The organism is Rathayibacter sp. CAU 1779 (genome assembly GCF_054551755.1).
Genome location: NZ_JBTOLK010000002.1, coordinates 1 through 115,343, shown reverse-complemented (window position 1 = coordinate 115,343; position 115,343 = coordinate 1). Strand labels below are relative to the sequence as shown.

Below are 115,343 nucleotides of genomic sequence, written 5' to 3'. Positions count from 1 at the left end.
AGCACCGGCTTCAGATCCGGATGCGCGTACGTCACCGTCTCCTTCTCCGCGCGTCTGCGGATGTACGGATGCACCGCCCCGCCCTGGATCGGCCCCGGCCGGATCAGCGCCACCTCGATCACGAGGTCGTAGAACTCGCGGGGGAGCAGCCGGGGGAGCGTGCCGAGCTGGGCGCGGCTCTCCACCTGGAACACGCCGATGGCATCCGCCCTGCACAGCATGTCGTAGACCGCCGGCTCTTCCTTGGGGATCGTGGCGAGCGTCCACTTCTCGCCGAGGTGCTGCTCGACCATGTCGAACATGTACTGCACGGCGGCGAGCATGCCGAGACCGAGCAGGTCGAACTTGACCAGGCCCATCCATTCGCAGTCGTTCTTGTCCCACTGCAGCACGGTGCGGTTCTCCATACGGGCGCGCTCGATCGGCACCACTTCGCCGACCGGACGATCCGTGAGCACCATGCCGCCGGAGTGGATGCCCAGGTGCCGCGGCGCGGTCAGCAGCTGCGTGGAGAGCGCGACGACGGCATCCGGGATGTCGTGGTCACCGGTGAACACGTCGGGGCCGTAGCGCTCCACCTGCTTGGACCAGGCATCCTGCTGTCCCGTTGAGTGGCCGAGCGCCTTCGCCATGTCGCGCACCGCGTTCTTCGGCCGGTAGCTGACCACGTTGGCCACTTGGGCTGCATTGCGGCGCCCGTACTTGCGGAACACGTGCTGGATGACCTCCTCGCGCCGCCTGGCATCGAAATCCACGTCGATGTCTGGCTCCTCCGGCCGCAGGCTGGAGAGGAAGCGCTCGAACGGCAGGTTGTACCGGATGGAGTCGACCGACGTGATCTTCAGCGCGTAGCAGACGGCCGAGTTCGCGGCCGACCCACGTCCCTGGCAGAGGATGCCGTGCTCGCGCGCGAACCGCACGATGTCGTACACGATGAGGAAGTAGCCCGGGAAGTCCTTCTCCTCGATGACGCGCAGCTCCTTCTCCATGCGCACACGCACATCCTCGGCGCTCGCGTGCTCGTAGCCGGCCGGGTACCGCTCGGCGATGCCCTCCTCGACGAGCTGGCGCAGGTAGCTCATCGGCGTGTGGCCGGCCGGCACGTCCTGTCTCGGCAGCTTGGGCTTGGCCGAGCTCAGGGAGAAGGCGTGGCTGTCGGCGATCTCGACGCTGCGCTCGATCGCGCCGGGATAGCGAGCGAACCGCTTCGCCATCTCCGCACCCGTGCGAAGTCGCGTGGTCGCCGCTGCCGGGAGCCAGCCGTCGATCTCGTCCAGGCTGCGTCTGGCGCGCACGGCCGCCATCGCCGTGGCGAGCGGACGCTCCGCCTTCGACGCGTAGTGCACGAGACCTGTCGCGACGGATGCCAGCCCCTTGCGCTCGGCGAGCCCGTAGAGCACGTCGTTGTGCACGGTGTCCAACGGGGATCCGGTGTCGAACAGCTCGACCACCACGTGCTCGGCGCCGAACAGCTCGATCAGCTCGTCGAGGGCGAGGGATGCCGCCCCCACGTCGGTCCCGGATGTCGCGTCGAAGCCCTGCAGCACGGCATCCGTCGGCCCTTCGCCCAAGGCCGTACCTGTTCCGGACACCGTGCTCAGGTCGAGTTCCTGGCGCACGGAATCCGCCCGAGAACCGGCGACAGCTCCGGCACCTGAACCAGCGCCACCTCCACCGCCGGCGAGCGCCTGACGCACGGCGCCTTTGCGGCATCCGGTGAGCACGGTCCAGTGCCCGCCCGCCTGCTCGGCGAGACGATGGATGTCGTACACCGGCCGCCCCTTGACGGCATCAGGATGCAGCTGGGCGTCGGTGATCGCACCGGCCAACCGGTGATACCCCTCCTCACCACGCGCGAGCACCAGCAGGTGTGTGCCTTCCGGGTCGGCCTCGCCGTTCTGCGGCCCCGTCAGCCCGAGCGAGAGCTCGGCACCGAACACGGTCTTCACCGCGGTGTGGATCTCCGCCGCCTCCGCGAGCCGCACCACCCCGTACATGCCGTCGTGGTCGGTGAGCGCGATGGCGTTCAGCCGCAACCGGGCGGCCTCCTCGATGAGCCGCTCCGGCGCACTGGCACCGTCGAGGAAGCTGTAGTGCGAGTGCGCGTGCAGCTCCGCGTACGGCACGTACGGACCGTCGATCGGGGTCACCGGCTCGCCGCGGTATGTGCGCCGTTTCACGCTGCGGGCAGGGGAGTCCAGCGCAGCGAGGTCGCCCTCTGCCGGGCGGCGTCCCGACAGCGTGCGCTCCAGTTCCGACCACGGGATCGGCGGGTTCTTGAAGCCCATGTCAGGTCACCTCCGCATCACTACTGCCGCTGCCGCTGGTGCTGGTGCTGGTGCTGGTTGAGCTTGTCGAAACCAGCCCACGGAAACCCCGACCGCTGGTTGAGCCCGTCGAAACCAGCCCACGGAAACCCCCACCGCTGGTTGAGCCCGTCGAAACCAGCCCACCAAGACTCCCGAACGGGTTTCGACAAGCTCAACCAGCGGTCGGGGCTCAACCCGCGATCGGGGCTCAACCCCAACGTTCAAAGCACCCTCAGTCATACCGGGCCTCCAGCATCCATTCGCCGTCCTCGAGCAGCACGAGCCAGGCGCCACCGGCGGAGTCGACGAGCTGCAGGCGGTGCACGCTGCGGGCGGCATCCGCATCCCACCAGCGCTCTTCGACGGGCCACGGGCCTGCCCATCCGGTCACGCCGAGCGGCCGTTTGCCCGGCACGGGGGAGAAGCCGACGGGATCCGCGGTGAGCTCGCCGGCGTCATCCACGTCGACAGGGACACCGGATGCCGACACCACCGCACACCGCACCGGCGGCGAATACACCGTGGCCGGCAGCGGCGGCGGGAGGGATCCCGGCCACGGCTTCGCGCGGTCGCGAGCGACGGCATCCGGTGCACGATCACCCCACGGCACGAGCACCGTGCGATCGGCGAGCATGCGGCCGCCTGTCACGGCAGCGGTGCCGACCGCGTCGTGTCCGAGCATGCTCTGCACGCGGGAGAGCGCATGGTGCACCCGCTCGTCGGGGCCGCCGCCGAACAGGCCGTCCTCGTGGTGGCCGGCGGCATCCACCGCCTCCGGTTTCACCGTCACCTCGACGACGGCGGAGTCCAGTCCGGCCTCGACGCCCGCGCCCTGCAGTTGCCACCGCACGCGATCCACGACATCGGGCGCCGTGAACCACCTCGGATGCAGCCACGTGCGCTCGCTCTCCGCCCCCGACTCCGAGCGCACCAGAATCGTGACGGCCGTGGCCACGAGTTTCTCCGCGGCGAGGGATGCCACGAAGTCGTCGGCCGTCTGCCGGAACGCGAACGTCACTTCGTCGGCCCGCTCCAGTCCGGGTTCGAACGGGATCGACCGCTCCAGCACGGCCTGCGGATCCCGCGGCACGACGACCGCGCGCTCCGCACCCGTCGCAAGGGAGTGGGCGCGCACGCCGTCGTGCCCGAACCGGTCTTCCAGCTCGAGCGGATCCAGCGCGGCGACAGCCCCGATCGTGTCAAGGCCGAGCCGGTGGAACAACGTCGTGAGCTGCGCGTCGAATCCGAACGCGTCGACGGGCAGCGGGGCGAGGAACTCCGCCGACCGACCAGGCTCCACGATCAGCACCCGACTCGTGGGACTCACCGCCACCGCGGGTCGCGCCCCTATCGCCGGCTGAGCCCCCACCGCTGGTTGAGCCTGTCGAAGCCCGTCACCCCGAACACTGGTTTCGACAAGCTCAACCAGCGGCTCCCGTCCCGCCCTCGCAGGCGCCGACGCGGCTCTGGCCGCCTGCTCGGCAGCGAACGGTCCGTCGGCGATGCCGACGCAGGCGTCGGGGGAGCCGTGCCGGGCCGCGACGCTGAGCAGTTCGGATGCCGCGGCATCCTCCCCGCCGTAGAACCGTGCTGGACCACGCGCCCGCAGCGCGCACAGCCCCGGCCTCACAGGCTGCACGCCAGGGATCGCCTGTTCGATGGCGACCAGCAGCGGCTCGAACTCCCGCTGGTCGAGTGCGGCGTCGTAGGGCAGCACGGTGAGCGCCGAGCACCGCGACTGCGCCTCCCGCACCCGCAGCCCGCGCCGCACCCCCTCGCGTCTGGCCTCGACGGAGGAGGCGAACACCATCCCCTTGTCGATGAGCGCGATCGGATGCCCGTCCTCCGCCAACCCGGCAGCTACCGCAGCGCGCACCGGCCAGTCCGGGCACCAGAGGAGCAGTGTGCGCGAATCCACTAGACCGCGACCTTGGTTCTCGGCACCGCCGCGACGAGCCTCCGCGGAACGGCGGGCACTGCTGCGGGATGGTTGCCATGCGACTGGCCGGCACGCACGCTGTGCAGCGAAGCCGGATGTTGTGCTTTCGTCGCAGGCGCAGCATCCTGCAGGCGTCCGTCCGGCGTCAGCAGCAGCGTTGCCCGACGCTCCCGCCCCCACGACCGGCTCTCCGCCGTCACCGTGAGCTCGCGCGCCGCCAGGTAACCGTGTCCTTCGCCCACCCCTGACCACGCACTGGATGCCACGCCCACCGTGGCATCCACACGGGGCCACGGTCCGCAGACGAGCAGCACCGCACCGCGTTGCCGCAGCCGGGCGGCGAGCCTGGCCGCCTCCGCATCGCCGACCCGGCTCCGGGGAGAGGTGACCACAACGCTCACCGCATCCGCCAGCGCTGCCGTCACACTGAACCACCTGTCGCCGGGATGCGGCACCAGCACCAGCCGCTCGAGGTCGACACCCGAGCGGGCTGCGGCCTCTGCACTGAAGCCCGGCATCCCGACCACTGCGCACCAGGCGCCGTCGGCGCTGGGTCCGGCGAGCAGCGCCATGAGGAGGGAGGTGGACCCGCTTGTCAGGGCTGCACCCGCGGGTCCGAGCCCACCGAGTGAATAGACTCCGCCCGGCTGCAGCCCGCCGCCCGGCAGCAATGCACCGAGCGCCGGATGCGTGGGCAACGCATCGTCGTCCACCCTGGTGCGCTCCAGCTCGCCCATCTTCGAGCGCAGCGCCAGCAGTCGCTCCAGGTCCGCTTTCGCGTGTTCGATGGCTGCGCTGTCGTCGAGCGCGCGCATGACGGGCTCCGCGTCGGCACGCTCCCACGGCTCCGCCTGCGAGGCGGGGGAGTAGTGCCCGGCGAGAAGTGTCACCACTCCAGTTTCGAACGTGTATTCGAGAGTGTCAAACCTATCGGCGTGTTGATTCCGGTTGCTTGTTCGAGGGTGCGCTATGGCAATCGCCATGCCACCGTGCTACCGCCGATGAGCTCATCGCGCTTCTGTGCGAGCTCGCTGACGATGGCGTCGCCGTGCTCGTCGCATCCCACGACGAGCACCTCATCGCCGCAGCGCACGGGAGCACGCGACTGGATTAGGCGCGCGGCACCCCGCGGTCACGAGGTGCCACATCGTCGCGACTCCCTTATTTGCTGTGAACGCAAGCAGATCGACGTGAAGGTCGACTCGTCGCTAGCGTTGCGGAATGGACGCCAACCGCGTGAGGGAGTACTACGCATCGTTCGATGAGAACGAGTGGGACCGACTCGACACCGCTGAGGGCAGAGTCGAATTCTTCGTCACCTCACACGTGCTCGACGAGGTGATACCGCCCGGCAGCCGAATTCTGGATCTTGGTGGTGGCCCTGGCCGCTATGCCCAGTTCCTGGCGGACGAAGGACATAAAGTCACCCTTGCTGATCTGTCCCCGAACATGATCGAGATCGCACGGCGACGACTGGGCGACGCGACATTGGAGTCTGCCGTAGTGGCGGATGCCCGCGACCTTTCTCGGTGGGCAGATGCCGCCTTCGACGCCGTCGTCGCGCTCGGGCCGTTCTACCACTTGCCGGACCCGGATGATCGGAACAAGGCGGCAGCGGAGATCCTGAGGGTGACGCGGCCGGGAGGCACGCTCGTTGTTGCATACATGACTAGAGCATCGTTACTGCGTCGCACACTCGCGATTCCGGACGAGCGCGGCCGGTTCATGGAACCGGACTTCATCCAACAGCTCACCTCGGCAGGACGTTTCACCGCCCTCTACCAGGGCCGCTTCGATGGCGCATACGGCGCCACGGTTGAAGAGATCGTTCCGTTCTGGTCCGCGCTCGGTGTGAGCGGCGGCAAGGTCGTCTCCACCAAGGGGATCGCACTTGACCTTGAAGAGTCGTTTGCGGAACTCGAGGCAACAGACGCAGCCGCGGCCACTCGAGTCCGTGAAGCAATCCTTGTCTCGATTTCCGAGCCGTCGCTGCTCGGATACGGTCCGCATGTGCTCTTCACTGGTCATCGGTAGGGAGCGCGATGCGGCCGCTACCGCCGCCCGAACCCCTCACGCACCGGACTCCGCGCGAACGCGACGCTGAACACGACGTACACCACGGCAAGCAATGCCAGGGCGCCGCGGTTTCCGATCCACTGGCCGGCGATTCCGCCGAGGAGGGCCCCAAGGGGGATCGTTGCCGCGTTGAGCGCCTGAGAGACGGCACCGACACGGCCTTGCAACGGCTGTGGCGTGTGTTGCAGGCGGAGCGTCATCAGGGCGACGCTCGCGAGGGAGATGCCGAAGCTGATCGCGCAGACGCCGACGGCGAAGAGAACGACCGTGGGGCCGTGTTGCGCGGCGGGAAGCAGTAGTGCAGCAGGTGCTGTGACGAGGAAAGCCGTGGTGGCGACGCGGCCGAGACCGAATCGGTCGTTGAGTCGTCGGCTGAGGAGCGCCCCGGCGAAGCCTCCGATGCCCCCGATCGTCAAGACCACACCGGTCAGGCTGGACGAGATGGTGAGCGTGCGAACGAGGAAGACGATTTCGAGTGCACCGATCGCCGTGATGAGGAGGTTGGCGGTTGCCGCGCCTGCCGTGACGGCCGCCAGCAGTCGACTCTTTCGGATAATTTGCAGACCCTCGGCGATCTCGGTCCGGATCGGTCTGCGTGCTACTGCAGCGGGCGCCCGGAACGGCGCGGTGATGGTCGCCAGCGCAGCACAGCACACGACGTAGCTGAGGGCGTCGACGGTCAGTGTCGTCGACGCCCCGATGACCGCGACCAGTGCCCCACCCAGGGACGGACCGGCGATCCTTGCCGCTGAGCGCCCGGACTGGAGAGCGGCGTTGCCTGCACTGAATCGGTCGGGCGATACCAATTGCCTCAGGTAAGGGGAGTAGGCGGCTTGGAACACGGCGGTGAAGAAGCCGGTGAGGGTCGCGGCGAGCAGCAGTACAGGAAGCGATAGGGCTCCGAGCGTCGCAGCGAGAGGGATGACACCCAGCGTGCACGCCCGACCGAGGTCGGCGCCCATCATCAGGGCTTTGCACCGGCTCTGGTTTCGATCGACGAGCGCACCGAAGACGAGTCCGAACACCATCGAGGGCAGCCACTGCACCGCTTCGAGCACGCCGACCGTCAGGGTGCTGGCGTGCAATTGCGTGACGGCCACCAGTGGTAGCGCGATCGTCGTCACCATGGTTCCGGCGGCGCTGACGGTCTCGGCGGCGAGGAACGCCGCAAACGGTCTGCCGAGCTTGGACTGCCGGACGATCATCCGGCGCGACTCTCGCGGACGTCACCGGCGGCGGCTTCTGCCTCGGCCGGGCCGCCGCTCGCCGCCAGGCGTGCATGCCAGACACGCAGGGCTTCGTCGACGACTTCCGCCGACGGGGGAGTGGCGCCGCCGACAAGCGGGCCCGTCCGCTGGCCGAGCCGTTGACGGACCACCGTTTCAGGGACGCCGCCGGCCAGCAGCTCCTGGGCGTGCAGCCGACGCAGGTCGGCAAGATGGACGCTCACGCCGGCGGCGGCGCAATAACGAGCCCACCGCGCCTGCACCGACTGGTATCGGAGCGGCGTATCGCGACCCGTCGCGGTGAAAAGGGCGCCCTCTCGTGAGCCCCTCGCGCGTATGGAGTTGCGCAGTCGCAAGAGAACCGGCCGATCATCGACGAGCACACGCCGACGCACTCCGCCCCAGCCCGGCACGTTCAGGCATCCGGCGGTTTCATCGAAGTCCTCGATCCGCAACGCCAACGCCTCGCCCGGCCGCAGCCCGAGACGTGCCACGAGTCCGAAGAGAAGCTGATCACGATCCGCGTGTCGTGGGATCTCCGCGAGCACTTTCTCGACGTCGGCCCGGTCTGGCGTGTGCTCGCCTTCGCTACGCGAGCGGATGTCGGGTGTCACCGTCGGCGCATCCTTCAGCGCCTCATCGATCAGGTCGAGCCGTTCGCACCAGCGCAGGAGCCCGCGAAGTGCGGAGAGTCGTCGCGCCTGAGTTGCGGCGGCCGCACCGCTCGACCGTGCGAGATATGCGGCGACCGCATCCGCGTCAAGTGCCCCGCTGCCGCCCGAAGCGCATTCGATCAGGCTCGCGAGATCCGTCCGATAGCCGCGCACGGTGTGTTCCCTGCGGCCCAGCCGACGCAATTCGGCGAGGTAGGAGTCCACCGTACGGAGTGCGTCCATGCCTGTGACAATACACATTGACACAGGCGCTCACCAGCACGACTCCATCGCCTCTGTCACCGCCCCCGCGTACCCTGAACCACATGTGCGGACGCTTCGCGATGGACGACGACGTCAACGACCTGATCACGGAGTTCGTTGCGGCGGGCGGCGACCTGAACGATTGGCGTCCCACGTATTCGCTCGCCCCGACGGACACGGTTCCCATCGTGCGGGAGCGAGTGGACAAGGGGACGGGGGAGGTGCGTCGCACCGTCGACGGCGCGGTGTGGGATTTCCGTCCGGCGTTCATGCGCGAGTCGAAGCGTCCCAACTTCAATGCGCGCATCGAGACGGTGACGAGCAACGGGCTCTGGAAGGGCGCGTTCGCCTCCTCGCGTGCCATCGTGCCGATGCGCGGCTACTACGAGTGGACGGGCGAGGCCGGTCATAAGCGGGCTCACTTCCTGCACTCGCCGGATGGCGGGCTGCTCGCCGCAGCCGGCATCTACACCGTGCGCAAGGTGGATGATGCGTGGCAGGTCTCCACCGCGATCATCACGCGGCCGGCGCGGGATGCCTCCGGCGAGATCCACGACCGCATGCCGGTCTTCCTCGAGAAGGATGTCTGGGACGAGTTCCTCACGCCGGACAAGCTCGACGAGGCAGGCAAAGAGAACATGGTGCACCTCATGACCGCCGAATCGGAGAAGGTGGCCGGCACGATCACGGGGTATGAGGTCGATCCCAGGGTGAACAACTCCCGCACGGTCGATCCGGCCGATCCGTCGCTCATCGAGCCGCTCGCATCCTGACGAGCGTGGCGCTCACCGCCGCGGGACCGACGCGTCGACACCCCGTGGCGGCACGGCCGCCGGCGCGCTCACAACACGGCAGGGGGAGTGAGCGGCGGGTCGATCTTCTGCGACGTGACCACGGCATCCCGGTCCGCAATCGCCGCATGCACCGCGGAGACCACGTCGGAGCGCGACGTGCCTCGGTGAGTCGGCGGATGCCTGTACCGCACGGACAGCGTCGCCCTCGTCGGCTCGATGGTCACGAACAACACCTCGGCGTGTTTTCCGTCGACGATGGACGTCACGCCTGCGCAGGCGGTGCGGATGCTCTGCACCACGGCTTCCAGATCCTCTCGGTCCGTGTAGCGCACACGCACCTCCACCTCGGACCGCAGCGCAGTGCGCTCCGACTCGTTGAGGAACGGATTCGAGATGACCGTCGCGTTCGGAATGTGGGCGATGGCCCCGTCGAACTGCCGAAGTGTCACGGATCGCCCGTTGATCTCGGTGACGACGCCCTCGTAGTCACCGATCTGCACCACGTCACCGCGGACGAATGGACGCCTCGTCTGAATCACGAGGCCGGCGGCATAGTTCTCGGAGACTCCTCGCAACGCCAGCACCGCGATCACACCGAGCACGATCGCGAGCGCGATCACCGGCTGGATCGGTGCGCCGAGGAAGCTGAGCGCGATGCCGACGCCGAGCACGATGAGCGTGGTGCGCACGATCGACGCAACGCGCTTCGCCACGGCCGGAGGGATGTTCGGGATCCGTGCCAAGACCGCTAGTGTGCCGCGCCTGGCCAGCACCCCGAGCACGATCCCGAGGATGACGCTGAGCAGCGCGAACGCGACGTCCCACGGGTCGAGCCCGGCGAGGAAGCCCGCGGCGTCGCTGGCGTTGGGCGCAGCCATCCTCACGGGAACCTCCGATCGGTCGTTCACGATCGAGCGTGGCACGTCGACGACGACGCACAGCGTTGCCACGCGGCGGCGGAGGGCGACGGTGGTGGAAACTCCTGCCGGACGCCGGCGGTCACCGGTGGCATACTGCCGCGATGGCCGATATCGAGCTCTCCCGTATCGCTGGCGGATCCGTGACCCTTCACGATGCCCGTCGGTCGTTGAAGCGCACCGTCGAGTTGGAACCGTTCGAGATCGGCGTCTACCCGGTCACGCAGGCGCAGCTCGCCGAGCTCATCGGGGAGACGGCGTCGCATCCGCGCAGGCCGGCCGTCGACGTCAGCTGGCTGCGGGCTATCCGGGTGTGCAATGCGGCATCCGAATGGGAGGGCCTGGATGTCGCGTACACGTTCGACGGCGAAGACGTCACCTGGCACGTCGACTCCGACGGGTACCGGCTTCCCACCGAGGCGGAGTGGGAGTTCGCGTGCCGTGCCGGCTCGACGGGGCCGCACTACGGACCGCTTGCAGACGTGGCCTGGACCAGCGTGGACGGCGTGGGATCACCGCAGAACGTGGGGGCGAAGCATCCGAATCTGAACGGCCTCTTCGACACGCTCGGCAACGTGTGGGAGTGGTGCTGGGATCTGCTCGATTCCGCCAGATACGGGTCGTACCGCGTGTTCCGTGGCGGCGGATTCGCGGATGACGCATGGAGCGTCCGCGCATCCACTCGCCGCGGCGGCGACCCGCGCACGCATCAGGACGACGTGGGGTTCCGCCTGGCCCGCGGCGGCTTCGACGCCGAGGACGAGGCACAGGGATGGTCTGCTGCCGTCGACCGCGAACGTGCGCTGACGAGCGGCCCGCTGCCGCCGGGGTGGACGCCGCTGCGCTGAGCTCCGGCACCCGGCACGTCGGTCCGTTCCGTACGCATCTCCGTACGCATCCGTTCCGGATGCCCGCAGTGCTCATCCGGGAGGACTTGCGCTACCCCTGGCGCCTTCGACAGCGCCCCGGTCACCTTCTCGCCTCCGGCAGTGCGGGCCCGAGCCGTGGCTTGCGATTGCGCGTGTCCTCGGCACCCACACGGTTGCTGCGCTCGGTGAGGGCCACGAGCGCAAGATGACGGTCGGCGGTCCAGCAGATCAGCCGTCCGCGCTGATCCTTCGTACGCCCGAGAATGCCCGCCTCCGCCAGTTCCGTCAGAGCCCGGTGCGCGGCCTGCGGCGAGACGGCCAGCCGTGCGCTGACCGACTCCGCCGTGAGCACCGGATCGGACGCAAGCGTGCCGAGAATACGCAGCACGACGGCGTCCCGGCGGGGCACAGCGGGATTCGCTCCGCGGTCGCGCCTGACCGCGACCAGCCGATCGAGGACGTCGCGGTCGAGCGCTGCGATGTCCTCGGCGAGCTTCACCGCGTTGCCTGCGGCGCTCTCGGCCGCCTGCGCGAATCCGATGACCCAGTCATCGATGGCGGGCGGGTCTGCCCGGTACCCGGTGAGGCCGGCGAGGTAGGCATCCGTGTCGCCCACGAAGACCGTGCTGATCGGGATGAGCGTGTTCCGCAGCGCGTCCGCCCGCCGCAGGACGGTATGGATGAGCGCCCGCCCGGTGCGGCCGTTGCCGTCGATGAACGGGTGGATCGTCTCGAACTGGGCGTGGGCGATCGCCGAACGCACCACCGGATTGCCGCTCGTATCGGTGACGAAACGTGCCAGATCCGCCACCAGTCGCGGCACCTCGCTCTCGGGTGGTGGCACGAATGCCGCCCGCAGCGGCGACCAGCCCGGCCCGCCCACCCAGTTCTGCTCCCGCCGCAGACCCGGCGTCAGGCGCGGCTCGATGACGTGCTGGAGGTCGACGATGTCGTCGATCGTGATCGGTCGGGCGCGGTCGGCAAGGTCGTCGATCGCCGCCTCCGTGGCTCGCACGTTCGCCACGACGTCGAGCGCCTGACGAGGACCCTGGTGCAGCAGCTCGGCGATCGCCAGCCTTTTCGGCGTGACGCGATTGCCCTCGATCCAGGAGGACGAAATGGACTCGGACCTGATGAGCAGATGATTCAGGAACCGGCCGCGCGCACCGATCCGTTCGTCGGCACGGGCGAGTACGGCGAGCGCGTCCTCCGCAGCCGTCTGGGCATCCGTACCGAGGGCGGGCAGATGCTCGCCCAGCTCATCCGGCACGTATGCGGCGTAGCGTCCCGGCGTGCGATCCCTGCGACTCAGGCCGCCTTCATCCTCTGGATGCCAGAGTCGCTCGACATACCCGCCCATCGACATCCTCCCGCCCATGTCACTATTTCCACTTTAGATGCTCTAACCGAGAAATAGGATGCCGTTGGTCACTGTTAGTCCCATCACGCCGAACTGTTGTCCCGAATGGTCGCTTCGAGGTGTCGGTGACGACGATTCGGGACAGCAGTTTCGAGACGGAGGGGCGGCACCGGGCACGGGACCCATGGCCGATGACCGAAAGGGTGGGCAGGACGCAGATGACACGCCCGACACCATCCACTCTTTCTGGCCGATAAGCCGATAAGCCAGCCCCGCGACCCGACGCGCACAAACGAAAGAAGGCCGGTCATTGACCGGCCTTCTTTTCATGCGTGCGCGAGGGGGGACTTGAACCCCCACGCCCGATAAAGGGCACTAGCACCTCAAGCTAGCGCGTCTGCCTATTCCGCCACCCGCGCGCAGTTCGGAAGTTGATGTTTCAACCGCCGACGTACGAGGTTAGCACGGTTTCGGAAGGCCTCCGTGCACGCTCGGGCATCGCGAATCGGGGGTCGCCGGACGGTATCCGATTGGTCGCGGCGAGCACCCGGCCGGTAGCGTTGCAGCATGACCACCCCGAACGACGCTGACCAGAACACCGTCGACCGGGACGCCGAGAACGCACTCGACGAGACGGCGCGAATCGCCAGGGACCTCATCCGAATCGACACCACGAACTGGGGTGAAGGCCGGGCGAAGGGCGAGACGGATGCCGCCGCCTACGTGAGCGACCATCTCGCGTCCCTGGAGCTCCAGCCCCGCACCTACGAGTCCCGTCCGAATCGGACGACGGTCATCGCCCGGGTCGAGGGACGCAACAAGGACAAGCCGGCCCTCGTCGTGCACGGGCACCTGGATGTCGTCCCCGCAGATCCCGCCGACTGGACCTTCGACCCCTTCGCCGGTGAGATCCACGACGGGCTGCTCTGGGGCCGCGGCGCCGTTGACATGAAGAACATGGACGCGATGATCCTCACCGCGCTCGGCGACATCATCCGGGCGGGCGAGGCGCCCGAACGCGACCTGGTCATCGCTTTCTTCGCCGACGAGGAAGACGGCGGACTCTTCGGCTCCCACTTCATGGTGGACGAGCATCCCGACGTGTTCGAGGGCGCGACCGAGGCCATCAGCGAGGTCGGCGGATACTCGGTCCACGTCGGAGGTAAGCGCGCCTACCTGCTGCAGACGGGGGAGAAGTCCCTGGTCTGGATCCGGCTGGTCGCCCGCGGCCGCGCCGCGCACGGATCCCGCATGGTCGCCGACAACGCGGTCACGAAGCTCGCCGAGGCCGTGGTCGCCATCGGACGCCACGAGTGGCCGATGCGGCTGACGGACACGACCACGCAGCTGGTCGGCGAGCTGGCACGCCTGCTCGGGGTCGACCCGGTAGCTCTCGGGCCCGACGAGGTGGTGCTGCGCAGCGGGACGGCATCCGGATTCATCCGTGCGACGTTGCACACCACGAGCAACCCCACGCTGCTGAAGGCCGGATACAAGCACAACGTGGTTCCCGAGCGCGCAGAGGCGCTCGTGGACATCCGCACGCTCGCAGGCGAAGAGGACGACGTTCTCCTGAAGGTGCGCGAGCTGGTCGACGACGATGTGGACATCGAGATCGTGCACCGCGACATCGGGCTCGAGGCCCCGTTCGCCGGCCCTCTGGTCGAGGCGATGACCGATGCGCTCCTGCGTCACGACCAGGATGCCGTCGTGCTGCCGTACCTCCTCTCCGGCGGAACGGACAACAAGGCGCTCAGCCGCCTCGGCATCACCGGATACGGATTCGCCCCGCTCCAGCTGCCGGCCGACATCGACTTCCCCGCCATGTTCCACGGCGTCGACGAGCGCGTTCCGCTCGACTCGCTCGTGTTCGGACGCACCGTCCTGCGCCACCTTCTGGCCACCTACTGACCGAAAGGGAGCGATGGACTTCGTCAACGCGCTGATCCTCGGCCTCGTGCAGGGACTCACCGAGTTCCTGCCCGTCTCCTCGAGCGCGCACGTGCGCATCGTGGGCGAGCTCCTCGGCACGGGAGCCGATCCGGGGGCGGCGTTCACCGCCATCATTCAGCTCGGCACGGAGCTGGCGGTGCTCGTGTACTTCTGGCGCGATGTGACGCACATCATCAAGCAGTGGTTCCTGGCGCTGTTCGGGCGGATCCCGCGCAACGATCCGACCGCGCGGCTGGGCTGGATGATCATCGTGGGCAGCATCCCGATCATCGTGCTCGGTCTGTTGTTCCAGAACGCCATCGAGACGACGTTCCGCTCGCTGTGGATCGTGGCGATCATGCTCATCGTGTTCGCCGTCGTGCTCTGGCTCGCCGATCACTTCGGCGCGAAGACGCGCCGCGTTTCGGAGCTCACCTGGGGTCATGCCGCCGTCTACGGTCTTGCGCAGTCCCTCGCGCTGATTCCCGGCGTCTCACGATCGGGCGGCACCATCTCGGCCGGTCTGTTCATGGGCTATCAGCGCAGTGCCGCCGCACGGTACTCGTTCCTGCTGGCCATGCCTGCCGTGTTCGGCAGCGGGCTGTACGAGTTGTACAAGTCGGTGAAACATCCGTGCGTCGAGGGCTCGGCGCACGCCGTGGCCGGCACCTGCACGCCCGAGGTGTTCAACGCGTTCGACACGTTCGGAGCCACCGTCGTCGCGTTCGCGGTCGGCCTGCTCGTGATCGCATTCTTCATGCGCTACATCTCGCGCCGCAGCTTCCTGCCGTTCGTCGTGTACCGCATCGTCATCGGCGTGCTGCTGATGATCCTCCTGGCGACGGGAGTACTGAGTGCCTGAGGCGTGGCCGAGGCCGTCCGTTCCCCGGCTGCCAGGAACCGGCACTGCACCGCAGCTGTTCGACAGCGCGACGAGCGGATACCTGTGCTCGGCTCCCGACGACGTGATCGCCCGGCTCTACGTGTGCGGCATCACCCCGTACGACGCCACGCACATCGGGCATGCGAACACCTATCTCGCGTTCGACACGCTGCAGAGGGTCTGGCTGGATGCCGGTCTCGAGGTGCATTACGCGCAGAACATCACGGATGTCGACGACCCGCTCCTGGAACGCGCGACAGCCACCGGCGTCGACTGGCGCGACCTCGCCGCAGGGCAGATCGAGCTGTTCCGGGGTGACATGGCCGCGCTGCGCATCCTTCCCCCGCAGGACTACGTCGCTGTCACCGAGGTGATCGACGAGATCGCGGATGCCGTCGCGCTTCTCCTCGAGCGCGGAACCGCCTATCGAGTGCCCACCCCAGACACGGGAGAGGGCACCGACACCGGCATCGGGTCGGACACCGACGACGTGTACTTCGACGTCGCGGCGGCAGGGGAGACGAGCCCCTGGCGTCTCGGTGACGAGAGCAATCTCGACCGAGCGACGATGCTCGCCCTGTCCGCCGAACGCGGCGGCGACCCGGATCGACCAGGCAAGCGCGACCCGCTCGATCCGCTCGTGTGGCGGGCCGCTCGCGACGACGAGCCCTCATGGGAATCCGTCGTGGGGCGCGGACGTCCCGGATGGCACATCGAGTGCTCGGTCATCGCGCTGAAGCATCTCGGACACGACTTCACCGTTCAGGGCGGCGGAGCAGACCTGCTGTTCCCGCACCACGAGCTCTCCGCTGGTCACGCAGCGGCGCTGAGCGGACATCCGCTCGCCAGGGTGTACAGCCACGCCGGCCTGATCGCCTACCAGGGCGAGAAGATGAGCAAGTCGCTCGGCAACCTCGTGCTCGTCTCACGACTGGTGGAGCAGGGAGTCGATCCCGCAGCGATCCGGCTCGCACTGCTCGCCCACCATTACCGGGCGGAGTGGGAGTGGACTGGGGAGGGACTGAGCGAGGCGGAGGCGCGGCTGGCGGCCTGGCGCGGCATCCGGGCGGATCCCGCCGGAGCGAAAGCAGACCACGTGCTCGCCGAAGTGCGGGGCCGCCTGGCCGACGACCTCGACACGCCCGGTGTGCTGGCCGCTGTCGACGCGGCCGTCACGACGGGAGTCGACGACCCCGAGCTCGTTCGCGCGCTCGTGGACGCGCTGCTCGGCGTCGCGCTCTGACGGCTCCGGTTCGCTGTTTCTACTCGCGGCGCCAAGGTTCGTCCGGGCCTCGCCCGTCGCCCTTGTCACCACGCCCGTCGCCGCGACGGCGCAGGTAGCGCTCGAACTCCTGCGCGATAGCCTCGCCGCTCGCCTCGGGGGAGTCGACGGTGTCGCGCGCCTGCTCCAGCTGCTCGATGTAAGCGGCCATGTCCTCGTCGTCCGCTGCGAGGGCGTCGATGCCGCTCTCCCATGCCGCGGAGTCGGCGACGAGGTCGCCGCGCGGAACCGTCACGTCGATGATCTGCTCGAGCTTCTCGATGAGCGCCAGCATCGCCTTCGGGCTGGGGGAGTTGTGCACGTAGTGCGGAACGGATGCCCACAGCGACAACGTGGGAATGCCCACCGATTCCGCCGCATCGCCCACGACACTGAGAATGCCGACAGGCCCTTCGTACGTCGGCCGCTCCACCCCGAGCTCGGCGCGCACCTGCGGATTGTCGCTCGAGGCGTGCACCGAGATCGGACGCGTGTGCGGCACGTCGGCGAGCATGGATCCGAGCAGCACGACCGCGTCGATCCCTGCGGCGAGCGCTGCGTCGATCAGCTCGGCGGTGAATGCCTTCCAGCTGCGGGACGGCTCGGTTCCCAGCAGGAGGAAGAGGTTGCCGACTCCCGTGCCGCTCGCGTGGTATTCGGCGACCTCTTCGAGCGGATCGATCCGGATGCCGGGCGACACCGGCGCATACACGACGGCTCCCGGCCACTCCAGCCGGCGCCTGCCTTCGTCGTCTGCTGCGAGGGTCGGGCGGTTGAACTGGAAGTCGTAGTAGAGCTCGGGGTCGATGGTTGCCACCGGCACCACGTCCAGCGCGTCCTTGAGGGTGCGGACGGCCCCGCTGGCCGCCTCTCCCGCGTCGTTCCACCCCTCGAAGGCGACGACGAGGATGCGTCCGTCGAAGATCCGGCTGTCGTTGCTCACGCTTGGATTCCGCTCCCGCTCCGTGCCCGGTCGGACACGCCTACCCAGGATAGGCTGGATGCCCGTGACCGCATTCCCCTCCGCCGTCCTGTTCGACATGGACGGCACCCTCGTCGACACCGAGCCGTACTGGATGCAGGCGGAGACGGAGCTGGTGCACGAGCACGGCGGATCCTGGACCCACGATGACGCACTCATCCTCGTCGGGTCCGGCCTGTGGGAGTCGGCGAAGGTCTTCCAGCAGCACGGCGTGGACCTCGACGCCGACACGATCGTGGCGACGCTCACGCGTCGCGTGCAGGAGCAGCTGGACGAGTACGGGGTGCCGTGGCGCCCTGGTGCGAAGGAGCTTCTGCTCGACATCCGTCAGCACGGCGTCAAGACCGCGCTGGTGACCATGTCGATCCGCGACATGGCGGAGCAGATCGTGCGGCTCATCCCGTTCGAGGGTTTCGACGTGCTCGTCACGGGCGATGAGGTGGAGCGGCCGAAGCCGTTCGCCGACCCCTATCTGCATGCGGCACGCCTGCTCGGCGTCCGCGCTCGAGACTGCGTCGCCATCGAAGACTCGATGAACGGGCTGGCCTCCGCCGTCGCGGCGGGAACCGTCGCGATCGGCGTTCCGAACATCATCCCGTTGCCCGAGAGCGAGGAGCACACGCTGTGGCCGACGCTCGACGGCCGCACTCTCGCCGATCTGTCGGCACTGTTCGAGGAGCGTGCTGCGTGAGCGAGTACGAGCTTCCTGCCGCATCCGGTCCGTTCCGTGCCGGCGACCGCGTGCAGCTGACGGGTCCGCGTGGGCACCTGCACACCATCACCCTCGAGCCGGGCAAGGTGTTCCATACCCACCGGGGACCGCTGCCGCACGACGCCATCATCGGTCAGCCAGACGGATCCGTCGTCGCCAACGAGGCCGGCATCGAGCACCTGGCGCTGCGCCCGCTGCTCACCGACTTCGTGATGTCCATGCCGCGCGGTGCCGCGATCGTGTATCCGAAGGACGCCGCGCAGATCCTCGCGCAGGCCGACATCTTTCCCGGCGCAACGGTCGTGGAGGCCGGCGTGGGGTCCGGCGCGCTGTCGCTCTGGCTGCTGCGCGCGATCGGACCAGAGGGGCGCCTGGCGTCCTTCGAGCGCCGTGACGAGTTCGCGGATGTCGCGCGCGGCAACGTCGAGACCTTCTTCGGCCGTCTGCCCGACACGTGGTCCCTCACTGTCGGCGACCTGCAGGAAGAGCTGCCGAACGCGCTTCCCGACGGCAGTGTCGACCGGATCGTGCTCGACATGCTCGCACCCTGGGAGTGCGTCGATGCCTGCGCAACGGCCCTGAAGCCCGGCGGCGTACTCCTCTGTTACGTCGCGACCGTCACCCAGCTGTCCCGCGTGGCGGAAGCCGTCCGTGCGAGCGGATCCTTCACCCATCCCATCTCCAGCGAGACGATGGTGCGCGGATGGCACGTCGAGGGTCTCGCCGTGCGACCGGATCATCGCATGATCGCGCACACCGGATTCCTCATCACCGCGCGTCGCCTCGCTCCCGGCGCCGTTCTGCCCGAACTCAAGCGGAGGGCGTCCAAGAGCGAGTACAGCGACGAAGACGTCGAGGCGTGGACGCCCGGCGCGCTGGGGGAGCGGGTGGTGAGCCCGAAGAGCCTGCGCAAGCGGGTGCGCGAGGCATCCGAATCGGCCAGACTCGCTCGCGAACGCGACGAGAGCGCCGGGGAGACCTTCCCGACAGAGGCCGATAAGACCGTCGACTAGCATGGGGTGCCGGAGCGCCGCCCGCTCCCATCCCGTCGTCTTTCATCGAAAGAGGAATCGTGCGCACACTCCTGCCACGCACAGCCATGAACCGCACCGCCTCGGACCGCCCGGCCTCCGACCGCTCAGGCGCCGGACGCAGCGTTCCGGCTCGTCGGATCGGAGTCGCCCTGTCCGCCACGGCGCTTGTCGCCCTGGCGCTCACCGGATGCTCGGCCTCCTCGAGCAGCTCGTGCGTCCAGCCGGGGGATGCCTCGGCCCTGGTGCGGTCGTCGGCGACACCGACGGCATCCACCGGTTCGTTCCCGAAGCCGCTGCACGCCGATTCGCTGCAGAAGAGCACCATCAAGGCCGGCTCCGGCGACCAGATCACCGATGGTCAGCCCGTCGTGATCACGTTGGGAATCTTCAACGGCGCCGACGGCAAGGCGCTGTCCACGCCGGAGAGCGGACTCATCTCAGCTTCGGCATCGGGAGGCACCATCCCGGGCGTGCAGAAGGCGCTGCTGTGCAGCCAGGCCGGCTCTCGCATCGTCGTGACCGGCACCGTCGGGCAGATCCTGGGCAGCCAGCAGCAGTCCGGCCTGCCGTCCTCGACCACCGTGGTCGCCGTCACCAACGTGACCAAGGCGTTCCTCGCCCGCGCGAACGGCGCACCGCGTCCCGCGCAGCCGGGAATGCCCACCGTCGTGCTCGCCCCCAACGGCCAGCCGGGCATCAAGATCCCCTCGCACGACGCGCCGACCACGCTCAAGACGGCCGTGCTCAAGCAGGGATCCGGCGCCGAACTCAAGAAGAACGAGTCGGCCGTCGTCAACTACACGGCCGTAACCTGGAGCGCCCCCGACACGGTGGCGTCCTCATCGTGGACCGACGGTTCAGCAACCGTCTGGCCGGCGAGCGACGGCTCGGTGCCCACGAAGGTGACGGATCAGCTCGCTGGACAGCGGGTGGGCAGCCAGCTCATCATCGTGACCCCGGGCAGCAATGCCACGGCTTACGTCGTCGACATCCTGGGCGTGGCCAAGTAGCGACAGCTCCACCCGCCTCGGGCGGGTGAAGGCAGCATGCGACACCCGGCGCTGCCTCGCACGTGCCCGCGCCGCACCTTAGGATGGCCTGCGTGTCCCCACAGAAGGTTCCGGTCGAGGAGCGCCTTTTCTCTCTCGTGCTCACACTCGTGGCCACGGAATCGGGACTGACGAAGAACGAGATCCTCTCCAGCGTCCAGGGATACAGCTCGCGCTTCCGCGACGGCGGAGACAACAGTGCGCTCGAGCGCCAGTTCGAACGTGACAAGGACGACATCCGCGAGCTCGGCATCCCGCTGGAGACGGTCGAGGATCCCGGCGATCCCGGCAACAACCAGGCCATGCGGTACCGCATCCCCAAAGCGGTGTACGACCTGCCGGCCGACATCACCTTCACGCCCCGCGAGATGGCGTTGCTCCGCCTCGCCGCGACGGTCTGGCGCGAGGGATCCCTGTCCTCCGACTCCCGCCGCGCGATCATGAAGCTGCGCACCCTCGGCGTCGAGGCCGACGACCCTGTTGTGGGGTTCGCGCCCCGCGTGCGCACACGTGAGGCCGCCTTCGAGCCGTTCGAGGTCGCGTTGGAGCGCAACGCCGTCGTGAACTTCGAGTACCTCAAGCCCGGCGAGACCCAGCCGACCAAGCGCGTCGTCGAGCCACTGGCACTCGTGCAGTTCCACGGCCGCTGGCTGCTGCACGCGCACGACAGGGGAGCGGATGCTCCGCGCACCTTCCTCCTGTCCCGCGTGATCGGCAAGCCCCGCGTCACCCAGCTCACGTTCGCCCGCCGCGGCACGGATTACGCCTCCCGCGCGATCGACGAGCTGCAGGCCATCTGGGAGCGCAATGCCGCCGAGCTCGACGTGCAGCCTGGAACGGATGCCTGGGTGCGGTTGAGCAAACGCGAGGACACTCGCGTCAACGAGGACGGCAATCTCCTCGTGCACTACTCCGACACGGCGCTCCTGGCCGACGAGCTCGCCGGATACGGACCGGAGGTGCGCGTCATCTGGCCATCCCGACTCGTGGAGGCCGTCCGTGACCGGCTGCGGATCGCCCTCGAGTCGCACCTGGCACCTGTGTCCACCGGAGAGGTGGATGCCCGTGGCTGACTCCGCTTCCCCCCGAGACGCCCGCGACAAGCTCGCCCTGCTGCTGTCCCTCATCCCGTATCTGATGGACAACGAGAGCGTCCCCGTCGCGGATGCCGCCGCCGCCTTCGACGTGTCGCCGAAGCAGATCCGCGATGCGGTGCACCTCATCGCGGTGTCCGGCCTGCCGGGCGAATCGCACGCCTATCTTCCCGGCGATCTCTTCGACATCGACTGGGACGAGCTGGAGCAGCACGATCGCATCGCGCTCACCCACACCGTCGCGATCGACGACACACCGAGGCTGTCCGCTCGCGAGGCCGCGGCCCTGATCGCCGGGCTCCAGTACCTCAGCTCGCTGCCCGAGCACGCGGATCGCGACGCCATGGCATCCCTGATGGCGAAGCTGGAACGCGGAACGGCGACCGGCGCCGCACAGGTGGCGGTCGCCCCCGCAGCGCTGCGCGACACCGTCGCGACCGTGCGCGAGGCCATCGAGCGCCGCACTCAACTCGACTTCGACTACGTCAGCGCGCGCGGCGATTCAGAGCGCCGCACGGTGGACCCGTTGCGGATCGAATCCGTCAACGACGACTGGTACCTGCGCGGCTGGTGTCACCTCCGCAAGGCGGTGCGCACGTTCCGCATCGATCGGATCGACCACCTCGCCTCCACGGGAAAGCCGATCAGCGAACATGCGGCCGGCGTCGTGCTCCCCGAGCGGATGTTCCAGGGCTCAGCAGAGGATCTCACCGTCTCCGTGGACGTCGCAGCGCCGGCACTTCCGCTCATCGCCGACTACATCCCGGAAGACGCGAAACGGGTCCACGACGGCGACATCGTGCACACGAAGGTGCGAGTCGCGCACTACCACGGGCTCAAGCGCCTCGTGGCACGTTTCGCGGGGCAGGTCGTCGTGACCGCGCCGGACGATGCCCGGGCCGCCGTCGCCGAGTGGGTCCGAGCGGGCGCTGAACGCTACGTCGAGACCGGCTCGGCATCCGCCGCCGGATCCGCCGGCCAGGGGCCCGACGCGTAGGCTGAACGACATGCCGTGGTGGTCGTGGGTCGTGATCTGGGTGGTGCTCGTGCTCGCCCTGCTCGGCATGGTCGCCTACCTCGGTTACCGGCTCTTCGTGAAGGCGATGACGACCCTGCGGGCACTGGGTGAACTGACCGAGAAGTCAGACCTGCTGTCCGCCCGTTTCGACGAGGCTGCGGAGCCGACGTTCCATCCGGCCGTACTGGGGCCCGTCCGTGAATACGCTGGGCTCTGGGAAGACCGGCGTGCACGCATTGCAACGATCAGGCATACTCGGCGGGAAGCCCGGATCCGACGCGGTAAACTCCTCGTGAGTGCCGACCCCAGTCGGTACTCCCACTTACTCCGAAAGCGAAACTGACATGCTTGGCGATCTCTTCAGCGGATGGCACATCTGGATCATCCTGCTCATCATCGTGCTCCTGTTCGGCGCGACCCGCCTCCCCGCACTGGCGCGGAGCATCGGCCAGTCCACGCGCATCTTCAAGAAGGAGATCCGCGAAGGACAAGATGAAGACGAGGCTGCCGAGGCGGCCAAGGGTTCTAAGGCTGAGACCAAGGCTGAGCCGGCCGCGGCTGAAAAGCCCGCCGACAAGATCTAGCCGTGAGCACCGCCGCTCGAACCAAGCGCGGCAGCAACCCCGAAGGCCGGATGTCCCTGGGGGCACACCTTCGGGAACTGAAGAACCGCTTCTTCTGGATCGCTGGTGGAATCCTGGTCGGCGCCATCGCCGGCTGGTTCCTCGAACCGTTCGTGTGGAGCGCGATCAGCCTGCCGGTGCACGAGATTGCAAAGTCGCAACACGCGAGCATCAACTGGCCCAACGTCACCGCGGCATTCGACCTCAAGCTGCAGCTGAGCGTCTACATCGGCATCATCATCACCTCGCCGCTGTGGCTGTACCAGATCTTCGCGTTCCTGACTCCGGGGCTCAACCGCAAAGAGAAGGGCTACACCTTCGGGTTCTTTTTCACCGCTGTGCCGCTTTTCCTCGCAGGATGCGCGGCCGGCTGGTGGGTCGTTCCACACATCGTGAACGTGTTGACGAGTTTCGTGCCGTCCGGGGAGACGACCCTTCTCGTGGCGTCGGACTACTTCAACTTCGTCCTCAAGCTGATCATCGTGATCGGCATCGCCTTCGTGCTGCCGGTATTCATCGTGCTGCTCAACTTCATGCGGGTCATCAGCGCGAAAGCGATCATCAAGGCGTGGCGTTGGGCCATCCTGACCATCATGGTCTTCACCGCGATCGCGACCCCGTCCGCGGACGTCATCTCGATGTTCTTGCTCGCGTTGCCGCTGGTAGTGCTCTACCTGCTGGCGTGGGCTGTCTCGTGGATGCACGATCGTCGTATCGCCAAGCAGGCGCTGGACATCGAAGCCGAGCTCGCCTCCTAGCAGAAGTCACGAACTGGATCGGGGTGGCCGCGTCGCCTTCTGACGGGTCCACCCCGATGTCTCTTGTCGATCCGTTGCGTCGCCACGAGCGCAGCCATCGGTTCGCGCGCACACCCTAGGCTGGCCTGATGACCGACCAGCTCTCGCCGGCCGAACGGTACGCGGTCTCGCGTGGCCGTGGCGGGCATCCTCGGCTCGAGGAGTTCCGGCAGCGGCAGCGTTTCGATCTCGATCCATTCCAGCGTGAGGCGTGCGCGAGCCTGGAAGACGGTCGCAGCGTGCTCGTCGCGGCGCCCACCGGCGCAGGCAAGACGATCGTCGCTGCGTTCGCCGTGGCCCTCGCCATGCGCGAGAAGCGCGCCAAGGTCTTCTACACGACGCCCATGAAGGCGCTGTCGAACCAGAAATACCAGGAGTTCGTCGACGAGTACGGCCCGGATGACGTCGGCCTCCTCACCGGCGACACCAACGTCAACGCGGGCGCCCGCGTGGTGGTGATGACCACCGAGGTGCTGCGCAACATGCTCTACGCCGAATCGGATCTGCTCGCCGACCTCGCCTATGTCGTGATGGACGAGGTGCATTACCTCGCGGACCGCTTCCGCGGTGCCGTGTGGGAAGAGGTCATCATCCACCTCCCACGAGAGGTGCGACTGGTGTCGTTGTCCGCCACAGTGTCCAACGCGGAGGAGTTCGGCGACTGGCTGCAGGCCGTCCGCGGGGACACCGACGTGATCGTGTCCGAGAACCGTCCCGTGCCGCTCGAACAGCACGTCCTCGTCCGACAGCGTCTCGTGGACCTCTTCGAGTCGGCCACCAGGGGCGCGGCCAACCGCGTCAATCCCGAACTCGTGCAGATGGCGCGAGTCGGTGGACGCCCCTCCGGGTCACGTCAGTTCAGCGACCGCGGGCGACGGCATTCCCGAGGCGGACGCCCTGACACCGGACGCCTCGACCGTCCGGAGGTCGTGCGCCTGCTGGACGATCACAACCTGCTGCCCGCCATCATCTTCGTGTTCAGCCGCGCGGGCTGCGACCAGGGAGTCGCGCAGGTGCTGCGGTCGGGCATCCGTCTCACCGAAGCACACGAACGCGACGAGATCCGCCGGGTGGCGGAGGAGCGCTGTCGCACGATCGCCGACGAGGACCTCGCCGTCCTCGGCTACTGGGAATGGCTCGAGGGGCTGCAGCGCGGCGTCGCCGCGCATCACGCGGGTCTCCTGCCCGCGTTCAAGGAAGTCGTGGAGGAACTTTTCCAGCGCAAGCTCGTGAAGGTGGTGTTCGCCACGGAGACACTGGCGCTCGGCATCAACATGCCGGCGCGCACGGTCGTCCTGGAGCGGCTCGAGAAGTTCAACGGCGAGGCCAGAGTTCCGATCACCCCGGGGGAGTACACGCAGCTGACCGGCCGCGCCGGACGCCGCGGGATCGACGTCGAGGGGCACTGCGTCATCCAGTGGCGCGACGGACTGGACCCGCAGGCCGTGGCTGCGCTGGCATCCCGGCGCAGCTATCCGCTCAATTCGAGCTTCAGGCCCACCTACAACATGGCCGTCAACCTCGTCGCCCAGTTCGGCCGTGACCGCACCCGCGAGATCCTCGAGTCGTCGTTCGCGCAGTTCCAGGCCGATCGCGCTGTGGTCGACCTGGCACGCACGGTGCGCAAGCAGGAGGAGTCCCTCGCGGGCTACGAGCGCGCCATGCAGTGCCACCTCGGCGACTTCGCCGAGTACGCCGCCCTCCGCCGTCAACTGAGCGATCTCGAGCGCGCGAGCGCCAAGTCCGGCTCACAGAGCAACGCCGCCCGAGAACATCGCAGCCGCGAGCTGGCGGATCTGCGCCGCCGCATGAAGCAGCATCCCTGTCACGGCTGCGCCGAACGCGAGCAGCACGCCAGGTGGGCGGAGCGCTGGTGGCGCCTGAAGAGGGAGACGGATGCGCTCACCCGCCAGATTCGCACCCGCACCGGCGCCGTCGCGACGGTCTTCGACCGGGTGGCAGACGTGCTCATCGAGCTCGGGTACCTCACGGATCGCGACGGCACGCTGGCGCCGACACAGCACGGACGAGTCCTCGCCCGGATCTACGGCGAACGCGACCTGCTGGTGGCCGAGTGCCTCCGCCGCAACGTCTGGACCCAGCTCGACGCGCCCGGCCTCGCCGCGATGGCCTGCGCCCTGGTGTTCGAGCCGCGGCGCGACGAGCAGAATCCGGCGGAGCGCTTCCTCCCGCGCGGTCCTTTCCGTGAGGCGCTGCAGAAGACCGAATTGCTCTGGGCGCGGCTGGATGAGCTGGAGCGCGAAAACCGGCTCCCGGGAAGCGATCCGCTCGCCACGGCGCTGTGCGTTGCCATGCATCAATGGGCATCCGGACGGTCACTGGCGGCCGTGCTGACCGAGGCTGACCTGCCGGCCGGCGACTTCGTGCGCTGGGCGAAGCAGGTGATCGACCTGCTCGATCAGCTCGCGGGAGTGGCGCCGGGTGGGCTGTCATCCGTCGCGCGGGACGCGCTGGTCGCCGTGCGACGGGGGATCGTCGCATACTCGGGCGTCGGATAGGCCCCGCGCGGCCTGCTCCGAGCCCACATGCGGTTCACGCCCTGCACCGTCCCCTATGCTCGATCATCGTGAATCCGCCGCGCCGCCCGCTTCTGCCGCTGTGGGCCGCGGTCATCGTCGGGATCGGCGGGGGAGTGGTCTACGACGGCGCGTTCCCCGCGATCGACGTGTGGCCTCTCGCCTTCGTGGGCTTGGCGCTCATGCTGGTGGTGCTCATCGGCCGATCGGTCGGCGGAGCGATCCTCGTCGGATTCCTGTCCGGACTGGCGTTCTATCTGACGCAGGTGTCGTGGACGGCCTTGTACCTCGGACCCGTGCCGTGGATCGCGCTCTCGGTCTTCGAGTCGCTGCTGTTCGCCCTGGGAGCCGTCGCGATCGCCCTCGCGTACCGCTGGATCCCACGAGCATTCCCGGGCTCCCTCGGACGCCTGGGGCTGCTTCCCGTGGCCGTCGCAGGGCTCTGGACCGGCAGGGAGTGGCTGTCCGGCAACTGGCCGTACGGCGGCTTCGCGTGGGGGAGAGCAGCGCTGTCCCAGTCGCACGGACCGTTCGCCCACCTTGTCGCCTGGTTCGGTATCGCCGGTGTCTCGTTCATCATGGTCTGGCTCGTCGCGCTGGCGATCGAGTGTGCACGGTACCGACGGCGTCCGTTCGCGCCGGCCTTCCAGCCCGGCCTCGGACGAGCGGATGCCACGGCACGGCGCCCCTGGATCCGCACGGCCGTCGCACTGGCCGCGATCGCCCTGGTGCTCGCCGTCCCGCTCTGGCCGGCCACCACATCCGGCACGACGCGGATCGGCGCGGTGCAGGGCAATGGCCCGGCCGGATACTTCGACGGCGCGCAGCCCGGCGATGTGATGAACGCGCAGATCGCGGCCACCATCCCGCTGATCGGCACGCACCCCGACATGGTGGTGTGGCCGGAGGGCAGCGCCGACATCGATCCGACGCGGGATTGGTCTTCAGCCGACGTGCTCGACAATCTCAGCGCACGTCTCGGCGCTCCCATGATCGTCGGAACGATCACCCACAGGCAGGGCAAGTACTTCAACACGTCATTGCTCTGGAAGTCGGGCAAGGGCGCCGTCGACTACTACGACAAGAAGCATCCGGTGCCGTTCGGCGAATATGTTCCGGATCGTTCGTTCTGGATGCCGTTCGCGCCGAGCTTGCTCGGTCTCATCCAGCGCCAGTACACGCCCGGCACCCGTGACAACGTCTTCGACGTGAACGGTGTTCGTGCCGGCATCTCCATCTGCTTCGACATCGTGGACGATCAGCTCACCACCGACATGATGAACGGCGGAGCCCAGGTCATTCTGGCGCAGACGAACAACGCCGATTTCGGGCGAACCAAGGAGAACATGCAGCAGCTGGCGATCGCCCGGCTCCGGGCCATCGAGACCGGCCGCAGCCTCGTCAACATCTCCACGGTCGGCACCAGTCAGATCATCGATCCGGATGGCCGCACGATCGCCCAGATCGCCGCCTACAAGCCGGGAGCGATGATCGAGGATGTGCCGCTCGGCACCACCACGACACCCGCGACCCTGCTCAGCCGCGCATTCGAAGTCCTGGTGAGCGGGCTGGGGCTGGGAGCCATCCTCGTCGCGGCACTCACCGCTCCGCGCACCCGTCGAGCCGGTAAAGCGGCCCGACGCCGCTGACTGACCGCCGCCCTGTGCGCAGTGAGCCCGCCGGATCTCCGCCGGCGCGCTGCAAGGCGCGCACACGAAAACGCAGCCTGCCTGAGCAGGCTGCGTCACGAATGTCAGGCCGCCGCCGACGAGCGATCAAGCGCCGATCTTGTGCTCTCCACGGCGAGCCCGCAGGTAGGCGAGACGCTCCTCGAGGAGCTCCTCCAGCTCGGCGCGAGTACGGCGCTCGAGCAGCATGTCCCAGTGGCTGCGGGGAGCCTTCACATCGGAACGGTCCACCTCGACGGGTGCGTCGTTGACGAGCAGCGTCGCCTCGTGCCCGCAGTACTTGCACTCCCACGTCTCGGGCGCTTCAGCGTCGGCCGCGAACACGACCGGCGTTTCCCGGTCGCACGTCGAGCACTTGTAGTTGTACGTCGTGCGGGCAGAGAATGTGACGCCTTCTTCGCTCTGTAGGCTCTGTGCGCCCAGTCTCATGCCGCGCAAGCTGCGATCTGCCATTGTGTGGTCTCCTTCTCAGCGGTGCATCCACACTTATAAACCGTCAAGCTGGGCATTCTCTGCCCGACCCGCGCCGGGATTCAGCCTCCTTTCAGGAGATTTTCCTCGTTGGACCGCTTTCGTCCACGCTCCGGATCACCCCGACGAGGACGTCGCAGCGGTCTGAGATGATGCCGTCGACACCCATCTCGAGCAGTTCGCGCATCTCCTGCGGGTCGTTCACGGTCCAGACGTGCACTTCGCGTCCGGCGTTCTGCACCGCCCGCACGAACGCGGGGGAGACCACCCGCAGCGCACCACGGCGATGGGGGACCTGCACGGCGTCGACGTCGCGCAACGCCAACCGCACCAACGCGCCGAACCGGAGCCAGACACCGACCAGGGCGAGCACGACACCGGGCGTGGATGCCGACGTGGCAGCTCCTGGCAGCCGCCGAACGGCCCGCCGGCGACGACGTTGTGCAAAGGAGGTGATGAGCACACGGGATGCGGCGCCCGCTGCGTCGATGGCGCGGAGTGCTGGCTCGAGGGCGGCATCCGTCTTGATGTCGATGTTGAAGCGCCCGGACGGGAACTGCGCGAGTGCTTCCTCCAATGTCGCAAGGCGCCCGCCGCCGGCGAGCTCGAGCGCACGCAGAGCCTCGATCGGCAGAGCCTCGACCGGTCCGGCGACTCCGGCGACGCGGGCGAGGTCGTCGTCGTGGAAGATCACGCAGACGCCGTCCGCGCTGGCGTGAACGTCGGTCTCCAGGATGTCCGCACCGGCGTCCAATGCCGCCGCGAATGCGGGCAGGGTGTTCTCCGGGCACGCAAGGGCGAGCCCCCGGTGCGCGATCGCACGCGGGGGCTTCCCGTCGAAATACCGGACGGGATCAGCCATCCGAGCGGTGCGCCGGACCATCGGCGTCCCGATCGTCCGGGTTCGAACCATCCGTTGTTCCGTCACTCGAGTCCGAGGCATCTCCGGTCGGTGTCGCCGCCTGGTCGGCTGCGGGCGATGCCGGGGTGACGTCCGCCGACGATCCTTCATCGGCGGGAACAGGCGGAACCGTGTGCGCATTCGCCAGACCGGGCACCGGCCGTTCCTCCGCCTTGGCCGCTTCGGCTTCCGCTTCGGCAACCGCGGCGTCTGCAGAGTCGTCCGACAGGTCGCCGTAGTCGATCCTCGACGCTGTTGCAGCGGGCGCGGTGGCATCCGGAGTCTCAGCAGCTGCGCTCGCACCCGACGGGGTGAAGCCGGCGAACGGGCCGGCCTTTCCACGAGTTGCGAAGCCTTCACCGATTCCGCGCAAGGCTTCGGTGAACTCGCTCGGGATGAACCACATCTTGTTCGACGGATTCTCCGCGATCTTCGGCAGCGTCTGCAGGTACTGGTACGCCAGCAGCAGATTGTCCGGTTGGCCCTCGTGGATCGCCGTGAACACCGTCTGGATGGCCTTCGACTGTCCCTCGGCTTCCAGCACGGCCGCCCGCGCGGATCCCTCGGCGTTCAGAATCGCGGCCTGTTTGGTGCCTTCGGCCGTGAGGATCGCCGACTGCTTGGTGCCTTCCGCGGTGAGGATGAGTGCGCGGCGATCCCGTTCCGCACGCATCTGCTTCTCCATGGAATCGATGATCGACGCGGGCGGATCGATCGCCTTCAGCTCCACCCGGCTGACGCGGATGCCCCATTTTCCGGTGGCCTCGTCCAGCACGGTTCGCAACTGCCCGTTGATGTTGTCGCGGCTCGTCAGCGCCTCTTCGAGGTTGAGGCCGCCGACCACGTTGCGGAGGGTGGTCGTGGTCAGCTGCTCGACAGCACTCAGATAGTTGGCGATCTCGTAGGTCGCTGCACGGGCATCCGTCACCTGGAAGTACACGACGGTGTCGATCGAGACCACGAGGTTGTCCTCGGTGATCACGGGCTGCGGCGGGAAACTCACGACCTGCTCGCGCATGTCGAGGAGGGGTCGCAGCCGGTCGATGAACGGCACCAGCAGATTCAGACCGGGAGTGAGTGTCTTGTGGTAGCGCCCGAGGCGCTCCACGACTCCCGCCCTGGCCTGCGGCACGATGCGGATCGCACGGAACAGGGTGACCAGGACGAAGATGAGAACGATCGCGACGATGATCGCCACGATGACTTGGATCACGAGTACCTCCACGTCGGTCATGTGGTCGAACCCCCTACGGGTACGACGACCGCGGTCGCACCCTCGATGGCTTTCACGTGCACCAGAGCGCCGGGCTCGAGGCGCGCGAGCTGGACTGCCGCATCCGTGGCCAGACGAGACGTCCAGACCTCACCGTTGGCCAGCCGAACCAGACCCTTGCCGTCGCCGCCGAACGTCTGGACGACCCTGCCCTCCTGCCCGAGAAGCAGGTCGACATTGCTCTTCGTCGGATCCCCACCACGTCGAAGGGCTCTCAGCAAAGGCGGTCGCAAGAGGAAGAGCAGCAGGATGGACAGGATCGCTGCCACGACGAGTTGAGCCCACCAGGGCAGACCGAAGAGACCGCTGATCAGACCGCCGAGGGACCCGATCGCGAGCATGAGGAACACGAAGTCGAGCGAGAGCATCTCGATCGTGATGAACACGAGGATCAGCACGAGCCAGCCGATCCATGCATACGACGAAACGACGTCCATGTCGCTGCTCCCTCCGCGCTCCGTCAGACGCTACCAGCATGCGACCGCGGCACCACAAGGGATCCGGCGCGATTCCGTGAGTTCGATGCCCGTTCCCGCATGTCGGCCGGCCGCGACGGACTCCAGCGACGATTCGGGGGGCGTCCGGCGCCTGAGATACTGTCATGGTGCCTTCAGGGCCGCCCGTTCGCGCCGCATCGTGCAAGGAGATCCACCAGTGACCAACCCTCTCGCCCCGTCGTCCCTGAGCGGCAAGCGCGCCCTCGTCACGGGATCCTCGCGCGGTATCGGCGCCGACACGGTCTCGTACTTCGCCGAGGCGGGCGCGAGCGTCGTGATCAACTACCGCAACAAGGAGGCTCGAGCGCGCAAGCTCGCCGACTCGATCGAGGCATCCGGGGGCACTGCCGTCGTGGTGGGCGCCGACCTGACGGACCCCGAATCCGTCGCCGCCATGTTCGCCGCCGCTGAGGAGAAGCTCGGCGGGCTGGACATCCTGGTGCTGAATGCCTCTGGCGGCATGGAATCGGGCATGGAGCCCGACTACGCCATGAAGCTCAACCGCGATGCGCAGGTGAACGTCTTGACGGCCGCGCTTCCGCTTCTCGGCGAAGGGTCCCGCGTCGTGTTCGTGACCAGCCACCAGGCGCACTTCATCCGCACGACGCCGACCATGCCGGAGTACGAGCAGGTCGCGCTGAGCAAGCGCGCGGGGGAGGACGCACTACGTGAGCTGATCCCCGTGCTGGATGCGCGCGGCATCGGCTTCGTCGTGGTCTCAGGCGACATGATCGAGGGCACCATCACCGCCACCCTGCTGGAGCGCGCCAACCCCGGTGCGATCCAGGCGCGCAAGGATGCCGCCGGTCGCCTCTACAACGTGAGCGAGTTCGCCGCCGAGGTGGCGAGGGCCGCCGTCGAGCCCGTGCCCGCCGACCACACGCGACTCATCGGCGAGGTCGACGACTTCGGAGCCGACGCCTGATGGTCTGACATCCGTCGCCGGCAGACAGCAGAAGGTCCCCGGAGTCCGAGTGGCTCCGGGGACCTTCTGCATGGCGGATCAGGCGTCGGCGCCCTTCCAGGTGAAGGCTCGGATGACCTGGATGATGCCGAGGACGACCAGCGAGATGCCCAGCAGCCACCAGAGCACCGCTGCACCCCACAGCGGGGAGAACAGCAGGATGATGCCGGCGATGATGCTGAGGATCGCGAAGAAGACCGTCCAGCCCTTCGATCGCGCGTCCCCAAGTGCGGTCAGCGCGACGACACCCTCGACGATCCACATGATGCCGACCAGAATGCCCAGGAACACGGCGAGCCACGCAGTGGTCTGACCGAGCTCGATGAACGCGATGACGCCGGCGATGATGAAGAGGATCCCGAGGATGATGTGGCCGACTCGCGCCCATCCGCCCATCGACCTCGCGAAGATGCCGAGGCCTGCATAGACGAGGCCGCCCACGATCGCGTAGATGGCGATGATGGCCGTCACCACCATGGCGGTCCTCGCCGGCCACACCAGGATGAGGATTCCGACGACGAGTGCGACGACACCGCCAACGCCGAGCGCGGTACGAATGCCATTCACCGCTGACTTCGCGGCAGGACTTTCAGCGGACATGGGGCCACCTTCCTGAGAGCATGCTGTGAGCTTTGTCGGCAGCCTAAGGGCGAGTGGCCGTCGATCCCGGCTCATTCGAACGGATTCACCCGATTCGTGTCACACCCGTGACGTCTCGGAAGGGGAGCAGCAGTAACCCTTCGACGACACGGACGGGGATGCAGCGGGCGATCCGAAGCGCCCTGCATTTGCGCTGCGCTGCCCAGGATGGCGCTGCAGTTGCACGACAAGCGAAGTAGACAAACTTGTACACAGTCATGGTCGGCATGGAAGGTTCATGCACCGATTGAAGGTTTCGGACAGCGTCTCAGGCGACGAGTCCAGGTCGCTCCACGATCGGAGCGGACGACGGAACCCGCTGATCGGAAGCGAGAACCGTCGTCACGCAGACGACGAACTGATAGCCGCACGGGTCTGCTGCCGGCCAGTTCGTTGAATGTCCGATAATGCACATTATGTCAGGTCAAAGACGGCTTGTTCCCGTTGGCTGCGAGTAGAACGCCTGCCGCGACTCCCCTAACCTGGTCCGGACGCGTGACCCCATGCTCGCCCTTTTCCGCGTGAGCTCACGTTGTTGCCGGCCAGGAGCCTGTTGACGCGCGCACTCGAAGCGCTGAGCGCGGGACTACCGGAGTATGCGGTCGACGAATTCGTCAATGGCGGCGTCGAGAGATAGTCCGGTGTCGAGTGGCGCGGTGAGATGGTCGAGCATCAGACCGTCGATGGCGTAGTGAAACAGGGCGATCTCGGTTCGTCCCCCTGGCAGGCCAGAAGCTTTGTTGAAGGCGACATCCTCCTGGAAGGCTCGCTGTCGCCACGCTCCGAGCGTTGCGGCCATCGCGGGGCGTCGAGCAGCCTCTAATCGCAGCTCGAAGAGGGCAAGCGACACATGCGGGTCAACACTGAGCCGTCGCACGACGTCTCGCAGGTAGTCGGCAAAGAGGGCCCGATCGGGAAACCGGGCGCCACGCGAAGGAACGATCTCGGGATCGGGTGTGAGTCGCTCTCCAATGCGGTCAACGAGCGCGGAGATGAGATCCTCGCGGCTCGGGAAGTAATTCGAAGCTGTGCCGCGTGGCGTGCCGGCCTCGGCGTCGACCGCTCGGTGGGTGAGACCACGGGCTCCTTCCCGAGCAAGCACGCGGATCCCAGCGTCGGCGAGCGCGGAGCGTCGTTCGTCGTTGCGGGCCATATCGTCCATGCTAGCCAAACCACGACTGCTGTTGTAGTTTATCTACGACACATGTCGTGATTGGAGAAATAGTGCGAGAACTCATCTACTACGTCGCGGTCAGTATCGACGGGTATATCGCCGACCCGGCAGGCGGGTTCGATGCATTCCTCGTCGAAGGCGATCATGCGGCTGTCGTGTTCGGCGAGTACGCAGATGCGTTACCCGCTCACGCACATGCTGCGCTGGGCATCCATCCGCCGAAAACGCGATTCGACACCGTGATCATGGGGTGGAACACGCTCACCCCCGCCCTCGATCTCGGCATCACCAGTCCCTACCCTCACCTGCGTCAGGTCGTCGCCAGTCGCCACCCGCGCGAAGTCGACCCGGCGATCATCCTCACTGACGACCCGCTTGCCATGATCCGCGGCCTGAAGCGAGAAGACGGTCTGGACATCTGGCTCTGCGGTGGCGGCGAGCTCGCGGGCACGCTTGCCTCGGAGATCGATCGCCTCGTCCTGAAACGCAACCCCGTTGTCTTCGGCTCCGGCATCTCCCTGTTTGGCAATGCCCAGTACGAGCCGCGTGCGTTCACCCTGACCAGAACCAGCACATTCGAGTCGGGTGTCGTCATCGAGGAGTACCTCGCGAGTGGAAGAGCGTGAGTTCTTCTGTCATCGCGCACGCTCCTCGAGCGAAGGCAACCGCACGGGAACACTCGGATGACGCTTGAGGGTCGCCGTCGACTGATCGAGCGGCGTCGCATTGTACGTTTCAACGCAATGGCGCATATGGACAGGAGGACCTCGTCATCGGATGCACAGCAATGGGCCTCCCCCGGCATCACGCCAAGAGAAGAGTCCATCGCCGTGCATCCGAATTGTTCCCCCGGACGTCAGGCCCCTGGACCGTTCTTGGCCGTGACGTCCGTGACTGCACGACCGCCATTGGCGCTCACCGCGATCTGCACTCCGGATCCGATGCCGCCGAGAACCCCGCTCGCGTCGACCCCGATCTCGGCCGTGGCGGAACCGCCTGGCGGGATGCTGGCGGCGATCGGGACCGGGAACTTGTTCGGATCCCGTCCTGTCACCGGCGGGAGACCGCGCACCTGCACCCTGCCATCCGCTCGCCACTGCACCGAGTCGAATCGCACGTCATTCGCCGCAGCAGTGCCTCTGTTGTGAATCGTCACCTTCCAGGTGCCCTTGCTGTTGCCGCCCTTCTCCACAAGCTCGGCTGTTGCCGCAAGTACCGCCTTCCCGTCGGATCCGCCTTCGTCGACTTCGAGCAGGATGGTGTCCCATCCCAAGCCGTTGCCCGCTGCGGTGCCGCTCCCCCGCGTGAAGGTGATCGTGTTGCTGCCGACGACCAGGGCGCTCGCGGGGAAGGTCAGGACGGCGGTGCGCGGATATCCGCTCCGGTCCGCCTGCCGTGCGATCGTCGAGTCGTTGTTGTTCGGCAGGGATCCGGTGATCACCGACGTGTCGCCGTTCACGGCGACCGTGGGACGGGCTCCCTGCTGCATGGGCGTCGCAACGGTCAGGTAGGCGGTACCGGACGGCACCCGGTCGAGGCTGAACGACACGGTCCACGCCCCGCCCTGTGTCTGGGCGTAGTACCAGTCGGTGGGTTCCCAGCTCTCCCCCACGGCAAAAGCGAGCGTACCCGGCACCTCCCCCGGCTTCTCATACGCGCGCGGCTCAGAGTGCACGGGAGACTTCGTCGCCAACGCGAATTCCTGCGTGCTGCGGTCGGATCGGCCGATCTGCCACAAGAACGTCGACCTGTTGGTCGGAGCCCACGTGATCGTGCCGAGATCCGTCCTCTTTCCCGACACCGAGACGCCCGTCTGCTGGTACTGCTCGACGACGGACCCCTTGGAAGCGAAGGCATACAGCGTGTAGCTGGCGGGCGTGGTGGTTCCGGGCGCCCAGGCCGGCGGGATGCCGGGCAGCGAGAACGAGCCGTCCGCATCCGTCTTCACCCAGTACGTCGGCTCATGGATCGTGTACACGTCCGTGGCCGTCTGCGTGGACAGCAGCACGTAGAAGCCGTCGGCGGGTCGCCCATCCGCGAGCCGGAGCCTCCCGGTGACCGTCGACCGTGCACCCGGATCCGGGTACAGACCGTCGATGATCCAGGATGCGCCGGCTCGGTTCTCGGCGATCTCGGTCCGGGCCGCGGCCGTCGCGTTGGCGATGACCTCGTCATCCGTCTCCCCCGTCGACAGATGCGTGTACCACGGCCCGTACAGTCGCCGATAACCCTGCTGGAGGGCGTAGCTCGGCAACCCGTAGTGGTTCGCACCGAAGTAGTTCAGGATCAGGGCGTCTTGGTGGATCGCCAGATCCTGGTGATCGGGTCCTACACCGTAGAAGGCGCACAGCGTGTCCTCCGTGACGCCGCCCAACGGCGTCAGCCAGGCGCCGAAGCCGTGCCCGTAGTGCCCGAACATCGGGTTCTCGTGGTGGTAGAGGCTCCAGTTGTACTTCGTGTACACGTAGCCGGCCGGCAGGTTGCCGGAGTTGTCATCGGGCGATGGCAGGTTCGGGTTGTTCACGCCGTCGACCCGCCAGGTCTCGTCCTGCACCTGCTCCTGTGTCGCGAGGTACGCATAGGTGGGCTGCTTGCCGCCGCCGCGCTCCCAGTTGTAGGCGTTGTCCAGGATGGACCTGTCCCAGCGGGCGTTCATACGCACCTCGTTGATCGACGTGGCCGCCGACGCCGTGAGGATGTCGTAGCCGTACAGTCCGCGCTTGCCCCGGCGCATGATCAGGTGGTGCTCATGCTGGAGAGGCGTGCTGGTCGTGTCGAGGAAGGCGACCTCGACGAGGTCCCGCGACACGCGGAGTACACGCACCTGCGTGCAGACAAGCCTCGTCTTGCCACCGCCCGCATCGATGTAGAAGGAGTGCTGGCGGTCGGGATCCCGTGGATCGACGCCGTTGAGATTGTGCGCCAGCTCGGTCCCGTCCACCACGACCGAGGTCGCCGTGATGGAGGTGTCCGTCCAGCCCGTGACCACTCCGCCTTCTGCGTCGTCGCGGCCGAACGTGAAGGTCACGAGGCCGTTGTCGAGCACGAGAGACGGCACCTGGTCGGGGAACACGTAGTCCCCCACCATCGCCGGCCGGCCGGCGATGGTGACGGTGACGTCTCCGTGTCCGGGGCGCGGATCCCCCGCCGCGTGTGCGGCGGATACCGCAGCCGTGTTGGCTGCGATGGCACCGGCCGTCGCGGCGCCGAACAATCCCAACGCGGAACGTCGAGACAACCCTTGCTTCCCCAACTCCATGAACTGCTCCCTTGCGTTTCATCGTGGTGAATGAATCGTTTCATCCGCAGATGGGAGCCTACTCTCGCGCATCACGCGGAGGGCCCATCACTCCTATTCGAGATTCGAATCCTGTCGTCTGCGAACCCATCCGCCAGGGCCCGGCATCACCCGGCCGCCCGGCACCGGCTACTCGCTGCCTCTCACTCGCGCGGCATCCGCCCGTTCGCCGGAGAAGCCGCTCGGCCACGCGGCGCCCTCGCAGTCACATGACGCCCTCGCGATCGCCCATCGCGACCACGGCTGCCTGCTCTTCCACGCGGCCTCCGTCAGGGAAGCGGCGTGATGCCCTCGAACCTCGGATGCCAGCTCGGCCCGAATCCCGGGGTGTCGGGTGAGCCGTCGAAGCCAGCCGCCATGAGACCGGTGGCGAGAAGCATTCCCCCGTTGCCCGGCAGATAGATGGGCAGGGAGGCGTCCTGCCGGTTGTGCCCGTTCACCAGGTACGTGTTCTTGGGTGCGTCGAGCATCAGGCAGTCCAGGGCGAGGTCCGGCTCGCCCAGTCGAGTCGCGGTCATCGCCATCATCGGATAGTCCCAACCCCACGTGCTCGGCCAGTCCCAGTCGGTGAGAACGTCACGCAGTGTCCGCCGCATCGTCTCGCGGTCGACGATGGCTGTCTCCGGGACGACGCCGAGTGCCGCGAGCATGCTCGGATGGTCGTGACGGTTCAGCCGAGGCGGATCGCCGAGTGCTGCGTAGGTTCCGCCAGGGAGCACTGGAAGCGGAGACATCCCGTGTGCCACCTCCCGCCACCGCCGAGGTGCAGGATGCCCCAGCCTCTCCATCCAGACGGCTGCCGTCTCGAGCGCCCACGCCCAGTACGCGAGCTCGAACGTCGGATTCTTGCTGGTCGCGCGCTGCTCGTCGTACGACTCCTGCGCCGGGATGATCGGAGGCCCGAGCTCGAAATGCGTGGCACCCTCGCCCATCCGCCCGGAAGGCGACCGGGCGATGGAGAGCGTCGCGTAACCGGCCATGAGCTCCGCCGTCTCGGCGACGAGGTCGGACCATCGCTCGAGCACGTCTCGTGACGGTTTCGCGCGATACAGCAGCTCAGCGAGGTGGATGGGATGCGGCTGCTGCCACACCAGGAACGGGCCGATCGGGCTCGGCGCTTCGATGCCGTCCGGTCCGACCTGTTTCTGCCAACGTGCGCCAGGGAGACGCTGCCCCCGAGCCGTCTCCCTGGCCATCGGCAACGCCGTGAGGTACCAGCCGAGCGATCGCTCTAGCAGTTCCGGACGGCCCCACTGCGGCAGCCATGCGTGATGCCACCAATGCATCTCGAGGTGGAATTTGCCGCGCCAGGAGTTGAGCATGAGGCCGGTCTCAGCCGGCGGGCACGATCCGGCCGAGAGCGCCGAAAGGTACTGCGAGAGCACCACCCGACGCTCGAGTTCGAGGGCACGCGGATCATCGGAGTCGACCAGCTCGAGCGCGCCGCCGGTGTGCCAGAACCGCCTCCAGTGATCCGCGGCGGCGCGGAAGACCGCGTCAGCGTCGATCGACGACTGATGTGCGACCGCGTCGGCCGCGGCGAACTCGATGACCGCCCACCACGACGGTCCATCCGCGTGCAGGATGAATTCGTGCGCGCCGACCCGTTTCAGTGACGTACCCGGCGCGGTGACCGACACCGTGTACGACGACTCGTACAGGTGACGATGGATGCGCCATCCGTCGCCCGTACGCTCGAGATCGCTCCGATGCGTATCAGGTCTCGACCAGTCTGCCGCGTTGCCCCATGCCTCCGAGCCGGCGGGGAACGAGAGCCTGAGGCCCGACTCCCCCACTCCTTCCAGCGCGAATGCCACGGCATCCCGCTCGGGGTGCACAGCGGTGCGAGCCGAGAAACCGCGTTCACCGAGACGGAAGGAGCTCGCGATCGTGCCCGTGACGAGGTCGAGCTTCTGGCTGACGTCGTGCAGTTCGCGTGGTGAGGGGGCGGCATCACCCGTCCACAGTCCGATGCGCCCGAGATCGAGGCGATGCGGGTTGTTCCTCAACCACTCCTCGTCGGCCGACTGGCCGGAAGCGGCATCGGCCGACAGGGGGCCTCCGAGATCCGCGTAGAGGGCAGGTCCGTGCGGCGTCTCATACTCGTGAAGGTGATCGGCGAGCTCCACCCTGCCTGGAAACGAGTCCCAGCCCCAGTGGCTCATCGTGCCGAGAAGGGTGCCTGGCGCATCTCCATACCGTGGCTCGACCGGGTAGGCATCGGGGAAGGTCTGCAATCCGGTGGGATCGACGGAAAAGCAGAACTCCCCGTTGCCGACGGTGAGAGGGGCGTCCGAATGCAACCGGTGGAGCGACACGGAATGCCGCTCCACCAGTTTGATGCGATCGATCGAGGCGTTCAACGTCTGCGCATCATTGCGCCGATGCCAGAGCCTGCGTCATCTGGCTGACGAAGGAGCTCGCCGCGTCTTTCGAGTCCTGCTTGTTGAAGAGGACATCCGACTCCAGCCGCTGCGAGATGCTCGTCGCGTTCTCCGCGCCCGCCGGCTGGATCGGAGCGATGATGCCGGTCTTCAGCACATCCTGGATGTACGTGGCGCCGGTGGCGTTGGCGGGATCGAGCAGCGGCTCGACGACCTTCAGCACGTCGGCGTTGAACGGCAGGCCGCGGTCGGCGAGGATCAGCTTGCCGCCCTGCTCGTCATTCAGCATGTAGTTGACGAACAACGCCGACTGCGCGGGGTTCTTGGTCGTGCCGCTGATCGCCCAGAACTGCGAGGGAAGCACCGAGACTCCGGAATTCTTGGTGTTCGTCGGCGGCGAGACCAATTCGACCTTGGCTCCGTTCAGTGCGCCGGTGTATGTGCCGACCTGGTTCGAGTAGGCGAACGTGATGGCCGCCTTGCCCGTGCCGAACAGGCTCCGGTCGGGGGTGACGTTCTGGTTCTGCACGATGACGGAGGGATCAGGCAACCCGCCGCCCTTCACGGTGGCTGACTCCCAGTCGTACCACTTCTGAATAGTCGCGGCCTTGACCGACAGTCCACCGTTCTTGCCGTAGAGGCCGACACCGTTCTCCTGCGCGGCGTACGTGCCGAGGATGTCCTGGATGCGCAGGTCCAGTCCGACGATGCCCTTGCTCTTCTCGGCGGCCGAGATCTTGTTGGAGATCTTGGTGAGGTCCGACCAGGTGATGGTCCCGGTCGGCACCGTCACACCGGCATCCTTGAAGATGTCCTCGTTGATCAGCATGCCGATCGCGTTGCCGCCGGTCGGCAGCGCATACTGCTTGCCGCCCACCGTTCCGCTGGCGAGCGAGAACTTGGGGAATTCGGTCTCGGGCAGGTACTTGCTCACCGTCGAAAGATCGAGCAGCGCACCGGCCTTTCCGTAGTCCTGCGGCTTGGAACCGCCGAGCGCGAACACGTCAGGCGCCGTCCCGGCAGCGAAGTCGGTGGCGAGCCGGTTGAACTCGTCGTCGGGAGCTCCGACCGGCTGGCCCGTGACGGTGATGTTCGGATACTTCTTCTCGAAGCCCGCGATCACCTTGTCCATGATCGCGGTTCGGGTGTCGGCACCCCACCAGGTCACGGTGAGGTTGACTTTGGCGTTCTTGTCGTAACTCACACCGGACGACGCGGCAGCGGTGCCCGTCGAACTGGACGATGAGTTTCCGTTGGAACATCCGGACAAGGCGAGAGCTGCCGCGACCACGATCACGGCTGAGGCACTGGCGACAGTGCGGGAAATACGCGTCATTGAGTCTCCTTGGGGGCACGGCAAGAAACCGCTTTCACGGAAAGTAGCAGCGGCCATTGAATCGTGTCAACCGGCCGTTATCAGGTCGTGACGTGCCCCGTCGATGCACGTTCCTCGACGCGTGGCCGGAACATCAGGTTGTACTCGTGCCCGCCCTCTTCGATCAGATCGAGCACACGCAACCACGCTTCAGCGCCGAGGTCCTCGTGCTTCACCGACGCCGTGGTCAGCGCTGGCGTGCAGAACTTGGCGAAAGGGATGTCGTCGAATCCCGTGACCGAAATGTCGTCCGGGACTCTCAGGCCGAGACTGGTGAGCCCATTGATCAGCCCGACCGCGACGAGATCGTTGAACGCGAGCGCGGCGGTGGCTCCGCTGTCGCGCGCAGCCTCGGCCGCAGCGAATCCGTCCTCCATCGTCGCTCCCGCGCTCACTCGGTCGATGGTCACCTCCTGAAACGTGCGCTGGAACTCCTCGAGCCCTCGGAGGCGTGAAAAATTCGAAGCACTCTCCTCCGGTCCGCTGACGTACACGAGGTGTCGGTGGCCAAGGTCATGGAGATGGTGAGCGAGGCCCTGGATGCCGGACTGGTAGTCGATGGAGAGCGTCGGCACCTGGAGGCGGGGGGAGGTGCGATTGATGAGCACCAGCGGATGCAACGACGCCGCGATCCGCAGAAGCTCGCTTTCCGGCATCCGGGGGGCGCACAACACGATGGCATCGCAGCGGTTGCGGAGCTCGCTCGCGAGCAGCGCCTCGTCTTCGGGATGTTCGGCCGAGTCGGCGATGAGCGCACGGTATCCATCGTGCGCCGCCGCCTTGCTGAAGCCCGAGAGGATCTCCTGAAACACGGGATTCGCGAGGTCGGGCACCAAGAATGCGGCGGCCTTCGTCCTGCCGAGCGCGAGGGCACGCGCGAGATGGCTCGGCGAGTACGAGAGCGCGGCCACTGAGGAACGCACACGCTCGGCAATCGCGGGCTCACCCGCGAAATTCCCGTTCATCACGCGCGAGACGGTGGCCGGCGAGACTCCAGCGTGCTTGGCGACTTCGGCGATCGTGGCCGGACCGGATCGGGACTTCATCGTTTGACATTCGCATGAGTGGCCTCCACAATTCAATCTCGCGTGTGAAAGGGCTTTCTCGACAGCCCCTGCAGCAGCCACGCGTCCGCCTACGGGACATGGAGGTCACCGGTGAGCAGCCTCGGCGAACTGCGAAAACTCGCGATCAACGCCCGTGCGAGCGGCGTCAAGGTGAAGACCCGCTACACCGACAACAAGGCGGGATACGGCTTCCTGGCGCCGTGGCTGCTCGGAATCTCGGTGTTCACGCTCGGTCCGATGCTCTACTCGCTGTACCTGGCGTTCACGAACTACAACCTGCTTCAGCCGCCGCAGTGGGCGGGCTTCGCGAACTTCGTGGCGATGTTCCAGGACGAGCGTCTGTGGAACTCGCTGCGAGTCACAACGGAGTACGTCTTCATCGGCGTCCCGCTGCAGCTCGCCTTGGCCCTCGCGCTTGCCGTGCTCCTCGACAAGGGCATGAAGTTCCTGGGCTTCTACCGCTCCGTGTTCTACCTGCCGAGCCTCCTCGGCGGATCCGTGGCAGTCGCGATCCTGTGGACCCAGGTGTTCGGCAAAGACGGAATCGTCAACGCAGGGCTGGCACTCCTGGGCATCCACGATGCTCCTGGCTGGGTCACCGACCCGAACTATGCGCTCGGCACGCTGATCATCCTGCACATCTGGACCTTCGGCTCGCCGATGGTGATCTTCCTCGCCGGCCTCCGTCAGATCCCGGAGATGTACTACGAAGCCGCCGCCGTCGACGGGGCGGGCCCCGGCCGCCGGTTCTGGTCAATCACGTTCCCCCTGCTGACCCCGATCATCTTCTTCAACCTGATCCTGCAGGTGATCTTCGCCTTCCAGTCCTTCACGCAGGCGTACATCGTCTCGGGCGGCACGGGAGGCCCGAGCGACTCGACCATGTTCTTCACGCTCTACCTGTACCAACAGGCGTTCACGCAACTGCACATGGGCTACGCCTCTGCGATGGCCTGGATGCTGCTGATCATCATCGCCGCCTTCACCGCGATCAACTTCTGGCTTTCCAAGTATTGGGTTCACTATGACGACTGAACGCCTCGCACTCGCCCCCAACGTCGGCACCGACTCCTGGCGTCGGGCGCACCGGCGCCGTCGGATGACGTCCTCGATCTTCAAACACGTCGGCCTCATCGCGCTGTCGATCGTGATGGTCTATCCGTTGATCTGGCTCGTGGTCTCGTCCTTCAAGCCGAACGACCAGATCTTCACGAACCTCAGCATCTTCACCGACAACCACACGCTGCAGAACTACGTCCACGGCTGGACGTCTCAGGGGCTGCCGTTCCAGGTGTTCCTGTTGAATTCCTCGATCCTCGTGGTCGGAGCGATCATCGGGAACATCGTGTCCTGCGCCATGGCGGCGTACTCGTTCGCGCGGCTCAAGTTCCGACTGCGGAACCTGTTCTTCGCACTGATGCTCGGCACACTCATGCTGCCCATCCACGTCGTCCTCGTGCCGCAGTTCATCATCTTCAAAGACCTGGGATGGCTGGGCACCTTCCTCCCGCTGATCGTCCCGAAGTTCCTCGCCACCGACGCGTTCTTCGTGTTCCTCATGGTCCAGTTCATCCGCGCGCTCCCCAGCGAGATCTTCGAGGCGGCGCGCATCGATGGCGCCGGGCACATCCGCTCGTTCCTGCAGATCACCATCCCTCTGATGACACCAGCCATCGCGACGACGGCGATCTTCACCTTCATCTGGACGTGGGGCGACTTCTTCGGGCCTCTGATCTACCTGCGCACGATGGACAAGTTCCCGGTCTCGGTCGCCCTCAAAGGCTTCGTCGACGCGCAGTCGACGTCGGACTACGGCGGGATGTTCGCCATGTCGGTGATCTCGCTGGTCCCCCTCTTCATCGCCTTCCTCCTCGGACAGCGCTATCTCATCAAGGGCATCGCGACGACTGGCATCAAATAGTCGGAACCTTCGTCCGCGATAGCGTCGGTCCGTGGATCCCACTCAGCTGGCGCGCGCGATCGCCGAGTCTCTCGGACTGCCCGCGACGACCGCGGTCGTCCTCACCGGCGGCAACGAGAACCACGTCGTCCGGGTGTCCGGCGACGGAAGCGATGTCGTTGTCCGGTTCTCGAAGGCAGGAGCGCGCGCCGACGATCCGTTCGACGTGGAAGCGTGGGCGCTCCGCGAGCTGGAGCGCACCGGCGTGCTCAGCTCGCATCTCGTCGCCCGAGGCCGGCACGCAGGCACCTCGTATCTGGTCGTCGACTACGTGCCGGGAGCACCGGCATCCGCCGACGACCTCGATGCGTGGACAGCGATCGGCCGGTTCATCGCTGCACTCTCTCGGATCGACACGTCGACCGCGCCGGCGACGCTCTTCTCGCGATTCGGCCGCGACCTCGACGCCGCGTGGGACGAGCATCTGGCCTACAACCTGCGCTCGCTGGACGACTCCGATCCGTTGATCGCACTCCACGTCTACGCGTCCGGCGATCGCGACCGTCTGCACGACATGCTGACCTCGCTGAGATCCAGGCACGCGCCTCAGGGCATCGTGCACGGCGACCTGTCCACGCGGAACGTGGTGGCGAACCACGAGTACGTGATCATCGACTGGGGAACCGCCCATGTTGGTGCCGCCTCGTGGACAGACCTGGAGCGCATCCGTCGCTGGATGCTGCTGCACGACCAGGAATCCGTCGTGACGGCGGATGCCTGGGCAGCCGTCCTTCACGGAGCCGGGGTCGACTCGTCCGACGTCGAGCCCATCCTCGACGAGCTCACCGTGCTGCACGCACTCGACATCGTTCGCTGGGCGCTGGATGTGCGACCGGATCGTCTCGACGAGCTCGCAGCCGAATCCGCCCGACTCCTGCGCCTGGTGTCATGACCACCGTCGGCGAACGCCCCGTCGACGGCTCAGGACAGCGCCGACTCGTCGTCGTGGCGCCGTTGACGCCGCTCCACACCGGCGACGGCTTTACAGCGGACGCCTGGCCCCTCCACGTCACCCTCGTGCCGCCCTTCGGCACGCCATTGGATCCACCAGCGCTGTCCCGCATCATCGAGACCGCCTGCCACGGCATCGAGCCGCTGAGCGTGGGTATCCTCGGCGAGGAGTCGTTCGGACACCGACGGAATGTTCCCGTCGTCACGCTGGATCCGTCGCCGGAACTGCTCCGTCTGCATGTCGCGCTGCTCGACGCCCTCGCGCCGTGGATCCGGCCGCCCTTCGACACGCGTCACGTTCGCAACGGATATCGTCCGCACGTGACGACGCGGCGGGCATCCGGTCCCCGTCCCGAATCCATCGTCACCCTGCGCACGGTCGTCACCGTCGACCAGCATCCGAACGGGGACCGTTGCCGTCGACGGATTGAGTCCGTCACGACGCTTGGGGTCTGAGGGATTCAGCCCGGGGCCGGCCAAACAGCTATGCCAGGCGGAGTCGTACCGGTCGGAGTCATGCCACGAGAGCCCGATGGGTTCACGTGCCGGCGGCGAACCCCGACTCGACAAGGGAGGCCAAAGCATCGACGGCGTCTCTGGCGCCGGGATCGTCGGTGGCGATCTCCACGGTGGCGCCCTGGGCGAGCCCGAGCGAGAGGATGCCAAGGAGGCTTCGCGCATCCTTTCCGTTGACCGTGACCTTTCCGCCCAGCGATGTCGCCAGCTTGACGAACTCTGCAGCGGGACGCGCGTGGAGTCCGTCGGGATTGGTCAGCGTGGCCGACCTGGAATATCGGGTGACGTCGTCCTGCGACGGAGGCCGTGCCTCGCCGGCGCCCGCCGATCCCCCATCCGGTCGTTCGCCCGCAGCCCGCGCGACCTCTGCAAGGGATCCCCCGGTCTGAGCGCGGACACCTGCCGCGACCGCACCCTCGACGAGGGGTCCGTTCGTCGAGACGACTCGCTTCGTCCAGTCCCCACCCAGCAGCTCGAGCGCGGTCTCCGCGCTCATCACCGCCGAGCCGAGGTCTGACAGGATCACGACGCCGGCGCCGGAGTCGGCATCACGGATGGCCTGCATGACACGCTCGACATCCGTGCCGAGATGTCCGTCGCTCGTACCGCCCGCCGCGACGACCGTGACGTCGGGACTCGTCTCCGCGACGAGTTCCACGACGCCACGGGCGATCAGGTCGCTGTGCGACACCACGACGAGTCCGACCAGCGGGTGGACCGTCATGCGGCCGTCGCCCCCGCCGCGGCCTGCAGAAGGATCACCGTCGAGGCGGCTCCCGGATCCCGATGCCCCACGGCCCGCTCGCCCAGATAGCTCGCACGTCCCTTGTGCGGGAGCAGCGCATCCGTCGCCGTTGCGCCGCGCTCGGCGCCCGATGCCGCAGCGGCCAGCACCTTCACCGGATTACCGCCCGCGGATGCCGCGGCTCGGGCGTCCTCGACCGCCGCCGACCACGCATCCACCATCGTCTTGTCGCCAGGAGCAGCGTGTCCGCGCTCCTCGATGCCGGCAAGGGCCGCTTCCAGCAGGGCGACCACATCTGCGGAACGGAGATCGTCCTTGCCCGCCACGGCCTCTGCTGCCCGGAGGAACGCCGTCCCATACAGCGGGCCAGCAGCGCCGCCCACCGACGAGATCAGCCGCATCGCCGTCGCCCGCAGCACATCGGACGGCGTCGCCCCTGGCGCGGTCTCCGCCAGGGAGGCACGTACGGCCGTGAATCCGCGATTCATGTTCTCGCCGTGATCTCCGTCGCCGATCGCGCGGTCGAGCTCGCTCAGTTCCGGCGCTCGCACCTCGATCTCATCGGCGACGTCCGTCAGCCAGCGGATCGTCCATGCGGTGTCCAAAGTCATCTCATCCTCATCGATCTGTCGTACCAGCGGATCGGCGTCCGCATCACATGCCCCAGCGCAGCGTTGCCGTGCGCACCGGCGCATCCCACAGCCGCAGCAGCTCGTCGTCGACGGTCGTCAACGATACGGAGAAGCCCGCCATGTCCAGCGAGGTCACGAATGATCCGACCAGCGGCCTGGATATCTCGACGCCCGCATCGTCGAGCCGCTGCGCCACGCGCCGGTAGACCACGTACAGCTCGGCGATCGGTGTAGCGCCCATTCCGTTGACGACTGCGATGACGCGTTCGCCCCGGTTCCGCGGAAGATCCGCCAGCACGGCGTCGAGAACTCTGTCGGCGAGCTCGTCGGCAGGGGCCATCGCCGTTCGTGCGCGTCCACGCTCACCGTGGATGCCGATGCCGAACTCGATCTCGTCATCGGCCAGCTCGAAGCTCTGCTTGCCGGAGTGCGGAACGGTCGGCGCGGCGATCGCGACGCCCATCGACCGCGTGGATGCCACCATCCGCTTGGCCAGGCCGACGAGGGAATCCAGGTCGTCACCTCGCTCCGCGGCAGCCCCGACGATCCGCTCGACGATGACCGTTCCCGCGACTCCGCGTCGTCCTGCCGTGAACTCGGAGTTCTGCACGGCGACGTCGTCGTCGATCACGACAGTGCGCACCCGGATGCCGTCCAGCGCCGCGAACTCCGCCGCCGTCTCGAAATTGAGCACGTCCCCTGTGTAGTTCTTCACCAGGTACAGCACGCCGCGACCACCGTCGGCAGCACGGGTCGCCGCGAGGATCGGATCCGGCGTCGGAGACGTGAAGATCTCACCTGGCACCGCAGCATCCAGCATGCCGACGCCGACGAACCCGATGTGCAACGGCTCGTGTCCGCTGCCACCTCCCGACACGATTCCGACCTTGCCCTCCGCGGGAACCGCTCGGGCGACGTACGTCGGATCGATGCCGACTCGCACGATGTCGGCGTGGGCCCGTGCATAGCCCGCCACAGCATCCGCGACGAATGCTCTGGGATCATTCACCAGCTTCTTCACGCTCGACCTCCCGACCGGTCAGCCTCCGGGCTCATCCGGCAGCAGCGATCCATTCGTCGAGCTTGGCCGAGGCTGCGCCCGAGTCGATCGTCTGGGCTGCGACCGCGAGCTTGTCCGAGAACCGCTCCAGGATGCTGCGCTGCCCGCTCGCCGGATCGGCTGCCAGCTCGTACGACACCAGACCGGCCGCCGCGTTCAACAGCACGATGTCGCGCACCGGACCGCGTTCGCCGGCCAGCACCGCACGCACCACCGCCGCGTTGTGGACGGCGTCGCCGCCCTTGAGATCCGCGATGTCGGCACGAGCCAAGCCGAGGTCTCTCGGGTCGATGTCGTGCTCCGTGACGAGTCCCCGTGCGACCTCCCACACGTGGCTGTGACCGGTCGTCGACAGCTCGTCGAGGCCGTCGTCGCCGCGGAACACCAGCGCTGTCGCCCCGCGCGTCTGGAACACACCGACGATGAGCGGTACACGGTCGAGCTGAGCGACGCCGACCGCCGACGCCTCGGGACGCGCCGGGTTGATCAAGGGACCGAGGATGTTGAACACCGTGGGAATGCCGAGCTCGCGACGCACCGCGGCCGCGTTTCCGTATCCAGGGTGGAAGAGGGAGGCGAAGGCGAAGGTGATCCCGACCTTCTCGAACACCTCGGCGACACGCTCGGCTGGCATGGCGAGATCGAGACCGAGAGCCGCGAGCACATCCGACGATCCGGAACGCGAGCTGGCGGCACGGTTCCCGTGCTTGATCACGGGGACTCCGGATGCCGCTGCCACGATGGACGCCGTCGTCGACACGTTGACGGTGCCATAGCGGTCGCCTCCTGTGCCGACGATGTCGAGCGCCATCGGATCCAGCTGCAGCGGGACGGCATGCTCCAGGATGGCGTCCCGGAAGCCGACGATCTCGTCGACCGTCTCCCCCTTGGTGCGCAGGGCTATGAGGAATCCGGCGAGCTGTGCATCCGTGGCCTGGCCGGTCATCACCTGTTCCATGGCCCAGGCTGCATCGGCGACGCTCAGGTGCTCGCCATCGAGCAGCGTGGAGATGATCGTCGGCCAGGTCCGGGTTTCCGCCATGTCTGAAATCTTAGGGGTGTCCGACCAGCGCACGCGCAGGGCGGCGACGTCGGGAACGCACGGCCGAGACCTACGCCGTCGTCGTTCAGCGCCGGTGATCTGCTAGAGGCCCCGACCGATGCCGTTCTCGTGCCTCGTCAGGGCATATCCCTCGCCGCCGGCCCCTCTCTGAGCCGCATTCGGCGCGCGAATGCGAAAACGGACCCATGAAATCGGCCATAATGGGACACGTGACGAGCACCTCGATTTCTCCTTCGGCTTCGGCGCCGACGATCAACCGCCCGAATACAGTGGCCGTCGGAACGATCGTCTGGCTGGGAAGCGAGGTGATGTTCTTCGCGGGACTCTTCGCCATCTACTTCACCCTGCGCTCCACGTCGCCCCAATTGTGGGCTTCGGAGACGGCGCACCTCAACGTTCCTTACGCGCTGACGAACACGCTGATCCTGGTCGCCAGCTCCTTCACATGCCAGTTCGGCGTCTTCGCCGCTGAGCGCTTCCAGTCCCGGTCCACAGGTTGGAGCCCGCGCAAGTGGGGCATGGTCGAGTGGTTCACGCTCAGCTATGCGCTGGGTGCCATCTTCGTCGCCGGCCAGGTTGTCGAGTACGCGACGCTCGTCGGTGAGGGCGTCACCATCGACGGAAACGCCTACGGCTCGGCCTTCTACCTCACGACCGGCTTCCACGCGCTCCACGTCACCGGCGGCCTCATCGCCATGCTCTTCGTCGTCGGACGCGCGTTCGCCGTTCGCAGGTTCGGAGACAAGGAGGCGACGAGCGCCATCGTCGTCTCGTACTACTGGCACTTCGTCGACGTCGTGTGGATCGGGCTCTTCCTGGTCATCTACGTCCTCAAATAGAAATCAGGAGCAGAGCACCTCAATGCGCGAGACAACGCACAAGACCGCTCGCAAGCGCAAGGCGGGCCGCAGGCATCCACTTGCCACTGTCGCATTGATCGCGATCGGGCTGGGCCTGACCGGAGGCGCCTACGCCGCGTTCAACGCGACGGGATCGAGCGCCGACGCCACGTCGTCGAGTTCGAGCGACATCGACTCCGGTAAAAAGCTCTTCCAGGCGAACTGCGCGAGCTGCCACGGGCTCGAAGCCCAGGGCACAGACGAAGCTCCCAGCCTGATCGGCGTCGGCGCCGCGGCTGTCGACTTCCAGGTCGGCACCGGCCGTATGCCCATGGCCATGCAGGGCCCGCAGGCTCCTGAGAAGCCGGTGCAGTTCACCCAGGATCAGATCGACCAGCTGGCGGCCTACGTCGCGTCGCTGGCCCCCGGACCCGGCGTCCCCGACTCGGAGTACACGGACGGCGACGGCGACGCGGCCAAGGGTGCCGAATTGTTCCGCGTGAACTGCGCCATGTGCCACAACGTGGCGGGCGCCGGTGGTGCACTCACGGAAGGCAAGTACGCTCCCCCGCTGCGGGGCGTCTCGCCCACGCACGTCTACGAGGCGATGCTCACCGGTCCGCAGAACATGCCTGTGTTCAACGACCGGAACATCTCGCCGGAGGGCAAGCGGGACATCATCACGTACTTGAAGTTCATCCAGGCCAACCCTTCGCCCGGCGGTTTCGAGCTCGGCTCGCTCGGCCCGGTAGCCGAGGGCTTGTTCATCTGGATCTTCGGCCTCGGTTCGATCGTCGCTCTGACGGTCTGGATCACGGCCAAATCGAACTGATGCGCGTCGCGCGGATCGCACACGAGCGCAAGAAGGAGAGCAATGGCACAGGACGATAACGGCGGCACGGAGATCACGCCCGCCGCCTCGTCGGCCGTCGACCACCGTCCCGGCGACCCTGGCACGGCTGTGATCGTGCAGGACGCGGTGGAGAACCCCGGGTTCCCGCCGCACCGCGCGAGGATCACGGACAAGGACCCGCGCAAGCAGCGCCGTGCCGAGCGCACGATCTACACGCTCTTCTACGTCTCGATCGTCGGAAGCATCTGGGCGATCGCAGCCTACGTCGCGTTCCCGATCGAGTCCGGCAAAATCTCGGACCTTCGGATCAGCACGCTGGCGATCGGGCTCGGCATCACACTCGCCCTTCTCGCGATCGGCTTCGGTGCTGTTCACTGGGCCAAGGCGCTCATGGTCGACAAAGAGGGCATCGACATCCGGCATCCCGTTCAGGGCTCGGATGAGACCCGTGAGCGCGCCGTCGAGATCTTCAAGGAAGCCGACCAGGAGTCCGGATTCGGTCGCCGTACGCTTATCCGCAATTCGCTGATCGGCGCGCTCGTCGCCTTCCCGCTGCCCGCGATCGTGCTCTTCCGCGGCCTCGGCCCGATGGACCAGGATCCGGTCAAGCTCCTCTCCCACACGATGTGGAAGGAAGGAACGCGCCTGACGATCGACCCGTCCGGGACACCGATCAAGGCATCCGATGTGACCATTGGCTCCGTTTTCCACGTCATCCCCGAGGGGCTCAACGACAAGGAAGACGCGCTCGACCAGAAGGCCAAGGCTGCCGTTCTGCTCATGCGCCTCGACCCGAAGGACCTTCATCCCACGCACGGACGCGAGGGCTGGGCGTACGACGGCATCGTCGCGTACTCGAAGATCTGCACGCATGTCGGATGCCCCGTGGCGCTCTACGAGCAGCAGACGCACCACCTGCTGTGCCCGTGCCACCAGTCGCAGTTCGACATCACCCACGAGGCGCGCGTCATCTTCGGTCCGGCGAGCCGGCCGCTGCCGCAGTTGCCGATCGAAGTGGATGCCGACGGATACCTCGTCGCGCAGAGCGATTTCCATGAGCCCGTGGGCCCGAGTTTCTGGGAGCGTCATTGACCGCCACCACCGCCGCTGAAACCACGGCCAAGAAGCGCAGCTTCACGGCTGCCGCGTCGAACTACATCGATGAGCGCACGAGCATCTCGGCGGTCGTCAAGGAATTCGGACGCAAGATCTTCCCCGACCACTGGTCGTTCCTGCTCGGCGAGATCGCGCTGTACAGCTTCATCGTCATCCTGATCACCGGCACGTTCCTGACATTCTTCTTCCAGGCGTCGCAGGCCGAAGTCATCTATCACGGCTCGTGGGTGCCGCTGAAGGGCATCCAGATGTCCGCGGCGATGAACTCCACGTTGAACATCTCGTTCGACATCCGCGGTGGCCTCCTGGTCCGTCAGATCCACCACTGGGCGGCCCTGCTGTTCGTGGCGTCCATCGGTCTGCACATGCTGCGCATCTTCTTCACTGGCGCGTTCCGCAAGCCGCGCGAGCTCAACTGGGTGATCGGCTTCACGCTGTTCGTCCTCGCCATGGCGGAAGGCTTCACCGGATACTCCCTCCCGGACGACCTGCTCTCCGGAAACGGTCTTCGCATCATCGACGGTCTGATCAAGGGCATCCCGGTGATCGGCACCTGGACGTCGTTCCTCCTCTTCGGCGGCGAGTTCCCGGGCACCTCGATCGTCGGACGTCTGTACACGCTGCACATCCTGCTGCTGCCGGCTCTCGTCGTCGCGTTCATCGCTCTGCACCTGGTGTTCGTGGTCGTGCACAAGCACACCCAGTACGCAGGACCCGGCCGCACGCAGCAGAATGTCTCGGGTTACCCGATCCTGCCTGTCTACGCGGCCAAGGCCGGTGGGTTCTTCTTCATCGTGTTCGGTGTCATCGCGCTCATCGCTTCGCTGTTCACGATCAACCCGATCTGGATGTACGGGCCGTACGACCCATCGCCGGTTTCGGCGGGTACCCAGCCCGACTGGTACATCGGCTTCGCCGACGGCATGCTGCGTCTGGTCCCGCCGCACTGGGAGTTCGTGTGGCTGGATAGAACCTGGTCGCTGAACATCCTGGTTCCTGTCGTGGTCCTGGTCTTGTTCCTCGTTCTCGTGGCGATCTACCCGTTCGTCGAGGCATGGGTCAGCGGGGACAAGCGGGAACACCACATCCTCGATCGTCCGCGCAACCAGGCGACCCGTACCGCCATCGGTGCGGCCGGTGTCACCTTCTACGCGACCATGTGGGCCGCCGCGAGCTCGGACCTCGTTGCGACGCACTTCAAGCTCACGATGGAGGGCGTCATCCACACCCTCCAGTTCACGCTGATCCTCGGGCCGATCGTCGCGTACTTCATCACGAAGCGCATCTGCATCGCCCTGCAGAAGAAGGATCGTTCGATCGCCCTGCACGGATACGAATCCGGGCGCATCGTCAAGCTGCCTGGCGGCGAGTTCATCGAGGTCCACCAACAGCTCGACGAGTACGAGCGTTGGCGTCTGGTGAGCTACGACACGTACCAGCCGCTGATGCTCCGTCCTAACTCGCGCGGCAAGATCACGTTCGGCAACCGGCTCCGTTCCGGTATGTCTCGATGGTTCTTCGAGGACCGCCTCGAGCCCGTCACGAAGGGCGAGCTCGAGTCCGATCACGGTCACCACTGAGTTCGTCGAACCGATTCACGGTCGGGCACCGATGTCCCTCACGACACTGTCAGAGTGGCTTCGGTGCCCGATCTGTTTTCTGCCCCTCGAGGCGGTTCCTCCCCTCTCCCTGGGCTGCGGCGACGGTCACCGGTTCGACGTGAATAAGCACGGATACGTGAGCATGCTCGCCACGCAGCCACGGATCGCGGGCGATACACCGCAGATGCTCGACGCACGGGCCGATCTGCTCTCCAGCGGCGCCTACGACGCGGTGGCGCACCTCATCACCGAAAGCGTGGTCGACCAAGGCACGGAACGCGTCATCGATGCCGGCACCGGCACCGGCCACTACTCGGCGAGGATCGCAGCGCGCCTGCCCCGATCAGCGCGTATCCTCGCCACCGACATCGCGGCGGACGCTGTTCGACGCAGCGTGCGCCACATCGGTCGGGAACGAGCCGACGGACTTGTCGCGGACACGTGGCGTCCTTTGCCCATCCGGGATGGCGTGGCGGACGCCGTGGTCAACGTGTTCGCACCACGGAATGCAGAAGAGTTCCGTCGCGTCCTCAAAGACGATGGACGTCTTGTGGTGGCACTCCCCCAGCAGGATCACCTCATCGAGCTTCGAGAGGCGCTGCCCATGCTGAATGTGCCACCGGACAAGTCGGAGCGGCTCACGGAGGATTTCTCCGCACACTTCACCCTCGAACACAGCGCGACCGCTCGGTACCGCCTCTCTATCAGTCACGACACCGCAGTCGCTTTGCGCACCATGGGTCCCTCGGGCCACCACACGGCAGCGGATGACGCGCCAGCGGTCGCCGCTGTGCCCCACGAGGTCACTGTTGCGGTCGACGTACTCCGTTTTCGACCCAAGACCCGGCCGCGCTCGCGTCACGACGACCGACGACGCCACACCTGACCGCCGTCGAGCGACGACTCAACCTCGCGCGAGCAAAGGGCACATACACCGACGGACGCCGGATCGTATGCCGATCCGTGCCGTACTCACGGGCCACGACCATGCGTACAGATAGGCGGACGGCTTACGCAGGCGCGCGCATGATGGCATCCCGCCGCCGTCAACGCTCCCGGAGCACGGCCATCAATGATCAGCAGAATCCCACGCCAGCACAGTATTCGAGATGCGTATCGCCATCTGATCGGCGCAGATCAGCGAGTGCAAGCGACGAGAACACAATTCCGGCTCGGCGAACCTGCCAGCAACCCGAGCCTGACGGACGGCATCACTATTGTGCGGCCGCATTCAGCTCGGACATCCCCGCGGCGACGTCGACACGATCGACACGGCGATGCTGCGAGGAAGACGACAACCGACGGCACGACTGCGTGGCACACCCCTTACAGAGAATCCGCACCCACAACGGCGAGCGATGCCGCATTCCGCATATCGCCCCGCAGGACGAAGCACCGAGAAAGGGCGGCGCGCCGTCCGAAAACGGTGCGCCGCCCTTCGGCTACATCCACGATCAGCGGGCGAAGTATCCCCGGTAGTACTCGTACACCCAGCCCACAAGGCTCACAGCGGCGAGGGCGCCGCCGATCGGGACGATCCACCAGCCGACTGCAATGCCGAGGGCACCGAGCGCGGCCGAAAGCCCGAGAAGGAACGGCCACCAGCTCCACGGGCTGAAGTGTCCGAGTTCGGGGTCGCCGTCATCGATGTTGGCGTCGAGACGGTCTTCCGGCAGCTCCACGCCTCGCTGGGTGGCATGGGTACGCCCCAGGAAGAAGGCGATGAACGCCCCCAGTATCCCGGTGAGCGTCAGGGCGACCGTGCCGACCGGTTCGATCTCGTGGTTCGGGTAGTAGAACCACGCCCACACCGTGTACAAGATCGCGACGAGCCAGAAGAAGATCGCGATGATCCAGAAAACTGTCGCGCTGACGCGCATGCTACTTCACCTCTGCAGAGTCGACGCCAACGGATGCTGTCGAGGCACCGGCGCCGATCGCGACCGGCACTCCTACCTCGGGGTGGTTCAGGTCGAACGCCGGCGACTCGCTACGGATACGCGGGATCGACGTGAAGTTGTGCCGCGGCGGCGGGCAGCTGGTGGCCCACTCGAGCGAGCGTCCGTAGCCCCAGGGGTCGTTCACCGTGACCTTCGCTCCAGAGCGCGCCGTGATGTACACGTTCAGCAGGAACGGGATCATGGAGACCGCCAGGAGCGCGGCACCGAAGGTGGACACCTGGTTCATCCACGTGAATCCGTCTTGCGGCAGGTACGTGTAGTAACGCCGGGGCATGCCGATGACGCCGAGCCAGTGCTGGATCAGGAACGTGGTGTGGAATCCGATGAACAGCAGCCAGAAATGCCACTTGCCCAGCTTGTCGTTGAGCATCTTCCCGGTCCACTTCGGCCACCAGAAGTAGAAGCCGGAGAACATCGCGAAGACGACCGTTCCGAACACCACGTAGTGGAAGTGCGCCACGACGAAGTACGAGTCCGACACGTGGAAGTCGAGCGGCGGTGAGGCCAGGATCACGCCCGTGAGGCCACCGAACGTGAACGTCACCAAGAAGCCGATCGCCCACAGCATCGGGGACTCGAACGTGATCGAGCCGCGCCACATGGTGCCGATCCAGTTGAAGATCTTCACACCGGTCGGGACCGCGATGAGCATGGTCATCAGGGAGAAGAACGGCAAGAGCACCATGCCTGTGACGTACATGTGGTGCGCCCACACCGTCACGGACAACGCCGCGATCGAGATGGTCGCGTAGACGAGCGTCTTGTACCCGAACACCGGCTTGCGGCTGAAGACAGGGAACACCTCTGACACGATCCCGAAGAACGGCAACGCGATGATGTACACCTCGGGATGGCCGAAGAACCAGAACAGGTGTTGCCACAAGATCGCACCGCCATTGGCTGCATCGAAGATGTGGGCGCCGAGCACACGATCCGCGGCAGCGGCGAAGATGGCCGCGGCAAGCACCGGGAACGCCATCAGGACCAGGATCGAGGTGACAAGCGTGTTCCAGGTGAAGATCGGCATGCGGAACATGGTCATGCCCGGAGCACGGAGCGTGATGATCGTCGTGATGAAGTTCACCGCACCGAGGATGGTTCCGAATCCGGAGATACCGAGGCCGAGCATCCACATGTTGCCGCCGAGCCCTGGTGAGAACGTCGTCGACGCGAGTGGCTGATACGCGAACCAGCCGAACGACGCGGCACCCTGCGGGGTGAGGAATCCGGCGACGGCGATGAGCGATCCGAAGTTGTACAGCCAGTACGCGAAGGCGTTCAGACGCGGGAACGCCACGTCGGGTGCACCGATCTGCAGCGGCATGATCACGTTCGCGAATCCAGCGAAGAGCGGCGTCGCGAACATCAGCAGCATGATCGTGCCGTGCATCGTGAACAGCTGGTTGTACTGCTCACGGGTCTGCACGACCTCGAGGCCGGGCTCGAACAGCTGAGCGCGGATGATCAGCGCCATGATGCCGCCGACGCAGAAGTACACGAACGACGTGATCAGGTACATGTACCCGATGGTCTTGTGGTCCGTGGAGGTGATCCAGTTGACCAGGATGTTGCCCTTGCGATGGATCTTCGTCGCACCGAGAATCTGAGTGGTCGGCGACGGCGTGACCGTCGAAGGAGCAGGTGCTGTGGTAGTACTCATTCTCCGCGTGCCTTAGTCGTTGTTCTTCGGTGCGCCGGTGCCGGGCAGGTTCGTGTTGCGGTCGACATCGGAACCGAGCTTGCCGGTGTATCCACGGTCTCTCAGATCCTGAATGTGCTGCTGGTACTCGTCCTCGGAGACCACCTTGACGTTGAAGAGCATTGCCGAGTGATACTCGCCGCAGAGCTCCGCACACTTGCCCGCGTAGGTGCCTTCCTTGGTGGGCTCCAGATACATGTAGTTCGTGTGCCCCGGAATCACGTCCTTCTTGTACAGGAAGGCGGGAACCCAGAACGAGTGGATGACGTCACGCGAGTTCAGCTTGATCGTGATCTTCTCGTCAACGGGAAGGTACAAGGTCGGAATCTGACTCTCGACGACCGATCCCTGGGGCGCGCCGGACTGGTCATCGGGCTGCGCCTGGATGCCCGGGTCGTAGACGCCGTCCGACAGGTAGTTGAAGTCCCACGACCACTGCTTGGCGTACACCTGCACGGTCATGTCCGGGTGCGCGTACGGCTTCTCGATGGTGTCCTGGGCACGGGTGGTGAAGGCGAAGAAGCCGATGATCAGCACGAACGGCACGATCGTGTAGAAGATCTCGATCGGCATGTTGTACCGGAGCTGCGCCGGAATGCCCGTCTGCCCCTTGCGACGCCGATAGACGATGACGCACCAGATGATGAGGCCCCACACCAGGAGTCCGACGAGCAGGAGCACGATCCACGACGTGACCCACAGCCCCGAGACGAGCTCAGTGTGGTTGGTGACCGGAGTCTTGCCGTCGAAGCCTGGAAGGAACCCGTTCAGCTGAGACTGGGTGCAACCGGCCAAAACCAGAGCGACTAAAGCTGCAACCGGAACTGCAGCCCATCGGAAACGGCGATTGTGACGCACCGGTGACCTTTCGAGTAAATCGTGAGCAGAGCGGCATGCGCTACTGCGTTGACCTTCGCTTAGCCTATCGCCATCCGAGAGGGTCGTGCGTGCCGAACGCGCCCTCGCGTGGCGCCGCAGGGTGGACCGGAGATACGAAAAGGACCGGCTGATCGGCCGGTCCTTTTCGTGAACAAGAAGTGACGCGAAGGTCAGTGAAAGCTGTCTCCACAGGCGCAGCTACCCGAAGCGTTGGGGTTGTCGATCGTGAACCCCTGCTTCTGGATCGTGTCTTCGAAGTCGATCGTCGCGCCGTCGAGATATGGCGCGCTCATCTTGTCGACGATCACCTCGACTCCGTCGAAGTCGACGGTTCCGTCGCCGTCCATGAACCGCTCGTCGAAGTACAGCTGGTAGATCAGACCCGAGCATCCGCCGGGCTGAACGGCCAGACGCAGACGCAGATCGTCACGGCCCTCCTGCTCCAGGAGGCTGCGGACCTTGCCGGCCGCGGCATCCGTGAGCAGCACGCCGTGAGCCTTGGGCTCGGCGAGAGTGCTCGTGCCGGTGAGAGTCGTGTCGCTCATCGAGTGCCTCGTTCCTTCGTAACGTCGAATCTGGCCCCAGTGTAAATCAGCCGACTCGATTATTCAGGCGAGCCAGCAGCAGGGATTCGGTGAGGATCGCGCGCCGAAAGACGCCGAGGTGCAGCGATTCGTTCGGGCTGTGCGCCCGGGTGTCGGGATCCTCGACTCCGGTCACCAGAATCTGCGCGTCCGGGAACTCGCGGACGAGGTCCGCGATGAAGGGGATGCTGCCACCGATTCCGGTCTCGACCGGGTCGGCGCCCCACGCGTCGCGCATGGCGTCCTTGGCGGCCGTGGCCGCCCATCCGCTCGTGTCGACGAGGAAGGGATCACCGAGGTCCACGTCGTCGATCTCGATGTGCGCTCCGAAGGCGGCGTGCGAACGGATGTGCCGTTCCAGCGCCCCGTACGCATCCCGCGCGGTTTGTCCTGGTGCGACGCGGGCGCTGATCCGCACGGCGACGGACGGCAGCAACGTGTTGGAGGCGTTGGCCACGCTCGGCGCGTCGATGCCCGTCACGGTGATGGTCGGCTGGTTCCACAGACGCGACAACACGGGACCACGGCCGACGAGCGCGACGCCGTCGAGCACGGCGGCATCCGTCCGCAGCTGCTCCTCCGAGAACGCCGGAACCTCGGCTTCGTGCGACGTCATGCCGTCGACTGCGACAGAGCCATCGTCGTCGTGCAGCGTCGCTAGCAGCTTCGCGAGGGCGAGCATGGCATCCGGCACTCCTCCCCCGTACATGCCCGAATGGGATGCGTGAGCAAGCGTCGACACGGTGAGCCGGAAGGTGACATTGCCACGCAGGCCCACCGTGATGGCCGGGATGTCGACGCTCCAGTTGTCCGAGTCGGCGACGACGATCGCGTCGGCGGCGAGAGTCTTCTTGTGCTCGGCGAGGAAGTTCGCGAACGACCGCGAGCCGAACTCCTCCTCGCCCTCGATGAAGACCGCGACGCCGAGATCGAAGTCGTGACCGATGACGGCGCTCAATGCGCGGATGGAGGCGACGTGCGCCATCACCCCTGCCTTGTCGTCTGCCGCGCCTCGCGCATAGAGCCGGTCCCCACGCACTGTCGGCTCGAACGGCGAAGTCTCCCAGTCTTCGTCCTTGCCGGGCGGCTGGACGTCGTGGTGGGCGTACAACAGGACGGTGGGAGCGCCGTTCCTGGGCTCCTTCCTGGCGATGACGGCCGGCTGCCCGTTCTCGTCGCCGTCGCCGATCGTCGACTGCGCGATCTCGACCGTGTCGAAGACGTCGAGTGCTCGCAGGAGCGATGCGACGGCATCCGCGCTGCGAGCGACGTTCTCGGGATCGAACGCCGACCACGAGACGGACGGGATGCGCACCAGATCGGTGAGATCGGCGACCGCCTGCGGCATCCCGTCTTGGACGGCTTCGCTCAGTGGCACTGTCAGGTCTGCCTGTGGCTGATCCTCTTCGCTCATGCGGGTAATCTTAATCGGACGACTATCAAGGACTTTCCCGTGGCCAAACGAGCAGAAACCACCGCGACGCCGACTGAAGAAGCCGAGCAGACAACGACCAGCGGCAAGGGTCACGCGACCCCTAGCCGCGCAGACCGCGAGGCGGCACGGAAGCGCCCACTGGTGCCAGCCGACCGCAAGGCGGCGGCACGCAACGCGCGGAGCCAGAACGCCGAGGCGCGCGAGCGTGCGCGCGTCGGCATGGCCGCGGGAGACGAACGCTATCTGACGCAGCGGGATCGCGGCCCTCAGCGCCGCTTCGTGCGGGACTACGTGGACGCGCGGTACACCGTCGCCGAGTTCCTGATGCCGGTGATGCTGGTCATCATCGTGCTGACCTTCGTCCCCGTGCAGGCTCTGCAGTACTACGGCATCATCGTGCTGTGGCTGTTCTTCGCGCTGGCGGTCATCGACTCGGCGATCATGGTGTTCACGATGAAGCGTCGTCTGCGTGCCAAGTTCGGCACGCTGGAGCGCGGCCTCACATGGTACGCCGTCATGCGGGCGCTGCAGTTCCGGATGATCCGCATGCCGAAACCGCAGGCCAAGCGCGGCCAGTATCCGGCATAGCAGCAGACGACCGATGACGATCATCGCCGCGGCCGACGGCTCAGCTCTGGGCAACCCCGGACCCGCAGGATGGGCGTGGTACGTCGACGACGAGACCTGGGCTGCCGGCGGGTGGCCGCACGGGACCAACAACATGGGCGAGCTCATGGCCGTGATCGATCTCTTCGAGTCGACGGCCGCGGAATCCGATGACCTGCGCGTGCTCTGCGACAGCCAGTACGTGATCAACGCCGTCACCAAGTGGATGCCAGGGTGGAAACGTCGCGGCTGGCGCAAGGCCGATGGTTCGCCGGTCCAGAACCTCGACCTGTTGAAGCGACTCGATGAGGCGCTCACCGGTCGTGAATACGCATTCGAGTGGGTACGCGGGCACAACGGACACGAGCTCAACGAGGCGGCGGACGAGCGCGCACGTGGAGCGGCTACCGCGTACCAGAAGCGTGTGCCGGTCGATGGCGGCCCCGGATGGGGCGGCACGCCGCGAGCGGACGCCACGACCGAGAACGCGGCGTCCGCGTCGACGGAGGAGCCGCGCCGCCGAGCATCGGATGCCGGGTCCACGCCCGCACCGCCGCCCACCCTCTTCGACGAGCTCCCGCTCGATGAGACGGATGAGGAGACCGTGCTTCGGCAGGAGCGTGCGCTCCTGGATCCGCGTATCCGCGAGGACGTGGCCGAGGTCGGCGTGCTGCTCCACCCCGAATTCGTCGAGGTGGGAAGGTCAGGTCGTCTGTGGTCCAAGGACGAGGTGGCCCTCTCCCCCGTCAGCGAGGGCACGATCGCGGACGTTGTCTCCGTCGACCTGATTTCGCCTGGCGTCATGCAGCTGATCTACCGCACGACGGATGCCGGCGGCGCGACCCTGCGCAGCTCCCTGTGGCTTCGTGAGGGCTCGCGCTGGCGGCTGAGGTTCCACCAGGGAACGCCGGCCGCCGACTAGGGTGTGGCGGTGCGGAGTCGGTCGAGGCCGCGGTTGATGGACCGCGCCCAGAGCGGACCAAGGTAGATGAAGGCCGAGTAGCCCTGTACGAGGGTGGCACCGGCATCCAGGCGTTCGCGCACGTCTTCTGCCGTCTCGACTCCGCCGACGGAGATGATGCACAGGTCGGGTCCTACCGCGGCACGCAGGAGACGCAGCACCTCGAGCGACCGCTTCGCGAGCGGACGGCCGGACAGTCCGCCGGTACCGGCGGCCTCGACGGTCGCCGCGTCGGTCGCGAGTCCGTCCCGCGAGATCGTCGTATTGGTCGCGATGATGCCGTCCAGACCGAGTTCGCCGACGAGTTCGGCGATCGCGAGAATGTCGTCGTCTGCGAGATCAGGCGCGATCTTGACCACAAGGGGCGTTCGGCCCGCTTCCTCCTTGACCGCTGCGAGAAGGGGTCGCAGTGAGTCGAGCGCTTGCAGGTCCCGCAGGCCGGGCGTGTTCGGCGAGCTGACGTTCACCACGAGGTAGTCGGCGACTTCAGCGGCGGTTCGGGCGGAGGTGCGGTAGTCGGCCACGGCATCCGTCACGTCGACGACGCGCGACTTGCCGATGTTGATGCCGATGACCGGCCTGCGGTGTGCCGTGCGCACCTTGGCCACACGTTCCGCAGCTGCTTGCGCCCCGTCGTTGTTGAAGCCCATCCGATTGACGATCGCCCGGTCGGGGATGAGCCGGAAGAGTCGCGGCCGGGGGTTGCCGGGCTGAGGGATGGCGGTGACCGTGCCGACCTCCACGTGCCCGAATCCGAGCGCACCGAGTCCGAGGATGGCCGTGGCGTTCTTGTCGAATCCCGCAGCCACGCCGAACGGTGTGGGGAACGTGAGTCCTAGTGCACGAACAGAGTGGTCGCCGCGCGGCATGGTGATGCGCGCAGCGAGGCGACGCAGACCGAGTGTGGGAAGCATCCGGATCACCGCGAACGCGAGGTGGTGAGCCCGTTCGGGGTCCATGTGCCGGAAGACGAGCGAGAACAGGATGCGATACATGCCTGTGCAACCCTATCTGCGATTGAGGCTTGGGTGAGCGAGCTCGCTCGTTCACCCAAGTCGATTGAGCCTGTGAGCGGCGCCAGCCGCGATATCTACGATTGTGGTGAGGGTTGAGCAAACTTGTTCGCTCAACCGAGCCAGCAGATGGACCGCGCCAGCCGCTATATCTGCGGTTGACGCCCGCTCATGCGATCTCTCTCGACCGCGCCACGACGTCTACTCCGAAGCGGCGGGCCGGGCGTGGTGCTCTTCGCGCAGTGCGGTGATCGCCGACTCGAAGTCGTCGAGCGAATCGAAGGCCTGATAGACGCTGGCGAAACGCAGGTAGGCGACCTCATCCAGCTCGCGGAGCGGCGGCAGAACGGCGAGTCCGATCTCATTGGCGTCGATCTGGGACACGCCGGTCGCGCGGACGGACTCTTCGACCTTCTGGGCGAGGAGCGCGAGATCCGTATCGGTCACGGGTCTGCCCTGGCACGCCTTGCGCACGCCGGACATGATCTTCTCGCGACTGAACGGCTCGGCCACACCGCTCCGTTTGATGACGTTGAGGCTCGCCGTCTCGATCGTCGAGAAGCGCCTGCCGCATTCCGGGCACTGACGGCGGCGCCTGATGGAGAGTCCGTCGTCCGAGGTGCGGGAGTCGACGACGCGCGAGTCCGGATGGCGGCAGAAGGGGCAGAACATGGTGTGTTCAGGCTATCCGAAGGCGGTCACCGTGTGGCGAAGCGTGCGCTGACGGCTTCGCCGTGGGCGGGCAGCAGCTCGGCCGTTGCGAGGGCGACGACATCATCCGAGACGGATGCCAGGCCTTCCTTGTCGTAACGGATGACCTGCTGTGGCCGAAGGAACGTGTACGCGCCGAGACCGGACGAGTAGCGTGCGGATCCGCCTGTTGGCAGCACGTGGTTGGATCCCGCCATGTAGTCGCCCAGGCTCACCGGCGACTGGCTGCCCAGGAAGATGGCACCCGCGTTCCGGATGCCGGCCAGTGTGCGGACCGGATCGGCCGTGTGCACCTCGAGGTGCTCCGGTGCGTACGCGTCACTGAAGCGCACTGCTGCTGCCTCGTCGTCGACGAGGACGATCGCGGACTGCGGCCCGGCAAGGGCCGTGGCCGCGCGCGACGCGTTGTCCGTCTTCGGAACCAACGCGCCAAGCTGCCGTGCGACGGCAGCGGCGAGCTCCTCCGAGTCGGTGACCAATAGGGATGCCGCAGCCTCGTCGTGTTCCGCCTGGCTCAGCAGGTCCGCAGCCACCAGCACCGGATCGGCGGACGCATCCGCGATGACCAGGATCTCGGTCGTCCCGGCCTCCGCATCGATCCCGACCACGCCGCGCACCAGGCGCTTCGCCGCGGCGACGTAGATGTTGCCGGGGCCGGTGACGATGTCGACGGCTTCCAGTCCCAGGTCCTGCACTCCGTACGCGAGAGCACCGATGGCGCCCGCACCACCGATCGCGTACACCTCGTCGATGCCGATCAGACCGGCTGCACCGAGGATGACCGGGTGCACTCCCCCGTTGTGATCCTTCTGCGCCGGGCTGGCGAGGGCCACGGAACCCACCCCCGCGACAAGGGCGGGGATGGCATTCATGACGACGCTGGAGGCGAGGGGTGCCTTGCCGCCGGGCACATAGAGACCGGCGCGGGTGACGGGCTGCCAGCGCTGCTCCACGACGGCGCCGGCGGCGAGTCGGGTGGAGGCAGCAGGCGGAACCTGTGCCGCACTCACGGTGCGCACCCGCTCGATCGCGTGCTCGAGGGCTCTGCGGACCGCGGGTGCGAGAGCATCCACTGCCGCACGGATGTCGGCATCCGGGACCCGGAGCGCGGCCGGGCGGACTCCGTCGAAGCGCTCGGCCTGGTCGAGCAAGGCCGCGGAGCCGCGGTGGCGGACGTCGTCGATCAGCGCGGAAGCCGCATCCGTCGCCACCGTGATGTCGAGGGTGGGACGGGGAACAGCACCGCGCAGAGCGTCGTCGTCGAGAGTCTGGCCGCGGAGGTCGATGGTCTGCACCCCGACATTGTAGGGGCGGTCGGCCGGGGCAGACCGCCGCCAACCGGCCGCGACCTCAGAGCGAGGCCCGGAGCCCGGCTCCCCCGTCGATGACGAGCGTCTGGCCCGTGATCCATGCGGCGTCGTCGGACAGCAGGAACGCCACCGGTCCGGCGACGTCTTCGGGCTCGCCGAGCCTCTGCAGCGGATAGCGCGCGGCGGCCTCGGCCTCGTGCCCCTCGTACAGGCTCCGCGCGAACGCCGTCTTCACGACCGCTGGGGCGACGGCGTTCACCCGGATGCGCGGTGCGAGTTCCGCCGCGAGCTGGGTGGTCAGTCCGATGAGCGCCGCCTTCGTCACGCCGTAGAACGCGATGCCCGGGCTCGCGGAGATGCCGGAGACGGAGGAGATGTTCACGACGGATCCGCTCAGCCCGGCCGCCACCGCATCCCGAGTCCACTCGAACGCGGCCAGGACGTTCACGTCGACCATCTTGCGGACGGCGCCGAGGTCGGCACCGAGCGACGGTCCGAACAGCGGGTTGATGCCCGCGTTGTTGATCAGCTGGTCGATACGGCCGAACCGCTCGAGCGCGTGCGCCAGCACCGCTTCGCGATGCGACGCATCGTCGGCCTTGCCCGCCAACGCGGAGGCGTGGTCCGATCCCAGTTCGGCGACGGCGGCGTCCAGGCCCTCCTGGTGGCGGCCGGTGATCACCACCCGTGCGCCCTCGTCGATGAGCCGGGCGGCGATGGCCAACCCGATTCCCCTGCTCGCACCCGTGATGATCGCCACTCGATCGGTGAATCGTGCCATGCTCGCTCCTTCGCGCCACTGCCCATTGTGGCCGTCGCAGGGCGCTACGCGAAATGAGTCGCGCTCGACAAAGCCAGGAACAGAGACGGCCGCGTCGGCCGCGTCGACGAGATACGCGACGGCGTCAGACGAGGCAGGCCGGTCCGAGCAGGCCCTTCAGCTCTCCGTACAGGTCAGCTGACACGCTGACGCGATAGGGCAGCTCGAACACGCGCGCCGTGCTGCCCTTCACCAGGCGCAGCCGCACCTCGCCGTCGCCGGCATGGCGGATCAGCATATCGCCCAGGTCTTGCACCACGTCGGTGGTCGCGCGCTGATCGGGCATCGTTATCACGAGAGGACCGGACGGGCCAGCCATCGCCGAACCGAGGTCGGGCGTGAACAGGCTGTAGGCGTGCAGGTTCATTCCGTCGTCCCGGAGGCTGACGCGTCCACGCACGACGACGATCGAGTCGCCGACGAGCGCCGGCCCGAACTCCTGGTACGCCTTGCCCATGAACATGACGGTGATCTCGCCGCCGAAGTCCTCGACGGTGATCATGCCGTACTGATTTCCGGACTGCTTGGCCACACGGTGCTGCACGCTCGTCACCAGACCGGCGATCGTCACCGTGTCGCCGTCCTGGGTGGATTCCGATCCGGTCAGATCGGCGATCGACGTGCTGGCCTGCTTGGCGAGCTCGAGTTCGAGACCCGCGAGCGGATGGTCGGACACGTACAGGCCGAGCATCTCTCGCTCGAAGGCGAGCTTCTGCCGCTTGTCCCATTCGGGCTTCTGCGGAACGAGCGAAACCGGCCCCGCCTCCGGCTCGTCGGCGAGGAGCATCTCGAAGTCGAACCCGGCCTGGCCCGTCGCCTCGACCCGCTTGTCGTTCACGACCGACTCGACGGCGCCCTCGTGCACCTCGAGCAGTGCGCGACGCGAGTCTCCGAACGAGTCGAACGCACCGGCCTTGATCAGCGACTCCGTCGTGCGCTTGTTCGCAACGTGCAGCGGCACCTTCTTGAGGTAATCGTGGAACGACTCGAAGCGTCCCTTCTCCTCGCGAGCCTGACGGATGCCGTCCACGACGTTGCTGCCGACGTTGCGCACCGCCCCCAGACCGAACCGCACGTCGTCGCCGACGGCGGCGAAGAACCCGATCGACTCGTTCACGTCTGGTGGGAGGACGCGTATCCCCATGCGCCGGCACTCGTTGAGGTACAGAGCCATCTTGTCCTTCGAGTCGCCGACGCTGGTGAGGAGCGCGGCCATGTACTCCGCCGGATAGTGCGCTTTGAGGTAGGCGGTCCAGTAAGAGACCACACCGTATGCGGCGGAATGCGCCTTGTTGAAGGCGTAGTCCGAGAACGGAAGCAGGATCTCCCAGAGCTTGTCGATGGCGGCCTGCGAGTAGCCGCGTTCCTGCATCCCGCCGAAGAATCCGGCCTGCTGCTTGTCCAGCTCCGACTTCTTCTTCTTGCCCATCGCGCGTCGCAGGATGTCTGCTTGTCCGAGCGAGAACCCGGCCACCTTCTGCGCGATCGCCATGACCTGCTCCTGGTAGATGATCAGGCCGTAGCTGGTGTCGAGGATGTCCTTGAGCGGCTCCTCGAGTTCCGGATGGATGGGCGTGATCGGCTGCAGCCCGTTCTTGCGGAGCGCGTAATTGATGTGCGAGTTCGCTCCCATGGGGCCAGGACGATACAGCGCGATGAGAGCGGAGATGTCCTCGAAGTTGTCCGGCTTCATCTGGCGCAGCAGCGCGCGCATCGGCCCGCCGTCAAGCTGGAACACGCCGAGCGTGTCGCCCCTGGTCAGCAGATCGTAGGCTGGCCGGTCATCCAGCGGCAGTGCCTCGAGATCGAGGTCGAAGCCCTGGTTGGCCTTGATGTTGTCGAGCGCGTCGCTGATAATCGTCAGGTTGCGCAGGCCGAGGAAGTCCATCTTGATGAGGCCGAGCGATTCGGCCGCAGGATAGTCGAACTGCGTGACGATCTGGCCGTCCTGCTCGCGCTTCATGATCGGGATGACACCGTCGATCGGATCCGACGACATGATCACGCCTGCGGCGTGCACGCCCCATTGACGCTTCAGCCCCTCGAGCCCGAGCGCGGTGTCGAACACAGTCTTCGCGTCGGGGTCGCTCTCCACGACGGCTCTGAGCTCGACGGCCTCCTTGTAGCGGGGGCTGTCCTTGTCGAACACCTGGTACAGCGGGATGTCCTTGCCCATCACCGCAGGCGGCATCGCCTTGGTGAGCTTCTCCCCCATCGAGAACGGGAAACCCAGAACGCGACCGGCATCCTTCAGCGCCTGTTTGGCCTTGATGGTGCCGTACGTGACGATCTGCGAGACGCGTTCGGCGCCGTACTTCTCCGTGACATACTTCACGGCCTCGAGACGGCGACGATCGTCGAAGTCGACGTCGAAGTCGGGCATCGAGACCCGGTCGGGGTTGAGGAATCGCTCGAAGATGAGACCGTGCTCGAGCGGATCGAGATCCGTGATGCGCATCGCGTACGCCGCCATCGAGCCGGCACCGGATCCGCGACCCGGGCCGACCCGGATGCCGTTGTTCTTCGACCAGTTGATGAAGTCCGCGACCACGAGGAAGTAGCCGGGGAATCCCATCTGGGTGATGATGCCGATCTCGTAGTCGGCCTGCGCGCGGACCTTCTCCGAGATGCCGTCCGGATACCGCTTCTCGAGGCCGGTGTTGACCTCCTTGATGAACCAGCTCTCCTCGGTCTCGCCCTCGGGCACAGGGAACTTCGGCATGTACTTGCCCGTGGAGAGCTCGAAGTCCACTTCGCAGCGTTCGGCGATGTCCAGCGTGGTGTCGCACGCCTCCGGCAGCTCCCGGAACAGGTCGCGCATCTCCTGCGGTGACTTGAGGTAGTACGCGCCCTCCGGCTCCAGCTGAAAGCGCTTCGGGTCGTTGAGGGTCGACCCCGACTGCACGCACAACAGCGCCGCGTGGGACTTGGCGTCCTCGGCGTGCGTGTAGTGCAGGTCGTTGGTGGCGACGAGGCGCAGATCCAGGTCCTTGGCGAGCCGGAGCAGATCTTTGCGCACGCGCGACTCGAGGCCGAGTCCGTGCTCCATGAGCTCGACGAAGAAGTTGTCCTTGCCGAAGATGTCGCGATACTCCGCAGCCGCCTTCACCGCCTCGTCGTATTGTCCGAGCCGTAGCCTCGTCTGCACCTCGCCGCTGGGGCATCCCGTTGTGGCGATGATGCCCTTCGAGTACTTCTCGAGCAGCTCGCCGTCCATGCGCGGCTTGAAGTAGTAGCCCTCGATCGAGGCGAGTGACGACATCTTGAAGAGGTTGTGCATGCCCTCCGTCGTCTCGGCGAGCATCGTCATGTGGGTGTACGCGCCGCTGCCGGACACGTCGTCCTCGCCGCCGTTCCCCCAGCGCACCCGAGTGCGGTCGCTGCGATGCGTGCCCGGCGTCAGGTACGCCTCCGTGCCGATGATCGGCTTGATTCCGGCCGCCGTCGCCGCTCTCCAGAACTCGAACGCGGCGAACATGTTGCCGTGGTCGGTGACCGCGATTGCGGGCATCCCGTGGCCCACTGCGGCTTCCATCAAGGGGCCGATCTTCGCCGCCCCGTCGAGCATCGAATACTCGCTGTGCACGTGCAGGTGGACGAAGGAATCTGTCGCCACGTCTGGATGCCTCCCGATCGATTGAAGTCCCAGCCTAGTTCGCCGGTCACGCCGAATCGAAGGTCGGCGGCGGCGTTCCCGAACCTCCGCGGATGCCCTCGCCGGATTCGGCGATCAGGCCTCGCCCAGCACGTCGACGGCGTACTGAAGGTCGTTCGGATACGCAGAGGTGAACGTCACCCATTCCCCGTCTGCGGGATGCTCGAACGCGAGCTGATGCGCGTGCAGCCATTGCCGCGTGAGCCCGAGCCGGGCGGACAGCGTGGGGTCGGCGCCGTACATGGCATCCCCCACGCACGGATGCCGCTGCGCTGCCATGTGCACGCGAATCTGATGCGTGCGGCCGGTCTCGAGATGGATCTCCAGCAGGCTCGCCGCCGGGAACGCCTCGAGTGTCTCGTAGTGCGTCACCGATGGCTTGCCAGAGGCCGTCACCGCGAACTTCCAATCGGAGCGCGGATGCCGTCCGATGGGCGCATCGATCGTGCCGCTCAACGGATCCGGGTGCCCCTGCACCACCGCGTGATAGATCTTCTCCACCTCGCGGTCGTGGAACGCGCGCTTGAGCGCCGTGTACGCCCGCTCGCTCTTGGCCACGACCATGAGGCCGCTCGTGCCCGCGTCGAGGCGGTGGACGATTCCGGCGCGTTCGGCAGCCCCCGACGTGGAGATGCGGTATCCGGCTCCGGCAAGGGCGCCCACCACTGTCGGCCCCTCCCATCCGATCGACGGGTGCGCGGCAACGCCTGCCGGCTTGTCCACCACGATGATGTCGTCATCGTCGTACACCACACCGAGCTCGGGGACCACGACCGGGACGATCTGCACGGGAGCCTTCGGCGCCCAGCTGATCTCGAGCCAGCCGCCGGCGTCGAGCCGGTCGGACTTGCCGAGCACGCGGCCGTCGAGCACCACTCCCCCGGACTCGGCGACCTCGGCCGCGAAGCTGCGCGAAAATCCCAGTAGCTTGGCGACGCCGGCGTCCACGCGGGACCCGGCAAGGCCATCGGGTACGGGAAGGCTGCGGTACTCGGTCATCGGGCCGCCCGCCCCGTTCTGCGCGGCGCCGCTCCGGTCACACCGACCACCCGGATGCCGTCGGTCGACTCACGCACGACCGTCGACCGGATGTCCCGCCTCGCCCAGCAGCGACGCCCGCGACTCAGCGCGGTCACGTCCGTCTCCGGAGGTGCCAGGCTCGGAGTCGGGCGCGGATCCGGTGTCGTCCGCGTCCGCGGCCCCCGACACGGCATCCGAACCCTCGGGCGACGACGATGCGGGGGCGCCGGTCTCGGATGCCGTCACACCGTTCGTGGCGCCATCGGCGGCATCCGCAGTCTTGGCTGCCCGCTTGCCGTCCAGGCCGACGCCCAGCACCGTCAGCAGGAGGAAGAGGATCATCGCTGCGACGATCGCGGAGTCCGCCAGGTTGAAGATGGCGGGCAGCAGCGGGATCCGGATGAAGTCGACGACCTCGCCGACGCCGAACCCCGGCGGACGGAACAGACGATCCGTCAGGTTGCCGAGCAGACCACCGAGCACCAGCCCGAACACGAGCGCCCACACCCACGACCGGATACGCCGTGCGTACCAGATCACGAAGATCAAGACCGCCGTGGCGACGATCGAGAAGATCCAGGTGGACCCGGTGCCGATGGAGAACGCCGCACCGGGGTTGCGGTCGTACTCGAAGATGAGCAGGTTGCCCAGGATGTTCTGCGGTTCGCGGAAGGGCAGGTTGTTCACAACCCACCACTTCGCCAACTGGTCGAGGGCGAGAACGACGAGCGCGACGATGACGAGCAGGATGATCGCGCGGACGCTGACCTTCCCGGCGGGCTTAGCCTCCAAAGCTCTGGAACGTCGGCGGTGTCTGCCGGTCGTCGCCGGCGGAGACCGTCGCGAACTGTCCGGAGACCGCAGGGCTGCCGGCCGTCTTGAAGCCGTTCGTGCCCACGCCCGTGCTGTCGAGATCGCGCAGGTGGGTCTCGATGTAGCTCTTCAGCTTCGCGCGGTAGTCGCGCTCGAACGAGCGGAGCTCTTCGATCTGACGCTCGATGCCCGTGCGCTCGCTTTCCAGTGCGGTGATCTGGGCGCGCTGCTTCGCCTCGGCCTCCGCCACCACGCGAGCGGCCGTTGCGTGGCCCTCTGCGATGAGCGCGTCGCGCTTCTCGACACCCTCGCGCACGTGCTCCTCGTGCAGGCGGCGAGCCAGCTGCAAGAGGTTGTTCGTGCTCTCCGTCTCGTCCACGCTGGACACGACGGGCTGCGGAGCCACGACGACCGGAGCGGGTGCCGCGATGGCCTGCGTCTGCTCGGACGCGGCGTTGCGCTGCAACTCGGCGATCCGCGAATCGGATCCGACGAGGCGCTGCTTGAGCTCCTCGTTCTCCTGGTTCAGACGGCGCAACTCGACGACGACCTCGTCGAGAAAGTCATCGACCTCGTCCTGGTCGTAGCCCTCACGGAATTTGGTCGGTTGGAACCGCTTGTTGACGACGTCTTCCGGAGTTAGCGCCATGGCCTACCACCCTTAGAGCTTGTGATTTCGAACAGTGGATAACGTTCAGCTAACGCTAGCAAAGTCGGCTGCGACCATGCCATTGCGGGCGGGACCCGCGTCATCAGATGAACGACGAAGCAATGTACATGCCGATGATGCACACGAACATCGTCAACGTCCAGCCGAAGTCCAGGGCGACGGGGCCGAGGGACAACGGAGGCAGAAGGCGACGGAAGAACTTGATCGGAGGATCGGTCACCGTGAAGGCGGCCTCGGCGAGCACGAGGCCGAAACCTCGCGGACGCCAACTCCTCGCGAACGTGCGTACGAGATCGAGCACGAACCGCACCCAGAGCACCACGAAGAAGATCAGGAACACGTAGTACGCGACGGTCGCGATGATCGAAACTGCGAGGGGCACAGAACAAGTATGGGGGACGTCGCCTGTGCCTCGCCTGCGGCGATTCCCAGGTCAGCTGGATCGCTCAGGCGCCGGCGAAGAACGACGCCTCGACGTCGTTGCCCACAGCTGAAGCTCCCCCTGAGACCATGACGTGCTCCGGAGAGAGCAGGAACACCTTGCTGGTGACCTTCTCGATCTTCCCCCGCAGGCCCTGCGTCAGACCGCTGGAGAAGTCGATCATCCGTTGCGCCTCCGACTCGCTCATCTGCGACAGATTGAGGATGACGGGGATGCCCTCTCGGAACGACTCCGCGATCATCTTCGCGTCGCTGTACTGGCGGGGGTGAACCGTGAGGATTTCATTCATTTCTTGCACCGTCGCATTCCGTGCCGGGGTCGGCTTGCGCAAAGGTGTGACGGGCGCCTTGGCCGGTGCGGGGTGGTGCTGCTGCACTGGCGCGACAGGTGCCGGATGCGCAGGGGCGACCGGTTCTTCGTCGTACTCAAGCTCGTCTTCGACGAGGCCGAGGTAAGCCATCGTCTTCTTGAGCGGGTTAGCCATGGGATCCTCCGTGTACTCGAGGTCTTGCGGTCTGGCCGGTCGTCGGCGCGTTCCACATCCAGGCTAAGCACGCTCTGGCCGCTTTCCCGTGATTGCGGTGCCGATCCGTACGTGTGTCGCGCCTTCGGCGATCGCGTCGGCGTAGTCACCGGACATCCCGGCGGAGATGGCCGTGGCCTCTGGGGCGATCGTGCGGAGGATTTCGGATGCTTCGCGCACCCGGGCGAACGCCCGCCGCGGCTCCTCCTCCAACGGCGCCACAGCCATGACGCCTCGCAGGCGAAGACCGGGGGTCGCCAGCACACGCTCGGCCAGCGCCGGCAACTCGGCGGTTGTGATGCCGCCCCGCCCTGGATCGTCGGTCAGTGCCAGCTGGAGGAAGCAGTCCAGTTCGGACTCCTCGGAACGCAACGCGTCCGCAAGGGCCGGACGGTCGACGGAGTGCACCGCGGAGGCGAAGCCGCGCACCAGCCGCGCCTTGTTGGTCTGCAGCTGCCCGATGAAGTGCCAGCGCAGCGGATCGGCGGCCGAGCCCGATCCGACTTCGGCGGCCTTCGACGCGGCTTCCTGCGCCCTGTTCTCCCCCACATCCCGCACACCCAGTGCGACGAGCTCGCGCACGAGTGAAGGCGGATGGAACTTCGTCACCACGATGGTCGTGACCTCCGCAGGGTCTCTGCCTGCCGCACGCGCGGCATCCGAAATGCTCTGCTGCACGTGCGCGAGCCGTTCGGCGAGGCCGTCCACCCCTGACGCATCGTTCACTTCAGGAAGTCGGGCACGTCCAGCACGTCGTCATCGTCGAAAGAGGGATCGTTGACGGCGGCCTCAACGAGCTTGGAGTCGACATCGGACCAGGTGCCCTGGGTCGGCACGTCTTCCTCCTCGAGGGACTGAGTGTCCTCGAGCTCGGATCCGGATCCGCCGGCCGCAGGCGCCGATCCGCCCGCGACGAACGTCGACCGCCTCACCTCGGCCGGCTTGGACTGCGGTTCGCCTCCGTCGAAGCCGGCGGCGATCACCGTGACGCGCACCTCGTCGCCGAGGGTGTCGTCGATGACCGCACCGAAGATGATGTTCGCTTCGGGGTGCACCGCCTCCTGAACGAGACGGGCCGCATCGTTGATCTCGAAGATGCCCAGATTCGATCCGCCCTGGATGGAGAGCAGCACTCCACGCGCGCCCTCGATGCTCGCCTCGAGGAGAGGCGATGCGACGGCGAGCTCCGCCGCCTTGATCGCGCGATCCGCGCCGCGAGAGGATCCGATGCCCATCAGGGCGGATCCCGCTCCGTGCATGACCGACTTCACGTCGGCGAAGTCGAGGTTGATGAGACCGGGCGTCGTGATGAGATCCGTGATGCCCTGGACGCCGGCGAGGAGCACCTGGTCGGCGGTCGCGAACGCCTCGAGCATGCTGATGCCGCGATCGCTGATCTCCAGCAGCCGGTCGTTCGGCACGACGATGAGGGTGTCGACCTCTTCTTTCAGGCGGGCGACTCCGGCCTCCGCCTGGTCCTGGCGCCGCTTGCCCTCGAAGCCGAACGGCTTGGTGACCACACCGATGGTCAGGGCGCCGATCGACTTGGCGATGCGGGCGACGACGGGCGCGCCGCCGGTTCCTGTGCCGCCCCCCTCACCTGCGGTGACGAAGACCATGTCGGCACCGGTCAGTGCCTCCTCGATCTCCTCCGCGTGATCCTCGGCGGCACGACGCCCGACCTCGGGGTCCGCTCCTGCTCCAAGACCCCTGGTGATCTCGCGACCGACGTCGAGCTTGACGTCGGCGTCGCTCATCAGCAGAGCCTGAGCATCCGTGTTGATGGCGATGAACTCGACGCCGCGAAGCCCGAGCTCGATCATGCGATTGACGGCGTTCACACCGCCACCGCCGATGCCGACGACCTTGATCACGGCAAGGTAGTTCTGGTTCATTGTCACGACACGCCTCCGCTGGCAACCTTCAACTTCAAGTCGAGGCTTAAAGTTATGCTCGGTATGCATTTACTACGCCCGACGTTATGCGCGCCCTGCTCCCCCGTCGTGCAGATCTGCCGCGTGTCGTCCGACGTCCCATCGTATTGGTCAGCAAGGGTCCCGCGTGACTCCTCGACGGATCGACTCGTCGGGTGATCCGTCAGCGTATGACGGGACTCTTCGGAGACGACACGTCGTAGACGGAGGCTCCCGGCGCGTTCTTCTGCAACGCCGCAAGCACGGCGACCTTGAGATCGGCATCCTCTGGCCCACCCCAGACCACCGTCGCGCCGGTGAGGAACTTGAGTGTGACATCCTCGGAGCCGGTAGCGGTCGCGGTGTCGACCTGACTCAGCGTCGCGGGGGGAAGCGCCGCAAGCACCGCTGCAGAGGCCGCGAACTCCTTGCGCTTCGAGGACTCTGACGCGTCGGCGGGGAGCGAGACGATCGGATATCCGCCCGGACGCTGTGCAGTCGTCTGCATGACCACGCCGGCCTGGTCGACCAGCTGGTATCCGGACGGGATCTGCAGGAGCGCGATGGGAGTGCGCTCCTGAATGCGCACCACGAGCGTTCCTGGCGGATCCGCCTCGGTGCTGTAGCTGCGGATGAGCGGGAATTCGGCGAGCTCTTTGCGCACCGCACCGTAGTCGATCAGGGGCAACGGCGTTCCGAGCTGGTCCTTGAGCGCCTCGCGGATCGAACTCGCCTGGACACGCTGCGCTCCGACGACGTCGATCGAGCGCAGTGCCATCGCCGGGGAGATCGAAACGAGCGCCGCCCCTGCCAGCACGAGCACGACGGATCCGACGCCGATCAGCCACGCCAGCCGTCTGCGACGTGCTGCGCGGGTGAATCTCTTGACCTCCGCCCGCTCGTAGCGGCGCCGTCTGCGCGAGGCGGCCCTGACGCTCGGGGCCGTTGCCGCGGAGGGCTCGGCTGCGGATGCCGCGCTCGACCGCCCCTTGCGCTGTGACGGCGCCGTCGATGGCACAGTGGGCGCCGACGTCGAGGCGGAGTTCGCTGCAGTGGTCTTCCGTGCACCCTTCGTCGTCGCGGTCTGCGACGCGGGGGTCTTCTTGATGCGCGACCCCGAGCTCGGCTTCTCGTCGCTGCTCGTCTGGACCGCCGCCGAGCGGACCACCGGGATCGGCTGGGTGTCTGCGTCCGGTTCCGAGCGGCGCGGAGCATCCATGACCGCCGTGCTCCGGGCGGCGGGCTTCTTGGATGCAGCGGCCGGACTACCCGACTCGGCGGCACCGCGCGGCGCAGGTGGGCGCGCCTGGGACTCTCCTCCGGTAGGACGCGGTGGCGTCCGCGCCGTGAGGCGCGCTTGATTCTCGAAGCCCTGGGGACGCTTCACGCGTCAGCCGTCCGCCCTGCGGAGGGAGTCGAGGAGCTGGGGAACGATGCGGTACACGTCGCCACAGCCCAGAGTGATGACGAAGTCGCCGTCGCGTGCGATGGCCGCCGTGTGGTCGGCCGCCTCCTGCCAGTCCGCAATGAACGACACCTTCGACTGGTCGTGGAATCCGCCGGATACGAGGGCGCCCGTGACTCCCGGAACCGGATCTTCCCGTGCACCGAACACATCGAGCACGACCGTCTCGTCGGCGTACTGCTCGAGCGTGTCCGCGAACTCCTGCGCGAGCCGTTGAGTTCGGCTGTACGTGTGCGGCTGGTGCACGGCGATGATCCGGCCGTCGCCCACCACGGTTCGCGCCGCCTCGAGAACCGCGCGGACTTCCGCGGGGTGGTGTGCGTAGTCGTCGTAGACGCTCACGCCGCCGATGGTTCCGTGCAGCTCGAAACGGCGATGCGTGCCACCGAAGGATTCGAGGGCGGCGGCCGCCGCATCCGGGTCTACGCCGAGATACGTGAGAACAGCGAACGCGCCCGCTGCGTTGTGCGCCTGATGCCGGCCGGGAATGCGGAGCTGGACGTCGTACCGGCTCCCCTTCCACAGGATGCTGAAGGCCACGGGTCCGTGCGTCGTGATGTCGGTCACGCGAACGTCGGCGGTCTCCGACTCGCCGAACGTCACGACGTTCGGGTTCGAGATGCGCGGAGTCACTGCCCGCGCGCCCTCGTCATCGGCGGAGATCACCACGAGCTCACGCGCCTTGTCCGCGAACGCGACGAACGCATCCTCCACCGCGGCGTACGAGCCGTAGTGGTCGAGATGGTCGTCGTCGATGTTCAGGATCAGCGCGACGGCGGTGTCGTAGAGCAGGAAGGATCCGTCGGACTCATCCGCCTCGATGACGAACAGGTCGGACTCGCCACGTCGGGCATTCGTCTCGAGTCCCTCGATGACCGCGCCGTTGACGAAGCTGGGGTCCGCATCGAGACCGACCAGCGCGGTGGCGATCATGCCCGTCGTGCCCGACTTGCCGTGCGCTCCGGCCACGGCGACGAGCCGATTGCCGCGGCTGAGCCAGGCCAACGCCTGGGAACGGTGCAGCACCGGGATGCCGTGGGTCAGCGCGTATTGATACTCAGGGTTGTCCTGCCAGAGCGCACCCGTCACGACGAGTGTGTCGGCGTCGCCGACGTTCGCTGCAGCGTGGCCGATGCGGATATCGGCGCCGAGCTCGCGCAGCGCCCTCGTGTACTCGTTCTCGACGCGATCCGAGCCGGTGACCGGAATGCCCGCCTGGAGGAAGAGCCGCGCGATCCCGCTCATGCCCGAACCGCCGACACCGACGAAGTGCACTCGTCCGATCGTCTCCGGAAGAGTCAGTGTCAGATCGGGCTTGATCACGGTGCGCGGGTGTCCTGTCTGTCGTGGCGGCGGGAATGTGCTGCCGGGCTCGCTCGAGGCGTGAATCCAGTATGCCGTCAGCGACCGGAGCGGTCCGTGCGGCCCGGCTGAGTGTCACGGACCCGCGCCTCGGCGATCAGGGACAGCATCCGCTCCGCACCGTCGCGGACGCCGACCGCGGCCGCCGCCTCCGCCATGTGGGCAAGCGCTGCAGGGTCGGCGAGGATCGAAAGGACGGAGTCGCGCAGCCGCTCGGGCGTGAAGTCGGCGTCATCGATCAGCACGGCTCCGCCCGCGGCGACGACACCGGCCGCGTTGAAGCGCTGCTCGCCGTTGCCCACCGCGTACGGAACGTAGAACGCCGGGATCCCCAGCGCGGACAGCTCGCTCACCGTCGCGGCTCCGGCGCGCGAGATCGCGGCGTCGGCGACCGCGAGAGCGAGGTCCATGCGGTCGCAGTAGTCGATGAGGTGATATCCGTCGACGTCAGGGTCGGAGAACTCGGCTGAGCCGCCCTGGATGTGCAGCACCTGGAATCCGGCCGCCGTGAGGGCGTCGGCGGATGCCGTCACCGTCGCGTTGATACGTCGCGCGCCCAGCGATCCGCCTGTGACCAGAAGCGTGGGGCGATCCTCGAGTCCGAAGTAGGCGAGGGCTTCGCTGCGAACCGCCGTACGATCGAGGTCCTCGATCTCGCGACGCAGCGGCATCCCCACGAAACGCGCGTGCGCGATGGCCGTGTTCTCGAACGCGACACCGACGAACCGCGTGTAGCGGGCGCCGAGCTTGTTGGCCATGCCGGGCTTCGCGTTCGCTTCGTGCAGCACAAGCGGGACGTCCTCGCGATGCGCCGCCGAATAGGCGGGTGCTGACGCGTATCCGCCGAAGCCGACCACGACATCCACACTTCTGGACTCGATGAGGCGGCGCACGGTGGCCACGCTGGAACGGAAACGGGCGGGGAATCGCAGGGCAGCGGCATCCGGTCGGCGAGGGAAGGGCAGCTTCGGGATGGTCACCAGCTCGTAGCCCCTGGCCGGGACCAGCCTGGCCTCGAGCCCTTCGGCTGTGCCGAGGACGATGATCTCGGCATCCGGTTCGACACGGCGCAGAGCGTCGGACACGGCGAGCAGCGGGTTGACATGGCCGGCGGTGCCCCCGCCGGCCATCAGGTACACGGTCATCGCGGCTGCGTCCGTCGAGCCTTCTTGGGCGAGGTGGTCCTGGTGAAGGACAGCACGACGCCGATGCCGAACAGCGAGGAGATCAGGGCGGTACCTCCGGATGAGATCAACGGGAGAGGGACGCCGAGCGTCGGGACGAGCCCGAGCACGACGCCGATGTTCACGAGCGCCTGACCGACCAGCCAGACCGTCACCGCCGCCGTCACCGTGCGGGCGAACGGGTCGGTGTTCGCGTTCATGATACGGACCAGCACCACGGTCAGGAAGACGAACAGTCCCAGCACGACGATCGCACCGATGAGCCCGAGCTCCTCGCCGATGATCGAGAAGATGAAGTCCGTGCTGGCGGCGGGAAGCCAGTTCCACTTCGACGTGGAGTTGCCGAGGCCGACGCCGAAGATGCCGCCGCGAGCCAGGCCGAAGTCGCTCTGCTGCATCTGCCAGCCGGTGCTCGTCGGATCCGTTCCTCCCGGGTGCAGGAAGCTGAGGATGCGATCGAGCCTGCTTTGTCGGGATACCGCGAAGACCACGGCGATACCCGAGGCGATCACCGCCGTGGTGAGCAGCTGACGCAGCGGGATCCCGACGAAGAACATCGTGCCGAGAACGATCGCGGCCATGATCAACGTCGTGCCGAGGTCGCCGCCGCCCAGCACCAGGCCGATCGCCACGGCCGAGACGATACACACCGGGAGGAGCCCGTACTTCCACTGCCGGATGCGGTCCCACTTCAGCGCGACGAACATGCCCAGCCACAGCACGAGGCTGATCTTGATGAGCTCTGACGGCTGGAAAGCGTATCCGCCGATCTCCAGCCAGTTCTTGTTCTGGTTGATCCTCACACCGAGGTTCGTGAAGACGGTGGCCGCCTGCAGCGCACACGATGCGATGAGCATCGGCCATGCCATCCGCTTCCACCATCCGGAAGGGATGCGCGAGGCGACGAGCATCAGGGGGACCCCGATCGCCGCGAAGATGCCCTGGCTGAGGAACCGGGCGAAGAAGTTGTCGTCGTCGGTGTGCGAGTCGACGGACGAGGACGAGAGCACCATCACCAGGCCGAAGACGACCATGAACAGCGTGAGCCCGAGCAGCAGGAAGTAGTTGGACGACTCGGACTGGAAGACCCGGCTCATCGTGATGCGGGCGGCGAGAAGTCCGCGGGTCGCCGCATCGACCTCGGCCTGCACGGTCTTGGCCGGAGCAGACTTCGGCAGAGCGGACGCCGTCTGCACGGTCTTCGCCTGCGATGCCTTGGGCACCGTCCGGGTTGAAGTCGACGCCGACTGGGTCGTCCGTGGCGCGGGCTGTGCGGATCGCGACGTCGTGCGCGAGGCCTGCGATGGGCGGCGCGCCGGAGTGGCCCGCGATCCGTTCGCCTGAGTAGGAGCCGTCACGATGCCTCCTCCCCCGATCATTCGCGCAACCGCGCTCTGGTCTCTTGTGCGGGCTTTTCGCCGCGCAGTCACGGGAAGCGCCCGGTGGTTCTCAGTCCCCGAGGTAGTCGCGCACGGCCTGCGCGAACTTGTCGCCTCGTTCGGCGAAGCCCGAGAACTGGTCGAACGACGCCGCCGCGGGCGCCAGGAGAACCGTGTCTCCCTCACGCGCCAGTGACGCTGCCGACCGGACCACCTCCGGCATCACCTGCTCAGTCTCGCCGGGCTCCACGACGAGAATCGGCACGTTCGGCGCGTGTCGTCGGAATGCCGCCAGCACGGGCTCGTGATCGACTCCGATCACGACCACCCCGGTGAGACGACCGGCGTGCCGCGACACCACATCGTCGAGCTCGACGCCCTTCAGATCGCCACCCAGAACCCACACCACGGAGTCGTAGGCGCGCAGAGAGGCATCAGCGGCATGCGGATTCGTCGCCTTTGAGTCGTCCACCCAGGCAACTCCTCTCGCTTCGGCGACGAGCTCGATGCGGTGGGCGTCCAGTCGGAAGGACTTCAAGGCATCGTGGATCGTCTCCGCCGAGACGCCGAACGAACGAACCAGAGCGCTCGCCGCGAGAATGTTGGCCACCACATGCGGAGCGGCGAGACCGACCTCACGCAATTCGTCGAGCGTCGTGAGCTCCAGTGCAGCCGTGGCGCGATCGTCCAGGAACGCTCTGTCGCACAGGATGCCGTCCACGATCCCGAAATCGCTGGGCCCGGGTGAATCGAGACCGAACCCGATCGCACGTGCACCCTCCACCACGTCGGCGTCCTCGACCATGCGCAGAGTCGCGGCATCCGCCCTGTTGTAGACGCAGGCGACCTTCGTGTTGTCGTAGACCTTGCCCTTGACGCGCGCGTATTCGGCCATCGAGCCGTGGAAGTCGAGGTGGTCCTCGGCCACATTGAGGCACGCGCTGGAGAACGGGAAGATCTCGCCTCCCGCGTTCCGCCCGAGCCAGTGCAGCTGATAGCTGGAGAGCTCGACGACGAGCACGTCGAAGCCCTGCGGATCGCGCACGGCGTCGAGCACCGGGATCCCGATGTTCCCGCACGGGGCAGCACGCACCCCGTCCGCGACCAGGAGCGTCGCCGTGAGCTGCGTCGTGGTCGTCTTGCCGTTGGTGCCGGTGATGCAGATCCACTCCGCGGGAGGCGTCACCTTGTCACGCACGCGCCATCCGAGCTCAACATCGCTCCAGACCGCGATGCCCTGGGTGTCTGCCCACTCGAGGACGGCGTGATCGGGATGGAACACACCCGACGTGACGACGACGACCTCGGGGTCGAAGGAGGTGACGGCATCCGGAACCGACTCGAGCGGATCGACGACGAGGCGCGCGCCGATGACCTCGAGCAGTCGTGCGCGCTCCTCGTGCAGGGTCTCGGCCGCCACCAGCACGTCGGCGCCCAGCTCGGCGAGCGTGTCGGCGCTCGAGAACGCCGCGACGCCGAGCCCGAGGACGAGGACGCGCAAGTCCCGCCAGTCCGAGCGCCAGCTGGTCAGCTCTGCGAGCCGCTCGGCGCGTGCACCGGGCGGGGTCACGACGTCCTCGACAACCACTCGAGGTAGAACGAGCCGACGCCGGCGGCCACGAGCAGACCGGCGATGATCCAGAAGCGCACGACGACAGTGACCTCCGCCCATCCCTTCAGCTCGAAGTGATGATGGATCGGGCTCATCCGGAAGATGCGTCTGCCGTGCGTCACCTTGAAGTAGGCCCGCTGCAGGATGACGGATCCCGTCTCGATCACGAAAAGGCCGCCGACGAGCACGAGCAGGAGCTCGGTGTGGCTGAGGACGGCCAGCGCCGCCAGCGCGCCGCCCAGTCCGAGCGATCCCGTGTCGCCGAGGAAGATCTGCGCGGGAGACGTATTCCACCAGAGGAATCCGACGAGCGATCCGACGATCGCCGCTGCGACGACCGCGAGATCGAGCGGGTCCCGCACCGTGTAGCACTTGAAGAGGTTGTCGGTGTCGATGGTGTCGCTGAAGCAGGACTGGTTGAACTGCCAGAACCCGATGATGATGTACGACCCGATCGCGAGGATCGACGCCCCCGTGGCGAGCCCGTCGAGACCGTCCGTCACGTTCACGCCGTTCGAGGTGGCGGTCGTGATGAGGTTCACCCAGATCAGGTACAGGATGATGCCGATCACCGGGATGCCACCGATGACCATGAGGTCGATGGGCAGATCCCGGATGAAGGAGATCTGCGTCGAAGCGGGCGTGACGCCCTGCTCGCTGGGGAAGTTGATCGCCAGGATGCCGAAGATCGTCGCGACGATGACCTGCCCGGCCACCTTCGACCATCCGCCGAGGCCCAGGCTGCGCTGTTTGCGCGTCTTCATGAAGTCGTCGACGAACCCGACGATGCCGAGCCCGACCATCATCAGCAGCACGAGGAGCGGGGATGCTGACAGGCCGTCACCGCCGTTGATCAGCACGGCGACGAAGTAGCCCACCAGTGTGGCGAGGATGATGACGATGCCACCCATGGTGGCCGTGCCGCGCTTGGCGTGGTGCGACTGGGGTCCGTCGTCACGGATGAACTGACCCCAGCCCAGCCGATGGAAGATCTTGACGAACACCGGCGTCAAGAAGAGTGAGAAGGCCAAGGAGAGCGCTCCGGCCGTCAGTAGTGCTCTCACGAGAAAAGTTCTCCCAATCGGTCTCCCAGGTGGCGAAGCCCGGCGGAGTTCGACGACTTCACCAGGACGGTGTCACCGTCCGTGAGCAGGTCTCTCAGCAGCTCGAACGCCTCGTCCTGAGTCTCCACGAACTTCGACTCACCGTCCCACGAGCCCTCGTTGATCGTGGAGATGTGCATGCGGCGAGCCCCGGATCCGACGATCACGGCCTGGTCGATGCCGAGCCGCACGATCATGAGGCCTATCCGGTCGTGCTCTGCGCCCGACGCCTCGCCGAGTTCGCTCATCTCGCCGAGCACCGCTATCGCGCGTCCGCCCGGCTCGCGGAGCTGCACGAGCGTCTTCAGCGCTGCCGACATCGAGTCAGGGCTCGCGTTGTAGGCGTCGTTGATCACGGTCACGCCGTTCGCGCCGCCCATGACCTCCATGCGCCAGCGTTCGGCCCGGGTGACCGACTCCAGGCCGGCCACGATGTGGTCGATGCCAACACCGAGCGCGAAGGCAGCGGATGCTGCTGCCAGGGCGTTGGCGACATGGTGCTCGCCGAGCACGCGGAATGACACCGGCGCACTGCTGCCGTCCGGCAGGTGGAGAGCGAACGCGGTGCCGGATCGGCCGGCACGCACATCCGTCGCCCGTACCCGATCCGATGCCTCGTCTCCGTCGAGTCCGAACCACAGGACGTTCGCCTTCGTGATGGCGGCCATCGCGGCGACTCGCGGGTCGTCGGCATTCAGCACAGCGGTGTCGCCGGCGTTCAGATCGGTGACCATCTCGGACTTCGCGCGCTGTGTCGCCTCGATGCCCCCGAACTCGCCGGCGTGGGCAAGGCCGACCTTGAGCACGACACCCACGTCGGGTTTGGCCATGCGGATGAGCCGGGCGATATCGCCCTCTCGGCTCGCGCCCATCTCGGCGACGAGGAACGCCGTCTCTTCCGTCACCTCGAGCATGGTGAGCGGTGCGCCGACCTCGTTGTTGAAGGACGCGCGCGGTGCGACGGTCTCCCCCACCCGCGACAGGATCGCGGACAGCAGGTTCTTGGTCGTCGTCTTGCCGTTGGAACCCGTGATGCCCACGATCCGCAGGCGCCCGCCGACACGAACCTTCGCGATCACGGTGCGGGCGAGATCGCCCAAGGCGTCGACCACGTCCGGCACGACGATCTGCGTCGTCTCCGTGTCGAGCTCGTGGTCCACAACGAGGAGTGCCGCGCCGCGCTCCACGGCCTGCGGAGCGAAGAGATGCCCGTCGGTGAACTCACCGGGCTTCGCGAAGAAGATCCCCCCTGGGGTCACCTCTCGGGAGTCGGTGTACGAGAGGCCGTCGACCACGACATCCTCGATACCCACCGCACCGAGGACGCGGCCGCGCACGGCATCCGCGATCTCACCGATCGTCATGCCGATCACGACAGCCACCCCGCTTCACGCAGAGCGAGCCTCGCGTCGTCACGTGCCGAATAGGGCAAGTGCACTCCTGCAACCTCCTGGTAGTCCTCGTGTCCTGGTCCGGCGTAGAAGACGACGTCGCCCTCGCCGGCATGGGCGATGGCCGCACGGATGGCCGCACGCTGGTCGGCGATCTCCTCGACGTGGGCGTCCGGCACGGCATCCAGCGCACCGGTGATCAGTGCAGCGCGGATGGCCGCTGGGTCTTCGAATCGTGGATGGAAGTCGGTGATGATGACTTCATCCGCTCCCCTGGCCGCAATGGCGCCCATGTCGGCCCGCTTGGTGGCGTCGCGGTCGCCGTCCGCGCCGAACACCATGATGATCTTGCCCGGAGTGACCACACGGAGCGAGGCGAGGGAGCGCTCGAAGGCGTCCGGCGTGTGCCCGTAGTCGACGAAGACGACGGGTCCGCTCTCGCCGGACACGCGTTCGGCGCGGCCGGGGATGTAGGCCTGGATGCCGCCGTCGCGCGACAGCACGTGCCCGATCGCCTCGAGGTCGTATCCGGACTCGACGAGCATGACGATCGACAGGGCCGCATTCGCCGCCATGAAGGAACCGAGGATCGGGATGCTCGTGGTCACCGAACGCCCGTCGGGCCCGAAGAGTGTGAACTCCGTGCTGTCGATGCGCTGCTCACCCAGCTCGAGTCGCCAGTCCGTCTCCGCGCCGGCGACGGTCGACAGGGTCGTCACCGGGATGCGGGATTCCTGGGCAATCCTGCTCCCCCACTCGTCATCGACCGTGACGACTCCGCGTCGCGCGCGATCCGGCGTGAACAGCGCAAGCTTCGCCTCGAAGTACTCGTCCATCGACTCGTAGTCGTCGAGGTGGTCGTGGCTCAGATTCGTGAATCCGACGACGTCGAACACGATCCCGTCGACGCGGTGGCGACTGAGTGCCTGGGCCGAGACCTCGATGGCTGCCGCTCGAACTTCTGCCTCGCGCATGCGTGCCAGCAGACCGTGCAGTTCGCTCGCCTCCGGCGTCGTCAGCGAGCTCGTCACGGCGTCATCGCCGATCCTGCGCTCCGCGGTGGAGCTCAAGCCGGCACGAACACCGAGCTGCGCCAGGATCGCGGTGATCATGTACACGACGCTGGTCTTCCCGTTCGTGCCCGTCACCCCGAACAAGATCGCGGGATTCTCCCCCGTGCGATAGATCCAGGCCGCGACATCGCCGAGAACCGCACGCGGGGCGTCGGTGACGATGACGGGAATGCCCGCGTCGGCGGCAAGCGCGGCGCCGGCGGGATCCGTCAGCACGGCCGTGGCACCTGCCTCAGCGGCACCGGCGGCGAACGATGCCCCGTGCACCCGCGCACCAGGGAGTCCGACATAGAGATCCCCTGGCTCGACTGCCCGCGAGGAGACGGTCACCCCGCTCACTTCGACGGAGTCGACCCGCTCCGACGACTCGAACCCGAAGTCGGCCACCAGCTGCGACAACGACCGGGAAGAGGGATGCTCGGGGCGAAGCAGCGCGCTGCCCGTTCCGGTCACGTGGCTCACTTTCAGTAGGTATCGGGATAGTTCGCTGCCGGCGCCGTCGACGGCTGCACCCGATAGGCCTTGAGCACCTGGCTCATCATCGTCTTGAACAGCGGACCAGCCGCAAGGGACGATGTAATCGTAGTCGGGAAGCCGATGTTGACCGAAACCAGATACTGCGGATCGTCGACCGGAGCGACGCCCATCACCGACACGTAGTAGCTCTTCTGGTACCCGCCGTTGCCGTCGGGTTCCTGGGCGGTTCCGGTCTTCGCTGCCACGAGATAACCCGGGATCTCCGTGTCGGGAAGCGTCGAGATCGGACCACCTTTCAGCACGTTCTCGAGCATGCCCAGGATCTGCTGCGACGTCTTCGCGGAGACCACCCGCTCGCCCTTGGCCGACGGGATGTCCGTCATGGTTCCGTCCGCCTGCTTGCAGCCGTCGACGAGAGTGAGCGGAAGGCGAACACCGCCGTTCGCGAGCGCCTGGTACGCGCTCAGCATCTGGGCCTGAGTGGTCGAGAGGCCCTGTCCGAAGGTCGTCGCGTAGCGGGTCTGCGCATCCCAGGTCGACGGATTCGTGAACTCACCGCTGAGCTCGCCCGGGAAGTTCACGGCCGTCTTGCTTCCGATGCCGAACTTCTTCATGAACTCGTAGCGTTGCTGGTCGTCCATGCTCGTGCCGAGCTCCGACATTCCGACGTTCGACGACTCGGTCAGCACGCCGGTCAGCGTCAGGCGCTGAACCGGGTGATACTCGTTGTCCGCGACGTAGACGCCCTTCTGCGGCGTGAGCGTGTCGGGGACCACCAGGTGGCTTTCCGGTGTTGCCTTGCCCGTGTCCATCAGGGCCGCGGCCGTCAGCGGCTTGAAGATCGAGCCCGGTTCGTACTGGTTCTGGAACATCATCGCGTTCCAGTACTGGAGGGGTGTTCCGTCGAGGTTGTTCGGGTCGGCCGAGGGATACTGCGCCGCCACCCGGATCTTCGCATCCTTGATGCTGACGACGCTGACCATCCCGAACTGGGCTCCGAGCTCCGGCACGACCTTGGCCAGTTGGTCCTGGGCGAACCACTGCAGGTCCGGGTTGATGGTGGTCACGAGCTCGCCGCCGTTCTTGGCGGCCTTCTGCACCTTCGTGCTGCCTGGGATCGTCACGCCGTCCGCACCGACCTGGTACGTCTCCTCGCCGTTCGTTCCAGCGAGGCACGCGTTCTCGCCGTCCTCCAGTCCTGCCTGAGGCACGCCCTCTCCGTTCAGGAACCCCAGGATGTTGCCGGCGACGGCCCCGTTCGGATACACCCTCGTCTGATGGCTCGTCGCGTTGAGCCAGTCGATGTTCAACGCCTGGATCTTCTGATAGGTGGCGGCGTCGACGTTCTTCACGATGGGCGCGTACATCGATTCTTTGTTCTTCGCGAGCGCCGACGCGATAGGTCCGGTGATGTCACTGGACTGCTGACCGGTGATCGCAGCGATCGCCGACGCCGCCTGGTCCAGAGTGACCTTGGACGTCTTCCCGTCCACCGTCATGTCGAATTTCTTGGTCGTGAACTTCGGCGTGGCGATGAAGTCGTAGCGCAGCACGCTCCGTGCGAGAACGGTGCCGTCTGAGGCGACGATGGACCCTCGCGTGCCCTGGATCTCCTGCACGTTGCCGCGCTTCTCGGCCGCTTGGCGATCGAGGGCGTCCGCCCGAACGACCTGCACATCGACAAGGCGCACGACGAACACGATGACGATGGCGAGCACCGCGGCGATGGCGACAACCGTTCGGCGTCGATGGGACTTCGCGGACGTCATGCGGCAAACCTCGCAGGCGGATCAGTGGGTCGAAGGTGCGGGGAGCGCCCCTGTCGTCCACGGTACGGGCGAGTCATCGGCCTGAGCCTGATCCGTGGACGGTGTGCCCGATCCCGCGGCCGATCCGGCCGCTCCGTCGGTGCCGTTCGTGCCCGTCGCCTGGTCGCCGGCTCCACCGGCCGCGCCGTTCTTGCTCTTAGTGGTCTTCGGGGCGTTGACGAGTGGGACATCCTGCGTCAGCGCGTTGGCGACGAGCTGCCCCGTGCCACCCGCCGCAGCCGATGCCGGCGCGGGCGAGCCGATCACCGCTCCATCGGAGAGACGGAGGTACACGGGCGTTCCGTTGTTGACCATCCCCAGCGCCTCGGCGTTCGCTGCCAGGTTCTGCGGCGAGGACAGCGCGTCGACTGTCTCGGACGCCTGCTGGTACTGGCGTGCGAGCCGCGACTTGTCCGCCTGCAGCGACTCGATCTTGTACGCGCCCTGCGAGACGCCGATCGACAGCAGCAGCTGCGTGACGACGACGATCATCACGGTGAGGACGGCGATAGCAGCGTAGAAGAGCTTGGGACGCGATCGACGGGATGCCCGTGGCAGCGCCTCGAGGCGGGGCGCGCCGCGCTCGGCCGGTGTTCGCCTTGTCGCTGGAAGCGACGCGGTCGCCTGGCTCATGTGGTCCCCCTGATGCGTTCCGCCGCACGAAGCCGCACGGGGATCGCGCGCGGATTCCGCGCCCTCTCCTCGTCGTCGGCCAGTTCGGCCCCCCTGGTGAGCAGTTTCAGTTCAGGCCTGTGTTCCGGCAGCTCCACCGGCAACCCCGCCGGTGCCGTGGATGTCGCCTTGGCCTGCAGCGCACGCTTGACGATCCGGTCTTCCAGCGACTGGAAGGACATGACCGCGATCCGTCCGCCGACGCGCAACAGATCGACCGCACGTGGGATCGCACGTTCGAGAACGTCGAGCTCATGGTTCACTTCGATGCGCAGCGCCTGGAAGACGCGTTTCGCCGGATGCCCCGCACGCTGGACGGCCGCAGGCGTCGCATCCTGGATGATCGCCACCAGCTGTCCAGACCGCACGATCGGCGTGGTCGCCCGTGCCCGGACGATGGCTCGCGCGTAACGAGCGGCGAGCTTCTCCTCGCCGTAGTCGAGGAAGATGCGTCGCAGGTCGTTCTCGCTGTACTCCGCGATCACGGTCTCAGCGGTGAGCTCGCTCGTGGCGTCCATTCGCATGTCGAGCGGAGCGTCCTTGGAGTAGGAGAAGCCGCGCTCCACCCGGTCGAGCTGCAGGGACGAGACGCCGAGGTCGAACAGCACGGCGTCGACCGTCCTGTAGCCGAGCGAAGCTGCGGCCTCCGCGATCCCGTCGTACACCGTGTGCACCACCTTCAGCCGCTCGCCGAAGGCTCCGAGCCGCTGCGATGCCAGGCCGATCGCCTCGAGGTCGCGATCGAGCCCCACCACGGTGAGTCCGGGGAAGCGCTGCAGGAATGCCTCGGTGTGCCCGCCGAGCCCGAGAGTGGCGTCGACGAGCACCGCACCGTCGTGTTCGATCGCGGGCGCCAGCAGCTCGACGCAGCGCTCGAGCATCACGGAGAGGTGGATGTCGCGTGGATCGTTTGAATCGACCATGGAACTCGGGGCTCGTAGCCCCTGGCGTCGGATCCCCATCCACACGCCACCTGACACCGGGGAAGGTGAGTCAGGGTGCGGTCTGTGGCTGGGAGTCCGGCGCCAGGCGCTAGAACAGCCCCGGAATCACCTCCTCGGCGGTCTCCGCGAACGACGCCTCGTTCGCCTCGAGGTAGGCATCCCAGGCGGCGGAATCCCAGATCTCCGCGCGGTTGCCTGCACCGATCACGGTGAGATCCCGCTGCAGCCCCGCGTACGTCCGCAGAAGCGGAGGGATCGTCACACGGTGCTGCTTGTCGGGGACCTCGTCGCTTGCTCCGGAGAGGAACACGCGCAGGTAGTCACGAGCCTGCTTGCTCGTGACCGGCGCCTGCCGGATCTTCTCGTTCAGCGACTCGAACTCGCGTCGGGGAAAGACGTAGACGCAGCGTTCCTGGCCCCTTGTCATGACGAGTCCCGATTCGAACTCATCACGGAATTTCGCCGGGAGGATGATGCGCCCCTTCTCGTCGAGCTTCGGGGCGTAGGTGCCAAGAAACATCGGCTCCTCCCCCGTCGTTCTGCGCCGCGAGCCCGCGACACCCTCCACTTTACTCCACATCCATCCACTTGACACGGAAAGATGACGGATCCACAGCGTAGACACCTCCCCCATGCCGCGGAAAGACGCGGAAGTGCGGCAGTGGAGCGTGGTGGAGGAACAGTGAGGACAGTGGCGCGGATGCGCGTGTCACGCCGCCGCCGTGTGCGACAGCACCCTCGGCGCGAAAACTCGTCGCCACGACTCATTCGCGGGCGCCAGTCGTGGGCGTCCGCCGTGGGCGTCAGCGCGCAAGCACTCGAGAAAGGTGCACGAACGCCGATGTGGCCGGCTTCAGCAGAGCGCGGCTTCCCGATGCGTCATCGGCGCAGAAACGGCGGGTCGGGACAGCGGCACGTCCGAAGGGAAGGCCCGGAGCGCATGGACAGAACCGAGGTGACAGGGGCCGGGCAGGAGAGGGCGTCAGGCGGGGAGAAACGAACGGAGGAAGGCAAGAGCAGAAGACGACGATCAACAGTCCGTGATCACGGGCCCAAGAGAAGACAAGGCGTCATCGATTGTCGGCCGACGCCGACCACGCCCCGACGACGGACGAACTAGCGGTCGCCCTCTTGCCGCTTGTCCCACCGCTCGTTCAGCTTGTCCATGAAGCCCGGCTCGGTCGGCTTTGCCGGCGGTTGATCCTGCGGTGCTTCACTGGCTGCGGCGGCAGCGCGCTTGGCCCTGCTGGGTGTGATGGCGAGCAGGACACCGGCGAGCATCAGCACGAAGCCGAGAATCCCGACGATGATCTGCTGGATGAACACCCCGGTCAGCAAAACACCCACGCCGATGACTGCGAGAAGGATGCCGAGAACCACCGCGCGGTAGGTCGGGCGCACGCGCGCTCCGCCGACCTTCGCGACGAAGTCGGCGTCATTCTGATAGAGACTGCGCTCCATCTCATCGAGGAGGCGCTGCTCGTGCTCCGAAAGCGGCATCCTTGTCCCCCTCAGGCTTACGAGAATGACGATGTTGTGACTTCTGATTCTAGTCTTGCTGCCGCAGCTAGGCTAGGCACGTGCCCGAAAGCAACCGACTGATCGACCTCGTGGATGACCGGATCGGACGTTTTCTCGAGTCACGCGAATCCATTGTCTTGTCCATCGCCCCTGAGGTTGGTCCGCTGGCGGCTTTCTCCCGGCAGTTTCTCAGTGGCGGCAAGAGGTTCAGAGCCCTGTTCTGCTACTGGGGCTACCGCGCCGTCCGCGATGCTCGCGACGCGGGGGAATCGGATCGGCTCGACTCCGTCGTCGGAACGGCCGCGGCGTTGGAGCTGTTCCACGCCGCCGCACTCGTGCACGACGACATCATCGACAGCTCGGACACCCGTCGCGGAGCCCCGTCCGCGCATCGCCGATTCGAGGCATTGCACAGAGAGAACGGATGGGAGGGCTCCGCTGCCGACTTCGGCACCGGATCCGCAGTCCTTCTCGGCGACCTGCTGCTCGGCTTCAGCGACGACCTGCTTGCGGAGACTCTGAGCGAAGGAGTCTCCTCCGATCGAGCGAAGGGCGTGCGACGTGAGTTCGGAAGGATGCGCGCGGAGGTCATCGCAGGTCAGTACCTGGACATCCTCGAGGAGAGGTCCTGGCGCACCGGCCGCGAAGAAGATCTTCTCCCCCGCGCGGAACGAGTGATCGTCTTCAAGTCCGCGAAATACAGCGTGCAGGCTCCGCTCGTGTTGGGGGGTCTGCTCGCCGGCGGAACGCTCGGACAGCTCGACACCCTCCGCGAGTTCGGTCTGCCACTCGGCATCGCGTTCCAGCTTCGGGACGATCTCCTCGGCGTCTTCGGCGACTCCGAGGTCACAGGCAAGCCGAGCGGCGACGACCTCCGGGAGGGCAAACGGACCGTGCTCGTCGCTCTCGCGCGCAAGACGCTGCCCTCATCGGCCCGGAATGTACTGGACGAACTCCTCGGCGATCCGGATCTGAACGACGACCAGATCCGCATGCTTCAGAGCACCATCGATTCCTCGGGCGCGACGGCGGAGGTCGAGCGGATGATCAAGCTCAACGTTCAGCGCGCCAACCACGCCCTCGATGACGCACCGCTCGCCGACGCTGCCGTGAACCAGCTTCGGGACCTGACCCGCTCGGTCAGCGATCGAGTCGCTTAGCCGGGTAGGCAGCTGCCGCGGAGTGCCGTCAGGCCAGTGCCTGAGCGACGCGTCGCACTTCGGCCTTGCGTCCGGCCCGCAGGGCGTCGATGGGTGCCGCGCCGAGACTGTCTTCCGTCTCGAGCAGCCACGTCATCGCCTCGTCGTCGCTGAATCCGGCATCCGCGAGCACGATCAGGGTGCCCCGGAGCTCGCTCAGCGGCTCATCGCCGACGATGAAGTCCGCTGGAACCTTCAGCACGCCGTCCGCCCGGCTGCCCAGGAGGTGTTTGTCCTCCAGGAGACGGTGGATGCGTCCGACTCCGACTCCAAGCTGGTCAACCAGCTCGGGAACGGTCAGCCAGGTTCTCTCGTCGCTTCTTACCTCGGATTCGGGACTCGCTTTTGCCACCCGACTAGGGTGCCACGAGGTTCCCCATTTCCGCACTTCGGCGTGCCTCATTCGTTACCGTGTTCTACCGGGGCGCGCACAGGGTCGTCCGTAGACTCGTCGAGTGACCGCGAGCCAGCCCGATCCGATGCTCGGTCGTCTCGTCGACGGCCGGTATCAGGTGCGTTCGCGCATCGCGCGCGGAGGCATGGCGACCGTGTACCTCGCGACCGATCTGCGCCTGGAACGTCGGGTGGCGATCAAGGTCATGCACGGTCATCTGGCCGATGATGCGCAGTTCAAGAACCGGTTCGTGCAGGAGGCGCGCTCGGCTGCCCGGCTTGCACATCCGAACGTGGTCAGCGTGTTCGACCAGGGCCAGGACGCCGACATGGCGTACCTCGTCATGGAGTACCTTCCCGGCATCACCTTGCGAGACCTGCTTCGCGACTACGGCAAGCTCACGCCTGAGCAGACGATCGACATCACCGACGCCGTGCTGTCCGGGCTGGCTGCCGCGCATCGCGCCGGTATCGTGCACCGCGATCTCAAGCCGGAGAACGTGCTCCTCGCCGACGACGGTCGCATCAAGATCGGTGACTTCGGCCTCGCCAGGGCCGTGACCAACAGCACGGGCACGGGACAGGCTCTGCTCGGCACCATCGCGTACCTCTCCCCGGAGCTCGTCACCAGGGGCGTCGCCGACACTCGAAGCGACATCTACGCGCTCGGCATCATGATGTTCGAGATGCTCACCGGCGAACAGCCGTTCAAGGGCGAGCAGCCGATGCAGATCGCGTACCAGCACGCCAACGACGCCGTGCCTGCGCCGAGCACGCTCAGTCCGGACGTCCCGCCCGAGTTGGATGAGCTGGTGCTGTGGGCCACGGCGAAGGATCCGTCCGACCGGCCGGCCGACGCGGGAGTGATGCTGGACCGCCTTCTGCAGGAGGAACGCGAGTTGCGCCTCCCCGACCCCGAGACCGGCGCGCAGCAGACGCTCGTGCTGCCGGGAACAGGGGTGACGGCATCCGAGTCGGACACGCAGCTGATCGCCTCGGCGGCGCAGGTGCGGCCGGAGGCCTCTGCGACGGATGCGGTGGCCGCACTCGCCACGATGACTCGGCGGCGGCGGACCCGCGGATGGTGGCTGCTCGCGCTCGTGCTCGTGCTCGCGGCGGTCGCAGGCGGCACGGGATGGTACTTCGGCGGCGGGCCGGGATCCCAGGTGCAGATCCCCACGGTCAACGGCCTGGCGCTGGATGCCGCCAAGTCCGCGCTGACGACGGCCGGTTTCACCGCGAAGGACGACCAGGTGTATTCGTCGACCGTGCCGACCGGTTCGGTCGTGTCATCCGATCCGGCGCAGGGTGCGAAGGCGCCGAAGGGCTCGGAGGTGACGCTGCACGTGTCGAAGGGCCGGGAGCCCATCACCATCCCTCCTCTCGCCGGGCTGAGCAAGGCGCAGGCGCAGAAGGCGATCACCGGAGTCGGCGCCGTCGTCGGCACCGTCGACGAACAGTTCAACGGTGACGTCGCCAAGGGCACAGTGATCTCGGCGGCCAAGGCGGAGGATGACAAGTCTGATCTCTCGAAGGGCGGCGGCTACTACAAGGGCGAAAAGGTGAACCTGGTGGTGTCCCTCGGTCCGGTGCCTGACGTGACAGGCAAGACGGAGGCGGACGCACAGGCCGCGCTTCAGGCTGTCGGCCTGAAGTCCACCGAGGGCAAGAAGGAGTACAGCGACGACGTCCCGCAGGGGTCCGTGGTGTCGCAGGCTGCGCAGAACCAGGGTGCGGTTCGGCCCGGCGACACGATCGTGCTCGACATCTCGCGCGGACCGCAGCTGTTCCCGGTGCCCGACGTCGTGGGCATGACGAGAGATCAAGCGAAGAAGGCCCTCACCGACGCGGGATTCGTGCCCGACTACAACGCCTACTGGGACGTCATCACCGACAACCTGACGAAGGTGACTGCCACCGATCCGGCCGCGGATTCCGAGCAGCCCAAAGGCGCAACGATCAAACTGACGATCACCGGCTCGTTCTGATCCGAGAAGTGAAACAGTCCGGCCGCTGACCTCGACGACCGTCGACGTCAGCACGCCGCGGACTCAGATCGCGCCGAGCTCCTCGGCGACGAGGAACGCCAGCTCGAGCGACTGCATGTGGTTCAGTCGCGGGTCGCAGAGCGATTCGTAGTGCGTGGCGAGCGTCGCCTCGTCGATGTGCTCCGATCCGCCGAGGCACTCGGTGACATCGTCCCCGGTCAGCTCCACATGGATGCCGCCCGGAATGGTCCCGGCATCGCGGTGTGCCTCGAAGAAGCCCTTCACCTCGTCGACGACGTCCTCGAAACGGCGCGTCTTGTATCCGGTCGGGGTCGTCAGCCCGTTCCCGTGCATCGGATCGGTGACCCAGACCGGTGTCGCGCCGTGACGCTTGATCGCTTCGAGGAGCGGCGGAAGCGCATCCCTGATCGTGCCGGCACCCATGCGGGTGATGAACGTGAGTCTGCCGGGTTCGCGCGCCGGGTCGAGCTTGTCGATGAGGCGGAACATGTCGTCGGGCGTCGTGCTCGGTCCGAGCTTGACCCCGATCGGGTTGCGCACCCGACTCAGGAAGTCGACGTGGGCGCCGTCGATCTGGCGGGTGCGTTCGCCGATCCACACGAAGTGGCCCGAGGTGTTGTACGGAGTCCCCGTGCGGGAGTCGATGCGCGTCATGGCCCGCTCGTAGTCCATGAGGAGAGCCTCGTGGCTGGCGTAGAACTCCACACGCTTGAGTTCGTCGAAGTCCGCACCCGCGGCCTCCATGAACTTGATGGCCCTGTCGATCTCGCGTGCCAGACGCTCGTAGCGCTGATTCGCCGGGTTGGCGGCGAAACCGCGGTTCCAACTGTGCACCTGCCGCAGATCCGCGAAACCGCCCTGCGTGAACGCGCGGATGAGGTTCAGCGTGGACGCCGCAGTGTGGTAGCCCTTGACGAGCCGACGCGGATCCGCCGTGCGCGACTCGACGGTGAAGTCGTAGCCGTTGACCATGTCGCCGCGGTAGGCGGGCAGCGTCACGTCGCCACGCGTCTCGGTGTCGCTGGATCGCGGCTTGGCGAACTGGCCGGCCATGCGACCCATTTTGATGACCGGAACGGATGCGCCGTAGGTGAGCACGACAGCCATCTGCAGCACCGTCTTGACGCGGTTGCGAATCTGATCTGCCGTCGCTCCGGCGAACGTCTCGGCGCAGTCGCCGCCTTGCAGCAGGAACGCACGTCCCTGAGCTGCGGCCGCGAGCCGCTCCTTCAGCTGGTCGACCTCGCCCGCGAACACCAGCGGTGGCAGGCTGGCGAGCTCCTCGGATGCCACGGCAGCGGCATCCGGATCCGGCCACGTCGGCTGCTGCCTTGCTTCGAGCGTTCGCCAGTGGTCGAGACCGGCGATCACGGACTCATCGGCGGGGACGACAGGGTCGGAGTGATCGAGCAGCACAGGCGGGAATTCCACTTCTTGCGGGGCATTGCGCCGGATGTCGGCGCGACATCTCAGCCTACCTGGCGACGCTCGGACGCCGCTCCTTCACCGTCGAGGCGTAGACGTCCACGTACTCCTGACCGCCCAGACGGTGCAGCGAGTAGACGATCTCGTCGGTGATCGACCGCAGGATGAACCGGTCGCCCTCGAGCCCCTCGAATCGGGAGAAGTCGAGCGGATCGCCGAAGACGACTCCCACCCGGCGGATGCGCGGCAGCTTCTTGCCGATCGGCATGATGGCCTGCGTTCCGACCATGACCACAGGGACGACCGGGACGCGCCCCTCGAGGATCATGCGCGCCACCCCGGTGCGGCCGCGGTACAGCTTGCCGTCGGGGCTGCGGGTGCCCTCCGGGTAGATGCCGAGGATCTCCGACCTCGCCAGCACACCGAGTCCGGTGTTCAGCGACGCCTCGGAGGCGGGACCGCCGCCACGGTCGATCGGCAGCTGGCCCGTCGCCTTCATGAACGTCTTCGTGAGCCATCCGGTGAGTCCGCGGCGGGTGAAGTAGTCGCTCTTGGCGAGGAAGGACACGTGTCTGCCGACGACCAGAGGAAGAAAGATGGAATCGATGAACGACAGATGGTTGCTGGCCAGGATGACGGCGCCGTTCTCGGGCACGTTCTCGAGGTTCACGACCCACGGGCGGAAGATCGCACGGAGCGCGGGACCCGCGATCACGTACTTCAACAGCCAGTAGAACACCGTCGGCGCAACCCTTTCTTCGCCATGACCCGGCTTTCGCAACTCGACGCTGCGTGCACGAGAAGCCTAGTGGGTGGCCGCATGCACACGGGCGAGGTCGGCCGCGCCGACGACGCCCGCGTCGTTCACGAGTTCCGCGATGCGGAACTCCGGCTCCGGGTGATAGCCGCGCGCCGGAAGGTTCTCCAGATAGGCCTGACGGATCGGCTCGAGCAGCAGGTCTCCCGCCTGTGCGACGCCTCCGCCGAAGACGAACATCTGCGGGTCGAGCACGGCACCGAGACTCGCGCTCGCCTGGCCGAGCCAGTCGCCGAGCTGACGGAGCGCCGCCAGGGCGCCGGGATCGTGCTCCTGGATGAGCGAGCTGATGTCCGGGCCGTTGAGTGAACCGGTGCGCCGGCGCACGTCGGCGAGCGCTTGTCCGATGCCGCCCTGGTCTGCGAGCTCGTTGGCGTAGCGCTGCAGCGCGCGTCCGGAGCCGTACTGCTCGATGCAACCGCGGGCGCCGCATCCGCAGAGCAGGCCGCCGGGGACCACACGCATGTGTCCGACCTCTGCACCGGCGCCGAACCCGCCGCGGAAGAGGCGATCCTCACTGACGATCGCACCCCCGACTCCGGTTCCGATCGTGAGGATCACCATGTCGCTGACGAGACGGCCGGCGCCGAAACGGAACTCGGCCCAGCCGGCGGCGTTCGCGTCGTTCTCCACGACGACGGGCACGTCGACGCGGGACTCGATCTTCTCGCGCAGCGGCTCGTTGCGCCACGCGATGTTCGGTGCGTAATAGACGGTCGACTGGGCGGCGTCGATGAATCCGGCGGCTGCGACTCCCGCTCCGACCGGGTTCGCGTCGACGCTCAGCCGCGTGATCATCTCGACAACGGCATCCTCGATCGTGGAGGCGTCCTTTGGAGTCGGCACCCGGTCGTCACGGATGATCGTCCCCAGTTCGTCGACCAGGGCTCCGGCGATCTTCGTGCCGCCGATGTCGATTCCGATCGCGTGCACGCCAGACGTCGCCTTTCGCTCGGGGAGTGAGGGGCCGTCAGAGCAGTCGGCCGATGCAGCATAGAGTGTACTGGTTGTATCGGTGCCGAAGGAGCTACCCCCGTGAACCATGCCGAAACGCCTGCAGCCGTGCCTGCGGACCCGAACGCGAACTCCGCAGACCTGCTCGCGGATCGCGCAGCGGAGACACCGGACAAGGTGCTCTTCGCGAAGCCGAGCGGCGACGGCTGGACCGATGTCACAGCAGCCCAGTTCGAGGCTGAGGTGGTCGCCCTGGCCAAGGGCCTTGTCGCAGCGGGGATCGAGCCAGGTGACAAGATCGGGATCATGTGCCGCACGCGGTACGAGTGGTCTCTGATCGACTTCGCCACCTGGTACGCCGGCGCCGTGCTCGTGCCGGTCTACGACACGAGCTCGCCGCTCCAGGTGCAGTGGAACCTGAGCGATTCGGGCGCCATCTCCGTGTTCCTTGAGACGGCGGATCATTTCGCGCGGTTCGACGAGGTCGCCGCCGATCTCCCGGCCGTGCGGAACGTCTGGCAGATCGAGCTCGGCGACCTGGACAAGATCGTCGCGGGCGGCACAGCGATTCCGGACGAGGAGATCGCCAGGCGTCGCAAGCTGGCGAACGCGGACGATCTCGCGACCGTCATCTACACCTCCGGCTCCATGGGCCGCCCGAAGGGCTGCGTCATCACGCATGCGAACTTCGTCGAGTTGTCCAGGAACTCCGCTGTCGCGCTCCACGAGCTCGTCGAGGACCCGCGCGGAGCATCCACTCTGCTCTTCCTGCCGCTGGCTCACGTGTTCGCCCGATTCATCGCTGTGCTCTCCGTGCACGGCGGCGTGCGAGTCGGCCACCAGCCCGACACCCGCAACCTGCTGCCGTCGCTCGGCAGCTTCAAGCCGAGCTTCCTGCTCGCCGTACCCCGCGTCTTCGAGAAGGTCTACAACTCGGCCGAGCAGAACGCGGAGTCGGGGGGCAAGGGCGGGATCTTCCGCAAGGCCGCGCACGTCGCCATCGAATACTCGAAGGCGAAGGAGGCGGGTGGAGCCATCCCGTTCGGGCTCCGGATGCAGTACGCGCTGTACAACCGCCTCGTGTTCTCCAAGCTGCGGGCCGCGATGGGCGGCAATGTGCGTTACGCGGTGTCCGGATCCGCGCCGCTGGGTTCACGACTCGGCCACTTCTTCCACAGCCTGGGCATCAATGTGCTCGAGGGCTACGGCCTGACGGAGACGACCGCGCCCGCCACGGTCAACCTTCCGCAGCGCTCGAAGATCGGCACCGTCGGCGTTCCGCTTCCGGGTGTCTCGATCCGGATCGCCGACGACGGCGAGATCCTCGTCAAGGGTGTCGACGTCTTCAAGGAGTACTGGAAGAACCCGGAGCAGACGGCGGCCTCGTTCGAGGACGGCTGGTTCAAGACCGGCGACCTCGGCAGCCTCGACGACGAGGGATTCCTCACCATCACCGGTCGCAAGAAGGAGATCATCGTCACGGCAGGAGGCAAGAACGTTGCGCCGGCCGTGCTCGAGGATCCCATCCGCGCGAATCCGCTCGTGAGCCAGGTGGTCGTGGTCGGCGATCAGAAGCCGTTCATCGCCTGCCTGATCACGCTCGACACCGAGATGCTGCCGGTGTGGCTGGCGAACAACGGACACGATGCGACACTGTCGCTCGACGTGGCGTCCAAGCATCCCGCGGTGCTCGCCGAGCTGCAGAAGGCGGTCGACGTCGCCAATGCTCAGGTCTCGCGTGCGGAGTCGATCCGCAAGTTCGTGGTGCTGACCACCGACTTCACGGAAGAGAGCGGACACCTCACGCCGAAGCTGAGCATCAAGCGCAACGAGATCCTGAAGGACTTCGCCGGCCAGATCGAGCAGCTGTATTCGACGAACGCGCCGGCGACCGAGGGCTTCTCCCTGCGCTGAGTCATTGCCGGTTCGGGATGTTATGCCCGTCTCGGCAGCTGGCCCCGGCGAATCACGCACAGCCGCGACACTCTCCACGAGGCGGCGGCGTGTACGTCGCGTTCTCAACTACGCGCAATGCCGCCTGCGGTGCGCCGGGCGGGGCACGCTGCAGCTGAAAGCGGAGGCCATTTCTGGCCTCCGCCGCGACGCCAGACCGGCGGGCGTCTCGCCCGCCGGTCTTCGGCGCACAAGACACTTCAGAACCAGGTGCTCTCCCGCACCTTGCGCATCGCCTCGCGGCGGCGCTCCGGCAGCAGCCGCTTGAGGTAGACGATGCCGTCGAGGTGATCCGTCTCGTGCTGCAGCGCCTGTGCGAGCACGCCCGTGCCCTCGACGATGACCTCGTTGCCGTCGAGGTCGATGCCTCGAGCCTTCGCGTAGGTGTGCCGGGGTGTCGGGAACCACAGTCCGGGCACGGAGAGGCATCCCTCGTCGATCTCCTCGACCTCGTCGCCGAGTTCGATGATCTCCGGGTTGATCAGGTAGCCGACGACGCCGTCGACGTCGTAGCTGAATGCCCGCAGGCCCACGCCGATCTGGCAGGCGGCAACGCCAGCGCGACCGTCCAGCTTGACGCTGTCCATGAGGTCGTCGATGAGCGCGCGCACGCCGTTGTCGATCGAATCGATGGGGTCGGAGACCATGCTGAGCACGGGGTCGCCGTAGAGGCGGATGGGGCGTTCGGGCATCCGATCATTGTATTAGGGCATGCCTGACCGTTCCGGGCCACGGCATGCGTCGAACCCCCGAACGGTCAGATGCGCCGAGGACCGGATGCTCGCTCACCGGTTCGCGGGAAGCCCCTCCACCACGAGAGCGGCAAGCACCCTTGCCGCGTGCCTGGTCGCCGGACGCAGCCTGTGGTAGTCGATCGCGGCGCCGGCCGCGAGCCGCGGATCGTACGGGATGCGCACCACGTCGCGGACCCGCGACTGGAAGTGCGCCTCGATCTCCTCGACGTTGACGAGGCTCGTGCCCTGCGTCGCCGTGTTCAACGCGATGATCGCGTTACGCACGAGCTCCTCGTACCCGTTGACCTCGAGCCAGGTGAGCGTCTCGGATGCCAGGCGGGCCTCGTCGACGCTTCCGCCGGACACGATCACGATCGAGTCGGCGCGACGAAGAGTCGGACGCATCACCGAGTGCACGATCCCGGTGCCGCAGTCCGTGAGCACGATCGAGTAGAAGCGCGACGCCAGATCGGCCACCACGTTGTAGTCGTTCTCGTCGAACGCCTCGGACAGCTGCGGATCCGTGTCCGACGCCAGAACATCGAGGCGCGTTACATCCCGCGAGACCAGCGTGGAGAAGTCGGTGTAGCCGGTGATCGATGCCGCGCGGTGCACGACGTCGCGCACCGTGGCATCCGTCTGCCGAGCGACACGTTCCGAGAGGGTGCCACGGTCAGGGTTGGCGTCGATCGCGACGATGCGGTCGTCGCGACGGTCCGCGAGCGCCATGCCGAGCAGAGCTGACACCGTCGTCTTGCCGACGCCGCCCTTCCTGGTGAGGACCGGCACGAACCGTGCGCCGCCCTCCAATGGTCGCTGGATGCGCCGGTCGAGTTCCTTGCGCTCCCGCACCTTGGGCGAGTCCCCGAGGTTGACCACTCCGAACGTGGCCTTGTAGAGCAGGAGGCGTCCGGCGCCCTCCGGTGCCGGACGGCCGAGCCTGCCAGGCACGAGCAGCCGGTCTGCGGTGAGCATCGCGGATGACTCCGGCACGGCGGACACCTCGCCGACGCGGCGGCCACGTCGGGACGGTTGCCACCCTGGCGACACCTCGACTTCGATGTGCGTCGGAAGCGGCGTGCGTCGCGGAGGCAACGGCTCGCGCTGCACCGGATGCGCCGTCACGATGGTGACGGACGCCGTCTGAGTGTGCAGAGGCTTGGCCGGATCGATCGACAGGTCGTCGATGGCGACGGCACTCTCCTCGATCGGCGGATCTTCTCGCGGCGCAGGCGGCAGGTCCACCACCACGTTGATGCTCCCCGATTCGGTGACGACGATGTCGCGGCCTTCGAGGCTGTCCTCATCGGAGACGAGGTCGGTGTCCTCGAGTGCCGATCCGCCTGACGGCTCCGCGTCCTCGTCGTGCGAATCGTCGCCATCGACCTCGCCGACGTCCTTGATGTCGCGGTCCGCCTCACCGCCATCGGTCTCATCGACGGTCGATGCGTCGTCTGGCGCGTTCTCGTCCGGGTTTTCCTTGGTTGCCACCGCTCCCCGTGCGGTTCCGCTCTTCTTGCTGCTTACAGCCACGAGCGCCTCCCCCTGCGTCGAGCCCCCAGTTTAGTGCCGGGCCACACGACCGCAGGGAGAAAACGCTTGCCCCCCAAACGGGTGGTTCTCCGGTCGGACTAGTCCGGCGTCACGACGAGGAGGAGGTCGCCGGCATCCACCTGTTGCGTTCCTGGCACGGCGAGCCTGGCGACGGTTCCGGATACGGGAGAGGCGATCGCCGCCTCCATCTTCATGGCCTCGATGGACGCGACCGGTGTGCCGGCTGTCACGCGATCGCCGACCTGCACCTGGAGCGTGATCACGCCGGAGAACGGCGCAGCCACGTGTCCGGGAATGGAGGCATCCGCCTTCTCTGCAGCCTTGGACTCCACGGTGATGGAGCGATCGCGCACGAAGACCGGGCGCAACTGGCCATTCAACGTGGTCATCACCGTGCGGATGCCCTTGTCATCCGCCTCGCCGATCGCCTCAAGGCCCGCATACAGCTGCACGCCCCGACCGAGCCGGATGACGTGCTCTGTGCCCGACTCGAGGCCGTAGAGGTAGTCGGCGGTGTCGAGCACGGAGACGTCGCCGAACAGCTCCCTGACCTGCTCGAACTGCCGTGCGGGAGCGGGGAAGAGCAGACGGTTCAGCGTGGCGCGGCGAGTGGTCGCGTCACCGGCGAGGCCGTCGCGCTCCTCGGCTGTCAGCGGGGTGACCCCGACACGAACGTCCTTGCCCTCGAGCACCTTGCTGCGGAACGGCTCGGGCCATCCTCCGGGCAGGTCGCCCAGCTCCCCCGCCATGAAGCCGACGACCGAGTCGGGAACGTCGTACTTCTGCGGATTGCGTTCGAACTCGTCAGGATCCGCGTGCACGGCGGCGAGGTGCAGGGCGAGGTCGCCGACCACCTTGGACGACGGGGTGACCTTCGGGATGCGCCCGAGGATGCGGTTGGCGGCCGCGTACATGTCCTCGATGAGTTCGAAGTCCTCGGCCAACCCGAGGGCCTTCGCCTGCTGACGCAGGTTCGAGAGCTGTCCGCCGGGGATCTCGTGCGTGTACACGCGTCCCGTCGGCCCTGGAAGGCCCGACTCGAACGGGGCATAAATGCCCCGGACGGCTGCCCAGTACGGCTCGAGATCCGTGACGTTCCTGAGCTCGATGCCCGTGTCGCGGGCGGTGTGCGCGAGGGCCGCGACGAGAGCGGATGCCGACGGCTGGCTCGTCGTGCCTGCCATCGGTGCGCTCGCGACGTCGACCGCGTCCGCGCCGGCGGCACTCGCCGCGAGCAGAGTCGCGAGCTGGCCGCCGGCCGTGTCGTGCGTGTGCACATGCACGGGCAGGTCGAACCGGTCGCGGAAGGATCGCACGATCAGGGCGGCCGCCTCCGGGCGAAGGAGTCCCGCCATGTCCTTGATGGCCAGCACGTGTGCACCCGCCTCGACGATGCTGTCCGCCAGCCGCAGGTAGTAGTCGAGCGTGTACAGGTTCTCGGCCGGATCCAGCACATCGCCCGTGTAGCAGACCGCGACCTCGGCCACGGCGGTGCCCGTGGTGAGGACCGCGTCGATGGCCGGTCGCATCTGGCTGACATCGTTCAGCGCGTCGAAGATACGGAAGATGTCCACGCCGGTGGCTGCGGCCTCGCGCACGAAGGCATCCGTCACCTCCGTGGGATACGGGGTGTAGCCGACGGTGTTGCGCCCGCGCAGCAGCATCTGGATGTTGATGTTGGGCAACGCCTCGCGGAGTGTCGCGAGACGCTCCCACGGGTCCTCGCCGAGGAACCGGAGCGCGACGTCGTAGGTGGCGCCTCCCCATGCCTCGACCGACAGGAGCTGAGGCGTCAGCCGCGCGACGTACGGCGCGACGGCGGTGAGGTCCTTGGTGCGGACCCTCGTCGCGAGCAACGACTGGTGCGCGTCGCGGAACGTCGTGTCGGTGACCGCGAGCGCGGTCTGCGCCCGCAATTCCTGCGCGAATCCGGCGGGTCCGAGCGTCAACAGCCGCTGGCGGGAGCCGTCCGGCGCAGGGGTGTCGAGGTCGACGGCGGGCAGCTTGGCCGCCGGATCGGCAACCTGCGGACGGGGTCCGTTCGGCTGGTTGACCGTGACATCCACGAGCCAGTTCAGGAGCTTCGTTCCGCGGTCCTTCGACACGCGGCCGCGGAAGAGCTGCGGACGCTCCTCGATGAACGCCGTGCTGAGGTCTCCTGCCACGAACGACGGATCATCGAGCACGGCCTGCAGGAACGGGATGTTCGTGGCGACCCCGCGAATGCGGAACTCGGCCAGCGCGCGGCGTGCGCGGAGGATCGCCGCACCGTAGTCCCGCCCGCGGCAGGTGAGCTTGGCGAGCATCGAGTCGAAGTGCGGGCTGATCTGCGCGCCGGCCGCGACCGTTCCGCCGTCGAGACGGATCCCGCCGCCGCCGGGCGAGCGATACGTCGTGATGGTGCCGGTGTCCGGACGGAAGCCCTGGGTCGGATCCTCCGTGGTGATCCGGCACTGGATGGCCGCGCCGTGCAGCTGGATGGTCTCCTGATGCAGCCCGAGGTCGGCGAGCGTCTCCCCCGCCGCGATGCGCATCTGCGACTGCACGAGGTCGACGTCGGTCACCTCCTCGGTGACCGTGTGCTCGACCTGGATGCGCGGATTCATCTCGATGAAGACGTGCTTGCCTGCGCGCTCCCCCGCAGTGTCGAGCAGGAACTCGACGGTTCCGGCGTTGACGTATCCGATCGAGGAGGCGAATGCGATGGCGTCCCGATAGAGGGACTGACGGATGTCGTCCGGCAGATTCGGCGCCGGCGCGATCTCCAGGACCTTCTGGTGCCGACGCTGCACGGAGCAGTCGCGCTCGAAGAGGTGGACGGTGCGGCCCGTGGCATCCGCCAGCACCTGCACCTCGATGTGGCGCGGACGCAGCACTGCCTGTTCGAGGAACATCGTGGGATCGCCGAAGGCGCTGTCCGCCTCGCGCATGGCCTCCTCGAGGGCTGGCCGCAGCTCCGCGAGCGTGTTGACCCGTCGCATGCCGCGGCCGCCGCCGCCGGCGACCGCCTTGGCGAAGATGGGGAAGCCGACGGCCTCAGCCCCCGCGAGGAGCTCCTCGATGTCGCGCGACGGCGGCGTCGAGGCGAGGACCGGAACGCCGGCCGCGATCGCGTGCTCCTTGGCCGTGACCTTGTTGCCCGCCATGCGGAGCACATCGGCGTTCGGACCGATGAAGGTGATGCCCGCTGCAGCCGCAGCCTCCGCCAGGTCGGGGTTCTCGGAGAGGAATCCGTATCCCGGGTAGATGGCGTCGGCACCCGACTCCTTGGCGACCCTGATGATCTCGTCGACATCCAGGTACGCCCGCACCGGATGCCCCGGCTCGCCGATCTCGTATGCCTCGTCCGCCTTCATCCGGTGCAGGGAGTTGCGGTCCTCGTAGGGGAACACCGCGACCGTCTTCGCACCGAGTTCATACGCGGCTCGGAACGCGCGGATGGCGATCTCCCCGCGGTTGGCCACCAAGATTTTCGTGAACATTAAGGCCTCTCTGGCGGGGCACGCGCCGCTCAGCGAACGGTTAGGTTCTCCAAGACTACTGACGGTAACGTTGCCTCTCGTGCATGTGCTCAGCGTCAGCTCACTCAAGGGCGGTGTCGGAAAGACCACGGTGACCTTGGGGCTCGCCTCGGCGGCATTCGCCAGGGGGCTGCGCACTCTGGTGGTGGATCTCGACCCGCAGTCTGATGTCTCCACAGGCATGGACATCACGATTGCCGGCCACCTCAACGTGGCTGATGTGCTGGCGTCTCCGAAGGAGAAGGTCGTGCGCGCCGCGATCGCGCCGAGCGGATGGACGCGTGGGCATCCCGGCAAGGTCGACGTGATGATCGGCAGCCCGTCCGCGATCAACTTCGACGGACCGCACCCCTCGATTCGGGACATCTGGAAACTCGAAGAGGCTCTCGCGAACGTCGAGCACGACTACGATCTTGTGCTCATCGACTGCGCTCCGTCGCTCAATGCGTTGACGCGAACGGCGTGGGCCGCCAGTGACCGCGTGTCGGTCGTCACGGAGCCCGGCCTGTTCTCCGTCGCGGCCGCGGACCGCGCCCTCCGCGCGATCGAGGAGATCCGCCGCGGACTCTCACCTCGTCTGCAGCCGCTCGGCATCATCGTGAACCGCGCCCGCGTTCAGTCGCTCGAGCACCAGTTCCGCATCAAGGAGCTGCGCGACATGTTCGGCCCGCTCGTGCTCTCCCCGCAACTGCCGGAGCGTACGTCGCTGCAGCAGGCTCAGGGCGCGGCGAAGCCGCTCCACGTGTGGCCTGGCGAGAGCGCACAGGAGATGGCACACAACTTCGACATGCTGCTCGAGCGTGTGCTGCGCACCGCCCGCATGGGCGACTACGCCGAGAACTAGGGCGCCCAGGCGCGGTCCGGCTCGCACGATCACGATCGTCGTGCGGTCTCCGCACTCGTTGGACGTTGGCACGTGGTGACCGACCCCGGAGTGGATCGCTGCCGCACGCCGAAGCTCGTCCGCCGGGCGGAACGTGTTCGATTCGGGCACGATGCGCGCATTCCACGCACACGAACCGCACACTGCGACGTTGCGGGTCGGCTGGGTCCAGTGACCCTGGCATGGCTGCGAAGGCGTGTGCTTTTCGACTCGCTGCACTCGCTCAGGGAGCGGGTCGGTAGGCACGCCCGCTCACGGAACGCGGGTGATCGACGCGCCGCTCCGCGGGTGGCGGCTAGGAGATCTTCTTCGCTGCGCGACGCTGGGCGAGCTCGTCCATCGAGTCGGCGGTCTGCACATCCAGCTCGACGAGACTGGTCTCGACCTCGCGCAACACCTTGCCGACGGCGATCCCGAAGACGCCCTGCCCACGGCCGACGAGATCGATGACCTCGTCGTCGGACGTGCAGAGATAGACGCTGGCACCGTCGCTCATGAGCGTGGTCTGCGCCAGATCGCTGACACCCTCACGACGCAACTGCTCGACGGCGGTGCGGATCTGCTGCAAGGAGATCCCGGTGTCGAGGAGACGTTTGACGAGCTTGAGCACGAGGATGTCGCGGAATCCGTAGAGACGCTGCGATCCGCTGCCGGCTGCACCGCGAACGGTGGGCTCGACGAGTCCGGTACGAGCCCAGTAGTCGAGCTGCCGATAGCTGATGCCGGCAGCCCGCGCGGCGACCGCGCCACGGTAGCCGGTCACGTCGTCCATCTCGGGAAGCCCGTCGGTGAAGAGGAACCCGAGGTCGTAGCGAGCGTCGTCGTTCCGACGAACTTCGGTCATGCGCTGTCCCTCTCACCCCGGATACGTCGTCTCAGCGGCGTACCTTCAACGGTAACCGTGCCTGCGGAGGCGAGCAACGACATCCGGTCGAACACGTCGGCGTGTCGTGGTCGCTTCGCCGTCACTGCGTCAGGCGCGCGAGAGCGGCTCGCACGATGCCGGATCGCACGGTCTCCAGATCGTCGGCGAGTTCGCGGCCGAGTTCTCCTGCGCGGGCACGCGCGCTCGTGTCGGAACGCCTCGCGACGGGCGCCAGCGCAGTCTGGATCAGGCCGATGTCCCGCTCCGCCGAAGCCCGCAGACCGCGCAGGTGACGCGGCTCGATTCCGCTGCGGTGCAGTTCGACGAGGGCCTTGAGGACCGTGAGCTGATCCTCTCCGTAGACGTCGGCGGGGACGATCAGGGAGGAGGCGATGGCCTCTTGCAGAAGAGCGGGAGAGGCATCCGCTTCGTTCAGCAGTTCGTCCCTGCTGAAACGATGGCCGGTGGAGAGAATGGTCGGCCTCGTCGGGCCCGTCGCGCCCGGGATGATCGGTGTGCGCCCGGCGTCCTGCTCGGCGAGATAGCCGCGGATCACCTTGAGCGGCAGATAGTGGTCGCGCTGCAGGGTGAGGATCGTGCGCAGCCGCTCGACGTCTTCTGCGCAGAACTTGCGGTAGCCGGACGCCGTTCGCGCAGGCGTGACGAGTCCCTGCTCTTCCAGGAACCGCAGCTTGGACGGCGCGAGATCCGGGAAGTCCGGCGTCAGCTGCGCCAGCACCTGACCGATGCCGAGGAGCGGTCCACGGGCAGCCGCGGATTCGCGCGCCTGGGTGGACTCGGGGGACATCAGGCCGACGCTGACGCGTCCAGATCGGGGCGGGCGGCGTAGAACGTGAGCCTGAACTTGCCGATCTGCACCTCGGCGCCGTCGCTCAGGATGGCGCTCTCCACACGGACACCGTCGAAATACGTGCCGTTGAGCGAACCGAGGTCCTTGACCTCGAACACGTTGCCGTGGCGGATGAACTCCGCATGCCGCCGCGAGACCGTCACGTCGTCGAGGAAGATGTCGGCATCGGGATGCCGGCCGGCCGTCGTGATGTCCGCGTCGAGGAGGAACCTGGCACCCGTGTTGGGGCCTCGCCGCACGATCAAGAGGGCCGATCCGCTCGGTAATGCGCCGATCGCTTCACGCTCTTCGGGAGTGACTCCAGCCGCTTGCGCGTTCATCGCTGCGGCGAATTCCTCGCCGAAGCCCGCGGTCGTGTCGTCTCCCCCGGCTCGCTGCGCTTCGCGTTTCGGGTCGTTCTGCTCAGCCACCGTCGACCTCCTCTCCGGAAAGCGTATCGGATGCCGCGCCATCGTTGGCAGGTGCGCGCCGCACCACCCGGACGGTTTCGCGAACATAGAGGATGCCGGCCCACCAGTACAGGAAAGCGCCCCACAGCGCTATCGCCCACCCGACCGGCTGAGACGCCCACGAGATCTCATGGAACGCCTCGCCCAGCATCAGCACGGGGAGCGCCACGAGGAGGGCGAAGGTCGCCACCTTGCCCAGGTGATGCACCGGGAGCGGACCGTATCCGTGGTTCGCTAGCACGATGCCGAGGATGAGGAGCATCACGTCCCTGGCGATGATCGCGATCACGAGCCACCACGGCAGCAGATCCCGCCAGGCAAGTCCGATCAGGGCAGCGAAGATGTACAGACGATCCGCGGCAGGGTCGAGCAACTGGCCGAGGCGCGACACCTGTCCGAGTCGTCGCGCCAGATATCCGTCGAAGAAGTCCGTGACGCTGGCGATGATGAGCACCACGAGCGCCCATGCATCCCACGCGACGATGACGAACCACAGGAAGACCGGGACCAGCGCGAGCCGGAAGAAGCTCAGCAGATTGGGGACGGTCAGCACGCGAGAGGAGACCGTGCTGGATGCCTGTGCCACGCCTCGCAATCTTAGGCTGCCCAGGCGATCATCGCTGACGGCCCTCGCTGGGGTGACGGCATCGTGGAGGCTGCCACGCCGCGCACGCATTCCGTCGTCGTTCCGTGTTCGGGCTCGCCCCGGCTGCGCGGGGTCGGAGGTCCGCGGCCCTAGAATCCGAAGCATGTCCCCCGTGATCGTGTGCCTGTGGATCCTCGTCGCCATCTGCGTCGTGACGTGGGTGCTGTCGTTGCTCACGAAGGAGTACTCCTGGGTCGACCGCATCTGGTCGCTGGTTCCCGTCGCGTACGTGTGGGTCTACGCCGTCGCCGCGGGAATGGCGGATGTGCGGCTGGACGTGATGGCCGCGCTCGTGACGCTGTGGGGGGCGCGGCTCACCTTCAACTTCGCCCGGAAGGGCGGTTACGCGCCGGGCGGTGAGGACTATCGCTGGGCGTTCCTCCGCTCGAGGATCGCCGGCTGGAAATGGTTCCTCTTCAACCTCTTCTTCATCGTGATCTACCAGAACGTGCTGCTCTTCCTGATCTCGCTGCCCGCGTGGACCGCGTACCAGCACCGCACGCCGTTCACGGTGCTGGACGTCGTCGCCGTCGTCGTGTTCCTCGCGTTCCTCACCGGCGAGACCGTCGCCGACCAGCAGCAGTGGGACTTCCACCGCTGGAAGGCTGCGGAAGTCGCCGCGGGGCGCGAGCCGTATCCGCGGTTCCTGCAGTCTGGCCTGTTCCGCTTCTCGCGGCATCCCAACTTCTTCTTCGAGCAGGCGCAATGGTGGGTGATCTTCTTCTTCGGGGCGATCGCCGCCGGATCCGTGCTGCAGTGGACAGTGCTCGGCGCGGTGCTCCTCACCGTGCTGTTCATCGGCTCGACCGTGTTCACGGAGAGCATCTCGCGCACCCGGTATCCGGAGTACGCGCAGTATCAGGCGACGACCTCGCCGATCGTCCCCTGGTTGCCGCGAAGGTCCACGGCGGAGGCCGCCGCCCGCTGATCCAGATCAGCGCCCGTCGGCTCGGCGCCGCCCGATCCTCGACCCGCGCCGAGCCTCGCCACGGTGTCGCTCGCCGGGATTAACGTGGAACGCATGTCGTGCATCCGGTTCAACACTCCTGCCCAGCGTGATGCGATGCGGCGCGCTGCGCCCACCATGCTGACGGCGGAGGAGGCCGCCGCGCTGCATCCCATGCCGCAGCTGACGGAGAGCAAGATCCGCCGGCTGCGGCTGCTCGCCCGGCACGACAATCCGAAGATCCGCGAGAGTGTGGCGAGCAGCTACAACACGCCGGCCGACCTCTTCGCGACCCTGGCGCATGACCCGGACGCCGGAGTGCGCGGCTGCGTCGCACGCAACGAGGCGACCCCGTGCGACGTGCTCAGAGAACTCGCCGGCGACACGTCCGAGACCGTGCGCGGCTGGGTCGCCGTCAACTACTTCGTGCCCGATGACGCCATGGAGCGACTGGCACAGGACGAGAGCGCGACGGTGCGTGCGCTCGTGAGGTGGAAGGCGTCGCTCGCCGAGGACGCGTCCGTCTCCTGAGGCGGCACTGTCTGGTCTTCGGGCGCGTGAGGCTGGTTTCGACGGGCTCAACCAGCGGTGTCTTCGAGTGCGTCGAGCGCTCGGAGAAGGCGTCCGGGAGAGGCGGTGGACGCGCCGAGGGCGGTCACGCGATCCGCGAGTCCCCGGTCCGCGGTGACGACGATCGCCTGATCCGGACGTGACAGCGATGCCACGTGGTCGACGATCGCGGAGTCTCCGTCGGTCTCGGCGCGCACGACGGTGACGGAATTCGGATGCTCGTGATCGGGCATCCGCTTCGCCTCGCCTTCCAGCACCACCACGACGCGCGGCCACCACCTGTCGTGCGGCAGCCCGAGAACATCGGAGGGCCAGCCCGCCTCGTCCAGAGCGGACAGCCGGTCCAGCAGCCGTGCAGCGGCCCCCGCGCGGTCGCGCCACCAGCCGTCTGGACGGGAGCCGACGACGTTCGCGGCGTCGACGACGACGACGGGATCGCGATCCAGGTCGGTGCGCAGCACGGGCCAGCGCGCGGCGAAGCCGGGGTGCAGGGGCAACGTGGCGACGTCGTCAACGGGAACCCATCGCACTTCGATGCTCTCGGCGTCGCCGATCACCGGCTCGAAGAATTCCGTGGTTGCGGCGACCACCGTGGAGTAGGACCACCAGCCGAGGTCCAGCAGAGAGAGGAAGCGCGGCCTCACCGACCGCTCCGGCACTCCCGCTTCCTCGGATGCCTCGCGCACGGCACCCTGCTGGGCGCTCTCACCCTCGTGGCGCGCACCGCCCGGCAGACCCCAGGTGCCGCCGAAATGGCTCCACTCCGCGCGATGCTGCAGCAGCACCCCGGCTTCGGGATGCGCGACCAGCAGTCCGGCAGCGCCGAACGTGCCCCAGAACCGACGGCCGTCCGGACCGTTCACCCATCCGTCACCGCTGCCGAGCGGACGCCTTTCCAGCGCCATGCGCTCAGGCCGCGGTTCCCGTGCGAGCGGATGCGCGGCCGCCGTGCTCGAGACGAGTGTGGGATCGTTGCCGCGGCTGGCTCATCGCTCCAGTCTTCCAGCCGCGCAAAGCCGATGGGGAATCGAGCGACCGATTGTGCCGAACGATGTCGCACCGATCGGCTCAGCCCGCCTTCTTCCGTGTGCTCCGAGTCGCGTGTTCGCCGGTGTCCTTCGCGCTCGCCTTCGAACGGCCGGACTTCCCGGTGGACGCCGTGCTCTTCTTCCCGCCTCTGCCGGTCTCGCCCCTGCTCTTCTCGACGCTGCGCCGAAGAGCCTCCATGAGGTCGAGCACCTCGCCCTTCTCCCCCTCGGACTCCTCCCCGAAGGTCGCCTCGGTGTCGATGGTGTCGCCCTGCTCGAGCTTGGCGTCGATCAGCTTCTGGAGCTGGATCTGGTAGTCGTCGTCGTACTTTTCCGGCTCGAAGTCGCTCTCGTAGCTGGCGACGAGCTTCGACGACATGTCGAGCTCCTTGTCGGTGATCCGCACGGTCTCGGAGAGGCTCGAGAACTCCGGCTGCCGCACCTCGTCGGCCCAGAGCAGACCCTGCAGCATGAGGATGCCGTCGCGCACTCGAAGGGCGCCGAGCCGCGTCTTCTGCCGCAGAGCGAACTTCACGATGGCCGTGCGATTCGTGGCCTCCAGTGTCTGCCGGAGGAGCACGTAGGCCTTGGTGGAACGCGAATCCGGTTCGAGGAAGTAGCTGCGCTCGAACATGATCGGATCGACCTGATCGTCCGGGACGAACTCGACCACTTCGATGTCGTTGCTGCGCTCTTCCGGCAGCGCCTTCAGATCCTCGTCGGTCAGCACGACAGTCTGATCGCCGGCGTCGTAGGCCTTCACGATGTGTTCGTACGGCACGATCTCCCCGTCGATCTCGCAACGACGCTGGTAGCGGATCCGCCCGCCGTCCTTGTCGTGCACCTGGTGCAACGACACGTCGTGGTCTTCCGTCGCGCTGTAGATCTTCACCGGCACGTTGACCAGTCCGAAGGCGATGACGCGCTTGCCGATGGCTCGCATACCATCTATTGCACAGCCCGCGACGCGGTTCGACAAGCCTCGGCGATCCTGGCGGACCCGGCGCGCGACTGGATCACTGCAGCGGGACGCCGATCCGTCAACCCGTGCTGCAGCCGAGAGCGCAGCGTAACGTCGAGCGCATGGGGGCTAAGAGCACCGCGGGCAAGGGCACCGCGGGCGGCACTGTGTCATCGGGTGCCGGCACGAAGAACACGCAGGTGGTGGAGGTCGACGGGCATCGGATCCGGCTCACGAACCTCGACAAGGTGCTGTATCCGGCCACCGGCACCACGAAGGGCGACTTGCTGTCTTACTACGCGCGGATCGCCGACCACCTGATCGAGCATGCACACGGCCGCCCCGCCACGCGCAAGCGATGGGTGAACGGCGTGGGGACGGCGGAGCATCCGGAGCAGCCGTTCTTCCAGAAGAATCTGGACGAGGGGACGCCGGACTGGGTGCCACGGGTCAGCATTCAGCACAGCGATCACGTGAACGTGTACCCGCTCGTGAACGAGCCCGCGGTGCTGACCTGGCTGGGGCAGATCGCGGCGCTGGAGATCCACGTGCCGCAGTGGCAGGCGGGTCCGCGGGGCGCCAGACACAACCCCGATCGCCTCGTGCTCGATCTGGACCCCGGTGAAGGGGTGGGGCTGCGGGAGTGTGCGGACGTGGCCGGATGGGCCAGAGACATCCTGTCGGACATGGGGCTGGACCCCGTGCCCGTGACGAGCGGGAGCAAGGGCATCCACCTCTACGCCAGGCTCGACGGCAAGCAGACTTCCGACCAGGCGTCGCAGGTGGCGCATGAGTTGGCCCGCGCGCTCGAGGCCGACCATCGCGGCGAGGTGATCAGCACCATGAAGCGGGTCGATCGCGCAGGCAAGGTGTTCATCGACTGGAGCCAGAACAATTCCAACAAGACGACGATTGCACCGTATTCACTGCGCGGGCGCGCACATCCGACCGTCGCGACACCTCGAACCTGGCGCGAGCTCGCCTCACCGAAGCTGCGCCAGCTCGGGTACGAGGAGGTGCTCGAGCGCGTCGCGAAGAAGGGCGATCCGCTGTCCGATGCCCGTCCGCACTCGATCGACGACCCAGGGGCGGCCTCCACGGGTGCTCCGCGGAGGCCCGAAAGAGATCGGCTGACGGTGTACCGCAGCAAGCGGGATGCCGCAAAGACGCCGGAGCCGGTGCCGGCCGGGTCGCCGTCGACGACCTCCGGACGCTCGTTCGTCATCCAGAAGCACGCCGCCAGGCGGCTGCACTACGACTTCCGCTTGGAACGCGACGGCGTGCTGGTCAGCTGGGCGCTTCCCAAGGGCGTGCCGACGGACACGAAGTCGAACCACCTCGCGGTGCACGTCGAGGATCATCCGCTGGACTACGGCGGATTCCACGGTGACATTCCGCACGGGGAATACGGTGCAGGACACGTGGAGATCTGGGACTCGGGCGTCTACGACCTGGAGAAGTGGCGGGAGGGCGAGGAGGTCATCGTCACGCTGCATCCGTCACGCGACGGCGGGCTCGGCGGACAGCCGGTGAAGGTCGCGCTCATCCACACGGGGAAGTCCGGTGCCGGCGGTTCGGGTGACGACAAGAATTGGCTGATCCATCGCATGGTCGCGGATCGCGTGCACAAGGACTACTCCCCCATGCTCGCCACGCTCGGCACCCAGCCGCAGCTCGAGCACGACGAAGAACGGTGGGCGTTCGAGGACAAGTGGGACGGCATCCGTGCCATCGCCTACGTGAAGGACGGCACCGTGCGACTCGTGACCCGCAACGGCAACGATGTGACGGCGCAGTATCCCGAGCTGACCGCGATCGCGGACGCCGCCCGCTCCTCAGCCGTGCTCGACGGCGAGATCGTCGCCCTCGAGGACGGACATCCCGACTTCGGACTGCTCCAGCAGCGGATGAACCTGCAGAACGAAGCCGAGATCTCACGCGTGGCGACCCGCGTGCCTGTGCGTTACTACGTGTTCGACATCCTGGAGCTCGACGGACACGACATCACCGGCGAGGAGTACGACGTGCGCCGCGCCGCACTCGAGCACGTCGTCACCGACCGGCATCGCGGCGTGCTCCAGGTGCCGGACACCGTCGACGGGCCCATCGGTGCGGCGATGAAGCAGAGCCGCGCAGCCGGATACGAAGGCATCGTCGCGAAGGACCGCCGGTCCACCTACGCCGCAGGACGGCGGTCCACCTCCTGGATCAAGGTGAAGCACCATGCCACCCAGGAGGTCGTCGTCGGCGGATGGAAGCCGGGCGAGGGCCGTCGCGAAGACGGAGTCGGATCGCTGCTGCTGGGCATCCCGCACGGGGATGCCCTCGCCTACGTCGGCAAGGTGGGAACCGGATTCGACGACGAAGAGCTGGACGAGATCGCCGAGCGGCTCGCCGGTGTCGCGAGCGACTCGGATCCGTTCGACGACATTCCGGCCGCCGACGCCCGCGGCGTGCGGTGGGTCGAACCCGTGTTCGTCGGCGAGGTGGAATTCGCGGAATGGACGAAGGGCGGCCGGCTTCGTCAGCCCTCGTGGCGCGGATGGCGCACCGACAAGGATCCGAAGGACGTCGTGCGCGAGAGCCCGTGACGCGACGACCACGTACGACCGCATGTCGCGCGCGAGTGCTTCGTGTCCGGTCGGTCCTCGGTCCGCCCGCAGCGATGCTCCGACGACGCAGAGCAGAAGAGGCGGGAGCAGGAGGATCTACGACCGCGGGTCAGGCGCCGGGCTGCGCCCGGACCGCTTCGCCTGCTGCTGCGCGTTCGTCGGCCTCGAGCGCCTCGTTGACGAGACCGCGGACGATCGACTCCCAGTCGGAGCCCTCGTAGTCCGTCTCGGTCTGTCCGGCGATGACACCGCCGTATACCGGCTCGTGCTCCTCGCCCTCCGCGGACATGACCGTCAGCGATCCGATCGTGCGCCCGTCGTCCGAGCGAACGGCCCAGTCCTCCGGACCGAGGCGGTGGATGACGTAACCGGCACCGCGATGTTCGAAGTGCACGGTGTCGTTCTCGAGGATGGACGCGATCATCGCTGGGTTATAGGCCAAAAAGAGTGGATGGGGTGGCCGTTTTGCCGCGTGTTTGTGCGGTGAGATGGGGATCGTTATGGTCCGCGACGCTTAGTCGTGGACCTTCCATTGAATTCGATCGCGTGCG

Annotated in this window: 102 protein-coding genes and 1 tRNA gene (1 of these 103 running past the window's edge); 36 read left to right on the top strand and 67 right to left on the bottom strand. The window is 66.9% G+C overall.

Translation table 11 applies throughout. From position 1 onward, the window contains the following. The 3 genes from ACX9R5_RS11480 to ACX9R5_RS11470 all read right to left on the bottom strand — a co-directional run. A protein-coding gene (locus tag ACX9R5_RS11480; RefSeq protein WP_459409180.1) for an error-prone DNA polymerase crosses the window boundary here: on the bottom strand, positions 1-2,288 show its 5' portion. 1,372 nt of this gene lie to the left of the window's left edge; 2,288 of the gene's 3,660 nt are visible here — the first part of the coding sequence; its start codon is at positions 2,286-2,288; its stop codon lies beyond the left edge, outside the window. 253 nt (positions 2,289-2,541) lie between these two features. Continuing rightward, complete coding sequence (locus ACX9R5_RS11475; protein WP_459409179.1) at positions 2,542-4,227, bottom strand: DNA polymerase Y family protein; 1,686 nt, start codon at positions 4,225-4,227, stop codon at positions 2,542-2,544. Beyond that, positions 4,227-5,138 (bottom strand): hypothetical protein, encoded by a 912-nt coding sequence (locus ACX9R5_RS11470; protein ID WP_459409178.1) that lies wholly within the window; start codon positions 5,136-5,138, stop codon positions 4,227-4,229. The genes ACX9R5_RS11475 and ACX9R5_RS11470 overlap by 1 nt, the downstream gene beginning before the upstream one ends. Positions 5,139-5,469: 331 nt before the next feature. Between ACX9R5_RS11470 and ACX9R5_RS11465 the strand changes: the two genes are divergently transcribed. Further along, the gene (locus ACX9R5_RS11465; protein ID WP_459409177.1) at positions 5,470-6,282 is read left to right on the top strand and encodes a class I SAM-dependent methyltransferase; all 813 of its coding nucleotides are present in this window, start codon (positions 5,470-5,472) and stop codon (positions 6,280-6,282) included. A 17-nt stretch (positions 6,283-6,299) separates the two neighbouring features. Here ACX9R5_RS11465 and ACX9R5_RS11460 read toward each other — a convergent pair whose 3' ends face one another. Beyond that, complete coding sequence (locus tag ACX9R5_RS11460) at positions 6,300-7,529, bottom strand: MFS transporter (RefSeq protein ID WP_459409176.1); 1,230 nt, start codon at positions 7,527-7,529, stop codon at positions 6,300-6,302. After that, a complete protein-coding gene (locus ACX9R5_RS11455) occupies positions 7,526-8,446 on the bottom strand; it encodes a tyrosine-type recombinase/integrase (RefSeq protein WP_459409175.1) in 921 nt (306 codons plus the stop codon). The genes ACX9R5_RS11460 and ACX9R5_RS11455 overlap by 4 nt, the downstream gene beginning before the upstream one ends. 83 nt (positions 8,447-8,529) lie before the next feature. On the opposite strand from ACX9R5_RS11455, the gene ACX9R5_RS11450 reads away from it, so the two are divergent. Continuing rightward, positions 8,530-9,240 (top strand): SOS response-associated peptidase, encoded by a 711-nt coding sequence (locus ACX9R5_RS11450; protein ID WP_459409174.1) that lies wholly within the window; start codon positions 8,530-8,532, stop codon positions 9,238-9,240. A 68-nt stretch (positions 9,241-9,308) separates the two neighbouring features. On the opposite strand, the gene ACX9R5_RS11445 is transcribed toward ACX9R5_RS11450, so the two are convergent. After that, positions 9,309-10,139 carry a mechanosensitive ion channel family protein gene (locus ACX9R5_RS11445; RefSeq protein ID WP_459409173.1) on the bottom strand — a complete coding sequence of 277 codons (831 nt, stop codon included), beginning with the start codon at positions 10,137-10,139 and terminating at the stop codon, positions 9,309-9,311. A gap of 143 nt (positions 10,140-10,282) precedes the next feature. Between ACX9R5_RS11445 and ACX9R5_RS11440 the strand changes: the two genes are divergently transcribed. Next, positions 10,283-11,026, top strand: a complete 744-nt coding sequence (locus tag ACX9R5_RS11440; protein WP_459409172.1) for a formylglycine-generating enzyme family protein — start codon at positions 10,283-10,285, stop codon at positions 11,024-11,026. Between the two features lie 121 nt (positions 11,027-11,147). Here ACX9R5_RS11440 and ACX9R5_RS11435 read toward each other — a convergent pair whose 3' ends face one another. Continuing rightward, positions 11,148-12,407: a Fic family protein gene (locus tag ACX9R5_RS11435; RefSeq protein WP_459409171.1), complete on the bottom strand. Its 1,260-nt coding sequence runs from the start codon at positions 12,405-12,407 to the stop codon at positions 11,148-11,150. A 333-nt stretch (positions 12,408-12,740) separates the two neighbouring features. Beyond that, positions 12,741-12,826 (bottom strand) — tRNA-Leu (locus tag ACX9R5_RS11430). Positions 12,827-12,974: 148 nt separating this feature from the next. Between ACX9R5_RS11430 and ACX9R5_RS11425 the strand changes: the two genes are divergently transcribed. From ACX9R5_RS11425 to mshC, 3 genes are read left to right on the top strand one after another with little or no spacing between them, the layout of a single operon-like run. Continuing rightward, on the top strand, positions 12,975-14,318 hold the full coding sequence (locus ACX9R5_RS11425; protein WP_459409170.1) for a M20/M25/M40 family metallo-hydrolase: 1,344 nt from the start codon (positions 12,975-12,977) through the stop codon (positions 14,316-14,318). Between the two features lie 13 nt (positions 14,319-14,331). Beyond that, complete coding sequence (locus ACX9R5_RS11420; RefSeq protein WP_459409169.1) at positions 14,332-15,201, top strand: undecaprenyl-diphosphate phosphatase; 870 nt, start codon at positions 14,332-14,334, stop codon at positions 15,199-15,201. Further along, positions 15,194-16,465, top strand: a complete 1,272-nt coding sequence (mshC, locus tag ACX9R5_RS11415) for a cysteine--1-D-myo-inosityl 2-amino-2-deoxy-alpha-D-glucopyranoside ligase (protein ID WP_459409168.1) — start codon at positions 15,194-15,196, stop codon at positions 16,463-16,465. Before ACX9R5_RS11420 ends, mshC begins: the two co-directional genes overlap by 8 nt. A 19-nt stretch (positions 16,466-16,484) precedes the next feature. Here mshC and ACX9R5_RS11410 read toward each other — a convergent pair whose 3' ends face one another. Further along, complete coding sequence (locus ACX9R5_RS11410) at positions 16,485-17,426, bottom strand: PAC2 family protein (RefSeq protein WP_459409167.1); 942 nt, start codon at positions 17,424-17,426, stop codon at positions 16,485-16,487. Positions 17,427-17,490: 64 nt separating this feature from the next. Between ACX9R5_RS11410 and ACX9R5_RS11405 the strand changes: the two genes are divergently transcribed. From ACX9R5_RS11405 to lnt, 10 genes are all read left to right on the top strand, one after another. Continuing rightward, positions 17,491-18,156 (top strand): HAD family hydrolase, encoded by a 666-nt coding sequence (locus tag ACX9R5_RS11405; RefSeq protein WP_459409166.1) that lies wholly within the window; start codon positions 17,491-17,493, stop codon positions 18,154-18,156. Continuing rightward, positions 18,153-19,190, top strand: coding sequence for a tRNA (adenine-N1)-methyltransferase (locus ACX9R5_RS11400; protein ID WP_459409165.1), 1,038 nt, complete (start codon positions 18,153-18,155; stop codon positions 19,188-19,190). Before ACX9R5_RS11405 ends, ACX9R5_RS11400 begins: the two co-directional genes overlap by 4 nt. Before the next feature lie 59 nt (positions 19,191-19,249). Next, on the top strand, positions 19,250-20,221 hold the full coding sequence (locus ACX9R5_RS11395; RefSeq protein ID WP_459409164.1) for an FKBP-type peptidyl-prolyl cis-trans isomerase: 972 nt from the start codon (positions 19,250-19,252) through the stop codon (positions 20,219-20,221). Positions 20,222-20,304: 83 nt separating this feature from the next. Further along, entirely contained in the window at positions 20,305-21,333 is a 1,029-nt protein-coding gene (locus tag ACX9R5_RS11390) for a helix-turn-helix transcriptional regulator (protein WP_459409163.1), read from the top strand. Further along, positions 21,326-22,351: a helix-turn-helix transcriptional regulator gene (locus tag ACX9R5_RS11385; RefSeq protein WP_459409162.1), complete on the top strand. Its 1,026-nt coding sequence runs from the start codon at positions 21,326-21,328 to the stop codon at positions 22,349-22,351. Before ACX9R5_RS11390 ends, ACX9R5_RS11385 begins: the two co-directional genes overlap by 8 nt. A 10-nt stretch (positions 22,352-22,361) precedes the next feature. After that, positions 22,362-22,715, top strand: coding sequence for a hypothetical protein (locus tag ACX9R5_RS11380; protein WP_459409161.1), 354 nt, complete (start codon positions 22,362-22,364; stop codon positions 22,713-22,715). Position 22,716: 1 nt separating this feature from the next. Continuing rightward, a complete protein-coding gene (gene tatA / locus ACX9R5_RS11375; protein ID WP_459409160.1) occupies positions 22,717-22,956 on the top strand; it encodes a Sec-independent protein translocase subunit TatA in 240 nt (79 codons plus the stop codon). Positions 22,957-22,958: 2 nt separating this feature from the next. Continuing rightward, positions 22,959-23,753: a twin-arginine translocase subunit TatC gene (gene tatC, locus ACX9R5_RS11370; RefSeq protein ID WP_459409159.1), complete on the top strand. Its 795-nt coding sequence runs from the start codon at positions 22,959-22,961 to the stop codon at positions 23,751-23,753. A 128-nt stretch (positions 23,754-23,881) separates the two neighbouring features. Then, positions 23,882-26,311 (top strand): DEAD/DEAH box helicase, encoded by a 2,430-nt coding sequence (locus ACX9R5_RS11365; RefSeq protein ID WP_459409158.1) that lies wholly within the window; start codon positions 23,882-23,884, stop codon positions 26,309-26,311. Positions 26,312-26,379: 68 nt separating this feature from the next. Then, a complete protein-coding gene (gene lnt / locus ACX9R5_RS11360; protein WP_459409157.1) occupies positions 26,380-27,978 on the top strand; it encodes an apolipoprotein N-acyltransferase in 1,599 nt (532 codons plus the stop codon). Between the two features lie 126 nt (positions 27,979-28,104). Here lnt and ACX9R5_RS11355 read toward each other — a convergent pair whose 3' ends face one another. The 4 genes from ACX9R5_RS11355 to ACX9R5_RS11340 all read right to left on the bottom strand — a co-directional run bounded on the left by ACX9R5_RS11355 (position 28,105) and on the right by ACX9R5_RS11340 (position 31,099). Continuing rightward, positions 28,105-28,470 (bottom strand): RNA polymerase-binding protein RbpA, encoded by a 366-nt coding sequence (locus ACX9R5_RS11355; RefSeq protein ID WP_459409156.1) that lies wholly within the window; start codon positions 28,468-28,470, stop codon positions 28,105-28,107. A gap of 91 nt (positions 28,471-28,561) precedes the next feature. Continuing rightward, positions 28,562-29,350: a glycerophosphodiester phosphodiesterase family protein gene (locus ACX9R5_RS11350; RefSeq protein WP_459409155.1), complete on the bottom strand. Its 789-nt coding sequence runs from the start codon at positions 29,348-29,350 to the stop codon at positions 28,562-28,564. Continuing rightward, the gene (locus tag ACX9R5_RS11345; protein ID WP_459409154.1) at positions 29,343-30,623 is read right to left on the bottom strand and encodes an SPFH domain-containing protein; all 1,281 of its coding nucleotides are present in this window, start codon (positions 30,621-30,623) and stop codon (positions 29,343-29,345) included. The genes ACX9R5_RS11350 and ACX9R5_RS11345 overlap by 8 nt, the downstream gene beginning before the upstream one ends. Continuing rightward, positions 30,620-31,099, bottom strand: coding sequence for an NfeD family protein (locus ACX9R5_RS11340; RefSeq protein ID WP_459409153.1), 480 nt, complete (start codon positions 31,097-31,099; stop codon positions 30,620-30,622). The genes ACX9R5_RS11345 and ACX9R5_RS11340 overlap by 4 nt, the downstream gene beginning before the upstream one ends. A 217-nt stretch (positions 31,100-31,316) precedes the next feature. On the opposite strand from ACX9R5_RS11340, the gene ACX9R5_RS11335 reads away from it, so the two are divergent. Further along, on the top strand, positions 31,317-32,084 hold the full coding sequence (locus ACX9R5_RS11335; protein ID WP_459409152.1) for an SDR family oxidoreductase: 768 nt from the start codon (positions 31,317-31,319) through the stop codon (positions 32,082-32,084). A gap of 78 nt (positions 32,085-32,162) precedes the next feature. Here the strand turns inward: ACX9R5_RS11335 and ACX9R5_RS11330 are convergent, their stop codons facing one another. Then, positions 32,163-32,723 carry an HdeD family acid-resistance protein gene (locus tag ACX9R5_RS11330; protein ID WP_459409151.1) on the bottom strand — a complete coding sequence of 187 codons (561 nt, stop codon included), beginning with the start codon at positions 32,721-32,723 and terminating at the stop codon, positions 32,163-32,165. 625 nt (positions 32,724-33,348) lie between these two features. Further along, positions 33,349-33,915 carry a TetR/AcrR family transcriptional regulator gene (locus ACX9R5_RS11325; protein ID WP_459409150.1) on the bottom strand — a complete coding sequence of 189 codons (567 nt, stop codon included), beginning with the start codon at positions 33,913-33,915 and terminating at the stop codon, positions 33,349-33,351. A gap of 71 nt (positions 33,916-33,986) precedes the next feature. On the opposite strand from ACX9R5_RS11325, the gene ACX9R5_RS11320 reads away from it, so the two are divergent. Further along, positions 33,987-34,562 (top strand): dihydrofolate reductase family protein, encoded by a 576-nt coding sequence (locus ACX9R5_RS11320; RefSeq protein WP_459409149.1) that lies wholly within the window; start codon positions 33,987-33,989, stop codon positions 34,560-34,562. A 230-nt stretch (positions 34,563-34,792) separates the two neighbouring features. Here ACX9R5_RS11320 and ACX9R5_RS11315 read toward each other — a convergent pair whose 3' ends face one another. The 4 genes from ACX9R5_RS11315 to ACX9R5_RS11300 form a co-directional block, all read right to left on the bottom strand. Further along, positions 34,793-37,195, bottom strand: a complete 2,403-nt coding sequence (locus tag ACX9R5_RS11315; protein ID WP_459409148.1) for a polysaccharide lyase family protein — start codon at positions 37,193-37,195, stop codon at positions 34,793-34,795. Positions 37,196-37,503: 308 nt separating this feature from the next. Next, positions 37,504-39,567 (bottom strand): hypothetical protein, encoded by a 2,064-nt coding sequence (locus ACX9R5_RS11310; RefSeq protein WP_459409147.1) that lies wholly within the window; start codon positions 39,565-39,567, stop codon positions 37,504-37,506. A gap of 40 nt (positions 39,568-39,607) precedes the next feature. After that, positions 39,608-40,954, bottom strand: coding sequence for an ABC transporter substrate-binding protein (locus tag ACX9R5_RS11305; protein WP_459409146.1), 1,347 nt, complete (start codon positions 40,952-40,954; stop codon positions 39,608-39,610). An 80-nt stretch (positions 40,955-41,034) separates the two neighbouring features. Next, entirely contained in the window at positions 41,035-42,039 is a 1,005-nt protein-coding gene (locus ACX9R5_RS11300; RefSeq protein ID WP_459409145.1) for a LacI family DNA-binding transcriptional regulator, read from the bottom strand. Between the two features lie 111 nt (positions 42,040-42,150). Here ACX9R5_RS11300 and ACX9R5_RS11295 point away from each other — a divergent pair, with 111 nt between their 5' ends. The 4 genes from ACX9R5_RS11295 to ACX9R5_RS11280 are packed head-to-tail and all read left to right on the top strand — an operon-like array spanning position 42,151 to position 45,427. Further along, positions 42,151-43,095: a carbohydrate ABC transporter permease gene (locus tag ACX9R5_RS11295; RefSeq protein WP_459409144.1), complete on the top strand. Its 945-nt coding sequence runs from the start codon at positions 42,151-42,153 to the stop codon at positions 43,093-43,095. After that, complete coding sequence (locus ACX9R5_RS11290; RefSeq protein WP_459409143.1) at positions 43,085-43,981, top strand: carbohydrate ABC transporter permease; 897 nt, start codon at positions 43,085-43,087, stop codon at positions 43,979-43,981. Before ACX9R5_RS11295 ends, ACX9R5_RS11290 begins: the two co-directional genes overlap by 11 nt. A gap of 31 nt (positions 43,982-44,012) precedes the next feature. Beyond that, entirely contained in the window at positions 44,013-44,912 is a 900-nt protein-coding gene (locus ACX9R5_RS11285; RefSeq protein ID WP_459409142.1) for a phosphotransferase, read from the top strand. After that, entirely contained in the window at positions 44,909-45,427 is a 519-nt protein-coding gene (locus ACX9R5_RS11280; protein ID WP_459409141.1) for a 2'-5' RNA ligase family protein, read from the top strand. Before ACX9R5_RS11285 ends, ACX9R5_RS11280 begins: the two co-directional genes overlap by 4 nt. Positions 45,428-45,509: 82 nt before the next feature. Here ACX9R5_RS11280 and dhaM read toward each other — a convergent pair whose 3' ends face one another. Genes dhaM through trpD form a run of 4 tightly spaced genes read right to left on the bottom strand, consistent with a single transcriptional unit; the run spans position 45,510 to position 48,966 of the window. Then, entirely contained in the window at positions 45,510-46,211 is a 702-nt protein-coding gene (gene dhaM, locus ACX9R5_RS11275; RefSeq protein WP_459409140.1) for a dihydroxyacetone kinase phosphoryl donor subunit DhaM, read from the bottom strand. Then, positions 46,208-46,843: a dihydroxyacetone kinase subunit DhaL gene (gene dhaL / locus ACX9R5_RS11270; RefSeq protein WP_459409139.1), complete on the bottom strand. Its 636-nt coding sequence runs from the start codon at positions 46,841-46,843 to the stop codon at positions 46,208-46,210. Before dhaL ends, dhaM begins: the two co-directional genes overlap by 4 nt. A gap of 43 nt (positions 46,844-46,886) precedes the next feature. Next, a complete protein-coding gene (gene dhaK / locus ACX9R5_RS11265) occupies positions 46,887-47,885 on the bottom strand; it encodes a dihydroxyacetone kinase subunit DhaK (protein ID WP_459409138.1) in 999 nt (332 codons plus the stop codon). 31 nt (positions 47,886-47,916) lie between these two features. Continuing rightward, a complete protein-coding gene (gene trpD, locus ACX9R5_RS11260) occupies positions 47,917-48,966 on the bottom strand; it encodes an anthranilate phosphoribosyltransferase (protein WP_459409137.1) in 1,050 nt (349 codons plus the stop codon). A gap of 221 nt (positions 48,967-49,187) precedes the next feature. Here trpD and ctaE point away from each other — a divergent pair, with 221 nt between their 5' ends. From ctaE to ACX9R5_RS11235, 5 genes are read left to right on the top strand one after another with little or no spacing between them, the layout of a single operon-like run. After that, the gene (gene ctaE, locus ACX9R5_RS11255) at positions 49,188-49,826 is read left to right on the top strand and encodes an aa3-type cytochrome oxidase subunit III (protein ID WP_459409666.1); all 639 of its coding nucleotides are present in this window, start codon (positions 49,188-49,190) and stop codon (positions 49,824-49,826) included. A gap of 22 nt (positions 49,827-49,848) precedes the next feature. Next, positions 49,849-50,658 carry a cytochrome bc1 complex diheme cytochrome c subunit gene (gene qcrC, locus ACX9R5_RS11250; protein ID WP_459409136.1) on the top strand — a complete coding sequence of 270 codons (810 nt, stop codon included), beginning with the start codon at positions 49,849-49,851 and terminating at the stop codon, positions 50,656-50,658. A 42-nt stretch (positions 50,659-50,700) separates the two neighbouring features. Next, positions 50,701-51,771 carry a cytochrome bc1 complex Rieske iron-sulfur subunit gene (qcrA, locus tag ACX9R5_RS11245; protein WP_459409135.1) on the top strand — a complete coding sequence of 357 codons (1,071 nt, stop codon included), beginning with the start codon at positions 50,701-50,703 and terminating at the stop codon, positions 51,769-51,771. Beyond that, the gene (gene qcrB, locus ACX9R5_RS11240; protein ID WP_459409134.1) at positions 51,768-53,375 is read left to right on the top strand and encodes a cytochrome bc1 complex cytochrome b subunit; all 1,608 of its coding nucleotides are present in this window, start codon (positions 51,768-51,770) and stop codon (positions 53,373-53,375) included. Before qcrA ends, qcrB begins: the two co-directional genes overlap by 4 nt. Positions 53,376-53,406: 31 nt before the next feature. Then, positions 53,407-54,282 carry a methyltransferase domain-containing protein gene (locus tag ACX9R5_RS11235; protein WP_459409133.1) on the top strand — a complete coding sequence of 292 codons (876 nt, stop codon included), beginning with the start codon at positions 53,407-53,409 and terminating at the stop codon, positions 54,280-54,282. 568 nt (positions 54,283-54,850) lie between these two features. Here ACX9R5_RS11235 and ACX9R5_RS11230 read toward each other — a convergent pair. The 5 genes from ACX9R5_RS11230 to ACX9R5_RS11210 all read right to left on the bottom strand — a co-directional run bounded on the left by ACX9R5_RS11230 (position 54,851) and on the right by ACX9R5_RS11210 (position 59,933). Beyond that, positions 54,851-55,276 carry a cytochrome c oxidase subunit 4 gene (locus tag ACX9R5_RS11230; protein WP_459409132.1) on the bottom strand — a complete coding sequence of 142 codons (426 nt, stop codon included), beginning with the start codon at positions 55,274-55,276 and terminating at the stop codon, positions 54,851-54,853. A 1-nt stretch (position 55,277) separates the two neighbouring features. Then, positions 55,278-57,017: an aa3-type cytochrome oxidase subunit I gene (gene ctaD / locus ACX9R5_RS11225; protein WP_459409131.1), complete on the bottom strand. Its 1,740-nt coding sequence runs from the start codon at positions 57,015-57,017 to the stop codon at positions 55,278-55,280. Between the two features lie 12 nt (positions 57,018-57,029). Beyond that, positions 57,030-57,914, bottom strand: a complete 885-nt coding sequence (ctaC, locus tag ACX9R5_RS11220) for an aa3-type cytochrome oxidase subunit II (protein WP_459409130.1) — start codon at positions 57,912-57,914, stop codon at positions 57,030-57,032. Positions 57,915-58,105: 191 nt separating this feature from the next. Next, a complete protein-coding gene (locus ACX9R5_RS11215; RefSeq protein WP_459409129.1) occupies positions 58,106-58,480 on the bottom strand; it encodes a HesB/IscA family protein in 375 nt (124 codons plus the stop codon). A gap of 46 nt (positions 58,481-58,526) precedes the next feature. Then, complete coding sequence (locus tag ACX9R5_RS11210; protein WP_459409128.1) at positions 58,527-59,933, bottom strand: M20/M25/M40 family metallo-hydrolase; 1,407 nt, start codon at positions 59,931-59,933, stop codon at positions 58,527-58,529. Between the two features lie 39 nt (positions 59,934-59,972). Between ACX9R5_RS11210 and ACX9R5_RS11205 the strand changes: the two genes are divergently transcribed. Next, positions 59,973-60,542: a DUF3043 domain-containing protein gene (locus tag ACX9R5_RS11205; protein ID WP_459409127.1), complete on the top strand. Its 570-nt coding sequence runs from the start codon at positions 59,973-59,975 to the stop codon at positions 60,540-60,542. A gap of 13 nt (positions 60,543-60,555) precedes the next feature. Next, positions 60,556-61,482, top strand: coding sequence for an RNase H family protein (locus tag ACX9R5_RS11200; RefSeq protein ID WP_459409126.1), 927 nt, complete (start codon positions 60,556-60,558; stop codon positions 61,480-61,482). Here the strand turns inward: ACX9R5_RS11200 and ACX9R5_RS11195 are convergent. From ACX9R5_RS11195 to ACX9R5_RS11075, 25 genes are all read right to left on the bottom strand, one after another. Next, positions 61,479-62,516: a quinone-dependent dihydroorotate dehydrogenase gene (locus ACX9R5_RS11195; RefSeq protein WP_459409125.1), complete on the bottom strand. Its 1,038-nt coding sequence runs from the start codon at positions 62,514-62,516 to the stop codon at positions 61,479-61,481. The genes ACX9R5_RS11200 and ACX9R5_RS11195 overlap by 4 nt on opposite strands. A 219-nt stretch (positions 62,517-62,735) precedes the next feature. Continuing rightward, a complete protein-coding gene (gene nrdR / locus ACX9R5_RS11190; RefSeq protein ID WP_459409124.1) occupies positions 62,736-63,206 on the bottom strand; it encodes a transcriptional regulator NrdR in 471 nt (156 codons plus the stop codon). A 26-nt stretch (positions 63,207-63,232) separates the two neighbouring features. Further along, on the bottom strand, positions 63,233-64,540 hold the full coding sequence (gene hisD, locus ACX9R5_RS11185) for a histidinol dehydrogenase (protein ID WP_459409123.1): 1,308 nt from the start codon (positions 64,538-64,540) through the stop codon (positions 63,233-63,235). A gap of 55 nt (positions 64,541-64,595) precedes the next feature. Continuing rightward, entirely contained in the window at positions 64,596-65,336 is a 741-nt protein-coding gene (locus ACX9R5_RS11180) for an SDR family oxidoreductase (protein WP_459409122.1), read from the bottom strand. 124 nt (positions 65,337-65,460) lie between these two features. Continuing rightward, on the bottom strand, positions 65,461-68,943 hold the full coding sequence (gene dnaE / locus ACX9R5_RS11175; RefSeq protein WP_459409665.1) for a DNA polymerase III subunit alpha: 3,483 nt from the start codon (positions 68,941-68,943) through the stop codon (positions 65,461-65,463). Positions 68,944-69,105: 162 nt separating this feature from the next. Further along, positions 69,106-70,029, bottom strand: a complete 924-nt coding sequence (locus ACX9R5_RS11170; protein ID WP_459409121.1) for an RluA family pseudouridine synthase — start codon at positions 70,027-70,029, stop codon at positions 69,106-69,108. A 69-nt stretch (positions 70,030-70,098) separates the two neighbouring features. Then, entirely contained in the window at positions 70,099-70,842 is a 744-nt protein-coding gene (lspA, locus tag ACX9R5_RS11165; protein WP_459409120.1) for a signal peptidase II, read from the bottom strand. Then, positions 70,832-71,512: a DivIVA domain-containing protein gene (locus ACX9R5_RS11160; RefSeq protein WP_459409119.1), complete on the bottom strand. Its 681-nt coding sequence runs from the start codon at positions 71,510-71,512 to the stop codon at positions 70,832-70,834. Before ACX9R5_RS11160 ends, lspA begins: the two co-directional genes overlap by 11 nt. 103 nt (positions 71,513-71,615) lie before the next feature. Continuing rightward, entirely contained in the window at positions 71,616-71,915 is a 300-nt protein-coding gene (locus tag ACX9R5_RS11155) for a YggT family protein (RefSeq protein WP_459409118.1), read from the bottom strand. Between the two features lie 64 nt (positions 71,916-71,979). After that, entirely contained in the window at positions 71,980-72,459 is a 480-nt protein-coding gene (locus ACX9R5_RS11150; RefSeq protein WP_459409117.1) for a cell division protein SepF, read from the bottom strand. 63 nt (positions 72,460-72,522) lie between these two features. After that, complete coding sequence (locus tag ACX9R5_RS11145) at positions 72,523-73,224, bottom strand: YggS family pyridoxal phosphate-dependent enzyme (protein WP_459409116.1); 702 nt, start codon at positions 73,222-73,224, stop codon at positions 72,523-72,525. Beyond that, the gene (gene ftsZ / locus ACX9R5_RS11140; RefSeq protein ID WP_459409115.1) at positions 73,221-74,399 is read right to left on the bottom strand and encodes a cell division protein FtsZ; all 1,179 of its coding nucleotides are present in this window, start codon (positions 74,397-74,399) and stop codon (positions 73,221-73,223) included. The genes ACX9R5_RS11145 and ftsZ overlap by 4 nt, the downstream gene beginning before the upstream one ends. Positions 74,400-74,595: 196 nt before the next feature. Then, positions 74,596-75,630: an FtsQ-type POTRA domain-containing protein gene (locus ACX9R5_RS11135; RefSeq protein WP_459409114.1), complete on the bottom strand. Its 1,035-nt coding sequence runs from the start codon at positions 75,628-75,630 to the stop codon at positions 74,596-74,598. 171 nt (positions 75,631-75,801) lie between these two features. After that, positions 75,802-77,199 carry a UDP-N-acetylmuramate--L-alanine ligase gene (murC, locus tag ACX9R5_RS11130; protein WP_459409113.1) on the bottom strand — a complete coding sequence of 466 codons (1,398 nt, stop codon included), beginning with the start codon at positions 77,197-77,199 and terminating at the stop codon, positions 75,802-75,804. A 77-nt stretch (positions 77,200-77,276) separates the two neighbouring features. Next, entirely contained in the window at positions 77,277-78,383 is a 1,107-nt protein-coding gene (locus ACX9R5_RS11125) for a UDP-N-acetylglucosamine--N-acetylmuramyl-(pentapeptide) pyrophosphoryl-undecaprenol N-acetylglucosamine transferase (protein WP_459409112.1), read from the bottom strand. After that, positions 78,380-79,645, bottom strand: coding sequence for a putative lipid II flippase FtsW (gene ftsW / locus ACX9R5_RS11120; RefSeq protein ID WP_459409111.1), 1,266 nt, complete (start codon positions 79,643-79,645; stop codon positions 78,380-78,382). The genes ACX9R5_RS11125 and ftsW overlap by 4 nt, the downstream gene beginning before the upstream one ends. 226 nt (positions 79,646-79,871) lie before the next feature. Next, a complete protein-coding gene (gene murD / locus ACX9R5_RS11115; protein ID WP_459409110.1) occupies positions 79,872-81,371 on the bottom strand; it encodes a UDP-N-acetylmuramoyl-L-alanine--D-glutamate ligase in 1,500 nt (499 codons plus the stop codon). Continuing rightward, positions 81,368-82,477 (bottom strand): phospho-N-acetylmuramoyl-pentapeptide-transferase, encoded by a 1,110-nt coding sequence (mraY, locus tag ACX9R5_RS11110; protein WP_459409109.1) that lies wholly within the window; start codon positions 82,475-82,477, stop codon positions 81,368-81,370. The genes murD and mraY overlap by 4 nt, the downstream gene beginning before the upstream one ends. Further along, positions 82,474-83,889 carry a UDP-N-acetylmuramoyl-tripeptide--D-alanyl-D-alanine ligase gene (locus tag ACX9R5_RS11105; protein WP_459409664.1) on the bottom strand — a complete coding sequence of 472 codons (1,416 nt, stop codon included), beginning with the start codon at positions 83,887-83,889 and terminating at the stop codon, positions 82,474-82,476. Before ACX9R5_RS11105 ends, mraY begins: the two co-directional genes overlap by 4 nt. Further along, positions 83,886-85,442, bottom strand: a complete 1,557-nt coding sequence (locus tag ACX9R5_RS11100; RefSeq protein ID WP_459409108.1) for a UDP-N-acetylmuramoyl-L-alanyl-D-glutamate--2,6-diaminopimelate ligase — start codon at positions 85,440-85,442, stop codon at positions 83,886-83,888. The genes ACX9R5_RS11105 and ACX9R5_RS11100 overlap by 4 nt, the downstream gene beginning before the upstream one ends. Positions 85,443-85,444: 2 nt before the next feature. Continuing rightward, positions 85,445-87,226 carry a peptidoglycan D,D-transpeptidase FtsI family protein gene (locus tag ACX9R5_RS11095; RefSeq protein WP_459409107.1) on the bottom strand — a complete coding sequence of 594 codons (1,782 nt, stop codon included), beginning with the start codon at positions 87,224-87,226 and terminating at the stop codon, positions 85,445-85,447. Positions 87,227-87,247: 21 nt separating this feature from the next. Next, entirely contained in the window at positions 87,248-87,898 is a 651-nt protein-coding gene (locus tag ACX9R5_RS11090) for a hypothetical protein (RefSeq protein ID WP_459409106.1), read from the bottom strand. Then, complete coding sequence (gene rsmH / locus ACX9R5_RS11085) at positions 87,895-88,860, bottom strand: 16S rRNA (cytosine(1402)-N(4))-methyltransferase RsmH (protein WP_459409105.1); 966 nt, start codon at positions 88,858-88,860, stop codon at positions 87,895-87,897. The genes ACX9R5_RS11090 and rsmH overlap by 4 nt, the downstream gene beginning before the upstream one ends. Before the next feature lie 109 nt (positions 88,861-88,969). Beyond that, positions 88,970-89,401 (bottom strand): division/cell wall cluster transcriptional repressor MraZ, encoded by a 432-nt coding sequence (mraZ, locus tag ACX9R5_RS11080; protein WP_459409104.1) that lies wholly within the window; start codon positions 89,399-89,401, stop codon positions 88,970-88,972. Positions 89,402-89,997: 596 nt separating this feature from the next. Then, the gene (locus ACX9R5_RS11075) at positions 89,998-90,381 is read right to left on the bottom strand and encodes a DUF3040 domain-containing protein (protein ID WP_459409103.1); all 384 of its coding nucleotides are present in this window, start codon (positions 90,379-90,381) and stop codon (positions 89,998-90,000) included. An 80-nt stretch (positions 90,382-90,461) separates the two neighbouring features. Here ACX9R5_RS11075 and ACX9R5_RS11070 point away from each other — a divergent pair, with 80 nt between their 5' ends. Continuing rightward, positions 90,462-91,562 carry a polyprenyl synthetase family protein gene (locus tag ACX9R5_RS11070; protein WP_459409102.1) on the top strand — a complete coding sequence of 367 codons (1,101 nt, stop codon included), beginning with the start codon at positions 90,462-90,464 and terminating at the stop codon, positions 91,560-91,562. A 28-nt stretch (positions 91,563-91,590) separates the two neighbouring features. Here ACX9R5_RS11070 and ACX9R5_RS11065 read toward each other — a convergent pair whose 3' ends face one another. Next, a complete protein-coding gene (locus ACX9R5_RS11065; protein ID WP_459409101.1) occupies positions 91,591-91,953 on the bottom strand; it encodes an Rv2175c family DNA-binding protein in 363 nt (120 codons plus the stop codon). A gap of 103 nt (positions 91,954-92,056) precedes the next feature. Between ACX9R5_RS11065 and pknB the strand changes: the two genes are divergently transcribed. Then, positions 92,057-93,982, top strand: coding sequence for a Stk1 family PASTA domain-containing Ser/Thr kinase (pknB, locus tag ACX9R5_RS11060; RefSeq protein ID WP_459409100.1), 1,926 nt, complete (start codon positions 92,057-92,059; stop codon positions 93,980-93,982). 63 nt (positions 93,983-94,045) lie between these two features. Here the strand turns inward: pknB and ACX9R5_RS11055 are convergent, their stop codons facing one another. The 3 genes from ACX9R5_RS11055 to ACX9R5_RS11045 form a co-directional block, all read right to left on the bottom strand. Next, positions 94,046-95,416: a class II 3-deoxy-7-phosphoheptulonate synthase gene (locus tag ACX9R5_RS11055; RefSeq protein WP_459409663.1), complete on the bottom strand. Its 1,371-nt coding sequence runs from the start codon at positions 95,414-95,416 to the stop codon at positions 94,046-94,048. 61 nt (positions 95,417-95,477) lie between these two features. Then, positions 95,478-96,167 carry a lysophospholipid acyltransferase family protein gene (locus ACX9R5_RS11050; protein ID WP_459409099.1) on the bottom strand — a complete coding sequence of 230 codons (690 nt, stop codon included), beginning with the start codon at positions 96,165-96,167 and terminating at the stop codon, positions 95,478-95,480. A gap of 66 nt (positions 96,168-96,233) precedes the next feature. After that, the gene (locus ACX9R5_RS11045) at positions 96,234-97,178 is read right to left on the bottom strand and encodes an ROK family glucokinase (RefSeq protein ID WP_459409098.1); all 945 of its coding nucleotides are present in this window, start codon (positions 97,176-97,178) and stop codon (positions 96,234-96,236) included. 102 nt (positions 97,179-97,280) lie between these two features. Here ACX9R5_RS11045 and ACX9R5_RS11040 point away from each other — a divergent pair, with 102 nt between their 5' ends. Continuing rightward, positions 97,281-99,113 carry an AMP-dependent synthetase/ligase gene (locus ACX9R5_RS11040; protein WP_459409097.1) on the top strand — a complete coding sequence of 611 codons (1,833 nt, stop codon included), beginning with the start codon at positions 97,281-97,283 and terminating at the stop codon, positions 99,111-99,113. Positions 99,114-99,352: 239 nt separating this feature from the next. On the opposite strand, the gene ACX9R5_RS11035 is transcribed toward ACX9R5_RS11040, so the two are convergent. The 3 genes from ACX9R5_RS11035 to ACX9R5_RS11025 form a co-directional block, all read right to left on the bottom strand. Continuing rightward, on the bottom strand, positions 99,353-99,844 hold the full coding sequence (locus ACX9R5_RS11035) for a peptide deformylase (protein ID WP_459409096.1): 492 nt from the start codon (positions 99,842-99,844) through the stop codon (positions 99,353-99,355). 93 nt (positions 99,845-99,937) lie between these two features. Beyond that, complete coding sequence (locus tag ACX9R5_RS11030) at positions 99,938-101,419, bottom strand: MinD/ParA family ATP-binding protein (RefSeq protein ID WP_459409095.1); 1,482 nt, start codon at positions 101,417-101,419, stop codon at positions 99,938-99,940. A gap of 98 nt (positions 101,420-101,517) precedes the next feature. Further along, entirely contained in the window at positions 101,518-104,922 is a 3,405-nt protein-coding gene (locus ACX9R5_RS11025) for a pyruvate carboxylase (protein WP_459409094.1), read from the bottom strand. 79 nt (positions 104,923-105,001) lie between these two features. On the opposite strand from ACX9R5_RS11025, the gene ACX9R5_RS11020 reads away from it, so the two are divergent. Next, entirely contained in the window at positions 105,002-105,805 is an 804-nt protein-coding gene (locus ACX9R5_RS11020; RefSeq protein WP_459409093.1) for a ParA family protein, read from the top strand. 334 nt (positions 105,806-106,139) lie between these two features. On the opposite strand, the gene ACX9R5_RS11015 is transcribed toward ACX9R5_RS11020, so the two are convergent. The 4 genes from ACX9R5_RS11015 to ACX9R5_RS11000 form a co-directional block, all read right to left on the bottom strand. Continuing rightward, on the bottom strand, positions 106,140-106,688 hold the full coding sequence (locus ACX9R5_RS11015; protein ID WP_459409092.1) for a MerR family transcriptional regulator: 549 nt from the start codon (positions 106,686-106,688) through the stop codon (positions 106,140-106,142). 121 nt (positions 106,689-106,809) lie between these two features. Then, a complete protein-coding gene (gene ftsR, locus ACX9R5_RS11010) occupies positions 106,810-107,517 on the bottom strand; it encodes a transcriptional regulator FtsR (RefSeq protein ID WP_459409091.1) in 708 nt (235 codons plus the stop codon). Further along, positions 107,517-108,032 (bottom strand): FHA domain-containing protein, encoded by a 516-nt coding sequence (locus tag ACX9R5_RS11005; RefSeq protein WP_459409090.1) that lies wholly within the window; start codon positions 108,030-108,032, stop codon positions 107,517-107,519. Before ACX9R5_RS11005 ends, ftsR begins: the two co-directional genes overlap by 1 nt. Beyond that, positions 107,983-108,615 (bottom strand): CDP-alcohol phosphatidyltransferase family protein, encoded by a 633-nt coding sequence (locus tag ACX9R5_RS11000; RefSeq protein WP_459409089.1) that lies wholly within the window; start codon positions 108,613-108,615, stop codon positions 107,983-107,985. Before ACX9R5_RS11000 ends, ACX9R5_RS11005 begins: the two co-directional genes overlap by 50 nt. A 163-nt stretch (positions 108,616-108,778) precedes the next feature. Here ACX9R5_RS11000 and ACX9R5_RS10995 point away from each other — a divergent pair, with 163 nt between their 5' ends. Both ACX9R5_RS10995 and ACX9R5_RS10990 read left to right on the top strand, forming a co-directional pair. Next, positions 108,779-109,603 carry a DUF1295 domain-containing protein gene (locus ACX9R5_RS10995; protein ID WP_459409088.1) on the top strand — a complete coding sequence of 275 codons (825 nt, stop codon included), beginning with the start codon at positions 108,779-108,781 and terminating at the stop codon, positions 109,601-109,603. A gap of 93 nt (positions 109,604-109,696) precedes the next feature. Then, complete coding sequence (locus ACX9R5_RS10990) at positions 109,697-110,152, top strand: hypothetical protein (RefSeq protein ID WP_459409087.1); 456 nt, start codon at positions 109,697-109,699, stop codon at positions 110,150-110,152. A gap of 47 nt (positions 110,153-110,199) precedes the next feature. Here ACX9R5_RS10990 and ACX9R5_RS10985 read toward each other — a convergent pair whose 3' ends face one another. Then, on the bottom strand, positions 110,200-111,096 hold the full coding sequence (locus ACX9R5_RS10985) for an NUDIX domain-containing protein (protein ID WP_459409086.1): 897 nt from the start codon (positions 111,094-111,096) through the stop codon (positions 110,200-110,202). A gap of 163 nt (positions 111,097-111,259) precedes the next feature. Next, positions 111,260-112,162, bottom strand: coding sequence for a non-homologous end joining protein Ku (gene ku, locus ACX9R5_RS10980; protein ID WP_459409085.1), 903 nt, complete (start codon positions 112,160-112,162; stop codon positions 111,260-111,262). 140 nt (positions 112,163-112,302) lie between these two features. On the opposite strand from ku, the gene ACX9R5_RS10975 reads away from it, so the two are divergent. Beyond that, positions 112,303-114,771: an ATP-dependent DNA ligase gene (locus tag ACX9R5_RS10975; protein ID WP_459409084.1), complete on the top strand. Its 2,469-nt coding sequence runs from the start codon at positions 112,303-112,305 to the stop codon at positions 114,769-114,771. Between the two features lie 130 nt (positions 114,772-114,901). On the opposite strand, the gene ACX9R5_RS10970 is transcribed toward ACX9R5_RS10975, so the two are convergent. Next, a complete protein-coding gene (locus tag ACX9R5_RS10970) occupies positions 114,902-115,216 on the bottom strand; it encodes a hypothetical protein (protein ID WP_459409083.1) in 315 nt (104 codons plus the stop codon). Positions 115,217-115,343 lie beyond the last annotated feature (127 nt).

Coding starts and splice junctions, on each gene's coding strand:
- ACX9R5_RS11465 (WP_459409177.1), top strand. CDS start 5,470: ATGGACGCCAACCGCGTGAGGGAGTACTACGCATCGTTCGATGAGAAC.
- ACX9R5_RS11460 (WP_459409176.1), bottom strand. CDS start 7,529: ATGATCGTCCGGCAGTCCAAGCTCGGCAGACCGTTTGCGGCGTTCCTC.
- ACX9R5_RS11455 (WP_459409175.1), bottom strand. CDS start 8,446: ATGGACGCACTCCGTACGGTGGACTCCTACCTCGCCGAATTGCGTCGG.
- ACX9R5_RS11450 (WP_459409174.1), top strand. CDS start 8,530: ATGTGCGGACGCTTCGCGATGGACGACGACGTCAACGACCTGATCACG.
- ACX9R5_RS11445 (WP_459409173.1), bottom strand. CDS start 10,139: ATGGCTGCGCCCAACGCCAGCGACGCCGCGGGCTTCCTCGCCGGGCTC.
- ACX9R5_RS11440 (WP_459409172.1), top strand. CDS start 10,283: ATGGCCGATATCGAGCTCTCCCGTATCGCTGGCGGATCCGTGACCCTT.
- ACX9R5_RS11435 (WP_459409171.1), bottom strand. CDS start 12,407: ATGGGCGGGTATGTCGAGCGACTCTGGCATCCAGAGGATGAAGGCGGC.
- ACX9R5_RS11425 (WP_459409170.1), top strand. CDS start 12,975: ATGACCACCCCGAACGACGCTGACCAGAACACCGTCGACCGGGACGCC.
- ACX9R5_RS11420 (WP_459409169.1), top strand. CDS start 14,332: ATGGACTTCGTCAACGCGCTGATCCTCGGCCTCGTGCAGGGACTCACC.
- ACX9R5_RS11390 (WP_459409163.1), top strand. CDS start 20,305: ATGGCCTGCGTGTCCCCACAGAAGGTTCCGGTCGAGGAGCGCCTTTTC.
- ACX9R5_RS11380 (WP_459409161.1), top strand. CDS start 22,362: ATGCCGTGGTGGTCGTGGGTCGTGATCTGGGTGGTGCTCGTGCTCGCC.
- tatA (WP_459409160.1), top strand. CDS start 22,717: ATGCTTGGCGATCTCTTCAGCGGATGGCACATCTGGATCATCCTGCTC.
- ACX9R5_RS11365 (WP_459409158.1), top strand. CDS start 23,882: ATGACCGACCAGCTCTCGCCGGCCGAACGGTACGCGGTCTCGCGTGGC.
- ACX9R5_RS11355 (WP_459409156.1), bottom strand. CDS start 28,470: ATGGCAGATCGCAGCTTGCGCGGCATGAGACTGGGCGCACAGAGCCTA.
- ACX9R5_RS11350 (WP_459409155.1), bottom strand. CDS start 29,350: ATGGCTGATCCCGTCCGGTATTTCGACGGGAAGCCCCCGCGTGCGATC.
- ACX9R5_RS11345 (WP_459409154.1), bottom strand. CDS start 30,623: ATGACCGACGTGGAGGTACTCGTGATCCAAGTCATCGTGGCGATCATC.
- ACX9R5_RS11340 (WP_459409153.1), bottom strand. CDS start 31,099: ATGGACGTCGTTTCGTCGTATGCATGGATCGGCTGGCTCGTGCTGATC.
- ACX9R5_RS11330 (WP_459409151.1), bottom strand. CDS start 32,723: ATGTCCGCTGAAAGTCCTGCCGCGAAGTCAGCGGTGAATGGCATTCGT.
- ACX9R5_RS11325 (WP_459409150.1), bottom strand. CDS start 33,915: ATGGCCCGCAACGACGAACGACGCTCCGCGCTCGCCGACGCTGGGATC.
- ACX9R5_RS11315 (WP_459409148.1), bottom strand. CDS start 37,195: ATGGAGTTGGGGAAGCAAGGGTTGTCTCGACGTTCCGCGTTGGGATTG.
- ACX9R5_RS11305 (WP_459409146.1), bottom strand. CDS start 40,954: ATGACGCGTATTTCCCGCACTGTCGCCAGTGCCTCAGCCGTGATCGTG.
- ACX9R5_RS11300 (WP_459409145.1), bottom strand. CDS start 42,039: ATGAAGTCCCGATCCGGTCCGGCCACGATCGCCGAAGTCGCCAAGCAC.
- ACX9R5_RS11290 (WP_459409143.1), top strand. CDS start 43,085: ATGACGACTGAACGCCTCGCACTCGCCCCCAACGTCGGCACCGACTCC.
- ACX9R5_RS11280 (WP_459409141.1), top strand. CDS start 44,909: ATGACCACCGTCGGCGAACGCCCCGTCGACGGCTCAGGACAGCGCCGA.
- dhaM (WP_459409140.1), bottom strand. CDS start 46,211: ATGACGGTCCACCCGCTGGTCGGACTCGTCGTGGTGTCGCACAGCGAC.
- dhaL (WP_459409139.1), bottom strand. CDS start 46,843: ATGACTTTGGACACCGCATGGACGATCCGCTGGCTGACGGACGTCGCC.
- trpD (WP_459409137.1), bottom strand. CDS start 48,966: ATGGCGGAAACCCGGACCTGGCCGACGATCATCTCCACGCTGCTCGAT.
- ctaE (WP_459409666.1), top strand. CDS start 49,188: ATGGGACACGTGACGAGCACCTCGATTTCTCCTTCGGCTTCGGCGCCG.
- qcrC (WP_459409136.1), top strand. CDS start 49,849: ATGCGCGAGACAACGCACAAGACCGCTCGCAAGCGCAAGGCGGGCCGC.
- qcrA (WP_459409135.1), top strand. CDS start 50,701: ATGGCACAGGACGATAACGGCGGCACGGAGATCACGCCCGCCGCCTCG.
- ACX9R5_RS11235 (WP_459409133.1), top strand. CDS start 53,407: ATGTCCCTCACGACACTGTCAGAGTGGCTTCGGTGCCCGATCTGTTTT.
- ACX9R5_RS11230 (WP_459409132.1), bottom strand. CDS start 55,276: ATGCGCGTCAGCGCGACAGTTTTCTGGATCATCGCGATCTTCTTCTGG.
- ctaD (WP_459409131.1), bottom strand. CDS start 57,017: ATGAGTACTACCACAGCACCTGCTCCTTCGACGGTCACGCCGTCGCCG.
- ACX9R5_RS11215 (WP_459409129.1), bottom strand. CDS start 58,480: ATGAGCGACACGACTCTCACCGGCACGAGCACTCTCGCCGAGCCCAAG.
- ACX9R5_RS11210 (WP_459409128.1), bottom strand. CDS start 59,933: ATGAGCGAAGAGGATCAGCCACAGGCAGACCTGACAGTGCCACTGAGC.
- ACX9R5_RS11200 (WP_459409126.1), top strand. CDS start 60,556: ATGACGATCATCGCCGCGGCCGACGGCTCAGCTCTGGGCAACCCCGGA.
- ACX9R5_RS11195 (WP_459409125.1), bottom strand. CDS start 62,516: ATGTATCGCATCCTGTTCTCGCTCGTCTTCCGGCACATGGACCCCGAA.
- nrdR (WP_459409124.1), bottom strand. CDS start 63,206: ATGTTCTGCCCCTTCTGCCGCCATCCGGACTCGCGCGTCGTCGACTCC.
- ACX9R5_RS11180 (WP_459409122.1), bottom strand. CDS start 65,336: ATGGCACGATTCACCGATCGAGTGGCGATCATCACGGGTGCGAGCAGG.
- dnaE (WP_459409665.1), bottom strand. CDS start 68,943: ATGCTCGACGGGGCGGCGAAGATCGGCCCCTTGATGGAAGCCGCAGTG.
- ACX9R5_RS11170 (WP_459409121.1), bottom strand. CDS start 70,029: ATGACCGAGTACCGCAGCCTTCCCGTACCCGATGGCCTTGCCGGGTCC.
- ACX9R5_RS11160 (WP_459409119.1), bottom strand. CDS start 71,512: ATGGCGCTAACTCCGGAAGACGTCGTCAACAAGCGGTTCCAACCGACC.
- ACX9R5_RS11150 (WP_459409117.1), bottom strand. CDS start 72,459: ATGGCTAACCCGCTCAAGAAGACGATGGCTTACCTCGGCCTCGTCGAA.
- ACX9R5_RS11135 (WP_459409114.1), bottom strand. CDS start 75,630: ATGGATGCTCCGCGCCGCTCGGAACCGGACGCAGACACCCAGCCGATC.
- ACX9R5_RS11125 (WP_459409112.1), bottom strand. CDS start 78,383: ATGACCGTGTACCTGATGGCCGGCGGGGGCACCGCCGGCCATGTCAAC.
- ACX9R5_RS11095 (WP_459409107.1), bottom strand. CDS start 87,226: ATGACGTCCGCGAAGTCCCATCGACGCCGAACGGTTGTCGCCATCGCC.
- ACX9R5_RS11090 (WP_459409106.1), bottom strand. CDS start 87,898: ATGAGCCAGGCGACCGCGTCGCTTCCAGCGACAAGGCGAACACCGGCC.
- rsmH (WP_459409105.1), bottom strand. CDS start 88,860: ATGGTCGATTCAAACGATCCACGCGACATCCACCTCTCCGTGATGCTC.
- mraZ (WP_459409104.1), bottom strand. CDS start 89,401: ATGTTTCTTGGCACCTACGCCCCGAAGCTCGACGAGAAGGGGCGCATC.
- ACX9R5_RS11075 (WP_459409103.1), bottom strand. CDS start 90,381: ATGCCGCTTTCGGAGCACGAGCAGCGCCTCCTCGATGAGATGGAGCGC.
- ACX9R5_RS11035 (WP_459409096.1), bottom strand. CDS start 99,844: ATGCCCGAACGCCCCATCCGCCTCTACGGCGACCCCGTGCTCAGCATG.
- ACX9R5_RS11025 (WP_459409094.1), bottom strand. CDS start 104,922: ATGTTCACGAAAATCTTGGTGGCCAACCGCGGGGAGATCGCCATCCGC.
- ACX9R5_RS11015 (WP_459409092.1), bottom strand. CDS start 106,688: ATGACCGAAGTTCGTCGGAACGACGACGCTCGCTACGACCTCGGGTTC.
- ftsR (WP_459409091.1), bottom strand. CDS start 107,517: ATGTCCCCCGAGTCCACCCAGGCGCGCGAATCCGCGGCTGCCCGTGGA.
- ACX9R5_RS11005 (WP_459409090.1), bottom strand. CDS start 108,032: ATGGCGCGGCATCCGATACGCTTTCCGGAGAGGAGGTCGACGGTGGCT.
- ACX9R5_RS10995 (WP_459409088.1), top strand. CDS start 108,779: ATGTCCCCCGTGATCGTGTGCCTGTGGATCCTCGTCGCCATCTGCGTC.
- ACX9R5_RS10990 (WP_459409087.1), top strand. CDS start 109,697: ATGTCGTGCATCCGGTTCAACACTCCTGCCCAGCGTGATGCGATGCGG.
- ACX9R5_RS10985 (WP_459409086.1), bottom strand. CDS start 111,096: ATGGCGCTGGAAAGGCGTCCGCTCGGCAGCGGTGACGGATGGGTGAAC.
- ku (WP_459409085.1), bottom strand. CDS start 112,162: ATGCGAGCCATCGGCAAGCGCGTCATCGCCTTCGGACTGGTCAACGTG.
- ACX9R5_RS10975 (WP_459409084.1), top strand. CDS start 112,303: ATGGGGGCTAAGAGCACCGCGGGCAAGGGCACCGCGGGCGGCACTGTG.
- ACX9R5_RS10970 (WP_459409083.1), bottom strand. CDS start 115,216: ATGATCGCGTCCATCCTCGAGAACGACACCGTGCACTTCGAACATCGC.